This window comes from Streptomyces diversicolor, assembly GCF_057537855.1.
In genome coordinates this window covers 1-92,514 of sequence record NZ_BAAJXA010000038.1, presented here as the reverse complement: position 1 = coordinate 92,514, position 92,514 = coordinate 1, and the positions used below count along the sequence as shown (strand labels likewise).

The 92,514-nt window shown below is 73.3% G+C and carries 88 protein-coding genes and 1 tRNA gene; 44 read left to right on the top strand and 45 right to left on the bottom strand.

The window, feature by feature from the left end; all coding sequences use genetic code 11:
• Positions 1–348 precede the first annotated feature (348 nt).
• Positions 349–1,332, top strand: a complete 984-nt coding sequence (locus AC27LF_RS34725) for an aldo/keto reductase (protein WP_479659445.1) — start codon at positions 349–351, stop codon at positions 1,330–1,332.
• Positions 1,329–3,629 carry a helix-hairpin-helix domain-containing protein gene (locus AC27LF_RS34720; RefSeq protein ID WP_479659444.1) on the top strand — a complete coding sequence of 767 codons (2,301 nt, stop codon included), beginning with the start codon at positions 1,329–1,331 and terminating at the stop codon, positions 3,627–3,629. Before AC27LF_RS34725 ends, AC27LF_RS34720 begins: the two co-directional genes overlap by 4 nt.
• Before the next feature lie 423 nt (positions 3,630–4,052).
• Here AC27LF_RS34720 and AC27LF_RS34715 read toward each other — a convergent pair whose 3' ends face one another.
• Positions 4,053–4,754, bottom strand: a complete 702-nt coding sequence (locus AC27LF_RS34715; protein ID WP_479659443.1) for a hypothetical protein — start codon at positions 4,752–4,754, stop codon at positions 4,053–4,055.
• A 47-nt stretch (positions 4,755–4,801) separates the two neighbouring features.
• On the opposite strand from AC27LF_RS34715, the gene AC27LF_RS34710 reads away from it, so the two are divergent.
• Complete coding sequence (locus tag AC27LF_RS34710) at positions 4,802–4,990, top strand: DUF5703 family protein (RefSeq protein ID WP_005485166.1); 189 nt, start codon at positions 4,802–4,804, stop codon at positions 4,988–4,990.
• 65 nt (positions 4,991–5,055) lie between these two features.
• Here AC27LF_RS34710 and AC27LF_RS34705 read toward each other — a convergent pair whose 3' ends face one another.
• The 3 genes from AC27LF_RS34705 to AC27LF_RS34695 form a co-directional block, all read right to left on the bottom strand.
• A complete protein-coding gene (locus tag AC27LF_RS34705) occupies positions 5,056–5,847 on the bottom strand; it encodes a chaplin (protein ID WP_479659442.1) in 792 nt (263 codons plus the stop codon).
• Positions 5,848–6,039: 192 nt separating this feature from the next.
• A complete protein-coding gene (chpH, locus tag AC27LF_RS34700) occupies positions 6,040–6,273 on the bottom strand; it encodes a chaplin ChpH (RefSeq protein WP_351729927.1) in 234 nt (77 codons plus the stop codon).
• 129 nt (positions 6,274–6,402) lie between these two features.
• Positions 6,403–7,728, bottom strand: coding sequence for a M20/M25/M40 family metallo-hydrolase (locus AC27LF_RS34695; protein ID WP_479659441.1), 1,326 nt, complete (start codon positions 7,726–7,728; stop codon positions 6,403–6,405).
• A gap of 199 nt (positions 7,729–7,927) precedes the next feature.
• Here AC27LF_RS34695 and AC27LF_RS34690 point away from each other — a divergent pair.
• Both AC27LF_RS34690 and AC27LF_RS34685 read left to right on the top strand, forming a co-directional pair.
• A tRNA-Leu gene (locus AC27LF_RS34690) sits at positions 7,928–8,015 on the top strand.
• Between the two features lie 79 nt (positions 8,016–8,094).
• Positions 8,095–8,472 (top strand): YchJ family protein, encoded by a 378-nt coding sequence (locus AC27LF_RS34685; protein ID WP_479659440.1) that lies wholly within the window; start codon positions 8,095–8,097, stop codon positions 8,470–8,472.
• 32 nt (positions 8,473–8,504) lie between these two features.
• Here AC27LF_RS34685 and AC27LF_RS34680 read toward each other — a convergent pair whose 3' ends face one another.
• Positions 8,505–9,206 (bottom strand): FadR/GntR family transcriptional regulator, encoded by a 702-nt coding sequence (locus AC27LF_RS34680; RefSeq protein ID WP_479659439.1) that lies wholly within the window; start codon positions 9,204–9,206, stop codon positions 8,505–8,507.
• A gap of 143 nt (positions 9,207–9,349) precedes the next feature.
• Between AC27LF_RS34680 and AC27LF_RS34675 the strand changes: the two genes are divergently transcribed.
• The 6 genes from AC27LF_RS34675 to AC27LF_RS34650 all read left to right on the top strand — a co-directional run bounded on the left by AC27LF_RS34675 (position 9,350) and on the right by AC27LF_RS34650 (position 13,508).
• Entirely contained in the window at positions 9,350–9,868 is a 519-nt protein-coding gene (locus AC27LF_RS34675; protein WP_404030454.1) for a gluconokinase, read from the top strand.
• A gap of 66 nt (positions 9,869–9,934) precedes the next feature.
• Positions 9,935–11,332, top strand: coding sequence for a GntP family permease (locus AC27LF_RS34670; RefSeq protein ID WP_479659438.1), 1,398 nt, complete (start codon positions 9,935–9,937; stop codon positions 11,330–11,332).
• 13 nt (positions 11,333–11,345) lie between these two features.
• Positions 11,346–12,110, top strand: coding sequence for an SDR family oxidoreductase (locus tag AC27LF_RS34665; protein WP_479659437.1), 765 nt, complete (start codon positions 11,346–11,348; stop codon positions 12,108–12,110).
• A 14-nt stretch (positions 12,111–12,124) separates the two neighbouring features.
• The gene (locus AC27LF_RS34660; protein ID WP_479659454.1) at positions 12,125–13,150 is read left to right on the top strand and encodes an L-idonate 5-dehydrogenase; all 1,026 of its coding nucleotides are present in this window, start codon (positions 12,125–12,127) and stop codon (positions 13,148–13,150) included.
• Positions 13,151–13,164: 14 nt separating this feature from the next.
• Positions 13,165–13,329 carry a hypothetical protein gene (locus tag AC27LF_RS34655; RefSeq protein ID WP_479659436.1) on the top strand — a complete coding sequence of 55 codons (165 nt, stop codon included), beginning with the start codon at positions 13,165–13,167 and terminating at the stop codon, positions 13,327–13,329.
• A gap of 14 nt (positions 13,330–13,343) precedes the next feature.
• Positions 13,344–13,508: a hypothetical protein gene (locus AC27LF_RS34650; RefSeq protein WP_479659435.1), complete on the top strand. Its 165-nt coding sequence runs from the start codon at positions 13,344–13,346 to the stop codon at positions 13,506–13,508.
• 115 nt (positions 13,509–13,623) lie between these two features.
• On the opposite strand, the gene AC27LF_RS34645 is transcribed toward AC27LF_RS34650, so the two are convergent.
• The 3 genes from AC27LF_RS34645 to AC27LF_RS34635 form a co-directional block, all read right to left on the bottom strand.
• Entirely contained in the window at positions 13,624–14,247 is a 624-nt protein-coding gene (locus AC27LF_RS34645) for a cytochrome b/b6 domain-containing protein (protein ID WP_479659434.1), read from the bottom strand.
• Positions 14,231–14,968 carry a molybdopterin-dependent oxidoreductase gene (locus AC27LF_RS34640; RefSeq protein ID WP_479659433.1) on the bottom strand — a complete coding sequence of 246 codons (738 nt, stop codon included), beginning with the start codon at positions 14,966–14,968 and terminating at the stop codon, positions 14,231–14,233. The genes AC27LF_RS34645 and AC27LF_RS34640 overlap by 17 nt, the downstream gene beginning before the upstream one ends.
• 79 nt (positions 14,969–15,047) lie before the next feature.
• Positions 15,048–16,043, bottom strand: coding sequence for a hypothetical protein (locus AC27LF_RS34635; protein WP_479659432.1), 996 nt, complete (start codon positions 16,041–16,043; stop codon positions 15,048–15,050).
• A 382-nt stretch (positions 16,044–16,425) separates the two neighbouring features.
• Between AC27LF_RS34635 and AC27LF_RS34630 the strand changes: the two genes are divergently transcribed.
• From AC27LF_RS34630 to AC27LF_RS34600, 7 genes are all read left to right on the top strand, one after another.
• Positions 16,426–17,319 (top strand): DMT family transporter, encoded by an 894-nt coding sequence (locus AC27LF_RS34630; protein WP_479659431.1) that lies wholly within the window; start codon positions 16,426–16,428, stop codon positions 17,317–17,319.
• A 368-nt stretch (positions 17,320–17,687) separates the two neighbouring features.
• Positions 17,688–18,209, top strand: a complete 522-nt coding sequence (locus AC27LF_RS34625; RefSeq protein ID WP_479659430.1) for an NUDIX hydrolase — start codon at positions 17,688–17,690, stop codon at positions 18,207–18,209.
• A 53-nt stretch (positions 18,210–18,262) separates the two neighbouring features.
• On the top strand, positions 18,263–18,655 hold the full coding sequence (locus AC27LF_RS34620; RefSeq protein ID WP_479659429.1) for a YidH family protein: 393 nt from the start codon (positions 18,263–18,265) through the stop codon (positions 18,653–18,655).
• The gene (locus AC27LF_RS34615; protein ID WP_404030437.1) at positions 18,643–18,963 is read left to right on the top strand and encodes a DUF202 domain-containing protein; all 321 of its coding nucleotides are present in this window, start codon (positions 18,643–18,645) and stop codon (positions 18,961–18,963) included. The genes AC27LF_RS34620 and AC27LF_RS34615 overlap by 13 nt, the downstream gene beginning before the upstream one ends.
• Before the next feature lie 215 nt (positions 18,964–19,178).
• On the top strand, positions 19,179–19,478 hold the full coding sequence (locus AC27LF_RS34610; RefSeq protein ID WP_479659428.1) for a hypothetical protein: 300 nt from the start codon (positions 19,179–19,181) through the stop codon (positions 19,476–19,478).
• 165 nt (positions 19,479–19,643) lie between these two features.
• Positions 19,644–20,666: a phosphotransferase family protein gene (locus AC27LF_RS34605; protein WP_479659427.1), complete on the top strand. Its 1,023-nt coding sequence runs from the start codon at positions 19,644–19,646 to the stop codon at positions 20,664–20,666.
• Between the two features lie 5 nt (positions 20,667–20,671).
• Entirely contained in the window at positions 20,672–21,889 is a 1,218-nt protein-coding gene (locus AC27LF_RS34600) for an acyl-CoA dehydrogenase family protein (protein ID WP_479659426.1), read from the top strand.
• A 203-nt stretch (positions 21,890–22,092) separates the two neighbouring features.
• Here AC27LF_RS34600 and AC27LF_RS34595 read toward each other — a convergent pair whose 3' ends face one another.
• The 3 genes from AC27LF_RS34595 to AC27LF_RS34585 all read right to left on the bottom strand — a co-directional run bounded on the left by AC27LF_RS34595 (position 22,093) and on the right by AC27LF_RS34585 (position 26,666).
• Positions 22,093–22,686: a TetR/AcrR family transcriptional regulator gene (locus AC27LF_RS34595; RefSeq protein ID WP_479659425.1), complete on the bottom strand. Its 594-nt coding sequence runs from the start codon at positions 22,684–22,686 to the stop codon at positions 22,093–22,095.
• A gap of 158 nt (positions 22,687–22,844) precedes the next feature.
• Positions 22,845–23,606: an SDR family oxidoreductase gene (locus AC27LF_RS34590; protein WP_479659424.1), complete on the bottom strand. Its 762-nt coding sequence runs from the start codon at positions 23,604–23,606 to the stop codon at positions 22,845–22,847.
• A gap of 255 nt (positions 23,607–23,861) precedes the next feature.
• Positions 23,862–26,666 carry a penicillin acylase family protein gene (locus AC27LF_RS34585; RefSeq protein ID WP_479659423.1) on the bottom strand — a complete coding sequence of 935 codons (2,805 nt, stop codon included), beginning with the start codon at positions 26,664–26,666 and terminating at the stop codon, positions 23,862–23,864.
• On the opposite strand from AC27LF_RS34585, the gene AC27LF_RS34580 reads away from it, so the two are divergent.
• Together AC27LF_RS34580 and AC27LF_RS34575 are read left to right on the top strand one after the other, a co-directional pair.
• Positions 26,665–26,904, top strand: a complete 240-nt coding sequence (locus AC27LF_RS34580; RefSeq protein WP_479659422.1) for a hypothetical protein — start codon at positions 26,665–26,667, stop codon at positions 26,902–26,904. The two genes, AC27LF_RS34585 and AC27LF_RS34580, sit on opposite strands and share 2 nt — an antisense overlap.
• Before the next feature lie 15 nt (positions 26,905–26,919).
• Positions 26,920–27,522, top strand: a complete 603-nt coding sequence (locus AC27LF_RS34575; RefSeq protein ID WP_479659421.1) for a hypothetical protein — start codon at positions 26,920–26,922, stop codon at positions 27,520–27,522.
• Between the two features lie 455 nt (positions 27,523–27,977).
• Here the strand turns inward: AC27LF_RS34575 and soxR are convergent, their stop codons facing one another.
• Positions 27,978–28,439: a redox-sensitive transcriptional activator SoxR gene (soxR, locus tag AC27LF_RS34570; RefSeq protein ID WP_479659420.1), complete on the bottom strand. Its 462-nt coding sequence runs from the start codon at positions 28,437–28,439 to the stop codon at positions 27,978–27,980.
• Positions 28,440–28,565: 126 nt separating this feature from the next.
• On the opposite strand from soxR, the gene AC27LF_RS34565 reads away from it, so the two are divergent.
• The gene (locus AC27LF_RS34565) at positions 28,566–29,027 is read left to right on the top strand and encodes a MaoC family dehydratase (protein WP_479659419.1); all 462 of its coding nucleotides are present in this window, start codon (positions 28,566–28,568) and stop codon (positions 29,025–29,027) included.
• A gap of 37 nt (positions 29,028–29,064) precedes the next feature.
• On the opposite strand, the gene AC27LF_RS34560 is transcribed toward AC27LF_RS34565, so the two are convergent.
• Positions 29,065–29,688, bottom strand: coding sequence for a TetR/AcrR family transcriptional regulator (locus AC27LF_RS34560; RefSeq protein ID WP_479659418.1), 624 nt, complete (start codon positions 29,686–29,688; stop codon positions 29,065–29,067).
• 145 nt (positions 29,689–29,833) lie between these two features.
• Complete coding sequence (locus AC27LF_RS34555; RefSeq protein ID WP_404030417.1) at positions 29,834–30,145, bottom strand: YiaA/YiaB family inner membrane protein; 312 nt, start codon at positions 30,143–30,145, stop codon at positions 29,834–29,836.
• Between the two features lie 130 nt (positions 30,146–30,275).
• Here AC27LF_RS34555 and AC27LF_RS34550 point away from each other — a divergent pair, with 130 nt between their 5' ends.
• Together AC27LF_RS34550 and AC27LF_RS34545 are read left to right on the top strand one after the other, a co-directional pair.
• Complete coding sequence (locus AC27LF_RS34550) at positions 30,276–30,929, top strand: TetR/AcrR family transcriptional regulator (RefSeq protein ID WP_479659417.1); 654 nt, start codon at positions 30,276–30,278, stop codon at positions 30,927–30,929.
• Between the two features lie 43 nt (positions 30,930–30,972).
• Positions 30,973–31,770 carry an ArsR/SmtB family transcription factor gene (locus AC27LF_RS34545; protein WP_479659416.1) on the top strand — a complete coding sequence of 266 codons (798 nt, stop codon included), beginning with the start codon at positions 30,973–30,975 and terminating at the stop codon, positions 31,768–31,770.
• A 60-nt stretch (positions 31,771–31,830) separates the two neighbouring features.
• Here the strand turns inward: AC27LF_RS34545 and AC27LF_RS34540 are convergent, their stop codons facing one another.
• The 5 genes from AC27LF_RS34540 to AC27LF_RS34520 all read right to left on the bottom strand — a co-directional run bounded on the left by AC27LF_RS34540 (position 31,831) and on the right by AC27LF_RS34520 (position 37,601).
• On the bottom strand, positions 31,831–33,210 hold the full coding sequence (locus AC27LF_RS34540; protein WP_479659415.1) for an ABC transporter ATP-binding protein: 1,380 nt from the start codon (positions 33,208–33,210) through the stop codon (positions 31,831–31,833).
• 343 nt (positions 33,211–33,553) lie between these two features.
• Positions 33,554–34,801: an MFS transporter gene (locus AC27LF_RS34535; RefSeq protein WP_479659414.1), complete on the bottom strand. Its 1,248-nt coding sequence runs from the start codon at positions 34,799–34,801 to the stop codon at positions 33,554–33,556.
• A 22-nt stretch (positions 34,802–34,823) separates the two neighbouring features.
• Positions 34,824–36,236: a CitMHS family transporter gene (locus AC27LF_RS34530; RefSeq protein ID WP_479659413.1), complete on the bottom strand. Its 1,413-nt coding sequence runs from the start codon at positions 36,234–36,236 to the stop codon at positions 34,824–34,826.
• 140 nt (positions 36,237–36,376) lie between these two features.
• Positions 36,377–36,994 carry a TetR/AcrR family transcriptional regulator gene (locus tag AC27LF_RS34525; RefSeq protein ID WP_479659412.1) on the bottom strand — a complete coding sequence of 206 codons (618 nt, stop codon included), beginning with the start codon at positions 36,992–36,994 and terminating at the stop codon, positions 36,377–36,379.
• 73 nt (positions 36,995–37,067) lie between these two features.
• Positions 37,068–37,601, bottom strand: a complete 534-nt coding sequence (locus AC27LF_RS34520) for a hypothetical protein (RefSeq protein ID WP_479659411.1) — start codon at positions 37,599–37,601, stop codon at positions 37,068–37,070.
• A gap of 175 nt (positions 37,602–37,776) precedes the next feature.
• Here AC27LF_RS34520 and hmgA point away from each other — a divergent pair, with 175 nt between their 5' ends.
• The 3 genes from hmgA (at position 37,777) to AC27LF_RS34505 (ending at position 41,385) form a co-directional block, all read left to right on the top strand.
• On the top strand, positions 37,777–39,093 hold the full coding sequence (hmgA, locus tag AC27LF_RS34515) for a homogentisate 1,2-dioxygenase (RefSeq protein WP_479659410.1): 1,317 nt from the start codon (positions 37,777–37,779) through the stop codon (positions 39,091–39,093).
• A gap of 27 nt (positions 39,094–39,120) precedes the next feature.
• On the top strand, positions 39,121–39,870 hold the full coding sequence (locus tag AC27LF_RS34510) for a GntR family transcriptional regulator (protein ID WP_479659409.1): 750 nt from the start codon (positions 39,121–39,123) through the stop codon (positions 39,868–39,870).
• Positions 39,871–40,221: 351 nt separating this feature from the next.
• Positions 40,222–41,385: a type ISP restriction/modification enzyme gene (locus AC27LF_RS34505; protein ID WP_479659408.1), complete on the top strand. Its 1,164-nt coding sequence runs from the start codon at positions 40,222–40,224 to the stop codon at positions 41,383–41,385.
• Between the two features lie 208 nt (positions 41,386–41,593).
• Here AC27LF_RS34505 and AC27LF_RS34500 read toward each other — a convergent pair whose 3' ends face one another.
• Positions 41,594–42,313: a TetR/AcrR family transcriptional regulator C-terminal domain-containing protein gene (locus AC27LF_RS34500; protein WP_479659407.1), complete on the bottom strand. Its 720-nt coding sequence runs from the start codon at positions 42,311–42,313 to the stop codon at positions 41,594–41,596.
• 63 nt (positions 42,314–42,376) lie between these two features.
• On the opposite strand from AC27LF_RS34500, the gene AC27LF_RS34495 reads away from it, so the two are divergent.
• Together AC27LF_RS34495 and AC27LF_RS34490 are read left to right on the top strand one after the other, a co-directional pair.
• Positions 42,377–43,378 (top strand): ATP-binding cassette domain-containing protein, encoded by a 1,002-nt coding sequence (locus AC27LF_RS34495; RefSeq protein ID WP_479659406.1) that lies wholly within the window; start codon positions 42,377–42,379, stop codon positions 43,376–43,378.
• Positions 43,375–44,157, top strand: a complete 783-nt coding sequence (locus tag AC27LF_RS34490) for an ABC transporter permease (protein ID WP_479659405.1) — start codon at positions 43,375–43,377, stop codon at positions 44,155–44,157. Before AC27LF_RS34495 ends, AC27LF_RS34490 begins: the two co-directional genes overlap by 4 nt.
• Before the next feature lie 522 nt (positions 44,158–44,679).
• On the opposite strand, the gene AC27LF_RS34485 is transcribed toward AC27LF_RS34490, so the two are convergent.
• The 3 genes from AC27LF_RS34485 to AC27LF_RS34475 form a co-directional block, all read right to left on the bottom strand.
• Positions 44,680–44,955, bottom strand: a complete 276-nt coding sequence (locus tag AC27LF_RS34485; protein WP_479659404.1) for a hypothetical protein — start codon at positions 44,953–44,955, stop codon at positions 44,680–44,682.
• Between the two features lie 116 nt (positions 44,956–45,071).
• Positions 45,072–45,884, bottom strand: a complete 813-nt coding sequence (locus AC27LF_RS34480) for an anti-sigma factor (protein ID WP_479659403.1) — start codon at positions 45,882–45,884, stop codon at positions 45,072–45,074.
• A complete protein-coding gene (locus AC27LF_RS34475) occupies positions 45,881–46,423 on the bottom strand; it encodes a sigma-70 family RNA polymerase sigma factor (protein WP_479659402.1) in 543 nt (180 codons plus the stop codon). The genes AC27LF_RS34480 and AC27LF_RS34475 overlap by 4 nt, the downstream gene beginning before the upstream one ends.
• Before the next feature lie 207 nt (positions 46,424–46,630).
• On the opposite strand from AC27LF_RS34475, the gene AC27LF_RS34470 reads away from it, so the two are divergent.
• From AC27LF_RS34470 to AC27LF_RS34455, 4 genes are all read left to right on the top strand, one after another.
• Positions 46,631–48,169, top strand: a complete 1,539-nt coding sequence (locus AC27LF_RS34470) for a DUF4331 domain-containing protein (RefSeq protein WP_479659401.1) — start codon at positions 46,631–46,633, stop codon at positions 48,167–48,169.
• A 111-nt stretch (positions 48,170–48,280) separates the two neighbouring features.
• Entirely contained in the window at positions 48,281–50,380 is a 2,100-nt protein-coding gene (locus tag AC27LF_RS34465; protein ID WP_479659400.1) for a tetratricopeptide repeat protein, read from the top strand.
• The gene (locus AC27LF_RS34460) at positions 50,377–52,026 is read left to right on the top strand and encodes a nickel transporter (protein WP_479659399.1); all 1,650 of its coding nucleotides are present in this window, start codon (positions 50,377–50,379) and stop codon (positions 52,024–52,026) included. Before AC27LF_RS34465 ends, AC27LF_RS34460 begins: the two co-directional genes overlap by 4 nt.
• Positions 52,027–52,071: 45 nt before the next feature.
• On the top strand, positions 52,072–53,655 hold the full coding sequence (locus tag AC27LF_RS34455; RefSeq protein WP_479659398.1) for a serine/threonine-protein kinase: 1,584 nt from the start codon (positions 52,072–52,074) through the stop codon (positions 53,653–53,655).
• Positions 53,656–53,659: 4 nt separating this feature from the next.
• Here the strand turns inward: AC27LF_RS34455 and AC27LF_RS34450 are convergent, their stop codons facing one another.
• Complete coding sequence (locus tag AC27LF_RS34450; protein WP_479659397.1) at positions 53,660–54,463, bottom strand: SGNH/GDSL hydrolase family protein; 804 nt, start codon at positions 54,461–54,463, stop codon at positions 53,660–53,662.
• A 315-nt stretch (positions 54,464–54,778) separates the two neighbouring features.
• Here AC27LF_RS34450 and AC27LF_RS34445 point away from each other — a divergent pair, with 315 nt between their 5' ends.
• From AC27LF_RS34445 to AC27LF_RS34435, 3 genes are all read left to right on the top strand, one after another.
• Positions 54,779–55,987 carry a S8 family peptidase gene (locus tag AC27LF_RS34445; protein ID WP_479659396.1) on the top strand — a complete coding sequence of 403 codons (1,209 nt, stop codon included), beginning with the start codon at positions 54,779–54,781 and terminating at the stop codon, positions 55,985–55,987.
• 306 nt (positions 55,988–56,293) lie between these two features.
• Positions 56,294–57,388, top strand: a complete 1,095-nt coding sequence (locus AC27LF_RS34440) for a DUF5925 domain-containing protein (RefSeq protein WP_479659395.1) — start codon at positions 56,294–56,296, stop codon at positions 57,386–57,388.
• Between the two features lie 694 nt (positions 57,389–58,082).
• The gene (locus AC27LF_RS34435; RefSeq protein WP_479659394.1) at positions 58,083–58,853 is read left to right on the top strand and encodes a DUF72 domain-containing protein; all 771 of its coding nucleotides are present in this window, start codon (positions 58,083–58,085) and stop codon (positions 58,851–58,853) included.
• Positions 58,854–58,907: 54 nt separating this feature from the next.
• On the opposite strand, the gene AC27LF_RS34430 is transcribed toward AC27LF_RS34435, so the two are convergent.
• Positions 58,908–59,279: a GntR family transcriptional regulator gene (locus AC27LF_RS34430; protein ID WP_479659393.1), complete on the bottom strand. Its 372-nt coding sequence runs from the start codon at positions 59,277–59,279 to the stop codon at positions 58,908–58,910.
• A 71-nt stretch (positions 59,280–59,350) separates the two neighbouring features.
• Between AC27LF_RS34430 and AC27LF_RS34425 the strand changes: the two genes are divergently transcribed.
• Entirely contained in the window at positions 59,351–60,280 is a 930-nt protein-coding gene (locus AC27LF_RS34425; protein ID WP_479659392.1) for a GNAT family N-acetyltransferase, read from the top strand.
• Positions 60,261–60,761 (top strand): ribonuclease FAU-1 family protein, encoded by a 501-nt coding sequence (locus tag AC27LF_RS34420; protein ID WP_479659453.1) that lies wholly within the window; start codon positions 60,261–60,263, stop codon positions 60,759–60,761. The genes AC27LF_RS34425 and AC27LF_RS34420 overlap by 20 nt, the downstream gene beginning before the upstream one ends.
• A gap of 17 nt (positions 60,762–60,778) precedes the next feature.
• Here the strand turns inward: AC27LF_RS34420 and AC27LF_RS34415 are convergent, their stop codons facing one another.
• Positions 60,779–61,393, bottom strand: a complete 615-nt coding sequence (locus tag AC27LF_RS34415) for a class I SAM-dependent methyltransferase (protein ID WP_479659391.1) — start codon at positions 61,391–61,393, stop codon at positions 60,779–60,781.
• Between the two features lie 138 nt (positions 61,394–61,531).
• Here AC27LF_RS34415 and AC27LF_RS34410 point away from each other — a divergent pair, with 138 nt between their 5' ends.
• Positions 61,532–61,666, top strand: a complete 135-nt coding sequence (locus AC27LF_RS34410) for a hypothetical protein (protein WP_479659390.1) — start codon at positions 61,532–61,534, stop codon at positions 61,664–61,666.
• A gap of 17 nt (positions 61,667–61,683) precedes the next feature.
• On the opposite strand, the gene AC27LF_RS34405 is transcribed toward AC27LF_RS34410, so the two are convergent.
• Positions 61,684–62,133, bottom strand: a complete 450-nt coding sequence (locus AC27LF_RS34405; protein ID WP_479659389.1) for a GNAT family N-acetyltransferase — start codon at positions 62,131–62,133, stop codon at positions 61,684–61,686.
• 184 nt (positions 62,134–62,317) lie between these two features.
• Between AC27LF_RS34405 and AC27LF_RS34400 the strand changes: the two genes are divergently transcribed.
• Positions 62,318–63,370 carry a lytic polysaccharide monooxygenase auxiliary activity family 9 protein gene (locus tag AC27LF_RS34400; protein WP_479659452.1) on the top strand — a complete coding sequence of 351 codons (1,053 nt, stop codon included), beginning with the start codon at positions 62,318–62,320 and terminating at the stop codon, positions 63,368–63,370.
• Between the two features lie 193 nt (positions 63,371–63,563).
• On the opposite strand, the gene AC27LF_RS34395 is transcribed toward AC27LF_RS34400, so the two are convergent.
• From AC27LF_RS34395 to AC27LF_RS34330, 14 genes are all read right to left on the bottom strand, one after another.
• Positions 63,564–64,538 (bottom strand): DNA polymerase Y family protein, encoded by a 975-nt coding sequence (locus AC27LF_RS34395; RefSeq protein WP_479659388.1) that lies wholly within the window; start codon positions 64,536–64,538, stop codon positions 63,564–63,566.
• Positions 64,535–68,035, bottom strand: a complete 3,501-nt coding sequence (locus tag AC27LF_RS34390; protein ID WP_479659387.1) for a DNA polymerase III subunit alpha — start codon at positions 68,033–68,035, stop codon at positions 64,535–64,537. Before AC27LF_RS34390 ends, AC27LF_RS34395 begins: the two co-directional genes overlap by 4 nt.
• Positions 68,036–68,189: 154 nt before the next feature.
• Entirely contained in the window at positions 68,190–68,984 is a 795-nt protein-coding gene (locus AC27LF_RS34385) for a MerR family transcriptional regulator (protein ID WP_479659386.1), read from the bottom strand.
• 15 nt (positions 68,985–68,999) lie between these two features.
• The gene (locus tag AC27LF_RS34380) at positions 69,000–69,761 is read right to left on the bottom strand and encodes an ABC transporter permease (protein ID WP_479659385.1); all 762 of its coding nucleotides are present in this window, start codon (positions 69,759–69,761) and stop codon (positions 69,000–69,002) included.
• Positions 69,758–70,564: an ABC transporter ATP-binding protein gene (locus tag AC27LF_RS34375; RefSeq protein WP_479659384.1), complete on the bottom strand. Its 807-nt coding sequence runs from the start codon at positions 70,562–70,564 to the stop codon at positions 69,758–69,760. Before AC27LF_RS34375 ends, AC27LF_RS34380 begins: the two co-directional genes overlap by 4 nt.
• 404 nt (positions 70,565–70,968) lie before the next feature.
• Complete coding sequence (locus tag AC27LF_RS34370; protein ID WP_479659383.1) at positions 70,969–71,235, bottom strand: hypothetical protein; 267 nt, start codon at positions 71,233–71,235, stop codon at positions 70,969–70,971.
• 441 nt (positions 71,236–71,676) lie between these two features.
• Positions 71,677–72,756 carry a S1 family peptidase gene (locus AC27LF_RS34365; RefSeq protein ID WP_479659382.1) on the bottom strand — a complete coding sequence of 360 codons (1,080 nt, stop codon included), beginning with the start codon at positions 72,754–72,756 and terminating at the stop codon, positions 71,677–71,679.
• Positions 72,757–72,989: 233 nt separating this feature from the next.
• On the bottom strand, positions 72,990–73,793 hold the full coding sequence (locus tag AC27LF_RS34360; RefSeq protein ID WP_479659381.1) for a slipin family protein: 804 nt from the start codon (positions 73,791–73,793) through the stop codon (positions 72,990–72,992).
• A gap of 140 nt (positions 73,794–73,933) precedes the next feature.
• Complete coding sequence (locus AC27LF_RS34355) at positions 73,934–74,839, bottom strand: S1 family peptidase (protein WP_479659380.1); 906 nt, start codon at positions 74,837–74,839, stop codon at positions 73,934–73,936.
• Positions 74,840–75,382: 543 nt separating this feature from the next.
• Entirely contained in the window at positions 75,383–76,729 is a 1,347-nt protein-coding gene (locus tag AC27LF_RS34350) for an NtaA/DmoA family FMN-dependent monooxygenase (protein WP_479659451.1), read from the bottom strand.
• 5 nt (positions 76,730–76,734) lie between these two features.
• Positions 76,735–77,838, bottom strand: a complete 1,104-nt coding sequence (locus AC27LF_RS34345; RefSeq protein ID WP_479659379.1) for an LLM class flavin-dependent oxidoreductase — start codon at positions 77,836–77,838, stop codon at positions 76,735–76,737.
• A 192-nt stretch (positions 77,839–78,030) separates the two neighbouring features.
• Positions 78,031–79,788, bottom strand: a complete 1,758-nt coding sequence (locus AC27LF_RS34340) for an FAD/NAD(P)-binding protein (RefSeq protein WP_479659378.1) — start codon at positions 79,786–79,788, stop codon at positions 78,031–78,033.
• Positions 79,785–79,955 carry a hypothetical protein gene (locus AC27LF_RS34335; RefSeq protein ID WP_479659377.1) on the bottom strand — a complete coding sequence of 57 codons (171 nt, stop codon included), beginning with the start codon at positions 79,953–79,955 and terminating at the stop codon, positions 79,785–79,787. The genes AC27LF_RS34340 and AC27LF_RS34335 overlap by 4 nt, the downstream gene beginning before the upstream one ends.
• Positions 79,956–80,389: 434 nt before the next feature.
• Positions 80,390–81,580 (bottom strand): DUF5685 family protein, encoded by a 1,191-nt coding sequence (locus AC27LF_RS34330; protein ID WP_479659450.1) that lies wholly within the window; start codon positions 81,578–81,580, stop codon positions 80,390–80,392.
• 312 nt (positions 81,581–81,892) lie between these two features.
• Between AC27LF_RS34330 and AC27LF_RS34325 the strand changes: the two genes are divergently transcribed.
• Positions 81,893–82,333: a cell division protein SepF gene (locus AC27LF_RS34325; protein WP_351729755.1), complete on the top strand. Its 441-nt coding sequence runs from the start codon at positions 81,893–81,895 to the stop codon at positions 82,331–82,333.
• Between the two features lie 42 nt (positions 82,334–82,375).
• Here the strand turns inward: AC27LF_RS34325 and AC27LF_RS34320 are convergent, their stop codons facing one another.
• Positions 82,376–83,566 carry an acyl-CoA dehydrogenase family protein gene (locus AC27LF_RS34320; RefSeq protein ID WP_479659376.1) on the bottom strand — a complete coding sequence of 397 codons (1,191 nt, stop codon included), beginning with the start codon at positions 83,564–83,566 and terminating at the stop codon, positions 82,376–82,378.
• Between the two features lie 920 nt (positions 83,567–84,486).
• On the bottom strand, positions 84,487–86,088 hold the full coding sequence (locus AC27LF_RS34315; protein WP_479659375.1) for an MFS transporter: 1,602 nt from the start codon (positions 86,086–86,088) through the stop codon (positions 84,487–84,489).
• A gap of 263 nt (positions 86,089–86,351) precedes the next feature.
• Between AC27LF_RS34315 and AC27LF_RS34310 the strand changes: the two genes are divergently transcribed.
• Positions 86,352–87,629 carry a mannosyltransferase family protein gene (locus tag AC27LF_RS34310; protein WP_479659374.1) on the top strand — a complete coding sequence of 426 codons (1,278 nt, stop codon included), beginning with the start codon at positions 86,352–86,354 and terminating at the stop codon, positions 87,627–87,629.
• A gap of 238 nt (positions 87,630–87,867) precedes the next feature.
• Positions 87,868–88,884: a phosphatase PAP2 family protein gene (locus AC27LF_RS34305; RefSeq protein WP_479659373.1), complete on the top strand. Its 1,017-nt coding sequence runs from the start codon at positions 87,868–87,870 to the stop codon at positions 88,882–88,884.
• Positions 88,885–88,935: 51 nt separating this feature from the next.
• Here AC27LF_RS34305 and AC27LF_RS34300 read toward each other — a convergent pair whose 3' ends face one another.
• Positions 88,936–89,151, bottom strand: a complete 216-nt coding sequence (locus AC27LF_RS34300) for an I78 family peptidase inhibitor (protein WP_351729740.1) — start codon at positions 89,149–89,151, stop codon at positions 88,936–88,938.
• Positions 89,152–89,924: 773 nt separating this feature from the next.
• Positions 89,925–90,638: a transglycosylase family protein gene (locus AC27LF_RS34295; protein WP_479659372.1), complete on the bottom strand. Its 714-nt coding sequence runs from the start codon at positions 90,636–90,638 to the stop codon at positions 89,925–89,927.
• A gap of 538 nt (positions 90,639–91,176) precedes the next feature.
• Here AC27LF_RS34295 and AC27LF_RS34290 point away from each other — a divergent pair.
• Both AC27LF_RS34290 and AC27LF_RS34285 read left to right on the top strand, forming a co-directional pair.
• Entirely contained in the window at positions 91,177–91,962 is a 786-nt protein-coding gene (locus AC27LF_RS34290; protein ID WP_479659371.1) for a hypothetical protein, read from the top strand.
• A gap of 148 nt (positions 91,963–92,110) precedes the next feature.
• Positions 92,111–92,514: hypothetical protein (locus AC27LF_RS34285; protein WP_487231286.1), on the top strand; the 404-nt coding region annotated here is incomplete at its 3' end.

Genomic DNA, 92,514 nt, shown 5'->3' with positions numbered 1-92,514 from the left:
CGGCAGCGACCGGCACCCACACAAGGGTCGGAGAGCACGTCGCACGGCAGCGACCGGCGGCCACGCGGGGGTCGGAGAGCCTGACGGGGCCGGCAGATCGCGGCGCCTGGGCCGGGGCGGACGAGGCGCGGGGCCGGACGGGGCCGACGGAACGTGTTGCCTGGGCCGGGGCGGGGGATCATGTGCGTGGATCCGGTGCGGGTGGCTGTCCGTGGCCCCGCTTCGGGGCCACCCGTACGGACCGCCCGCGGCACCGGCGCGGCGCGCGGTGGCGGGGGGCGGGTGGTGGGGGAATCGGTTGTCCACAGGTGCCCACGGGGGCAGTTCCGGCCAGTAGGGTCGACGGACATGGAGCAGAGGCATCTCGGCCGTACCGGCCTGCGCGTGTCCCGGATCGGGCTCGGCACCCTCACCTGGGGCCGGGACACCGACGAGCACGACGCCGCGGACATGCTGAAGGCGTTCTGGGAGGCGGGCGGGACCCTCGTCGACACCGCGGACGTGTACGGCGCGGGTGAGGCGGAGTATCTGCTCGGACAGCTGATAGAAGGGCTCGTGCCGCGCCGGGACCTGGTCATCTCGACGAAGGCGGGGAGCGTACCGGACCCGGACCGCCGCTTCGACGGCTCGCGCGGCCATCTGCTGGCCGCGCTCGACGCCTCCCTCGCCCGCCTCGGCACGGAGTACGTCGACATCTGGCACATCCACGCCTTCGACCCGTACACCCCGCTGGAGGAGACCCTTCACGCCCTCGACCTGGCCGTCAGCAGCGGTCGGACGCGCTACGCGGGGGTCTCCAACTTCTGCGGCTGGCAGCTCGCCAAGGCCGCCACCTGGCAGCTGTCCCAGCCGGGCACCCGCACCCGGCTGGCGAGCACGCAGATGGAGTACTCGCTGCTCCAGCGCGGCGTGGAGCGCGAAGTACTGCCCGCCGCCCTCGACCTGGGCGTCGGCCTGCTGCCCTCGTCGCCGCTCGGCCGCGGCGTCCTGACCGGCAAGTACCGCAACGCGACCCCGTCGGACTCGCGCGGCGCCTCCGAGCACCTGGCGCCGTTCGTCGCGCCGTACCTGGACGACACCGCGAGCCGGATCGTGGACGCCGTGGCGACGGCGGCGGACGGGCTCGCGGTGACCCCGCTCCAGGTCGCGCTCGCCTGGGTGCGGGACCGGCCCGGCGTGGCCGCCCCGATCATCGGCCCGCGCAACGCGCAGCAGCTCACGGCGGCGTTGTCAGTGGAGGCGCTTAGTCTTCCTGACGAGATCTGCCGAGCGCTGGACGACGTGTCGGCGCCCCTGCACCGCTATCCCGATCACGACTGGAGCACGCTGTGAGCACGGACCCGGAGACCACGGAGGAAGCCCGGCCGGGGACCCCGGAGGCCACGGACCCGGAAGCCGTGGAAGCCACGGAGCCCGCGGACGCGGGGAGGAACGCGGGTGAGAACGGAGCCGAGCCGTCCGGCGCCCCGGCGGGTGAGGGCGGCACCGAGCCGTCCGGCGCCCCGGCGAGCGAGGGCGGCACCGAAACCGCCGCCCAGCGGTCCGAGGCGGAGGCTGAGCTCGCCGCCCAGCGCGTCGAGCGGGAGCGGATCGAGCGGCGCAAAGCCGACAAGAAGGGGCCGATCGAGAGCGGCACCAAGCTCAGCGGCACGGCGGCCGACCTGCTCGCGGCCGTACGCGCCGTGGAGAGCGGCGAGCGGCCGGCCACCGAGGTCTTCGGCGCGGCGCCCGCCCCGCGCAGGCCGGCCGCCGCTGCGGAGCCCGCGCGTCGGCCGCAGCCCGCCCCCGTCGCCGAACCCGCCGCACCGGCACCGGCGGCGGTCGACGCGGTGCGCGCGGTACTGAGCGACGGCGGCGCCCCCGAAAGCCTCGCCCCCCAGGTGGCCGCGGCGCTCGGCGAGGGCGCGGACGCCCGGCTGCGGTCCGATCCGTGGCTGTTGCTGCGGGTCGGCGGCGTACGGCCGGAGCAGGCCGACGGCTTCGCGCGTGCGCTGCTCGGCGCCGAGTGCGGCCCGGACGACGTACGGCGCGGCCGGGCGGTGACCGGCTGGCTGCTGGAGCAGGCGGCGCTGGCCGGGCACACCGCCCTGGAGATGCCCGCGCTGCTCGCCGCGCTGGCCCAGCGGGGCGTGCCCGATCCGGACGCGGCCGTGCAGGACACGCTCGCGGAGGGCGAGGCCCTGGTCTTCCAGGACGCCTTGGAGGAGCCGGGCGCCCCGGCCGGGCCGCGCCCGGCGGAGGACGCCGGGGACGCCGCGGCCGACAGGGACGGTGAGGACGCCGCGGCCGACGGGGGAGGCGAGGCGGAGCGGCCCGTGCGGGTCCTCGTCGGTCTTGAGCGGTACGCGCTCGCCGAGGAGAGCCTTGCCGACGGCCTGGCCCGCCTGGTCAACTCGGTGCCGAAGCAGGACGGCCCGGCCGATGCCTGGCAGCGCGCGGCCACGACCGCGGGGGGCTCGGCGGGCGAGCTGATCGCGGCGGTCGCGGGGCACGGGCTGGTGCTGCACACGGGCGGCCACGCCTCGCTCGTCGACCCGGCGCGCCTGCTGCACGAGGCGCCGGTGCTGGGCCTGCGGGCCTGGGCCGCCGCGCATACGGCCGGCGGCCGGGACGAGTGCGCGGCGCTGCTCGCCGGCCTCGACGGCACGGACGCACCGGCGGACCGGGCCGGCCGCGGCACCGCGACCGTGGCGGGGCTGCTGGCGGGCACCGAGGGGCCGGGGCGGGACCCGGACGGCGCCCTGGACCTCGACCTGCTGATCGTGCTCGACGCGCCCCAGCTCGATGTGGAGACCGCCGCCCTGCTCGTGGAGTCGCTGCCGGACGGGGCGCGGCTGGTGCTGTCCGGTGACCCAGCGGTCCTGTGGTCGGCCGGGCCCGGGCGGGTCTTCGCCGATCTGCTCCTGACCCGGGCGTGCCCGCGGATCGCCTCGCGGGTGCCCGACCCGGGGCCGCTCGGCGAACTCGTCTCCGGTATCGGCGTCGGCGAACTGAACCAGGTCGAGGCGCCCGGCAAGGAGGTCGTGATCGTGCCCGTGCGGGACGCGGGCGAGGCCGTGCACCGCACCGTGCAGCTGGTCGCGGACTCGGTGCCGCGGGCCATCGGCGTCCCGGCCGAGCAGACGGTGGTGATCACGCCGGGGCACGGCGGGGCGGCCGGCACCCGCGCCCTCAACGCGGCGCTCAAGGAACGGCTCAACCCCGGGCCCGGCCGCTTCGGCGGCTTCGACCCCGGCGACCGGATCGCCTACTCCCCCGCTCCCGGCCGTACGCTCCCCGGCCGGGTCGTGCAGGCCGACGCCGACGGACTGCGTCTGTCCTGTGCGGACGGGCCGGTCGTGGTGGCGCGGGAGCAGGTGGAGCGGTCCGTGCGGCACGGGTGGGCGCTGACCGCGCACCAGGCGGTGGGCGCCCGGTGGCCCGCGGTGGTCGTGGTGCTGCCCGGCGATGCCGCGCAGGCGCTCAGCAGGCCGTGGGTGTACACGGCGTTCGGCCGTGCCGACCGCCATCTGTCCGTGGTGCACGGCGTGGAGCAGGCGCTGCCCAGAGCGGTCGCCGAGATTCCCGCCAAGCCCCGGAGCACCCGGCTGCCGGCCCTGCTGCGTGCCCAGCTCCCGCCGGCCGGCTGACCCACCCGGCCCGCGGGGCGGCTCGACGGCGGCCACGACCGGCGGACACCGCGGGCCGCCTTCGTGCAGGTGCCGCCGTGGTGCCCGTTCCGTCGTCCCGTGCCGTCGTCGGGTGACCCACAGCGGCGAAACACGGCCGCGGGCCAACCGCTGCGCCGCACGCAACACACCGGCGGACGAGGCACGGCGGTGCGCCGGACACAGCGGCCGGCCAAGCACGGCCGCGAGCCGAACACAGCCACGGACCGAACACAGCCGCGCGCCGAACACAGCGGCTGGTGAGGCACAGCGGCGGACCAAACACAGCCACGGGCAAAGGACGGCCGCAGGCCCGAGGACGGCCGCAGGCCCGAGGACGGCCGCAGGCCGCACGCGGCGGTGCCGCGTGGGGCTCGTGCCCGTGCGGCACCGGTGTCGGTCGGTTCAGCGATCCGCGTCCAGGGGCTCCAGGTCCTCGTCCTCGTCGCCGTCCAGGTCCAACTCGTCCTCAAGATCGTCCTCGACGTCGTCCGCGGTGTCCTCATCGTCGAAGACGGCGCTGACGTCGAAGCGGCAGACCACCCGCTGCGGATCGATCTGCTCGAACGGCGCCTCCAGCCACTCACCGGGTTCCGCGGGCTCGTCCGCCGCGGTCACCCACAGCGTGGAGTCGCCCTCCTCCAGGCCGAACTCCTTGTGCCGGGAGGCGATCTCATCCGGTTCGAACTCGCCGAACAGGATCCCCAGCGCCCCGTGCACCGTGCCGGAGGCATCCACGCCCGCGCCGTCCTCGTACTCCGCCGCCTCGACCCGCCCGGCCTGGGCCAGCAGCCGCTGCGGTTCCACCACGGCGTAGTCGCGGCGGATCAGCACGCTCAGGGCGTTCGGTTCCTCCGGACCCGCGTACGGCGGCAGCGACTCATCCGTGCCGGGGATCTCGAAGGGCGTGACCTCGTCGTAGCGGTCGTAGAGCAGCTCGTCGTAGGTCTCGGCGGCCGCCGCGAGCTGGTTGAACGCCTCGTAGACGGCCGGGTCGTCCTCACCCGACCTGCGTTCGACCGCGGCCAGGTGGCGGTCGAGCGCGGTCTTGACCGCCTCGGCGGCGGCGCGTACCTCGGCAGCGGTGGGCTGCGCAGCATCAGACATAGTGCAGACGCTATCCGTACCCGGCCCCAGCCCGCACAATAGATGCGATGCCGGAATACGAATTTGTCGACGTGTACGTCCCGCGGGGGGTGTCCCGTAAGGACGCGACACGTCTGCTGACGGACCATGCCGAGTACGGACACTGGGAGTTGGACCGACTGAGCCTGCTGCGCGACGGCAGCCGCAGGGTGCGGTTGCGCCGGCGGATCATCCGCCAGGTGCGGGCCACGTGGTGAGACAGGACACCTGACCGGAGCGGCCCCGTACGCCGGGGCCGCTCCGTCTCACCGCTGTCCGCGCGTCACGCCGCGGCCCGGGCCTTGCGGTAGAGCACCGCGCCGGCCAGCAGCGCGCCCGCGCTCAGCGGGATGGCGGCGCCGATCGGCAGGCCGCTCCCGGTGTGGGCGAGCTGTGCGGCTCCGCCGGGCCGCGTGACGGAGGCGTCGCCCTGCGGGCGGATGTGCGAGGTGTGGGCGGGCGGTGTCTCGCCGCCCTTGGTGGGCGGGGTGCTCGGCGTGTCCGGGTGGTCCGGGTTTCCGGGCGGGGTCGTGTGACCGCCGCCGGGAGGGGTTTCCTGCCCGCCGCCGGGAGGCGTCTCATGGCCCCCGCCGGGAGGGGTCTCATGCCCGCCGCCGGGAGGGGTTTCGTGGCCGCCGCCCGTGCCGTTGGCGCAGTCGTTCCCGGTCGCCGCGTTGCCGATCCCGATGACGTCGATGCTGTTGCCGCACACGTTCACCGGCACGTCGATCGGTACCTGCACCGTGTTGCCGGAGCCCACGCCGGGCGAGCCGTCGGTGCGTCCGCCGGTGTGCGCACCGCCGGAGTCGCCGTGACCGCCCTCGGTGGCGCCCGCGCGTTGGGTGCAGGCGTTGCCCACCGCCGGGTTGAGGAGCCCGACGATGTTCACGGTGTTGCCGCAGACGTTCACCGGCACGTGCACGGGCACCTGGACGGTGTTGCCGGACAGCACGCCGGGCGAGTGCGTGGCGGTGCCGTCCGCTCCCGAGTCGGCGTGGGCGTATCCGCTGGTGGCGGCGAGTGCGCCGGTGGCCGCCAGCACGGTGATCAGGCCCTTGCGGGTGCCCTGTCGCATAGGTGAGTCCCCCCTGCCTTCGATGAGGTTGTTCTGTTCTGCTGTGTTCTGCTGCGTTCTGCTGTGTTCTGCGCTGGGTTCCCCGGCTGCCGTGCCGCGGTGCGGCTGGGTTCCGCCGGGGAAGCCGGTCGGCCCCGGAGCGCATGGCGCGCGCTCCGGGGCCGGCGAGAGGACGCCCTCAGGGAGTCGACGTCACTTGTTGACGCAGGTGTTGCCGAAGGCGGGGTTCAGCAGCCCGATCACCGAGATCGTGTTGCCGCAGACGTTCACCGGGACGTGCACCGGGACCTGGATGACATTGCCGGAGACGACGCCCGGGGACTGCACGGCGGCGCCCTGGGCGCCGGAGTCCGCGACGGCGAGGCCCGCGCCCGCGAGAACCAGACCACCAGTGGCAGCCGCAGCAGCGACGACCTTCTTGATCATTCTTCCTCCTTGTTGGCAAGAGCGGCCCCAGCTGCGGACCGCATCACGTGTAACGAGGAGGGAGTAATGGGGCTACGAGCGTATGGTCGCATTCACCCGTCTCAGTGGGCTCCGCACGTGTGGCCGATTTCAGGACGCGTCGATGAACCGGTCGAGCACCCGCACACCGAACTTCAGCCCGTCCACCGGTACGCGTTCGTCGACTCCGTGGAACATGCCCGCGAAGTCCAGCTCCGGGGGCAGCTTCAGGGGCGCGAAGCCGAAGCCGCGGATGCCCAGGTCGTCGAAGGACTTGGCGTCCGTGCCGCCGGAGAGCATGTACGGGATCGCCTTGGCGGCCGGGTCCTCGGCGACCAGCGCGGACTGCATCGCCTCCACCAGCGCGCCGTCGAAGCCGGTCTCGACGGCCTTGTCGGAGTGCACGTCCTCCCGCCGCACCTTCGGCCCGAGGATCCGGTCGAGGTCGGCGAGGAATTCGTCCTCGTACCCGGGCAGGAACCGCCCGTCGACGTGCGCGGTGGCCTCGCCCGGGATGACGTTGACCTTGTAGCCGGCGTTCAGCTGCGTGGGGTTGGCCGTGTTGCTCAGGGTCGCGCCGATGAGCTTGGCGATGCCGCCGAGCCTGGCGAGCGTCGCCTCCATGTTCTCCGGGTCCAGTTCGTTGCCGAGCGCGTCGCCCAGCTCGTCGAGGAAGGCCCGGGTGGTCTTGGTGACCCGCACCGGGAACCGGTGCCGGCCCACCCGGGCGACCGCCTCGGACAGCTCGGTGATCGCGTTGTCCCGGTGGATCATCGAACCGTGTCCGGCGGTTCCGGCCACGGTCAGCTTCATCCAGTGCATGCCCTTCTCGGCCGTCTGGATCAGATACAGGCGGCGCTGCTCGTTCACCGTGAACGAGAAGCCGCCGACCTCGCTGATCGCCTCGGTGACGCCCTCGAACAGCCCGGGGTGGTTGTCGACAAGCCACCGGGCGCCGTAGGTGCCTCCGGCCTCCTCGTCGGCGAGGAAGGCGAGCACGATGTCCCGCGGGGGGCGCCGGCCGCTGCGCAGCCGGTCGCGCACGACGGCCAGCGTCATGGCGTCCATGTCCTTCATGTCCACGGCGCCGCGCCCCCAGACGCACCCGTCCGTGACCTCGCCGGAGAACGGGTGGTGGGTCCAGTCGTCCGCGTTCGCCGGTACGACGTCGAGGTGGCCGTGGATGAGCAGTGCGGGCCTGGACGGGTCCTCGCCCTCGATGCGGGCCACGGTCGAGGCGCGCCCCGGATGCGACTCGAAGACGCTCGGTTCGAGGCCCACCTCGGCGAGTTTTTCGGCGACGTACTCGGCGGCCTTGCGCTCACCCGGGCCCGAGTGGTCGCCGTAGTTGCTGGTGTCGATCTGGATCAGCTCGCGGCAGAGGTCCACGACCTCGTCCTCGCCGGTGACGCCCCTGGCCGTGTCCGTCTCGCTCACGCTGCTTCCTCCCGCGCTGTCGCTGCTGGTGGTCCCCCTCATCCTCCCTCGCCGCCGCCCCGGTCCCAAGCCCGGTCCCGGCCCGTCACAAGGCGTTCACGCGGGACCGGGCGCGGGGACGGGGCGTGATCGGCCATCCTCGAAAGCCTGGTAATGTTTCCTTCGTCGCCGCGGGGGAAGCCCGCGCGACGGACACCTTGTCCGGGTGGCGGAATGGCAGACGCGCTAGCTTGAGGTGCTAGTGCCCTTTATCGGGCGTGGGGGTTCAAGTCCCCCCTCGGACACCAGCCAAAGACCCCAGTTCACCTGGGGTCTTTCTGTTTGGTCGTGGTCCGGCGCCGTGCCATGGTCGCGCACAATGGGGGCATGACGAGGCGTTCTTGGTGTCCGTGTGGGCTGGGCGGGGAGTACGAGGGGTGCTGCGGGCGGTATCACCGGGGGGCGGGTGCGGCGCCGACCGCGGAGGCGCTGATGCGGTCGCGGTACGCGGCCTTCGTGCGGGGGGACGCGGGGTATCTGCTGCGCACCTGGCATCCGCGGACCCGGCCCGTGCGACTGGACCTCGATCCGGGGCTGCGGTGGACCGGCCTTGAGGTGCTGGGCACGACGGACGGCTCGGCCTTCCACACCACCGGGACCGTGACCTTCCGGGCCTCCTACCGGGGCGGCTCGCTGCACGAGCGCAGCCGGTTCGAGCGGGTCGACGGGGCGTGGGCGTACGTCGACGGGGATGTTCTCGGCTGACGCCCGGGTGCCCGCCCGCGGCGGGGGGCTGCTCAGGGTGCGAGGATGTCCAGTTCCTGGAGCGCGCCCACGGTGATCTCACGGGTCAGCCGCTCGGCGCGGTCCGCGTCGCCGCCGCGTACCGCCTCGGCGACCTGGACGTGCAGGGTGACGGCGGCCGGGTCGGGGTCCTCGAACATGACCTCGTGATGCGTGCGGCCGGCGAGGACTTCCGCGACGACATCGCCGAGCCGGGCGAACATCTCGTTGCCGGACGCGGTGAGGATCACCCGGTGGAAGGCGACGTCGTGGACGAGGTACGCCTCCAGTCGGTGGCCGCGTGAGTTGGCCACCATGCCGAGCGCGCACTCGGTGAGTTCGGCGCACTGCTCGGCCGTGGCGTGCTGCGCGGCGAGCCCGGCCGCGACCGGTTCGATCGCCGAGCGCAGCACGGTCAGCGAGCGCAGTTGGCCCGGTCGGTCGGCGCCCGCCAGACGCCAGCGGATGACCTGCGGATCGTAGACGTTCCACTCGGTCTTCGGCAGTACGGTCACGCCCACCCGGCGCCGGGACTCGACCAGGTGCATGGACTCAAGGACGCGCACGGCCTCGCGCATCACCGACCGCGACACCTCGAAGCGCTGGGCCAGTTCGTCCGTGCGCAGCACGCTGCCCGTGGGGTACTCCCCGGCGGTGATCGCGGGCCCGAGGGTGTCCAGTACGCGGCCGTGCAGCCCCCGGCCCGGTGTGCTCATGCACTCAGCGTACAGAGTGGTTCACGCTCCCAAAAAGTCAGACTTATTTGTCACAGACTCTTGAATTCGTCGTACCTAATGGGTTTCAGTGTGGCCGACGTCAGATGTCGACGTCGCATGTCGAGGAAGACAGCGAGGCAGTGATGCGTACCCCCCACGTCGTCGTGGTGATGGGCGTCGCCGGCACGGGCAAGACCACGATCGGTCCCCTGCTCGCGGCCCGGCTCGGCGTTCCCTATGCCGAGGGCGACGACTTCCACCCGCCGGCCAACATCGCCAAGATGTCGGCCGGGATCCCGCTGGACGACGCGGACCGGTGGCCGTGGCTCGATGCCATCGGCGGCTGGGCGCACGGGCGGGCGGGCCTCGGCGGGGTGGTGAGCAGTTCGGCGCTGAAGCGGTCGTACCGCGACCGGCTCAGGGCGGCGGCCCCCGGGATCGTGTTCGTGCACCTGACGGGTGACCGCGCGCTCATCGAGGACCGCATGTCCCACCGGCAGGGCCACTTCATGCCGACCGCGCTGCTGGACTCCCAGTTCGCCACGCTCCAGCCGCTGGAGCCGGACGAGCCGGGGGTCGCCGTCGACGTCTCCGGCAGCCCGGACGAGATCACCGCGCGGGCCGCCGAGGCGCTGGCCGCGCTCCCCGACCCCGCCCGGTGACACCGCCGTAGCACCCCCTCAGCAACGCCTCCTCCCCCGTCCCCGTCCATCTGCAAGGGAATCCCCGTGACCAGACTCAGCGCCGAGATGCTGGCAGCGGACACAGTCCAGCCCATCACCTCGGCAGGGCACGCCCAGCTCGGCATAGCCGTGCTGGCGGGCATCGCCGTGATCGTCCTGCTCATCACCAAGTTCAAGCTGCACGCCTTCCTGGCGCTGACCATCGGCTCGCTCGCGCTGGGCGCGTTCGCCGGGGCGCCGCTCGACAAGGCGATCACCAGCTTCACCACCGGGCTCGGCAGCACGGTCGCCGGCGTCGGCGTGCTGATCGCGCTGGGCGCGATCCTCGGCAAGCTGCTCGCCGACTCCGGCGGCGCCGACCAGATCGTCGACACCATCCTCGCCAAGGCCGGCGGCCGGACCATGCCGTGGGCGATGGTGCTGATCGCCTCCGTGATCGGCCTGCCGCTGTTCTTCGAGGTCGGCATCGTGCTGCTGATCCCGGTGGTGCTGATGGTCGCCAAGCGCGGCAACTACTCCCTGATGCGCATCGGCATCCCGGCGCTCGCGGGCCTGTCCGTGATGCACGGCCTGGTGCCGCCGCACCCCGGCCCGCTGGTCGCGATCGACGCGGTCGGCGCCAATCTGGGCGTCACCCTGGCGCTCGGTGTGCTCGTCGCCGTCCCCACCGTCGTCATCGCGGGCCCGCTGTTCTCGAAGGTCGCCGCCCGCTGGGTGGACGTGCCGGCGCCCGAGCGGATGATCCCGCAGCGTCCCTCCGAGGAACTGGACAGGCGCCCCGGCTTCGGCGCCACGCTCGCCACGATCCTGCTGCCGGTCGTGCTGATGCTGGCCAAGGCGCTGGTGGACATCGTGGTCGACGACCCGACGCACCTGGTGCAGCGCGTCTTCGACGTCATCGGCTCGCCGCTGATCGCCCTGCTCGCCGCGGTGATCGTCGGCATCTTCACGCTGGGCCGTCCGGCCGGGTTCTCCAAGGACCGGATCTCACAGACCGTCGAGAAGGGCCTGATGCCGATCGCCGGCATCCTGCTGATCGTCGGGGCGGGCGGCGGCTTCAAGCAGACGCTGATCGACTCCGGCGTCGGCCAGATGGTCCTGGACATATCCAAGGACTGGTCCATACCGGCGCTGCTGCTCGCCTGGCTGATCGCGGTGGCGATCCGGCTGGCGACCGGTTCGGCGACCGTGGCGACCGTCTCCGCGGCCGGTCTGGTCGCGCCGCTGGCCGCCGACATGTCGACCACCCACGCGGCCCTGCTGGTCCTCGCCATCGGCGCCGGCTCGCTGTTCCTGAGCCATGTCAACGACGCCGGGTTCTGGCTGGTGAAGGAGTACTTCGGGCTGAGCGTCGGTCAGAACCTGAAGACCTGGTCGGTGATGGAGTGCATCATCTCCGTGGTCGCCGGCGCCCTGGTCCTCCTGCTGTCCCTCGTGATCTAGGAAGGGTACGGCGATGACGGCTCACCCCCTCTTCGACATCGGCGGGCGCACCGCCCTGGTCACCGGCTCAAGCCGGGGCATCGGGCTCGCGCTGGCCCGCGGTCTGGCCGAGGCCGGCTGCACGGTCGTACTCAACGGACGCGACGGCGGCCGGCTCGCCGAGGCCGCAGCCGCCCTGCCCGCCGGCCGGGTGCACACGGCGGTGTTCGACGTGACCGACGGACCGTCCGTGGCCGCGGGCGTCGCGGACGTCGAGGAGCGGGTGGGCCCGCTCGACATCCTGGTCAACAACGCGGGCATGCAACTGCGCGCGCCGCTCCTCAAGTTCACCGACGCCGACTGGCACCGGATCCTGGACACCAATCTGACCAGCGCGTTCCTGGTCGGCCGTGAGGCGGCCCGGCGGATGACGGAACGCGGCCACGGCAAGATCGTCAACATCTGTTCGCTGCAGAGCGAGGTGGTGCGCCCCGGCATCGCGCCGTACGCGGCGACCAAGGGCGCGCTGAAGATGCTCACCAAGGGCATGTGCGCGGAGTGGGGGCCGTACGGCGTCCAGGTGAACGGGCTCGGACCCGGCTACATCGAGACCGAGCTGACCCGGCCGCTCGTCGCGGACGAGGATTTCACCGCCTGGGTGCGCCGCCGCACCCCGGCCGGACGCTGGGGCCGCACCGAGGACCTGGTGGGCGGGGTGCTGTTCCTCGCCTCGCCGGCCGCGGACTTCGTCAGCGGGCAGGTGCTGTACGTCGACGGCGGCATGACGAGCGTGCTGTGAGGGAGGCCGGCGGGATGCTGGGCTGTGTGATCCATGGGCGCGGCGATCTGCGCGTCGAGGAGCTTCCCGTGCCGCAGCCCGGCCGCGGGCAGGCGCTCGTCGCGGTCCGCTACGGCGGGGTGTGCGGCTCCGACCTGCACTACTGGCGGCACGGCGGGGTCGGTGACTTCCGGCTCCGGGAGCCGATGGTGCTCGGCCACGAGGTGGTGGGCACGGTGGTCGGCTACGGCGCCGACGCCTCGGGCCCTGCCGTCGGTACGGCCGTCGCCGTGCATCCCGCGACCCCTTGCGGGGCGTGCCCGGAGTGCGCGGCCGGGCTGCGCCATGTGTGCCGGAACACCCACTATCTCGGCAGCGCGGCCCGATTCCCGCATGTCCAGGGCGGGTTCGCGGCCCGGGTGACCGTGCCCGACCGGCAACTGCGGGCCCTGCCCGCCGGACTGGGGCCGCGCCGGGCCGCGCTCGCCGAGCCGCTGTCGGTCGCGCTGCACGCGGTGCGGCGGGCCGGGCCGGTGGCCGGGCGGCATGTGCTGGTGACCGGGGCCGGGCCGATCGGGTGTCTGGTGGTGGCCGCGGCGCGGGCGGCGGGCGCGGCCCGGGTGACCGTGACCGACCTGCTGCCCGAGGCGCTGCGGTACGCCGCCGCGGCGGGCGCCGACACGGTCGTCAGGGCGGACGATCCGGACGACGCCGGCTGGCCGGCCGAGGTCGACACGGCCGTCGAGGCATCGGGGGTGGCCGCCGGGCTCGACACCTGTCTGCGGCTGGTGCGGCGCGGCGGGGTCGTGGTGCAGCTGGGCATGCTGCCGCCGGGGCAGAGCCCGTTCGCGGGGAACCTGGTGGTGAGCCGGGAGATCGAGCTGCGCGGGGCGTTCCGGTTCGACGCCGAGTTCGACGAGGCGCTGGAACTGCTGGCGGCCGAGCCCGCGTTCGACGCGCTGATCAGCGCGGTGCTCCCGGTGGCCGAGGCGGAGCACGCGTTCGCCCTGGCGGCGGACCGCAACCGCGCCTGCAAGGTCCTGCTGGACTTCACCACCTGAACCCTCGGGTGCGGATGCCGGTGCCGGTGCCGCTGCGGGTGCCGGTGCCGGTCCGGGTGCTGGGTGCGGGTGCGTTGTGGCTGGTCGCGCAGTTCCCCGCGCCCCTGCGGGGCGCGCCCGAGCTGCGCTGGGCGTTCCGGTTCGACACCGAGAAGGCCCTGCTGGACATCACCACCTGAACCCTCGGGTGCGAGTGCCGGTGCCGCTGCGGGTGCGGGTGCGGGTGCGGGTCCGGGTGCTGGGTGCGGGTGCGTTGTGGCTGGTCGCGCAGTTCCCCGCGCCCCTGCGGGGCGCGCCCGGGCTGCGCTGGGCGTTCCGGTTCGACACCGAGAAGGTCCTGCTGGACTTCACCACCTGAACCCTCGGGTGCGGGTGCGGGTGCGGGTGCCGGTGCCGCTGCGGGTGCCGGTGCCGGTCCGGGTGCGGGTGCGTTGTGGCTGGTCGCGCGGTTCCCTGCGCCCCTGCGGGGTGGGTCAGGGGCGCCATAGGGGGTGTTCTCGGGTTGCCCAGTCTCGGGTCACGGTGCCGGTGCGCAGGCCGCGGCGGGCTTCCGGGTCGGCCAGGGCCATGCCGATGTGGCCGGCCAGTACGACACCCATGGTGAGGGCGAGCCAGTCGTGCACGAAGGTCGCCGAGGTGCGCCACATCAGCGGGGTGAGATGCGTGAACCACATCATCAGGCCCGTGCCGAGCATCACCAGCGTGGCGCCGGCGATCCAGGCGGCGTACACCTTCTGGCCGGCGTTGAACTTGCCCGCCGGGCGCGCGGAGTGCCGCTTGTCGCGGCGCAGGGCCGCGCCCAGCCAGACCCGGTCGTGCGGGCCGAAGCGGTTCAGGAAACGCAGGTCGGAGCGGAACGCCCGGGAGGCGAGCCCCAGCAGGACGGGCACCGGCAGGGCGAGGCCCGCGCACTCGTGGAGGCGGACGACGAGGGCGCGGCGGCCGACGGCGACGGCGAGCTGGGGGACGTAGAGGCAGGCCGCGGTCAGCACGCACACGCCCGTGAGCGCGGCCGTCGTACGGTGCACCCAGCGTTCGGCGCGGGAGAAGCGCGGCAGCCGGTCCGTGCTCGCGGGCGCCTCAGTTCGTAGGCTCATCGGTCCGTCCGTTCGAGCGGCCGACCCAGGCGTCGACGTCGTATCCCAGCCGCTCCCAGTACCCGGGTTCGACCCGGTCGGTGACGGTGATCCCGGAGAGCCACTTCGCCGACTTGTAGAAGTACATGGGGGCCACGTACAGCCGGACGGGCCCGCCGTGGTCGTGGCCGATGTCCCCGTCCTGCATCCGCAGCGCGACCAGCACGTCGGGGCGGCGGGCCTGGTCGAGCGTGAGGCTTTCGGTGTAGGTGCCGTCGAAGCAGGTGAAGCGGATCGCGCGGGCCGTGCCGCGCACGCCCGCCGCGTCCAGCAGCCGGGACAGCCTGACCCCTTCGAACGGGGTGCCGGGGACTCGCCAGCCGGTGACGCACTGGACGTCCTTGACCAGCCGGGTCTGCGGCAGGGCACGCAGCTCGGCGAGGGTGTAGGCGCGGGGGCGGTCGACGAGTCCGCCGATCGTGAGCCGGTAGTCCGCGGGGCCCCGGTGCGGGACGGACGCGGCGACCGAGTAGTAGCGGAAGCCGCCGCCGTTCGGCAGCAGGCCCGTCAGTCCGGTGGGGTCCTTGCCGGAGGCGGCGCCGAGGAACGCCTCGGTGCCGCGCTGGAGCGCGGGCGCGGCGGCCACGCCGAGGGCGCCGAGGGCGAGGGTGCCGAGGAGCACACGGCGGCCGATCGGGCGGCCCTCCTCGGCCCGTGCGTCCTCGGGTGGTTGGGGGTTCACACCGTCATTCGAGCACCGTCGGCTCCGCGGGACCAGGGGGTCGGGCCACGGGTCAGCGTTCCGTAATGTCTTCTTGTGTTCAGGGAAGGGGACCGCGCGGGTACGACGGGTCCGGGAGCGCCCCGTCGAAGGCCGCCGGGGCGGCGCCGAGCGCGCGGTCGCGGGCGGCGCGGAAGGCGGCGCGGGGCTCGCGGCCCGGGTACGACCACGGCCGTGGGGTCAGGTGCCGGCCGATCCGCTGGAACAGGGCGGCGGCCTCGGCGGTCCGGCCCGCGCAGGACATGGCGTGGGCGAGGAAGTTGAGGTCGACGTGGCGGCGCGGGTGCTCGTCGTGCTCCCACTCCAGCCACCAGTCGAAGGCGGCCTGCACCACCTGCCGGACCCGGGGTCCCGACCAGTGCCCGGAGGCGACGGGGTCGACGGGCAGCAGGCCCGCGGCGGCCAGCGCCCGGAAGCGCTCGGCGTGCGCGACGACCGGCAGCACGGCGAGCGGGGAGTCGGCGGGGGCGCGGGCCGCGGTCCGGTCGGCGAACGCGTACGCCTCGTGGCCCGGGTCGGCGCCCCGCTCGGCCAGGCGCGCGGTCATCAGATGGTGGGCGTGGTGGTGGTCGGGGTGACGGCGGCACACCTCGGCGAAGGCGTCCGCGGTCTCCTCGTCGGTGCCGAGGTCGCGGGCGAGCAGGAGCAGACCGAGCCACGGGGTCGGGTCGGCGGGCGCCAGTTCGGCCGCGGCGCGGCAGGCGGCGCGGGCCGCGGCGGGCTCCTCCTTGCCGCGCAGGGCGCGCCGCGCCAGGGTCAGGGCGAGCAGCGCGGCGGCGTCGGCGGATCCGGGCTCCGCGGCCAGCCAGTCGCGGGCCCAGGCGGCGGTGTACGGCGGGCGGGCGAGGACGCAGATCCGGTGGCCGCGGCGGTCCCAGTCGTCGGCCGTGCGCTGGAGCAGGGCCCGTACGGCCTGGCGCCGGCCCTGGGCCAGGGCGGCGCGCGCGGCGATGAGTTCGGTGTCGTCGAAGGCGTCGTCGACGACCTCGTAGGGGCGCGCGCGGCGCGGGTGGAGCAGGGGCGGAGGTGAGGGCACCGCGGGACTTCCTGGTTGTCGAACTGCCATCGACCGATCACTCACAGCAAATCCCCCGCCAACGGTTCACGTCAAGTTCACCGGAGCTGTTGTTGGATTCAACTACCGTGTGCGGTAAGGGAGTTGAGGCAGGCCCAGGAGCGGCGTGGGTGGCGTGGAGCGGACCCGTCGAGGGGGTCTCCGTGGCATGCGTCACGGCGGCGTCCACCCGGGCGGCGGACCATGACGGTGGGGCCGTCGGCTCGCGTTCCCCTGGCCGACCGGGCTTCGCGGCCGATTCGCCTGACCGGTTCTGGGCACTCCCCGGGGCACGGAGAGCTTCGGGAGGCTACAGTCGGCCACTACGCACCCGTGGCCCGGCCGGATGATCGAGGTACGCAGCGTGTCGGTTCTGGTTCTGATTCTCGCCGTGAGCGCGGCCTGTTGCCTCGGCTTCGGATTCGTGCTCCAGCAGAACGCCGCCCAGAAGGCACCCCTGAGCGACTTCCTCTCGCCACGGCTGCTGCTCGACCTCATGAAGGTGCCGCGGTGGCTCGGCGGCATCGGCCTGATGGCGGCCGGGATGATCCTCGGTGCCGTCGCCCTGGGCCGGGGCGAGATCTCCCTGGTGGAACCGCTGCTCGCCACGAACCTGCTGTTCGCCCTCGCCCTTTCCCGGCACCAGACCAGACAGCCGCTGGGCCGCCAGGGCTGGGCGGGCCTCGCCCTGCTCGCCGGCGGCGTCACCGCGTTCATCGTGGCGGGCCGGCCGCACGGCGGGCACGCGGTCACCGACCCCGTCCGGCACTGGCTGATCATCGGCGTGATGCTGGGCCTTGCCCTGCTGCTCACCACCTTCGCCAAGCGCTCCCGGCTGAGCATGGCCCCGGTGCTGCTGGCCCTCGCCGCCGGTCTCCTGTACGGCGTGCAGGACGCGCTGACCCGGATCAGCGGGCAGCGGTTCTCCGCGGGCGGGCTCGCCGAGCTGTTCTCCGGCTGGCAGCCCTACGGCGTGCTCGTGCTCGGTGTCACCGGGCTGATCCTGGTGCAGAGTGCGTTCGAGACGGCGCCGCTGCGTATGTCGCTGCCCGCGTTGACGGCCGCCCAGCCGCTGGCCGGGATTCTGTGCGGGGTGGGCTTCCTCGGTGACCGGCTGCGTACCGACACCGGGGCGCTGGCCTGGGAGGCGGTGGGGCTGGCCGCCGTGGTCGTGGGCATCGTGCTGCTCGGATTGCATCCGGCTATGCCGCGGGGTACGGGTGCGGCGGCGCCCAAACGGGACCTTCAGCCACGTTAGCCCTGGCCGGGCCTGAGCCGTGGCCGGCGGCCCCCTGCGGGGCACCTGCCGAGCCTCGTCCGCGGCGCCGTCGGGGCTGAGCGCGCCCCCCTGCGGGGCACCTGCCGAGCCTCGTCCGCAGCGCCGTCGGGGCTGAGCGCGCAGTTCCCCGCGCCCCCCTGCGGGGCACACCCGCCGTGCTTCATCTGCGGCTGCGTCGTGGCTGAGCGCGCAGTTCCCCGCGCCCCTTTCGGGGCACCTGTCGTGCTTCGTCTGCGCGCAGTTCCCCGCGCCCCTTTCGGGGCGCCTGTCGTGCTTCGTTTGTGCGCGCGGTTCGCCGCGTCCCCTGCGGGGTTCTTGGGGGTGGTGGGGGCTGGTTGGATGGGGGGGTGAGTGGTGTTGAGGAGATTCTTGACATTGTTGATGAGCATGATCGGGTCGTCGGGCAGTCGTCCCGCGGGGAGGCGTATGCGCGCGGGCTGCGGCACCGTTGTGCGTTCGTGCTGGCCCGGGACGCGGCCGGCCGGATCTTCGTGCACCGGCGTACGGCGACCAAGCTGGTCTACCCCTCGCGGTACGACATGTTCGTCGGCGGCGTGGTCGGCGCGGGCGAGTCCTACGACGACGCGGCCCTGCGCGAGGCCGAGGAGGAGCTGGGGGTGACGGGCCTGCCCCGCCCGTCGCACCTGTTCACCTTCCTGTACGACGACGGCGCGGGCCACAGCTGGTGGTCGGCGGTCTACGAGGTCCGCTGCACGCTTCCGGTGCGGCCCCAGGCCGAGGAGGTGGCCTGGCACGACTTCCTGAGCGAGGACGAGCTGGAGCGGCGGCTCGGGGAAGGTGAGTGGGAGTGGACGCCGGACGGGCTTGCGGCGTACCGGCGGCTGCGCGCGCACCGGGGCCAGGCATGACCACGGGAGACCCGGCCGGCAGGCCCCGCCGAGGGGCCCGATAAGGTCCCAATGTGATCGAATTCCTGCGAAACGTCCGGTTCTGGTTCATGCCTGACCGGGTCCGGGACGAGGGCGACACACCCGACTACCGGTTCTCGCTGGCGAACGAGCGCACCTTCCTGGCCTGGCTGCGCACCGCGCTCGCGCTGATCGGCGGGGGTTTCGCGGTGGACCAGTTCCTGCCGGAGCTGCGCTGGGCCTGGCGGGTGGGGCTGGCGCTCGCCCTGCTCGGCGCGGGCGTGCTGTGCTCGCTGCGCGCGATCAACCACTGGGTGCGCTGCGAGCGGGCGATGCGGCGCGGCGAGGACCTGCCCGCGTCCCGGTTCCCGGCGCTGCTGAGCCTCGTCGTCGCCGTGGTGGCGGTCGCCATGGTGTTCGTCGTGCTCGTCAGGTGGGAGGGGTGACGGCCGGCCGGGACCCGGGGCTGCAACCGGAGCGGACGCGGCTCGCCTGGCGGCGCACGACACTGTCCTCCGCCGTGGTCACCGTGCTCGCCGTGCGCACCGCCCTGCACGGCGGTGCGTCCGCCGCCGGTCTGCTGGTGTGCGCGCTGTGCTGCGGGCTCTGGCTGGGCTTTCTGTGGGTCGCCCACCACCGGGTGCGGGTGCTCGCCACGACCGCGCGCCCCCCGTCCCTCACCCCACGGCACGCCGCCGCGGCGGCGCTGTGCGCGGTGGCGATGGCGGTGTGCGCTGCGGCGATAGTCGTCTAGGGGCGCCCCGAGCGGGCGCCACAGGCGGACTTCGGCCCGGTGACAGGAATGGGCCGCCCTTCGGACCCGGCCCGGAGGTCCGGCGGCGGCCGGTGCGGTCATGGTCCGCCGTTCTCCGGGGTACCCGGACGCACGCGGCCAGGATGCCCCGATATGTCCCGTATGCATGGCAGCCTGTGCGTCGTCAGCACCTCTCACTCCTGAAGGTGAGCACCATGACCGCAGTTCATCAGGAACACGCCGCCCACGACTCGCACCGCCACGGCCCCGGCTGCGGGCACACCGAGGTGCCGCACGGCGACCACGTGGACTACGCGCACGAAGGGCATCTGCACCGCGAGCACGCCGGGCACTGGGACGAGTGCGAGCCGACCGGGCACACCACCCACGAGGGCCACGACCACCAGCACGGCGAGGGCTGCGGGCACACGGGTGTGCGGCACGGCGACCACATCGACTATCTGCACGACGGCCACCGGCACGCCGAGCACGCCGGCCACTGGGACGACCACTGACCCCGGCGGCACCCCGCCGCACCCGGCCGACGGCTCCTTCGCGCGACGCGCGGGGAGCCGTCGGCCTATCGTGGCTCCGATCACGTTCGGCCCTCGCACTGGACGGCATACCGACCGGTCGGCATCATTGTTCGCGTCCTGTTTCCCTGTCCGTAGGAGCGATGCATGGGTCCCGACCACCCGCCCGGACTCGATCCCGACCGCTTGCGCGGTCTGCTCGACCGTGAACGGCCCGGTCTGGTCGACGGCCCCCTGACCGGACGGCTGATCGAGGGCGGACGGTCGAACCTCAGCTACGCCGTCACGGACGGCAGGTCGACCTGGGTCGTGCGCCGGCCGCCGCTCGGCCATGTCCTGGCCACCGCGCACGACATGGCGCGCGAGCACCGCGTGATCGGCGCGCTGCACCCCACGCGGGTGCCGGTGCCGCGCCCGGTGCTGCTGTGCGAGGACCCCGATGTGCTCGGCGCGCCGTTCTACGTCATGGAGTTCGTCGAGGGCACGCCGTACCGCACCGCCGAACAACTGGCCCCGCTGGGCCCGCAACGCACCCGGAACGCGGTGCTCTCCCTCGTCGACACCCTCGTGGACCTGCACGCCGTGGACCCCGCCGAGGTGGGTCTCGCGGACTTCGGCCGTCCCGAGGGTTTCCTCGACCGGCAGCTGCGCCGCTGGGGCAAGCAGCTGGACGCCTCCCGCGACCGGGAGCTGGCCGGCATAGACGAGCTGCACGCGGCCCTCGGGCGCGCGCTGCCCACGTCCCCGGCGCCGACCGTCGTGCACGGCGACTACCGGCTCGACAACGTCCTCATCGACGCCGACGACCGGATCACGGCGGTCCTCGACTGGGAGATGTCGACGCTCGGCGACCCGCTCACCGATCTGGGTCTGCTGGTGATGTACAGCCTGCCGCTCGGCGCGCCGCACTCCCCCGTCTCGACCACCGCCGAGGCCGCCGGGCACCCCGCGCCGGCCGAGCTGATCGAGCGGTACGCGGCACGCTCGGGCCGGGACGTGTCGGCCGTCTCCTGGTACACGGCGTTCGCCTGGTTCAAGCTCGCCGTGATCCTGGAGGGCATCCACTACCGGTACACGCTGGGGCAGACGGTCGGACCCGGCTTCGACCGCATCGGTGACCTCGTCCCCGTCTTCATCGAACACGGACTCACCACCCTCCGGGAAGGCTGACGGCCATGGACTTCGCGTTCGATGCGCGCACCGAGGAACTTCGGGCCAGGCTGCTGGCCTTCATGGACGCGTACGTGTATCCCGCCGAGGCGGTCGCCGAACAGCAGCGGGCCGCGCTCGCCTCGCCCTGGGACACCCCGGCCGTGGTCGAGGAGCTGAAGGCCGAGGCGCGCAGGCAGGGACTGTGGAACCTGTTCCTGCCGGACGCCGAGTACGGCGCCGGGCTGACCACCCTCCAGTACGCGCCGCTGGCCGAGATCACCGGCCGCTCCCCGCAGCTCGCGCCCACCGCGCTGAACTGCGCGGCCCCGGACACCGGCAACATGGAGGTGCTGGCGCAGTTCGGCGACGAGCGGCAGAAGAAGCAGTGGCTGGAGCCGCTGCTGGCCGGTGAGATCCGCTCGGCGTTCGCGATGACCGAGCCGGAGGTGGCCTCCTCGGACGCCACCAACATCACCACCCGTATCGAGCGGGACGGCGACGGATACCTCGTCACGGGACGCAAGTGGTACATCTCCGGGGCGATGAACCCGGACTGCCGGATCTTCATCGTGATGGGCAGGACCGACCCCGGCGCCGCCGATGTCCGCCGTCAGCAGTCCATGGTCCTCGTGCCCCGCGACACGCCGGGGGTCACGGTGCGGCGGGCGATGCGGGTCTTCGGGTACGAGGACCACTACCACGGCGGTCATGCCGAGGTGGTCTTCGACCACGCGCGCGTGCCGGTGTCGAACCTGATCGGCGAGGAGGGCGGCGGGTTCGCCATCGCCCAGGCCCGGCTCGGGCCCGGCCGCATCCACCACTGCATGCGGCTGATCGGCATGGCGGAGCGGGCGATCGAGCTGATGTGCCGGCGTGCCCTGTCCCGCACGGCCTTCGGCACGGCGCTGGCCCGGCAGGGCGTGGTCCACAACTGGATCGCGGACGCCCGGGTGACGGTGGAGCAGCTGCGGCTCCTGGTGCTGAAGACGGCATGGTTGATGGACACGGTGGGCAACAAGGGCGCGCACACGGAGATCCAGGCCATCAAGATCGCCACGCCGCGCGCGGTGGTCGACATCATCGACCGGGCCATCCAGCTGCATGGCGCGGGCGGCGTCAGCCAGGACTTCCCGCTGGCCGAGCTGTACGCGGCCGCCCGCACCCTGATGATCGCGGACGGCCCGGACGAGGTCCACCAACGCTCCCTGGCCCGCCGGGAACTGAAGAAATACGCACCATAGCCCCGTAAGGGGCGCGAGGAACTGCGCGACCAGCCACGACGCACCCGCAGACAACCACCCCCAACACCGGCACCCCACAAAACCCACAGCCCGACAGCACGCCCCAAAGGGGCGCGGGGAACTGCGCGACCAGCCACGACCCAGCCGCAGACAAAGGACGACAGAACACGGACGGCGCCACGGCCCGGCCAAGTCGCACAGCGTTACGGGCGTAGCGCCCGCAGCAGCAGGTCCGCCAGGTGGTCGGCGACCTGCTGCGGGGTGAGCGGGCCGTTCGGCCGGTACCACGTCGACAGGTGGTGGACGGAACCGAAGTGGTAGTCCACCACCAGGTCGGCCGGGGTCGCCGTGGAGAAGACACCCTCCCGCTGACCCTCCTCGACCAGCGCGCGGAAGCGTTCGTGGTAGCGCCGGCGCTCGGCGCGCACCTGCTTGTTCTTCTCGGGACTGAGGTGATGCATGGAGCGGAAGAAGATCATCGCGTCGTCGAGGTTCTCGATCGTGGTGACGACGACGTCGGCCGCCGCCGCCCGCAGCCGCTTGTCGACCGGTTCGTGGGCGTTGGCGAAGGCGTCGAGCCGTTCCTGCTGGACGCGCAGCACGCGGGCGTAGACCTCGTGCAGCAGGTCGTCCTTGGAGCCGAAGTAGTGGTAGAGCGCTCCCTTGGTGACGCCGGCCGCCTCGACGATCTCCTGTACGGAGGTGCGATCGTAGCCCTGCTCGGCGAAGAGCCGTGTGGCGGCGGCGAGGAGCCGCTGCGGGACGGGAGTCCCGTCGCCGTCCGTCGTCCTGGGCACTGCCGCCACCTGCCTTTCCGTGGTGCTTGTCTAGCCGTCGTGCACGCGGGAACACGGTTCCCGCGCAAGGATCTTTCCACTTCTCGTCACGGGCGGTTCGGGCAGGATCCGCGACCGGGTCCGGGCAGGCACGAACCGGGCGGCGGGTCGGGAGCCGGTCATCGGTTCGCCTCCCAGGTCCGCTGGAGGTGGTTCATGCCGGACAGCCAGCGGTCCGGGTCGGTGGCCCTGACCCGGTAGTACTCGGCGACCTCGGGGTGCGGCAGGATCATGAAGCGGTCCTCCTCGATGCCTTGGAGCAGGGCGTCCGCGACGTCCTCCGGCTCGATCGCGGTCGGTCTGAGCACAAGGTCGCCCGCGCTGCCGGTGGCGGCCAGCATGTCGGTGTGCACGCCCTGGGGGCAGATGGCGTGGACCTTCAGACCGCGGTGCCGGTAGGTCAGTGACAGCCACTCGGCGAAGGCGTACGCGCCGTGCTTGGTGACGCTGTAGGGGGCGGCGCCGATCATGGTGAGGAGTCCGGCGGCGGAGACGGTGGACACGAAGCGGCCGGCGCCGCGCTCCAGCCAGCCGGGCAGCAGCGCGTGGGCGGCCCGCACGTGGGCCATGACGTTGACATCCCAGGCCCGGGCCCAGACGTCCTCGGGCGCGTCCTCCGAACCGCCCGAGCCGAGCCCGGCGTTGGCGCAGTAGACGTCCACCGTGCCGCCCAGCGCGTCCCGGGCGGCCGTGACGGTCGTGGCCGCGTCGCCGGGTACGGCGATGCCGCCGATCTCGTCCGCGACCGCCTCGGCCCGGTCCGCGTCGAGGTCGTTCACGACGACCCGGGCGCCCTCGGCGGCGAAGCGGCGGGCGAGCGCGGCCCCGATGCCACGGCCCGCCCCGGTGACGACGACTCCCGCATCCCGCACGGCTCCCACGCTGGGCCCCCTTCGACGCGACTCGGCTCCCGCGCTGCCACACTAACCGGTCGGTATGTTCCCGGGAAAGGCCGACCGCGGCACGTCGGGGCGGGGCCGCGCACGAGCGTCGGCGGTGCGCGGATCCACCTCCACGACCGGACCGCCTTCGACCCGGTGCGCGGCAGGTGTCTCCCCTACGAGTGAGCCGTCGTGCGTGCGGAGTTGGGGGTGGTGCCGGCGGCGGGCCGCGTCGTGCGGGCCGCCGCCGTCGGGTCAGCGGTGCGAGGTGAACTCCACCACCTGCTGGTAGGTCGGCCGGTTCTGCCAGCTGATCTTGCCGTGCTTGATGCCGCCCAGGGTGCGCTGGACGATCGAGTCGGCGCACCACTGGTCGCCCGCCGAGCACTGCTCGTCGCCGGGGTAGACCTGGGCCGCGGTCAGTCCGGCCGCCTGCTTGAGCGTGCCGAGCAGGACGTCCCGGCAGGAGCCCAGGCTGCCGCCGCCGCAGTACTTCTGGGCGAGCGGACCCCGCACGGGTTCGCCGAGCACCGCCCGGATGTCCTTGTCGACATAGCTCCACCAGCCGTACTGGAAGGAGCTGCCCGCGTGCGATCCGGTCGGGCCGTGCCCGGCCGACGGCGCCTCGTCCACCGGCAGGTTGGCCGTGAACCGCGCGAACAGGTCGCTGCCCAGACCGGGTTCGAACTGGGCCTTGACCAGCAGCGGCCACCAGGCGTCCAGGATCCGGACGGCCTCGGCATTCGCGTACTGCTTCGAACCCGCCGACGTCTCCGTGCGTTTGGCGCCGGCACTCACCCACGCCTGGAGCTTGCTGACGGCCGCCGCGGCCGTGGAGTCGGTGACCGTCGAGCTGTTGATCACCTTCAGCAGGTCGGGCAGCACGTCCTCGGCGCGCAGATCGGCGAGGGCGGCGTCCGCCATGGCCTTCACCAGCGACGCACGGGTGACCCCGCCGGCCTGGACCAGCTTCTTCACCCGGTCGTCCAGGAGGTTGCCGCGGTGCACCGAGCCCTCGCCCCAGGGCGCGGCCGTGTAGTCCTCGGCCTGCTTGTTGTTCCAGGAGATGTAGTAGTCCTGGTCGACGGAGTGGGGGTGCTCGGCGGGCGGCGTGTAGTCGGCCGTGTTGCTCGCCGCCTCCCAGCCGCGCCACTCGTAGGCGGGCCGCGCCCAGACCGGGAACTCCGCGTCCACCCCGCTCGCCCGCACCGGGTTGCTGCCGCTGTTGTAGTACGCGGTGTGCCGGGAGTCGGCGTAGAACCAGTTGAACGTGTAGTTGATGTGCTGGGCGGCGGTCTGGAAGTCCTCGGGGCCCTTGAGGTGGTCCGGGTCGTTCAGCATCTGGAAGCCGATGATCGAGTCGACCTCGTGCAGGTAGGAGGAGCGCAGCGTGGTGTAGGCGACCTTCTTGCCGCCGACGGTCGCCCGGTACGCCACCGGCCCGTACGCGGTGCGCCAGACCCGCATGGTGTACGAGCCCGCCGCGGTGCCGTCGGCCACGGTGGGCTTCCAGGCGTTCTTCTGCTCGACCTTCTCCATGGCGGTGCAGGTGCCGCGGTACAGGTAGTGGTAGTCGTCCTGGCACAGCTCGACCGCGTAGGTGTCGATGATGTCCTGGCCGGAGGTCGTGGCGCTCCACGCGTAGTCCTGGCCGCGGCCCAGCTCGACGTACATGCTCAGGCCCGCGAAGGAGGCGCCGCGGGCGCTGATGCCGGGGCCCTGGATCTCCTGGAGCATGAGCAGTTGGGGTGCGAAGTAGCCGGTCTGCGGGCCGAAGACGGCGATCGGGTGGCCGCTGGCGGTGTGCGCGCCGCTCACCACCAGGGCGTTGGACATGCCGCGCCGCGCGGAGCCGACCGCGCTCTTCGCGGCCGTGTCGGAGGCGCCGGCGGCGCTCGCGGTGGCGGCGCTGCCGGTGCGGTCGTGGACCAGTGGTTCCTGGGTCACCGTGCCGGCGTCGGGCAAGGCCGCGCCCTCGGGGTCGGCGGGCTTGGCGCCGTACGGGAAGCTCTCGCCGTTGTGCACGGTGAGGACGGCCTCGGGGTCGTTGCGCTCGCGGAAGGACTCCCACAGGCGGGTGCCCTCCTGGACGCCGTACTTGGACTGGGCGGCGATCAGGGTGAGCGCGTTGTCGACCTCGCCGCCACCGCCGGCGCCGAACAGCGAGCCGATGACGGAGGCGAGCGCGACCAGGTCGGTGACCTTGAAGTGCTCGATGGTGCCGGCGTTGGTGATGGAGTCCTTGTGGCCGGTCAGCACGTACTCGCCGGGGAAGTAACGGCCGCTGTCGGAGGCGTCGATGTAGGCGTTGATGCCGTCGAGGTAGGCGTTGACGTCGGCGAGGGCCTGCCTGCCGCGGTCGCCGTTGTGGGTGACGGCGTTGTCGATCTGGGCCTGGAGGTCCGCCTCGGTGTAGGGGGCGTTGCGGTAGAACTGCTGTTCAAGGCCCTGGTTGGCGGCGGCTCCGCCGGCGAAGGTGGTCAACTGGCCGCGGCCGACGTGCCGGAAGACGTCCATCAGCCACAACCGGTCCTGGGCCGCGGCGTAGCCGGCGCCGAACTCGGTACCGTACCGGGTGGTGCCGGTGATGTGCGGGACGCCGGTCTTCTTGTCGCGGACGATCGTGACGTCGGTGCGGCCGGCCGGCTTCTCGGTGGAGGCGACCTGGTCGGCGGGGACCCCGAACGAGGCGTCGTTGAAGAAGGTGTTGATCTTGGCGTCGGTGAGCGCGGAGTAGCCCGTGGCCAGGCCGGCGTAGGGGCCGAGCTGGTCCTCGGCGTGGTCGGGCTGGGTGCCGAACGCCTGGTTGAGGAGGATCTGCACGAGGGTCGCGTTGCCGTTCTGACCGGGCGGCAGGATGTCGGAGCACTGCCCGCCGCAGTGGTCGGCGGCGGCCGCCGCCTGTGCCGCCGCCGGCTCGGCCGCCGCCGCCCGCTGGGTCAGCGGCGACAGCAGTCCGGCGATCAGCGCGCATACGGACGCCGTCTTCAGGAACCCGGTGCGACTGCCGGGAGTTCTCAGTTTGTGGAACAACGCGTTGCGTGGGGTGCGCCGTGGCATGGCAGCTCCTCCCGACGGGGGTGGGCCGGACGTTACCGCCGGTATCCCCGACATTGAAGATGAACATGCGTCACTTTTCGGCGTCGCCGGAGCCGTTGACCGCGTCAACCGGGGGCACGTTATGGCGGGCATCGGAAATCGGATGGAGCCGATTCGCGTGTCGACACGTCTATTCGGCGACGTCGCACGAAGTCCGTACGGCGACGCCGAAGTGACCGATGTACAGGTGCAGGTGTGACGGAGGTGCAGGGCGATGGCCGGTTTCCGGAGTCTGGCGAGACAGGTGCGCGACCCGCGGTGCGACCTGGCGCTGCGACGCTACTCGCTGCGCAAGTGCCTTGAGCGGTTCGCTCCTTACGGGCACAGGGCGACCTGGGACCATCTGTGCTCCCGGGCCGGATTCGACCCCGAGGACCGTTCTCCCGATCCGGTGCGTCTCGTGGCCGCACTGGAGGAGTTGGAGGAGGCCCGGTCGGTCTGGCTCGGTTACGAGGGGGAGTTCGCCGAGCGCCGCAGGAAGGAGAAGCACGACGGGCTGCGCCGGCCGGGCAGCGTGGACGACTGGCACCGGCTGACCTGGGGCGGCTTCGGGGTCGCCTGGTGCGACGACCCCCGGGTCCACCCCCGCGAACCCCTCGCCGAGGTGCTGCGCCGGCTGATCGCCGCCCTTGAGCGGGCGCCGGGCTCGGCCTGCCCGGTGTGCGCCGGGGAGCGCCTTTTCTGGAAGTACGACCTGGATCACGAACCGTCGTCGGGTCCGGTCTGCGTGGACTGCGGGATTCTCGTACCGCGGCCCGTCCTCACCCCCGAGGCGCTGGGCTACGCCCGGCGCGGCCGGGTACTCATGTCGGCCTGACCGGCCGGGGGGTGCGCCGGGGATGCCGCACCCCCTGTCACCAGCGACCCGCATCACCGGACCACCGGGAGAGATGGCGATGCGGGAACGGCGACGGCGCTGGGGTGCCGCTGGGGCCGGAGCGGCAACGGGCGCGGGAACGGCGACGGCGCGGAGGTGCCGCTGGCGCGGGAACGGCGAAGGTGCGCAAGCGACGACCGCGCGCGAGCTGCGACGACGCGGGGCGCCGCTGGGGCCGGAGGTGATGGACGGCGCTACGGCCGGGGTGGTCGCGGCAAGGGGGCAGCCGACGCGAACAGCGCGGCCCGAGGGACACCGAGCCATGTCGGCGTGCCGTGCCCGCGCGTCAGGGCGGCCGACGGGAGCAGCGCGGCCCGAGGGGCACCGAGCCATGTCGGCCTACCGTGCCGGTGCGTGGGGCGGTCGGCCGCAGCGGAGTTGCGGCGCGGCGGCGCCTACCGGTGGCGTTCCATCAGTAGGCGCGAACCCGAACCCGTCTCGCCGAAGGCGTCGTCGGGGTTCGACAGGACGCAGCTCTCCAGGGAGAGGCAGCCGCAGCCGATGCAGTCGGTGAGATGGTCGCGGAGCCGGTTCAGCTGTGCGATGCGCTCGTCCAGTTCGGAGCGCCACGCCTGCGAGAGCCGGGCCCAGTCCTCGCGGGTCGGGGTGCGCTCCTCGGGGAGTTCGGCGAGCGCCTGGCGGATCGTGGCCAGCGGGATGCCCACCCGCTGGGCGGCCCGGACGAACGCGACGCGGCGCAGGGTGTCACGGCTGTAGCGGCGCTGGTTGCCGGAGGTCCGACGGCTGCTGATGAGCCCCTTGGACTCGTAGAAATGCAGGGCGGAGACGGCGGCGCCGCTGCGCGCGGACAGTTGGCCGACGGTCAGCTCGTGGATCTTCTCGGGGATCTGGGGCACTCGTCACAGCCTACCCATCGCGGCACCGTCGCGGTCCGTTGACAGGGCGCGCCACCCGGACCATGCTGAGCAGTTGCTTAGCCGTAGGCGATTTCCGTACGTACGCGAGAGGCCGGGACAGGGACCATGGCAGAACCGAGGATCTTCACCTCCCCCGACGAGCTGAAGGCGGCCGTGGGCGAGCAGCTGGGGTACACCGACTGGGTGGAGGTCGACCAGAAGCGGATCGACCTCTTCGCGGACGCCACCGGCGACCACCAGTGGATCCACGTCGACCCGGAGAAGGCCGCCGCGGGACCGTTCGGCACGACCATCGCGCACGGGTACCTCACCCTGTCCCTGCTGCCGCTGTTCGGTCCGCAGCTGCTGCGGGTCGACGGCGCGACGATGGGCGTCAACTACGGCACCAACAAGGTCCGGTTCCCCGCCCCGGTCCCGGTCGGCTCCCGGCTGCGCGCCACCGCGCGGATCACCGGCGTCGAGGACGTCACGGGCGGCGTCCAGCTGACCGTCGCCTTCACGGTCGAGCGCGTGGGCGGCGACAAACCGGTCTGCGTGGCGGAGTCGGTCTCCCGCTACTACCTCTGAGCCCTCCCCCGCGGCTGCGCAGCCCGGCGGGCCGGGGCTACTGGGCGCCGACCATGCGGAGCACGAGATCGGCGTAGAGCGCGCCGATCTCCTCCGGTGTCCGCGGGCCGTTCACGTTGAACCAGCGGGCCACGTCGATGCACAGGGACAGCACCGCGAGGGTCGTGCCGTGCACGTCGAGGACGTCGAACTCGCCGGACGCCACGCCCTCCTGGATGATCCCGCGCACCTCCGCGTCGACCTGGCGGCGCAGCGCGACGATCTCGGCGCGGGCGTCCGGCCCCAGCGCGTCCAGCTCGTACTGCACGACCCGCGCGGTGGTGCGCCGGCCGGCGTGCCAGCGGACGAAGGAACTCACCGCGTCGGCCAGCCGCTCCCTGGCGCTGCCCTCGCGCCGGGCGGCCGTGCGCAGGATGTCCAGCGCCTTGTCATGACCGATGCGGCTGATCCGGTGGAGCAGTTCTTCCTTGGTCTTGTAGTGGATGTAGAGCGCGGCCGGGCTCATGCCGGCGCGGCCGGCGATGTCGCGGGTGGTGGTCGCGTGATACCCGCGCTCGGCGAAGGCCTCCACGGCGGCGATGAGCAGCCGCCGGGCCGCGTCAGGGGTGACCTCGTCCCACGGCTCGACCTCGCCGCCGGTCGTCTCCTCCGCCGTACTCATCGCTCGCTCGCCCCTCTCGGTGACAGGAGCTCCACCATACCGCCGAAGGTGAGCGGTCGCTTAGCCTGCCTCCCCGCCACCCGGCCCCGCCGCTCAGCGCCGCCGGCCAGCCCCGCCGCTCAGCCCCGCCACCCGACCCCGCCGGTCAGCCCCGGGCGTGCGGTGACGGGCCCGGCTCCTTGAACGGGTCGTGCGCGGCGAGGAGCTTGTCCAGCCGGGCCTGGTCCACGCGGCTCACGATCTGGCCGGCCTCCTGACGGTCCCGGATGACCTTGGCCAGGGTGAAGGCGGAGGTGACCAGATACAGGACGGCGATACCGAGGAACGCACGGACCCAGGCGTCCGTGTGCAGGTTGTAGATGCCGAGCGCGGTGGCCGCGAGGGCGACGCCGAAGGACGCGACGGCCTGGCCGTAGAAGGCGGTGGTGCTCTGCTGCTTGACCGGTGTCTCGCTCATGCGGGCCAGCGTCGCGCGCGGTGGCCGGGGTCACATCCGCTCGGCTACTCAGACGCGTACTCAGAACGCGTCGGGCTCTATGCCGGTCCCACGGCGATTATCACCGCTAGTTTATGCGGGCGGCCCTACTATGTGCGCCATGGCCCGACCGCGCAAGCCCCTCCTCAGCACCGACCGGATCGTCCGGGCGGCAAGGGAACTCGTGGACGCGGAGGGCCTGGCGGCCGTCTCCACCCGCCGCCTCGCCGCCGAGCTGGGGGTGAGCGGACCCTCGCTCTACAACCACTTCCGCACCAAGGACGAGATCCTGGAGGCGGTCGCCGACTCGGTGAGCGGCCAGGTCGACCTGTCGATGTTCGAGGACGGCCGGGACTGGCGGACGGCGCTGCACGACTGGGCCGTCTCCTACCGGGCGGCCCTGCGCGACCATCCCAACATCGTCCCGGTCCTCGCCCGCGGCCCCGGCCGCCGGCCCGCGGCGCTGCGCCTCGCCGACGCCGTCTACGGCGCGATGGTCGCCGCCGGCTGGCCGCCCGCGCAGGCCACGTCCATCGGCGCGCTGATGCGGTACTTCATCATGGGCTCCGCGCTCGGCTCGTTCGCCGGGGGGTTCGTGGGCGACGCGAGCGCCTACGACCCCGCCGACTATCCGCACCTCGGGCAGGCGCACCTCCTCTCCGAACAGCAGGAAAAGATCGACGAGCGCGCCTTCGAGACGGGGCTGACGGCGCTGCTGGACGGGCTGGCGCAGCAGTACGAGCGGGTCGCGCGCACCGCGCGGTGACACTTCGGCGGCGGCCGAAGTGTCCCTGACCGATGCTGGAGGCATGACCGTCAAGGACCCCAGGGCCGCGGGACTCGCGGCGCTCGCCGCACTGCTCGCCGACGAGACCCGGGCGGCCTGTCTGCTGGCGCTGCTCGACGGCCGGGCCTGGACCAACGGCGAGTTGGCCCGGCACGCCGGGGTCGCCGCGTCCACGCTGAGCGAACACCTGGGCAAGCTGGTCGCCGGCGGGCTGCTCACCGAGGAACGGCAGGGGCGGCACCGGTACGTGCGGCTGGCCGACGCGCGGGTCGCCCAGCTCGTCGAGGAGCTGACCGCGCGCGTCGCCCCCGAGGCCACGGCCCGCCGCCCGCGCACGCTGCGGGAGTCGAGCGCCGGATCCGCGCTGGCCCGCGGACGCACCTGCTACGACCACCTCGCCGGGCGGCTCGGCATCGCGATCACCGACGCGCTGACCGAACGCGGACTGCTGAGGGTCACGGACGGGCCGGCGGACGCCGCCGCGGCCGGGCTCCGTGCGCCGGCCGCCCCGTCGGCCCCGCGGCCGGGCCCCGAGGCACGGGGCACCGGGTTCGCGCTCACGAGGGCGGGGCTGAAGTGGTTCGGCGACGCCGGTATCGGGCTGGCGCACCCGGGCCGCCGGCCGCTGGCCCGTGCCTGCCTCGACTGGACCGAGCGCCGCCCCCATCTGGCGGGTGTCGCGGGCGCGGAACTGTGCCGGCACGCCCTGGACGCGGGCTGGTGCGTCCGTATCGGCTCGGGCCGCGCCGTGAAGCTGACGGCCACCGGCGAGCACGCCCTGTCCGGCCTCCTGGGCATCGTCCCCGGCACCCTGCGCTGAGCCGGACCCCCGGGCGGCGCGGGCCGGGCCCTTCGGGCGACGGCCGGTGGGCCGGTGGTGTCACTCGTCCAGGTCCGGCAGCCGCGCCGGGGACGGGCAGATGCGCTCGCCGTGCTGGTCGAAGACGAACAGATGGGCGAGGTCGACGAGGAGCGGAACCTGCATCCCGTGGCGGAGCCGGACGTCCGGGGTGGTCCGCACCACCAGGTCGCCGGGCTGCCGGCCCTCCGGGGGCGCGGGGTCGGGGCCGTCGTCCGCCGCATGGTCCAGCACCACCACCGGGCCGGCCCGCAGCGCGCCGGTCCGCTCCCGGATCCGCCCCAGCATGGTCGTGCCCTCGCGCCTGCGGCGGCGCGAGGGGCGGACGGCCGGGCGCGGGGACTCCAGATCGGGTACGACGGCCGGGCTCGAACCGGTGTTGAAGTGGACCAGGACCTCGTGCCCCTGGAACTCCACGTGCTCCACCAGCCCGGTGATCGGCACCTCGCCGGGGCGGGCGAAGGAACGCGCCGGGGATCCACCCTGCTCGCGCGGGGCCGAGAACTTGGGGGAAATGCGGACCGCTTCCGAGCGCAGCCCGACGATCACCTCGCGGCCCTGCTGGACGCGGAGCAACTGGTGGTCCAGGCTGAGCGGTTCGGGCAGCCTCAGGTACTGCTTGCCGAGGCTGATGGTCATCGCGCCGTCGAGCGGGGCCCGCACCACGCCGCGCAGCAGGTTGATGCGGGGGGTGCCGACGAACGCGGCGACGAAGACGTTGCGGGGCAGCCCGTACACCTCGCGGGGGCTGCCGACCTGCTGGAGCACGCCGCCGCGCAGGACGGCGACCCGGTCGCCGAGGGACATGGCCTCGGCCTGGTCGTGCGTGACGTAGACCGTGGTGACGCCCAACTCCCGGGTCAGCTGGGAGATCTCGGCCCGCAGGTGGCTGCGGAGCTTGGCGTCGAGGTTGGACAGCGGCTCGTCCATCAGGAAGGCGGAGGGGTGGCGGGCGATGGCCCGGCCCATGGCGACGCGCTGGCGTTCGCCGCCGGAGAGCTGGGCGGGGAAGCGGTCGAGCAGTTCCTCGATGCCGAGCATGCGGGCAGTGGCGTCCACGCGGGGGCGTGGGTCGGCGCCCGGGGACTCGATGCGCAGCGGGAAGCCGATGTTGTCGCGGCTGGTCATGCTCGGGTAGAGGGCGAAGTTCTGGAAGACCATCGCGATGTCCCGCTCGGCGGGCGGGAGGTTGTTGGCGTACCCGCCGTCGAGCAGCAGCGTGCCCTCGTCGATCTCCTCAAGGCCGGCGATCATTCTGAGCACGGTGGACTTGCCGCAGCCGGACGGGCCGAGGAGGACCAGGAACTCGCCGGGTGTGATGTCCAGCGAGAGGCGGTCCACCACCCGGGCGCCTCGGGTGTAGGACTTGCTGACGTCGTGCAGCGAGATGGCGCGTGTCATCGCAGGTGCCCCCGGGGGCTCACCAGAGCGCTGGTGCTCCGTCGGTCGAAGGTCCCGTGCGGGTCGAACGGGGCCTGTGGGTCACGGAAGTTAACGGAATGTGTGCGGCGGGGGGAAGAGGGAGGGCTCCGCCGGTTCAGCGGAACAACCCCCTGCCACCGATACCCCGCTCCAGAGAACCACCGAGTGTGGCCGGACCGGTTGTGGTTCGGGGTGCGGTGTGAGGGCGGTCGACGCCGGCGGTCAGCGCCCCGAAGGGGCGCGGGGCTGTATTCATAGCGCCGCGTGGCGTGCGCACGGCGCCGCCGTGCGGCATGGCTCCGGTGCCGGCTGCCGAGGCGGGTCAGTGGTTGGAGTGGGGGTGGGGGTGGGGGGTTTCGAGGGGTGGTGTGGGGGTTTTGGTGGGGGAGGTCGGCGGGTCGGACGGGCGGGACGGGGAGCGCAGGGCCACCGCCGAGGACAGCAGCAGGAGCGCGCCGAGCATGACGAACGGCGCGGCCACACCGGCGACTCCGGCGACCAGACCGGCCGCGGCGGGCGCGGCGACCTGGCCGAGGCGGTTGCCGGTCAACCGCAGCGCGAGGGCGGTGGAGCGGGCCTGGTCGGGGGCGGCCTGTACGACCGTCGTCATGGACAGCGGCTGGCCGACGCCCAGGCAGAAGCCGAGCACGGTGAGGGTCAGTCCGAGCGCCCACACCGGCAGCGGCAGCGCGATGCCCGCGCACAGCAGGGCCGCCAGCAGACAGGTCACGGTCAGCAGCGCGGGCCGGCCGAGCAGCCGCAGCAGCGGCGTCAGGACGAGGCGGCAGGCGATGGTGGCGCCGGCCCGCAGGCTGAGCAGGACACCGATGACGGACGGCGCGATGCCGCGGTGCTCGCCGACCACCGGGAGGTAGGCGGTGAGGATGTCCGTCGCGGACAGCACCGACAGGCTGATCAGCATGCCCGCGGGCACGCCCCGGGCGCGCAGGATCAGGCCGACGGGCACGCGTGCGCCGGACGCGCCGCGGGGCGTGCCGGCCGTACGGTCCTCGATGCGCCACAGCGAGGTGACGGCGACCGCGGCGAGCGCCCCGGCGACCACGAGCGCCAGGGCGCTGCTGCCGGCCATGTCGGGGCCGCCGATCAGGGCGCCCGCCGAGATCGGCCCGACGAGCTGGCCGAGCGAGGCGCCGATGGTGAAGTGGCCGAAGTTGCGGTCCTGTTCGTGCGGCGCCGACTGGCGGGCGACCAGCGACTGGGCGCCGATCACGAAGCCGAGGTGGCCGAGGCCCATCACGCCGCTCCACAGGGCCATCGCCCACAGGGAGCCGGCCAGGCCGCTGAGCGCACAGCCGCCGGCGATGAGGACGACGCCGGCCGGCAGCAGCGGCGCGCAGCGGCCGTGGTCGGTGCGGCGGCCGAGCGGTACGGCGGCGAACAGCGGCAGCAGCGCGTACACGCCGGCGATGACGCCGATCGCCCGTTCGTCCGCGCCCAGCGCGAGGGCCCGGTAGGAGACGGCGGGCCGGGCCATCGAGACCGCGCCCTGTGCGAAGCCGAAGGCGATGACGAGTCGGAGCAGCCAGCCGCGGTTCCTGCCGGGCCTCACGATGCGGTCCTTTCTGCTGCGGTCAGATGATGCCGAAGAGCATGCCTGCCCCGAGTACCACCAATGATGTGAGCGCCGCCCACTTCACCACGAACCTGGTGTGGTCGCCGAACTCGACCTTGGCCATGCCGACGAGAACGTACACGGCGGGCACGAGCGGGCTGGACATGTGCAGCGGCTGGCCGACCAGCGAGGCACGGGCGATCTCCAGCGTGGAGACGCCGTGCGCCTGCCCCGCCTCGGCGAGCACCGGCACGATGCCGAAGTAGAAGCCGTCGTTGGACATGAAGTAGGTGAGCGGGATGCTCAGCACGCCGGTGACGAAGGCCATGTGCGGGCCCATGCCGTCGGGGATGTTGCCGACGAGCCACTTCGCCATGTGGTCGACCATGCCGGTGCCCTGGAGCACGCCGGTGAACACGGCGGCGGCGAAGACCATCCCGGAGACGTTGAGTACGTTCTCGGCGTGTGCGCCGATACGGGCCTTCTGGTCGGGCATGTGGGGGAAGTTGACGGTGAGGGCCAGCGCGGCGCCCAGCAGGAACAGCACCGGGATCGGCAGCCACTCCATGATCATGGCGGTCAGCAGGGCCACCGTGAGCAGCGCGTTGAACCAGTACAGCCGGGGCCGCAGGGTGGGCCGGTCGGGGTCGAGGCCCTGGAAGCCGCCGTCCGCGGGCTCCTCGGGGCGTTCGGCGTCCGTGCCGGAGCCCGCGCCGCCGGTGCGCGCCGGGCCGGTGCCTGCGCCGGAGCCCGCGCCGACCAGCACCGTCTCGGTCTCGGTGGCCGGCTCCTCGATCAGGGCCTCGTCCAGGGTCAGCACGCCGAGCCGCTTGCGCTCGCGGCGGCCGAGGACGTAGGCGAGGGCGATCACGGCGAGCAGGCCGACGGCGAGTGCGGGGATCATCGGGACGAAGATGTCGCTGGCGTCGAGCTTCAGCGCGGTGGCGGCGCGGGCGGTGGGTCCGCCCCACGGCAGGGTGTTCATCACGCCGTTGGCCATGGCGGCGACGCCGGTCAGCACGACCAGGGACATCTTCAGGCGCTTGTACAGGGGGTACATCGCCGAGACGGTGATCATGAAGGTGGTCGAGCCGTCGCCGTCCAGGGACACGATCGCGGCGAGCACGGCGGTGCCGACGACGATGCGCAGCGGGTCGGCCTTGCAGAAGCGCAGGATGCCTCGCACGATCGGGTCGAAGAGGCCGACGTCGATCATCACACCGAAGTAGACGATCGCGAACATGAGCATCGCCGCGGTGGGGGCGAGGCTGGTGACGCCGTCGATGACGTAGTCGCCGAGGTGGGCGCCCTTGCCGACGAACACGCAGAACAGCGCGGGGATCAGCACGAGCGCCGCGATCGGCGACATCTTCTTCAGCATGATCAGGACCAGGAAGGTCGCGATCATGGCGAAGCCGAGGATGGTCAGCATGAATGGATACCTAACGTTCGCCCTTGAACTCCCACCAGGGCCGGCGGTGCGATGACGTTAGGTCCGGCGAAACCGCGTTAACAAGATGTTGACGTGCGAGCAATAAGCGCAAAACTCCAGGTCACAGCCGCGCCGGGCGGTCAGTCCAGGGCCCGCGCCAGATAGGCGCCGAGCAGCACCCGGGTCTCGGCGATGATCGTCTCGTCGCCCTGCGGGGCCATCCGGAAGGCGAGGTGGACGAGGGTGTCGGCGGCTTCCACGGCGACCAGGAAGGTCCGTCGCAGTTCCTCGTCGGGGGTACGGCCGAGATAGCCGGAGAGCAGGGCGGTGAGGCTGTCGGCGACACGGTGGTTGGGCTCGGCGTGCCGGTCGCCGACCGGTATCTGGTTGCCGAAGTCCACGAGTGAGAAGCCGGGTGCGTTGCGTTTCATGGCCAGGTACTCGTCCAGTACGGCGTCCACGGCCGCCCGCCAGTCGCCCGGCCGGGCGCCCTCCAGCCGCCGGGTGACGCGCTCGGAGTAGCGTTCGAGGTTGCGCTGGGCCAGGGCGTCGGCCATCTGCCGTTTGTTGCCGAAGAAGCGGTACACGGAGCCGATGGGCACGCCGGCGCGCAGCGCGACGGCGCGGGTGCTCAGGGCGTCGTAGCCGACCTCGTCGAGGAGGTCGGCACAGGCGTCGAGGATCCTCTCCAGGCGTTCGGCACTGCGTCGTTGGACGGGGGCACGGCGGAGCGATGTCGCATGGGGCACGGGCTCCATGATGCCTTTCGGCCGCACTCCGGTGAACCTCGTCCCCCGGTGAGAAGCCATGCGGCGCCCCACGTCGGCGCGCTCACTTGGTGGTGCCGCTCGTCCCGGCCGGTGTCGGTTCGGTTCTTGATGTGGTGACGTCGGCGGTGCTTTGGACCGGTTTTGTGTGTACCGCCCATACCGTGCCGTCGTCGGCGTAGAGGCGGGCGGTGACCTGGTGGGTGCCCTGCGGGACGAGGCCGGCGGCGAGGTGGTGGCGCGGGGTGCGCAGCCGGGCGACCGGCTCGCCGTCCACGAAGAGGAGGGCGAGTCCGCGCCCGGGCCGCGCCCGCTCGTCGGTGCCCTCCGGTGAGAGGCGGAAGGCGTGGAGCCGCAGCCGTATCTGCCAGCCGCCGCCGGCGTCGGGCGTCACCTCGATGTCGACCTCGGGTGCGCCGTCCGCGGGCACCTCGCGGTAGCGCCGCCCCTGCTCGTCCGTCGTGTCGAGGAGCCGGCCCGCCGGTGCGGGCGACCGCGTGCCGGTCCCTTCGTGCGCCTCACCGGTCCCGCAGCCGACCGCCCCGGTCAGCAGCAGGACGCAGACGGCGAGCGCGCTGAGAAGTCCACGGGTCCGCATGTCCGGGAGCGTAGAACACCGGCCCGCGGCTCCGGATCCCCCTGGAGTCGGGAGTTCCGGTCGGTGCCGTACCCCTCAGGGAGCAGGCGGACGGGCCCCCTTGCGTCCGCACACCCCCATTCCTATGGTGTCGCATAGGAATGGGCAGCGGCATCGGGTTCGCAAGGGAGCGATCATGAGCGGCGACGCGCGCAAGACCGCCGAGCGACTGGACTATCTCCACGGCTTCGGCAACGAGCACTTTTCGGAGGCGGAGCCGGGCGCCCTGCCCGAGGGCCGCAACTCCCCGCAGCGCGCCCCGCTCGGGCTGTACGCCGAGCAGCTCAGCGGCACGGCGTTCACCGAGCCGCGGGCGCACAACCGCCGCTCCTGGCTGTACCGCATCCGCCCGTCCGCCGCGCACCCGGCGTTCACCCGCGCCGACGTCGGCGCGCTGCGCACGGCGCCGTTCACCGAGACGGTGCCCGACCCCAACCGGCTGCGCTGGAACCCGCTGCCCGAGCCGCCGGCCGGCACGGACTTCCTCGCCGGGCTGTGGACCCTCGGCGGCAACGGCGACGCCACCGAGCGCAGCGGCATGGCCGTGCACCTCTACCACGCCAACTCCTCGATGGAGCGCGTCTTCAGCGACGCCGACGGGGAGCTGCTGATCGTGCCGGAGCGCGGCGGGCTGCTGCTGCGCACCGAGTTCGGCCTGCTGCATATGGAGCCCGACCATGTCGCGTTGATTCCCCGTGGGGTGCGCTTCCGTGTGGAGCTGCTGGACGACTCGGCGCGGGGTTATGTGTGCGAGAACTATGGTTCGCCGTTCCGGCTGCCCGACCTCGGCCCGATCGGCGCCAACGGGCTGGCCAACGCGCGTGACTTCCGGGCGCCGGTCGCCGCGTACGAGGACGTCGAAGGCCCGGTGGAGGTGGTGAACAAGTTCTGCGGCAACCTGTGGACGGCGACGTACGACCACTCCCCGCTCGACGTGGTCGCCTGGCATGGCAACCATGTGCCGTACGCCTATGATCTGCGTCGTTTCAATGTGATCGGAACCATCTCCTACGACCACCCGGACCCGTCGATCTTCACGGTGCTCACCTCGCCGTCGGACACCCCGGGACTGGCCGACGTCGACTTCGTGGTGTTCGCGCCGCGCTGGCTGGTGGGCGAGGACACCTTCCGGCCGCCGTACTTCCACCGGAACGTGATGAGCGAGTACATGGGCCTGATCGAGGGCGCGTACGACGCCAAGGCGGAGGGCTTCGTGCCGGGCGGCGGCTCGCTGCACAACATGATGTCGGCGCACGGACCGGACCGGGAGACGTTCGACCGGGCGAGCGCGGCCGAGCTGACGCCGCACCGCGTCGACGACGGGCTGGCGTTCATGTTCGAGACGCGCCGGCCGGTCACGCTCACCGGGCAGGCGGCGCGCGCGGACCACCTCCAGCGGGACTACGACGGCGTCTGGCGGGGCCTGGAGCGGCACTTCCGCCCGTTGCGCTGACCGGCCCCGACGGGTACGGATAGGCCGGTGACCTCCTTCGCCCCGGACTCGATCGTCCTCAACCGCAAGCTGCCGCTCTGGTACCAGGTGTCGCAGTCACTGCGCGCGTCGATACTCGGCCGCTCGCCCGAGGACCCGCTGCGGCTGCCCACCGAGGAGCGGCTGGCGGAGCACTACGGCGTGAGCGTGCTGACCATGCGGCAGGCGTTGAAGGAGCTGGAGGACGAGGGGCTGATCAGCCGGCACCGGCGGCGCGGCACGTTCATCGAGCCCGCCGCCCGGCGCGGCGCCCCGGTGCGGCTGCTCGGCTCGGTGGACGCGATCGTCGCCCAGCAGTCCGGGATGACGACCGAACTGCTGGACCGGGGCCGGGCGGCGGTGCCGGCCGAACTCACCGAGCACTTCCCGGACCTGGCCGAGGTGGCGACGTACCACCGGCTGCGCCGCGACGAGGAGAGCGGTGAGCCGACCAACCACGCCCGCAACTACGTCCGTCCCGCGCTGGCCCGGCGCATCGACCCGCAGGATCTGGTCCGCTGGCCGATGACGAAGGTGCTGCGGGACGTGGTGGGCGCGGACATCGGCCGCATCACCGACACCGTCGAGGCCCGGCTCGCCGACCCGGAGACGGCACGGCTGCTCCAGGTGCCGCTGCTCAGCCCGATCCTGCACTACACGGGCGTGACCTACGACGCGGGGGGTCGGGTGCTGGACGTGGCGGTCATCCACTACCGCGGGGACCGGTTCTCCTTCACGGTGACCCTCGAATCGGAGTGACTCCGTCGGGTTGGCCGGGACGGTCACTCGCCGTAGTGCGGCAGGCTCTTGGCCGGGTGCGGGGCTCGTCGTGGCTGAGCGCGCAGTTCCCCGCGCCCCCTGCGGGGCGACGTGACTCCGTCGGGATGGCCCAGGGCGGACGGCCGCCATAGTGCCGCAGGCTCTTGGCCGGGTGCGGGGCTCGTCGTGGCTGAGCGCGCAGTTCCCCGCGCCCCCTTCGGGGCCGCCTGACTCCGTCGGGATGGGCCGGGGCGGGCGGTCGCCGTAGTGCCGCAGGCTCTTGGCCGAGTGCGGGGCTCGTCGTGGCTGAGCGCGCAGTTCCCCGCGACCGCTTCGGGGGGAGGTCGTACGATGCCCAGCGTGACGTACGACGACGCTCCGCTGCTCGCGGACCTCATGCCGTGGTCCGTCGCACCGCCGCGGCTCGGACGGGGGTGGCCGGCGGGTCCCGACCCGGCGTCCCTGAAGGCCCGTTGGGACGCTCTGCTGAAGGCCGAGGGACCGGACCGGGAGGCCCTGTTCGAGCCGACCCGCGCGCGCACCCTGCACTCGGCCGTCGGCCAGCTGCCCGGCCAGGTCAGCGGCACGGAGCGGCTGGCCCGGGCGGCGGCGGGCCCGTGTCCGGAGCCGGTCCGGGTGCTGGCCGCGCCCTTCGACGAGCAGTGGCTGATCCCCGACCACCGGCTGATCGACGCGGCCCGACCGGAGCTGTGGCGGGTGGCGGACGCGCATCAGGTGTTCGCCGTGGAGACGGCCGCGGAGGGGCCGGGCCCGGTGCTGCTGGCCACGTCACTGCTGCCGGCCCTGCGCCCCGGCCGGATCCGCCCGCTGTACCGGCGGCCCGGCGGCCGGGAGCCGAATCTGGCGCCCGGCCTGCTGGAACACCTGGGCGCCGGCCTGGGGTCGACCCCCACCCCTCTGGACCTGCTGGCCTGGACCCTGGCGGCGGCCCGGCCGGGCCCGGCGGTGCCGCTCACGCGGGATCCGGAACTGTGGTCGCGGGGCGTGCGGTTGGGCCGCCGGCTGCTGTGGCTGATGCGCCGCGACGGCGAGCGCCCCAAGCTGCCCGGCGGCCGCCGCCCCTACGTCCGCGCCCCGCTCCCGCCGCGCCCCCTCGCCGTGCGCTACGACCGCGACGAGGAGTGTCTTCACCTCGACGAGGGCCGCGTCGCACCGGTGCCGCCCGCGGCCTGGGACTTCGAGGTGGCCGGGGTCCGGGTGCTGGAGCAGTGGTTCACCGCGCGGACGGCGCAGGCGGAGCCCGGCACCCTGGCGGCCGTCCGCCCCGCGACCTGGCCGCAGTCCTGGACCTCGGAACTGCTCGAACTGATCACCGTCCTCGCCCTGCTCGCCGAACTGGGCCCCGAACAGGCCGAACTGACCGTGGGGTCGCCGATCACGGCCGCCGAGCTGCGTGCGGCGGCCGTCCTACCGCCACCGGCCGCCTCCCGCCGTCCGGCGTCGGTCCTCGACCATCACGAGGAGGGCCCCGAGGGGCAGTTCGCGCTGCTGTGACGGCGGCTCCGCGCCGTACCCAGCAGGTCCAGTGAAGTCCGCCGCGGTTCGACAGCGCCCCGAAGGGCGGCGCGGGGCTGAATCGGTATGCGGCTCCGCCGCGATGGGGGTCCCCACCGTTCGAGGGAAGCCGAGAACGTGGGGAGCGACCAGCCACAACGGTGCCGCGGACGACCGACGGCACAGCGCGGCAATTCCAGCGGAGCGCTCAGCGTGCCGTCGGCGGGGCGAAGGCGTCGAGGATGCGGTCCAGGGTCCGTTCGAAGAGGGCCTCCGGATCGACCGGCCCGGGATCCTCCGTGAGCGCCGCCGCCAGGCGCGGGTACGCGCCCGAGGCGAGCCGGTCGCCGAGATGGGCGGCGCGGGCCGCGTTCTCCTGTTCCTCGGTCCAGGGCAGGGCGCGGGTGCGCTCGGCGGTCTCCAGCTCGTTCCTGACGTACGTCGTCACGACACCGTTGAGCATCGCGAAGAGTTCCAGCTTCGTGCCGTAGGACGCCTCCAGCGGCTCCAGACAGGCCAGGCAGTGCTCGATGTAGCGCAGCGCGTTCGGGCTGAAGCCGTACACCGGTGACATCAGCCGCGGCAGCCACGGATGCCGGTGCATCAGGGCACGCGTCTGCCGCGCCACCCGGCCCATGTCCGCGCGCCAGTCACCGCTCGGCTCCCACAGTTCGTGTTCGCCGCCGACCGCGTCCACCATCAGCTCGTACAGGTCCTCCTTGCGGGGGACGTAGTTGTACAGCGACATGGTGCCGCAGCCCAGTTCGGCCGCCACGCGGCGCATCGAGACCGCGTCGAGACCGTCGGCGTCGGCGATCCGCACGGCCGCCGCCGCGATGTCGGCGCGGGCGTACGCCGGCTTGGGGCCGCGGCCCGTGCGCTCGGGGCGGGCCCAGATCACTTCGGGGACGGCCGCTCGGCCTGCCATGGATCATCACCTCGCCCGCCATCCTAGTTCCGTACACCGTACGTAGTGCGCTATGGTCGCCTCATGACTACTACGTACGCTGTACTTAGTGAGGGTCTGGAGAGGCGCTTCGGCGCCGTGCACGCCCTGCGCGGGCTGGATCTGGCCGTCGCGCGGGGCACGGTCTGCGGGCTGCTCGGCCCGAACGGGGCGGGGAAGACGACGGCCGTGCGGCTGCTGACCACGCTGCTGCGGCCCGACGCGGGCTCGGCCCGGATCGCGGGGTACGACCTGGTGCGCGAGGCCGCGGCCGTGCGCCGCCGGATCGCCGTCACCGGTCAGTACGCGTCGATCGACGGGGACCTCACCGGACGGCAGAACCTGCGGCTGTTCGCCCGTCTGCACCGGGTCGGCTGCCCGGCCGAGCGGGCCGCCGACCTGCTGGAACGCTTCGGTCTTACGGAGGCCGCGGACCGGCGGGCGGCGACCTACTCGGGCGGTATGCGGCGCCGGCTGGACCTCGCGGCGAGCCTGGTGCGCCGCCCCGACGTGCTCTTCCTGGACGAGCCGAGCACCGGTCTCGACCCGGTCGGCCGCAACCGGATCCGGGACGCGGTGCGCGAACTGACGGCCGAGGGCACGACCGTGCTGCTGACCACCCAGTATCTGGAGGAGGCGGACCAACTCGCCGACGACATCGCCCTGCTGGACCGGGGCCGCGTCGCGCACACCGGATCGCCGGCCGCACTCAAGTCCCTCATCGGCTCCTACGCCGAGGCCGTCGTCGCCCACGCCGACGCGCTGCCCCGGGCGGCCGGCGTCCTCGACCGGCTCACCGGCCGGGAACCGTCGTTCGACCACGAACGGCGGTCCGTCGGCGCGGTCACCACCGACCCCACCCTGACCCTGCCCCGACTGGTGCGCGAACTCGACGCGGCGGGCGTGCCGTTGCTGGACGCCCGGCTGCGCCCGCCGACCCTCGACGACGTCTTCCTCCGGCTGACCGGCGCGGGCGCCGGGACCGGGACCGGGACCGCCGGAATCCCGGACGGGGGGACCACCGGCCGCGAGGAGGCCGCGGCATGAGCGCATGGGCGTACGACGGTGTCGCGATGGTGGGCCGGCAGCTGCGCCGGGTCCGCAACAGTCCGGGCATCACCGTCCTGAGCCAGATCATGCCGGTGAACATGCTGCTGTTCTTCGGATACGTCTTCGGCAGCGCCCTAGCGATGCCCGGCCGGGAGTACCGGTCCTTCCTGGTCCCCGGGCTACTGGTGGCCACCGCGGCGGGCGGGATCATGACCGGGATGTTCCAGGCCGCCCAGGACGCGCATCGCGGGGTGATGGACCGGTTCCGTACGATGCCGGTGAGCCGGTCCGCCGTGCCGCTCGGCCAGGCCGTCGCCGACCTGGTCGTCTCCGCGCTCGGCACGGTGCCGTTGCTGCTGGTCGGCCTCGCCGTGGGCTGGCGCGTCGAGGGGTCGGCGGGCGGGGCACTCGGCGCGGTGGGCCTGTTGCTGCTGTTCCGGTTCGCCTGCACGAGCGTCGGGATCCTCCTCGGACTGCTCACCCGGAGCGAGGAGGCCGCGGGGCAGCTCGGCGCCTCGACCTTCGTGCTGCCCCTGCTGTCGAACGCCTACATCCCGACCGGCAACCTGCCCGGCTGGCTGCGCACGCTCGCCGAATGGAACCCGATCAGCGCGGTGACCGCCGCGCTGCGCGACCTGTTCGGCAACGCGCCCGTACCGGAGGGCGCCGCCTGGCCGGTGGCGCATCCGGTGGCCGGGTCGCTGGCGTGGAGCGCCGTCCTGATCGCGGTGTCCCTGCCGCTCGCCGTACGCCGGTACGCACACGGCGAGCGGTGACCGTCGGGTCGGCGATCCGCTTCATGGTGTCGTGCGTCAGCTCGGTGAGGGACCGGGGCGGCGGCTGGTTCCAGCGGGCGGAGGTGATGCGGCGCCTTTGTCCGCCATGTCTTGGCGGCGGGCTCTCCCGGATCACCCGCCCGGCGCACCTCGGCGTCCACGGCGGGGTCGCGCGACCACGCCAGGTTGACGAAGCCGTCGCACGCGGGGCCGCTGTGGAGAGGGGCGCCCGACTCTCTGGCGGCAGCCACCGGACGGTGGTCGAGGGCGCGGCTGAAGGCGGCGGCAGCCGGCGGCGGTCGGGCGGGGACGGCGGTGGGATGAGCGGGGTGGGGAGTGAGGTGGCCGTGGAAGCGGGGACGGCGGCGTCCCCCATCGGTGCCGGGCGGGGACGGGCGTGGATGGGGGACGGCGGGCGCTCGGGCGGCACACCGCGGCGCCGCTGCGTGCCGTGGGGATGACGGACGACCGGATCGCAGCATGGCGCCTAGGCGGCGGGACCGCCCGAGCACGGGCCCTTCGTCAGTGCCTGTGGCCGCCGAACAGCGACCGGCGCAGCCGGCGCAGTGGCGCGAAGAGCGACACACGGCGCACCCGTGTGTCCCGGTCGCTGCGCTCGTGCGTGGTGTCACGCGCGGTCAGCTCGCGCATCAGCGACGTCGCCTCGACCGTCTTCTGCTGCGGTATGGCGGGACCCGCCAGCACCGAAAGATGGCGGTCGAGGCGCGAACTGGTCGCGCTGCTCCCGCAGGTGATCGCAGGGACCCTCGCCCTGCTGCGCACTGTTATCTGCTCCATGTCACTCCCCACCCGTAACGAGTCCACCCGGCGCGGGCAGAGTAACCCTATCGCCCCATCCGGGCACTCGGGTATCTGGCCCGCAGGATTCACCTTCGCCGCAAGGAGGTTGACGATTACTCTCCGAATCCGACCGATTTCAGGGCGAGTTGCGCAATCGGCTGACTGGTGGGCCGCGCGGAGCCGCCCGCGGGCTCCACGGTGACGGCGAGTGACGTCGCGGACGTGCCGAGCCCGGTCGCGATCAAGGGCGTGTCGCCGTCGAGGAGCCCGAGGGAGCGCGGTCGCACATCCGGGCGCATGAGCCACAACTGGTGCACGCGCCCGCCGGGTGGAGCGCCGTACCCGCCGAGGGTGACGACGGCCCGTCCCTCGGCCGCTGAGGCGATCACCGCGATACCGCGGCCACGGGCATCCTTGCTGCTGGTGGCCCGGGCGTCCGGGGCGGCGAGCACCTGCGCGATCTCCCGCGCCTGGGCCCGCTCGGCGTCCAGCCGGTCCTGGGTCCGGCCCGCCTGGACCGCGAAGAGCCCGGCGACGACGAGCGCCGCGGCGGCGGTCGCCGTGGCGAGCGGAACGAACAGGGGGCGCATCCGGGGCGTACGGGTGCGTGCCGGCGGGGGCTGGGTGCCCCACACGTGCGGCGGCAACTGCGGCGTGCGCTCCTGCCCGCGGGCCGGCTCCTGCGGGGTCGTGCGCACGGCGGCCAGTACCCGCGCGCGCAGCGCGACCGGCGCCGGGGCGGCCGTGGACCAGGCGAGCCGCACCGCGTCCTCGGACAGCGCCCGGACCTCGGTGGCGCAGCGCTCGCAGCCGCGGAGGTGTTTCTCGAAGCGGCGCCGCTCGCCCGGTTCCAGGGCGTCGAGCGCGTAGGGGGCGGCCAGCGAGTGCGGGTCCTCGCGGCGCAGCACCCGGCCGAAGGCGTTCATGCGGCACCTCCCAGGCACTCGCGCAGCCGGGTCAGTCCGTCGCGCATCCGCGTCTTCACCGTGCCCAGCGGCAACGAAAGCCGCTCGGCCACCTCACGGTAGGTGTAGCCGTCGTAGTAGGCGAGGGTGACGGACTGGCGTTGAAGGGCGGTGAGCCGGTCCAGGCAGTGGCGCACCCACTCGCGTTCCAGGCCCGCCTCCACCTCCTCGGACACCTGGTCGAAGGCCGGGTGGTGGGCGCGGCGGGCCTCGCGCTCCTCGCGTTCGCCGGCCGCGCGGGCGCTGCGCACCCGGTCCACGGCGCGGCGGTGGGCGAGGGTGAGGATCCAGGACAGGGCACTGCCCCGGGCGGGGTCGAAGCGCGCCGCGGAGCGCCACAGTTCGAGCAGCACCTCCTGAGCCACCTCCTCCGACTGGGCCGGGTCGCGCACCACGCGCCGCACCAGGCCGTACACGGGCCCGGACACCAGCCCGTACAGGTCCTCGAACGCCCGCTGGTCGCCGCCCGCCACGAGCACCAGAAGCTCGTCCGCCTCCACCGCGTCCCCCTCTCGCCGTCCGCAGCCGGACCGTCCCGTCACACCAGGTATTCGCACCGAACGCACCTCCGGACGGTGTTACGGATCAGCCGCCCGAAAACGCGGGTCGCGCAGGGGAGAAGAAAAATTTCCCGGCCGACCAATCCGGTACGGCGGCGTCTCCGAATCCCCGGACGTCAGGCAAGTCGGCACGGAGGAACGGACGGCATGACTCCTCTCATCTCCAGGAGGGCCGCGGGACGTTCGGGTCTCGCCACCCTCATCTGTGGTGCGCTGGCCGCCGGGGGGCTCACAGCCGCCGGTGTGGCCATGCTGGAACCGGGGGCGGCCTCCGCCTCCTCCCACCGGGAGGCCCCGCTGATCTCGGGAGCCCCGCAGTACGACAACACGGACGTGTACGCGTTCGTCAGCCCGGACGAACCGGACACGACCACGATCATCGCCAACTGGATCCCGTTCGAGGAGCCGGCGGGCGGCCCGAACTTCTACACGTTCGCGGACGACGCCCAGTACGACCTCCACATCGACAACAACGGTGACGCGCAGGGCGAACTGCTGTTCCGCTACACGTTCACCACGCACCGCAAGAACGGGGACACGTTTCTCTACAACACCGGCCCGGTCACCAGCCTCGACGACCCGGACCTGAACATCACCCAGACCTACGACGTCGATCTGGTCCGGCTGAAGGACCAGCACGTGGTGTCGCGGACCAAGCTCGCGGACGACGTGCCGGTCGCACCGTCCGATGTGGGCAGGGCCTCGATGCCGGACTACGGCACGCTGCGCGCGCAGGCGATCCACCGGACGGCGGGCGGCACCCGGACCTTCGCCGGGCAGGCGGACGACCCGTTCTTCCTGGACCTGCGCGTCTTCGACCTGCTGTACGGCGGGAACCTGTCCGAGGTCGGCCGGGACACCCTCAAGGGCTACAACGTCAACACGATCGCCCTCCAGGTGCCGAACGACCTGATCCGCGAGTCGGCCGAGCAGCCGGTCGTCGGCATCTGGTCGACGACGCAGCGCAGGAACGCGCAGGGGTACTACACGCAGGTGTCGCGGCTCGGCAACCCGCTCGTCAACGAGGTCGTCAACCCGCAGAAGGACAAGGACCGGTTCAACGCGTCCGCGCCCTGGGACGACGCGCAGTTCCTGAAGAACGTCACCAATCCGGAACTGCCGAAGCTCATCGAGGCGATCTACAAGATCCCGGCGCCCGCCGAGCCCCGCAACGACCTGGTCGACGTCTTCCTGAAGGGCGTCGACGGGCTCAACCGGCCGCCGCATGTGCGCCCGGCGGAGGAACTGCGCCTGAACACCTCCGTCAAGCCGAGCGCGCACCCCAAACGGCTGGGCGTGCTCGACGGCGACAACGCGGGGTTCCCGAACGGCCGCCGGCTGACCGACGACGTGATCGACGTCGCCCTCCAGGTGGTCGAGGGCGAACTGGTCGGCGCCAAGAACGACCTCGGCGACGCGGTGGACGCGAACGACAAGAAGTTCGAGGAGCACTTCCCGTACGTGGCCCAGCCGACGGCCGGTTCGCGCGGCGCGCTCGCCAAGGGCACCACCGAAGGCGCCGATGTCCGCAGCGGGCTCGGCGACGCGCTGCGCCCGGCCGGATCGTCCGCCGGCTCCGGCGACAGGGTGCTGATCGCCGCCTCCGCGGCCTCGGGCGCGGCCGGGGTCCTGCTGATCGGCACCGCCCTGGCGTGGTGGCGCCGCCGGATGCGGCGCCCGTACTGACCCCGCCGGCGCACCCCACCGACCGGCGCGGCCCGCATCCCCGTCTCCCCCACGGCGCGGGCCGCGCCACCTCATCGCACGACCACCCGCCCAGGCGACCCAGGAGAGGGCATGCCCCCGCGAACCCACGCCACCGAACCGGCCGGCCAACCGTCGAACACCCCCGCCCAGAGCCCAGTACCCACCCACCCCGCGAACGAGCCCGAGCGGGGGCACGACCGCCCCGGGGGCGGGCCGGGACCCGGGAAACAACTCGCCGAGGCCGGGCCGGAGAACGAACTCCCCGGCAACAGGCCGGGACCGGAGAACAACCTCCCCGGGGACGGGCCGGGCGACAACGTCGAGGGACCAGACGCGGGGCCCGGCGCACAGCGGGGCGCGGCTGACGTCGCCGAACCGCGGGTACGGCCGAAACCCCACGGCCCCGCGAACGAGCCCGAGCCGGGACACGACCGCCCCGAGGACGGGCCGGGACCCGGGAAACAACTCGCCGAGGCCGGGCCGGAGAACGAACTCCCCGGGGGCGGGCCGGGGCCCAGGAGACACTTCGCCGATGGCGGGGCGGAGGGCCCGGGAGTCGGCGGTGCCGCCTCGGCGGAGGTCGCGGGCGACCGGGCGGATTCGCGGCTGGAGGCGCCCACGCCCCGTACGGCGCAGGACACGGGCACGCCGGGCACGGTGGCGGGCGGGGCGCTCGCGGCCGAGGAGGAACCGTGCCCGCCCCGCGCCGGCACGCCGAGGTCCCGGGCCACCCCGTCCGGAGACGGGCCGGGGCCGGGGAGGCCGGCGCCGGTCGATGTCGCGGGTGGGGCCGCTGACGCTCCGTCGGATGTCGCCGGTGACGAGCGGGTCGCCGCTGTGCGGCGGGTGGCGGCTGCCGGGCGGCGGTGGCGGCGGGCCCGGACCGCCGGGTGCGCGGTGCTGCTGGCCGTCGCGCTCACCGGCGGTGCCGTCGCCGTGCGGGGCGGGGCGTCCGGCCCGGCCGCCGCGGTCCCGGCCGCCGCCGTCTCCCCCGGCCTGCTGAGCGGCGGCGACCTCGCCACGGGCGTCGCCGCGTTGCAGGCGCATCTGCGGGCGCAGCCGCGGGACTTCGCGGGCTGGGCCGTCCTCGGACTCGCGTACGTCGAACAGGCCCGCGTGCAGGGCGACCCGTCCCGGTACCCGCAGGCCGACCGGGCCCTGGGGCGGTCCCTGCGGCTGGCCCCGGACAACGACCAGGCGCTCGCGGGACGTGCCGCGCTGGCCGCCGCCCGGCACGACTTCACGGCCGCACTCCGCCACGCGGACCGTGCGCTGGCGCGCAACCCCTTCAGCGAGCGCGCCCTGTGCTCCCGTATCGACGCCCTGGTCGAACTCGGCCGGTACGAGGAGGCGTCCCGGGCCGCCGACCTCGCCGACGCGCGGCACCCCGGGGTGCCGGTCTTCACCCGGTACGCCTATGTGCGCGAGCTGCGCGGCGACGTCGGCGCGGCCCGGCGGGTGCTGGAGCGTGCGCTGGCCGGCGCCGTCGCGCCCGGGGACGTGGCGTACGTCGCCACCCAGCTCGGCCACCTCGCCTGGAACCAGGGCGACCACAAGACCGCCCTGGCCCACTACGCCCGTGCGCTCGCCGCCGACGAGACCTATCTGCCCGCCCTGGAGGGGCGGGCCCGCGCGCAGGCGGCGAGCGGGGACCGGGCCGCCGCGGTCCGGGGCCTTGAGGCCGTCGTCGCCCGGTCACCGCTGCCCGGCCCGCTGGTCGAGCTCGGCGAGCTGTACGAGGCGCGCGGCGCGCCGGGCGACGCGGCCAGGGCGCGTGACCAGTACGCCCTCGTCGACGCGTGGACGGCCCTGGCACGCGCGGGCGGTGTCGACGCCGACCTGGACACCGCGCTGGCCGCCGCCGACCACGGCGACCGGGCCGCCGCCCTGCGCGCGGCGCGCGCCGAGTGGGCCCGTCGGCACAGCGTGCACACCGCGGACGCCCTCGCCTGGGCGCTGCATGTCAACGGCCGGGACCAGGAGGCGCTGCCGTACGCCCGGCGGGCCACGGCCACCGGGTACCGCAACGCCTCCTTCCTCCATCACCGCGGGATGATCGAACTGGCCGTCGGGGACCGGCGTGCGGGGCGTGCCTCGCTCACCGCGGCACTTCGGCTGAACCCCGGCTTCTCGCCGCTCGGCGCGGCAGAGGCCCGTGCGGCGCTGCGCGGTGCGGAGGCGGCCGAGTGAGGCTCCGTCATCCGTTCGCCGCCTTCGCTGCCGTGGTGACGGCGGCCTGCGCGGTCGTGCTGGTCCCGGCCGCGCGGGCCGGGGCGCACCCGCTCGGCAACTTCACCGTCAACCGCTATGACGGTCTCGTCGTGGCCCCCGGGCTGCTCCGCGTCGACCACGTCGAAGATCTCGCCGAGATACCCGCCGCCCAGGCCGGGCCGGACATCCGGCGGCTGGGCACGGCCGGTTGGGCCCGCGGCCGGTGTGCCGACGCAGCCGAGGGCAGTGCGCTCACCGTGGCGGGCCGGCCGGCCGCGCTGTCCGTCGAGCGCAGTCACGCGGTGCGGCGGCCGGGGCAGGCCGGGCTGGACACGCTGCGTGTGGAGTGCCGGTTCACCGCCCCGCTGCCCGAGGGCCGCTCCGTCGCGCTCGGCTTCCGGGCCGCGGGCACGGACACCGGGCCGGGCTGGCGGGAGATCACGGCGCGCGGCGACCGCATGACGCTCACCGCGACCGATGTGCCCGCGCGCTCGGTCTCGCACGAACTCACCAGCTATCCGCGAGAGTTGTTGTCCTCCCCCGCCGACACCGGCGACGCCGCCGTACGGGTGCGGCCGGGCGGTCCCGCGCTCGCCGGGCCGCACCGGGACGCGCCCGCCGCGACCGTCCTGCCCCGCGGCGCCGATCGCTGGACCCGTGCCCTGGACGACCTCGTGGCCCGGCACCGGCTGACGGCGGGCTTCGTCCTTGTGGCGCTGGTGGTCGCGGCCGGGCTCGGCGCGCTGCACGCCCTCGCCCCGGGCCACGGCAAGACGCTGATGGCCGCCGCGGCGGCGGCCCGTGGCGGCCGGGCCCGGCTGCGGGACGTGCTGCCGCTGGCGGCCTCGGTGACGGTCACCCACACCCTCGGGGTGGTCGCCCTCGGTCTGCTCGTCACCGCGGGCTCGGCGGCGGCGCCGTCGGTGATCGCCTGGCTGGGCATGGCGAGCGGAGTCCTGGTGGTGCTGGCGGGCACGAGCCTCGTACGCCGGACCTGGCGCGGCCGCCGCCACCCGGCCACGGACCGCCACCCACACCCAGACCCACACCCACACTCACACCCACACCAGCCCCCAGACCCACACCCGCACCCGCACCCGCACCCGCACCCGCACCCGCACGGTCGCCTCCGCCACCACGGACGCCGTCACACCGGCGAGACCGTCGAGCACACCCACCAGCACGCCGACGAGAACACCGTCCAACCCGCCGACGAGAACACCGTCAAGCACACCGTCGAGCACACGCACGGCGGTTCCACCCACACGCACCCCACCGCCCCCACGCTCCGCGGCACGATCCTGCTCGGCTTCGCGGGCGGACTCGTGCCCAGCCCGTCCGCGGTGGTGGTGCTCGTCGGCGCCGCCGCGCTCGGGCACGCCTGGTTCGGGCTGCTCCTGGTCGTCGGGTACGGGACCGGACTGGCCCTGACGCTGACCGCGGCCGGGTTCGCGGTCGTCAGGCTGGGTACGGGAATGACCCGGGTGCTCGACGGACGGCCCCGCTGGACCACCCATCCGGTGACCTCCCTGGTGCGCCGGACCGTGCCCCTGGCGTCCGCGCTCGGCGTCGTGGTCCTGGGCATCGGACTGGTGCTCAGGGGGACGGCGTCCGCGTTCGGATGAGCTACTTCGTCAAGACGTCACGCGCGAGGGCGTGAGGGGGCACCCGTGTCGGAAGAGCCGGGCAACGCACGTGTGATCGCGGGCCGTTACCGTCTGCTGGCCCCGCTCGGCGAGGGCGGCATGGGGACCGTGTGGCGGGCGCGCGACGAGGTGCTGCACCGCGAGGTGGCGGTCAAGGAGGTGCGGGCCCCGGCCGGGCTGCCGGACACGGACATGGGGCGGATGTACGCCCGTCTGGAGCGCGAGGCGTGGGCGGCGGCCCGGGTCGCGCACCGCAATGTGGTGACGGTGTACGACGTGGCGGTGGAGGGCGGCCGGCCGTGGATCGTCATGGAGTTGGTCCGGGGTCCGTCGCTCGCCGACCGGCTGGCGGCACAGGGCCCGCTGCCGCCGCAGCGCGCCGCGCGGATCGGCGCCGAGGTGCTGGCCGCGCTGCGCGCCGCCCACGAGGCCGGGGTGCTGCACCGGGACGTGAAGCCGGGCAATGTGCTGCTGGGGAGCGAGGGCCGGGTGGTGCTCACCGACTTCGGCATCGCCACCGTGGAAGGCAGCTCCGCGCTGACCATGACCGGCGAGATGGTCGGCTCCCCCGAATTCCTCGCCCCGGAGCGGGCGTTGGGGCGCACCCCGGGGCCCGAGTCGGACCTGTGGTCCCTGGGCGTGCTGCTGTACGCGGCGGTCGAGGGCGTCTCGCCGTTCCGGCACGACACCCCGCTGAGCACCCTGCGCGCGGTGGTCGACGAGGAGATGCCGGCGATGCGCCGTGCGGGTCCGCTGGCCCCGGTCGTCGAGGGGCTGCTGCGCAAGGATCCCGCCGAACGGCTGACGGCGGATCTGGCCGAGCATCAACTGCGGCTCGTCGCGGCGGGCGGCACGCCGCGCCCCGGCACGGCGTACGCGCCGACGGCCACGACCCGGCCGGTCGGGCCGGACGTCGACAGGCCGGTACCGGTCCGGTCCGAGGGCGCGCAGGACCCGACGGCGACCGGCCCGGAGCGCGGCCGTCGTACCGTGGTCGTCCTGGTGGCGGGCCTGCTCGCCGTGGCGCTCGGGCTGGCCGGGCTGACGTACGCGCTGCTGAACCGCGACGACGGCAGGGGCGGCGGCGCCGCTGGCGACGGCGGTCCGGGGACGGCTTCCGGCTCCCCGGCGCCGGGCGGCGGCACCGGTTCCGGCGCCCGGGAGACTCCGCCCATGACGAGCGCCGGCCCGCCCGGCACCCGTCCCGCCCAGTCGGTGCGGGTCACCCTCACCGGCGCCGATACGCGCTATTTGGGGGCCTGTCCGCCGCCGGCCGCGCACGCGCCCGCGTTCACGGCGACGTTCACCGTGGGGCGGCTGCCCGCGCGGGTGGAGTACCGGTGGGTCGCGAGGAGCGGGTCCGTCGTGGACCCGGGGTGGCAGACGCTGGCGTTCCCGGCGGACGGCGGGCGGACGCGGCAGGACAAGGTGGTGGTGACCGCCTCTGCCGGGAGCGGTACGACCGAGAACGCGATCAGCGTCCAGGTACGGGCTCCGGTGCGCACGACGTCCGGTGCCGTGCCGTTCTCGGTGATGTGCGCGGCGACGGAGGCCCCGACGGACGGGGCCTCCGCTACGGCTTCGGACTCGCCGTCCGACACGCCCTGAGGGATCAGGCGTTGTTGCTGAGCACGGGCAGATAGCCGAGGGACTGGCCGCCCGCGGTGGGGTGGTACGACTCGCCGATGTTCAGCCAGTTCACGCTGTGCAGCCAGGAGCTGCCGGAGCAGATCTCATGGCCGGTGAAGGTGGTGCGGACGTCGCCGAAGACGAAGCCGTAGGCGGCGGCGCGCTGGGCGATGACGCTGTTCATGTAGTCGGACGCGTCGTTGATCGCGGACCGCTTGGTCTCGGAGAGGCCGACGCACGACGTGCCCAGCTTGTAGAAGCGGGGGTAGCCGATGACGACGACCCGGGCGGACGGGGCCTTCGACCTGATGGCCGAGTAGACGGTGTTGAGCTTGCCGGGCAGTGTCGAGGCGACGTAGGACCGGGCGGTGTTGATCCGGGACAGGCAGCCGCTGTCGTCGCTGAGCACACAGGTCGTCATGACGTCGGCGAAACCTGCGTCGTTGCCGCCGACGGTGATGGACACGAGGCCGGTGGTGGAGTTGAGCGAGCCGAGCTGGGTCGCGAGGACGTCGTCCGTGGTGGCGCCGGAGCAGGCGTTGAAGGCGAACGACGAGGGGGAGTTGTAGGCGTTCCACAGGTAGGGGTACGCCTTGGTGCTGCGGTCGCAGCTGCCGCTTGAGCTGATGTAACTGCCCGCGCCGACCCCGGAGGAGTAGGAGTCGCCGAGGGCCACATAGCCGCCGGCCGCCGCGGAGGACGCCTGCGCCGTGGCGGCCCCGGTGAGGGCGAGGCCGACCGCGAGAAGTATCGAGGTCAGATACGCGGTAAGTCGGGAACGTCTCATGGAACCTCCCTTTAGCAGGATCTCTGCCTCAACTTTGGTACCAGCTACGCGTGTTGACTGGAAGTGTTCATGCCAATACTTTTCAGGTCCGGACGAGATCGACTCCGCTCGTTACCGCCCGTTTGATTGCGTGTTCATGACAGATCTGTTGACAGCGCGTCAACTCCCTTGATCTACGCCCGTAGCAGCCCCACCCTTTACTCAGCCCCGGGATGGAACGCGACGTTCCAGGGCCGTGCGGGCGATCCCGCCCGCACCCCCCACAGCAGCGCGCCGCACCCGGACGCGCTCCGCCAAGAGGAGGACCCCCTCGTAATGGCACAGCTGCGTAGCAAGAAGTTCCGCCTCGCCGCCCTCACCGGCGTGGCCGCCGCCGCCCTCGTGGGCGGGCTCACCGCGCTCCCGGCACACGCCGCCCCCGCCACCGGCACGGTGCTCGCCGCGGACTCCCCCACCGCGGTGCAGGGCAGTTACCTCGTCACCCTGAAGAACTCCGCGGGTTTCAAAGCCTCGTCGAGCACCGGCAAGGGGCTGATCAAGGAGTACGGCGGCACGGTGAAGAAGACGTTCGGCGCGGCGCTGAACGGCTACACCGCGAACCTCTCGGCCACCGGGGCCGCGAGACTCGCCGCCGACCCGGCGGTGGCCTCTGTGGAGCAGAACCAGACCGTCCGGCTGACCGACACCACACAGTCCAACGCCCCCTGGGGCCTGGACCGCGTCGACCAGACCTCGCTCCCGCTGTCCGGCACCTACACCTACCCGGACAGCGCGGGCAGCGGCGTGACCGCGTACGTCATCGACACCGGCGTACGCATCACGCACAGCCAGATCAGCGGCCGCGCCTCCTACGGCTACGACGCGGTGGACGGCGACAACACGGCCCAGGACGGCAACGGCCACGGCACCCATGTGGCCACCACCATCGCGGGCTCCACCTACGGCGTGGCCAAGAAGGCGAAGATCGTCGCCGTCCGTGTGCTCGACAACAGCGGCTCGGGCACCACCGCCGGCGTCATCGCGGGCATCGACTGGGTCACCGCCAACCACAGCGGGCCCTCGGTCGCCAACATGTCGCTCGGCGGCGGCGCCTCGTCCACGCTGGACGCGGCCGTGCGCAACTCCATAGCCAGCGGCGTCACCTACGCGGTCGCCGCGGGCAACAACGGGCTCAACGCCTCCTCGTACTCCCCCGCCCGGGTGAGCGAGGCGATCACGGTCGGCGCCACCACCAGCTCCGACGCCAAGGCCAGCTACTCCAACTACGGCTCGATCCTCGACCTGTTCGCGCCCGGCTCCTCCATCACGGCGGGCTGGAACACCAGCGACACCGCCACCAACACCATCTCGGGCACGTCGATGGCCACCCCGCACGTCGCGGGTGCCGCGGCCGTCTACCTGGCGGGCCACACCTCGGCCACGCCGGCCCAGGTCGCCACCGCCCTGGTGAACGGCGCCACCTCCAACGTGCTCTCCAGCGTGGGCACCGGCTCGCCGAACAAGCTCCTGAAGATCGTGCCGTAACACCGGTACGCGCCCGACGGACCACCCGTTCCCCGGAGGCAGCCGGCGCCTCCGGGGAACGTGCGCTCCGGGACCCGCCGGACGAGATCCCCGGCTTGGACAGCCGCATCGGGGCCGGCCCCATCGGCCCGGCCCCGTCCCCGTCCTCGGCCACCAGGTGCCCGCACGGCGGCGAGTTCGACCGCGGCCGGGCCGCACCCCGTAGGGGCACAGGGGAGGAACCGGTGGATCGTTCGCATCGCCGACACTCCGCGCCCACTTCGGAAACCGGGTGCGCACCGGGCCCGCGTGCCCGATCATGGCGGCATGTCTGCGAACCCACACGACGCTCTGCCGATCCGGCTCAACGTCGACGACTCCGACTCGCCGTCCGACGTCGTCGACGCGCTGTTCCTCGGCCGCTTCGCGACGGGCGAGCAGCCGTATTCGCACGCCGTCAACATCGACCGGGTCCGCTCCGGCGCGACCCTGCTGCCGCGAGACGCCCGGGTGCTGCGCGTCGCCCGGGACGAGGACCGCAGCGCGACCCTCGCCGAGGGCGACGGCTGGACCCTGCTGGTCTCGCGCTGGAACCGGGGCGCCGACGTCACGGTGACCGCGACCACCGCGGAGCTGGCGAAGGAGATCCTGGAGCGGGCCACGGACGGCGCGGCGGACGAGCCCGAGCCGCAGCCGGAGAACGTGACGATGGGTTTTTGGTACGTGTCCCCGAGGCGCGGCCCGCACCGCACCACCCGCCAGATCTCGGCGGGCACCTGGGAGGAGGTGCGGCCCAACTACACGGCGCCGGTGGCCGAGGCCATGGACCGGCTGATGAAGACGACCCCCGAGGACATCGCGGGCCGGCTGCTGCTGCTCCACGGCCCGCCGGGCACCGGCAAGACCTCCGCGCTGCGCACGCTGGCCCGCTCCTGGCGGGACTGGTGCCAGGTCGACTGTGTGCTGGACCCGGAGCGGCTGTTCGGCGACGTCGGCTATCTGATGGACATCGCCATCGGCGAGGAGGACGCGGCGGGCAAGGGCCGCTGGCGGCTGCTCCTGCTGGAGGACTGCGACGAGCTGATCCGCGGCGAGGCCAAGCACACGGCGGGCCAGGCGCTGTCGCGGCTGCTGAACCTGACCGACGGCCTGCTGGGCCAGGGCCGCAACGTGCTCGTCGGCGTCACCACCAACGAGGACCTGGAGCGGCTGCACCCCGCCGTGGTCCGTCCCGGCCGCTGTCTGGCCCGGATCGAGGTGGGCCCGCTGACCCGCTCGGAGGCGGTGGCCTGGCTGGGCACGGAGCAGGGCATCGGCCGCGACGGCGCGACACTGGCCGAACTGTACGCACTGCGCCGCGGCACGACCCCGACATCGGTACCAGGCGCCCGCGAGTCATCGGACGCGGGCCTGTACCTGTGAGCCACCAGGGCTGAGCCCGCCCAGAAACCACCCCGACCGGACCCGGGGCCCGCAGCCGAAACCCCCGCCCGGGACCAACACCGAGACCCGGCACGGGGGTCGAGCCCAGGGCGAGACCGGGCAGCCGGGACCCGAGGCAGGACGCCAGGGCCGAGGCGGAAGCCAGGGTCCGGCCCGGCGGAAACCAAGGTCCAGAACAGGAGCCCAAGGGCCGGAGCAGGGCCCAGGGGCCGGAGCAGGACCCAGGGGCCGGGGCGGCAGCCCAGAGCCGGGCAGGAACAGAGGACCGGGGCGGGACGGCAGCCGCAGAGCCAGAGCCAAGACAAAAGCCCAGCACCCGGGCAGAAGCCAGGAGACGGCCCGACGGAAACCAAGGTCCAGAACAGGAGCCCAGGCGCCCGGGCGGGAGCCCGGGGGCTGGGCGGGAGCCCGGGGGCTGGGCCGGGACAGGTCCGGCACGCGCGTGCATCGGGCCGAGCCCCGCAGCCGGCCGCCGCCTCAGGTCACGCAAGCGGCAGGGCAGGGTGCCGCGGCAGACCGCGCCCCGGCCGCCGTGCGACGCGCTGACCGGTCAGGGCGCGAGCCACGGCCCAACGGGCGGAGCCGTCCCACAAGCCGCAGGTGAGAAGCCGCGAGCCAAGGCCCCGGCACACCGGCACCCCTACCGGGCCAGGGGTGGTGTTTTGATGGGGGTATGACCTTGTTCGTCGGTACGTCGGGGTGGCAGTACCGTGACTGGCGGGGCGTGCTGTATCCGGCCGGCCGGCCGATGCGGGTGTGGCTGGAGGAGTACGCCGCACGCTTCGCCACGGTGGAGATCAACAACGCCTTCTACCGGCTGCCGACACGGGAGAACTTCGAGCGCTGGCGGGACCGCGTGCCCGCGGACTTCGTGGTCGCGGTGAAGGCCAGCCGCTACCTCACCCACATCAAACGGCTGCGCGACCCGCGGGAGCCGGTGGGGCGGCTGATGGACAGCGCGGCGGGCCTCGGCGACCGCCTCGGCCCGGTCCTGCTCCAGCTCCCGCCGACCCTGCGCGCCGACCCGCACCTCCTGGACGCGTGCCTGGCGTGCTTCCCCTGCGGCACCCGGGTCGCGGTCGAGCCACGGCACGACTCCTGGTGGACGCCGGACACCCGTGCGGCCCTGGAGCGCCGGGGCGCCGCGCTGTGCTGGGCCGATGTCCTCGCCCACCCGGTCACCCCGCTGTGGCGCACCGCGGACTGGGGCTATGTCCGCTTCCACCAGGGCCGCGCCCGCCCCTGGCCGCGCTACGGCCGGCGCTCCTTGGAGACCTGGACCGACCGCATCGCCACCACCTGGTCCGTCACCGAGGACGTCTACGCGTACTTCAACAACGACCCCGGCGGAGCCGCGGTACGGGACGCGACGGCGTTCGCCGCTACGGCGGCCAGGGCCGGCCTGCCGACCACCCGCACCCCTGCCCTGACGACACACGGCTGAGCCCCGGCACCCCGCGCATCCCGCCGGCGCGCCCAGGCCGCCCGCCGGCTGCGCTCACCCCGCTCCGTAGGCCGCACGCAGCGCGTCCCGTACCGCGGTCAGGGCCGCCGCCTCGTCCAGGCCGAGACGGCGGGCCCGTTGCGCGTAGGTCTGTGCGGCGGTCGCGGCCTCGCGTGCCGCGGCCGAGCCGGCCGCCGCCACGAACGTCCCGTTGCGGCCCCGTGTCTCGATCACCCCGTCCGTCTCCAGCGCCCGGTACGCCTTGGCCACGGTGTTCGCCGCCAGACCCAGCGACTCGGCCAGCCCCCGCACGGTCGGCAGCCGGTAGCCCACCGGCAGCACCCCGGACCGCGCCTGTTCCGAGATCTGGGCCCGCACCTGCTCGTACGGCGGTGCGCTGTCGTCGATGCGGATCTTCAAGGTCACGCCGTGATTCTCCCGCACCCGCCGGAAAATGAGGGGCACCCGGGTCCCGGTCCCCCGTAGCGTGCGACCCCATGACTGTGCTCGTGCGCGATCTGCGCCCCGACGTGCGTGCGGACCTGGACGGCTTCGTCCGGGTCCGGCACCGTGCCCTGCCCTTCGTGCTGTTCACCCCGGAATCCGTCGCCCACGACATCGCCCACGCCCACCCCGACGCCCATCTGCGCAGGCTCGTCGCGGAGGAGGACGGCGAGATCATCGGCACCGCCCAGGTGGGCATCGCCTACGACAGCCCGGAGCCGGGCCAGGGCTATGTCAACGTGTACGTCGACCCGGAGCGGACCCGGCGCGGCGCGGGCGGACTGCTGGTGCGCGTCGCCGAGGAGCATCTGGCGGACCGGGGCGCGCGCCGTCTGCTGGCCTGGGTGCTGGACGGGCCGGGCAACTTCGCCTTCGCCGAACGGCACGGCTACCGGGCGGGCCGTTCCGCGCACTTCCTGCGGCTGGATCTGGCGCATGCGGCGCTGCCCCCGTCGCAGGACCCGCCGCCGGGCGTCGAACTGCGCAAGGGCTCGGACTTCGCCGACGACCCGTTCCCGTTGTGCCGGCTGGACGCGGAGACGATGGCGGACGAGCCCAGCGACTTGGACACCGAGTTCACGGATTACGGGGCGTGGCTCGACGAGACCTGGCGGCATCCCCTGTTCAGCCCGGAGCTGACCTCGGTGGTGCTGGTCGACGGGCGTCCCGCCGCGTTCAGCGCGGCCCGCACGGACGGCGGGCAGCGCTACGGCACCGTGATGACGGGCACCGCGCGCGCCTTCCGCGGGCGCGGTCTGGCCAAGCTCGCCAAGAACGACTCCCTGCACCGTGCCCGCGCCGCCGGGCTCACGGAGGCGTTCACCGGCAACGACGCCGGGAACGGCCCGATGCTCGCGATCAACACATGGTTCGGTTACCAGATCTGTGCGACGGAGGTGCGCCATATCCGCGAACTCGACTGACGCAGGCCGGCAGTTGGAGGTCGTCCTGGTCAAGGGCGGTCGTACGAAGATCCGTTACCCGGCTGAGCTGCTGCGGGACGACGGCACCCGGATCGTGGTGCGCGCCCCCTTCGCGGGCGGCACGGTCCGCGACTTCGGCTTCGTGCGCTTCGCACCGGGCGATGTGTTCACCGAGTACTACTGGCGGGACCGCTGGTACGCGGTGATGGAGGTCCGCGACCCGGCGGGCGTGCTCAAGGGCTGGTACTGCGACATCGCCCGGCCGGCCGTGCTGTCCGGCACGCGGTTGGTCGTGGAAGACCTCGACCTGGACCTGTGGCGCTCCGCGGACGGCACGGACGTACGACGCCTGGACGAGGACGAGTTCGCGCAGAGCGGGCTGGCCGGCAGGGATCCCGAGGCGGCGGCCGCCGCCGTGGCCGCGCTCGACGAACTGGAGGCGCTGGCCCGTACGGAACGCTTCGAGGCGCTGCTGGCCTGACCCGCCGCCGGCCCGGGTCATACCGTCGCCACGACCGCGTACCGCTCGTCCGTCACGGGACCGCCCCACAGCGCGGGCTCGTGGGACAGCGGGTCCACGCGCACCTGGGAGACGAGCGGTTCCAGGAGCGCGGTCAGCCGGGCGGCGGGTATGCCGACCGGGGAGAGCGTCCCCCACACGCCCTCGACCAGCACCAGCCGTCCGCCCGGCCGCAGCAGCCCGCTCCAGTGCCGCAGTACGCGGGCGGGTCCGGGCAGCGTCCACAGCACATGCCGGACGAGGACGGCGTCGAAGCGCCGCTCCCCCACCGGGGGCGTGGCCGCGTCGCCGACCAGGAACACCGCGTCGCGCCCGGCCGTCTTGGCGCGGGCCAGGTCCACCATCGCAGGGGACAGGTCGACGCCGGTGACGCGATGGCCCCGCTCGGCGGCGAGGAGCGCCAGGCTGCCGGTGCCGCAGCCGAGGTCGAGCACGTCGGCGGGGCGCCCGGGCAGCCAGGCGCGGAGTCTGGCGGCCCAGGCCGCGCGCACCTCGGGGTCGCGCAGCCCGTGGTCCGGCTCGTCGTCGAAGGTCGCGGCGGCGGCGTCCCAGTCGACGCCCGTCGCCGTCCCGCGGTCGCTCTCGTCCGTCATGCCCCCAGGGTGACACCCGCCACTGACAGTCCGGGCGTGACAGCCGCCACTGACACACCACCGCCGATGAGCCACCCTCGCCGCAAGGGTCCGCCGCCGCGGAAGCGCGGATTCCGGCAGGCTCCGAAGGAGGCAGCCATGCGCCGCGCGACCGTGCACAAGCCCCTGAAGAAGACGGACACCCGCCGGGTCGGCGAGGAAGCCGAGGAGCGCCCCGCGGGGCGCCAGGAGGTCCGCGAGGACATCGCCCGCACCTGGTGGCCGGACGGCTGACCGTCCGGCGGCCCACGTCACTCCAGCCGCTTGCGGTAGTGGACGCGGTCGTAGGGACCGTCCACGCGCCGCTCCACCTCCTCGTATCCGTACGTCGGGTAGATCCTGCGGTTCTCCCACATCAGGGCGTTCGTGTAGAGCCTGATCTCGGTCAGTCCCCGCGCACGCGCGTGTGCGTCCACGAACCGCAGCAGCCGGCGCCCGACGCCCCGGCCCTGCGCGTCGGGACGCACGGCGATGCTGTCGAGGAAGAGGTGGTCCGGGCGCGCCTCGACCACGACCAGGCCGATGACGGGATCACCGGTGACGAACACCTTGCCCTGGGCGATGTTGGCCGCGTGGTCCGCCTCCATGGGTTGCGGCACCACTTCGATGCGTTCGATGTAGGGGCGGTAGGCCGCGTCGGTCACGGCCCGGACCGCCGGCAGGTCGGCGGCGCGCGCGGGGCGGACGGCGTCGTTGGTCATGGCGCGCACGGTACCTGTCTGAGCGCAGCCTGAGCATTCCCTTAAGCGGACCATAAGGATCTCCCCCGACCGCCTCCAGCAGGCGATTTCCCGGTGTCCTCGGGCTAGTTTCTGATCGCCCCCCCGCGGGATCGACCCCAGCCCCGAAGACCGTAGGAGTTCCGCCATGCCCGTACGCCGCCAGGTGCCCGCACGCCGTACGGCCGCGGCCGTCGCCGTCCTCGGCGCGGCACCGCTCGCCCTGACCGCGCTCGCCGCCGCTCCGGCCGCCGCGCACGGCTCGATGGGCGATCCCGTCAGCCGGGTGTCGCAGTGCTACGCGGAGGGACCGGAGAGCCCCGGCTCGGCGGCCTGCCGTGCGGCGGTCGCGGCCGGCGGCACCCAGGCGCTCTACGACTGGAACGGCATCCGGATCGGCGACGCGGGCGGCCGGCACCAGGCGCTGATCCCGGACGGTCGGCTGTGCAGCGCGAACAACGACGAGTTCAAGGGGCTCGACCTGGCCCGCGCCGACTGGCCCGCGACGGGCGTGCGCAGCGGCTCGTACACCTTCAAGTACCGGGTGACAGCGCCGCACAAGGGCAGGTTCGACGTCTACCTCACCAAGCCCGGCTACGACCCGGCCAAGCCGCTCGCCTGGGCCGACCTGGACCTGGCGCACCCGGTCGCGACGGTCACCGACCCGGTGGCCTCGGGCGGCTTCTACACGTTCTCCGGCACGCTCCCCGAACGCTCCGGACGGCAGCTGCTGTACGCGATCTGGCAGCGCTCGGACAGCCCGGAGGCGTTCTACTCCTGCTCCGACGTCGCCTTCGGCGGCGGCGAGCGTGCGAACGGCGATGGCAGCGGCGGGGGTTCGGGCGACGGGGGCGGCGGCTCGGGCACGGGCGCCGGTGGCGGCGGTGGTGCCGGTGCTCCCGCGCCGAGTGCGTCCGCGCCGAGTGCGTCCGCGCCGTCCGAGGAGCAGATCGCGGCCGGTGCCGACAAGTCGACGGTCGAGCACCATGGCCACGGCGACGACGACGCGGGCACATCGGCGGAGCCGGCGACGGCCGCGGGCGGCGCCTCGGCCAACGAGCCGAAGGCCGCGGGTGCCTCGGCGAACCTGGCCGAGACCGGGGCGAACGGTGGCACGCCGTACCTCGCGGCCGGGGGCGCGGCGGTGCTGTCGCTGGGCTCCGCGGCGCTGTTCCTGTCGGTGCGGCGGCGCGCGGCGGGTGGCCGGCACGGTCGCTGAACGGATCTCCGGGGTCCGACCGGCGGCTCAGGCCGGCCGGGCCCCGGCCCTCCCGGCCCGCCTCGCCCCTCCCGGTCAGGTCGGCCACCATGCCCCCCGGTCGGGTGGGCCGCCCGCCGTGGGACGTCACGCCGTCGCCCGAGTGCGGCAAGTTCGTGGCTGAGCGCGCAGTTCCCCGCGCCCCTTCGGGGCGTCAGGAGGCCAGGGTGGCGGGGAGGGCCGCTTGGGGGCCGAACTTGGCTCGTGCCCGGTCGGCCACCTCCTCGATGCGGCGGACCTTCTCGTCCACGGCGTCGAAGGTGAGCTGCCAGGAGGCTTGTTCGGCCGGGGCAAGGCCCTCCGCACGCAGGACGAGCGCGCGGACCCGGGCGCGTTGCAGACCCAGGGCCTCGTACATGCCGTACGCGGCCCGCGTCAGGGCCGGCGAGTGCGCGGTCGGTTCCCTCAGGGTGCGGCTGCGGGTGGTGGCGGTGCGGTCGGCGTAGCGCACGGTGAGGGTGAGGGTGCGGCAGACCTTCTCCAGGGCACGCAGCCGTGCGCCCAGTTCACCGGCGGCCGAGAGCAGCGCGCGGCGGTGCCGATCGGGGTCCAACTCGTCGAGGGGGAAGGGGCGTTCGGCCACGAGGGAGCGGGAGACCGCGTTCGGGACGACCCGGCCGCGGTCGATGCCGTTCGCCTTCTCGTGCAGTTCGCGGCCCGCCTTCGCGCCGACCAGCCGCTGGAGCGTGGACAGCGGTGCGGCGGCGACCCGGCCCAGGGTGTCGAGCCCGTACCCGTCCAGGGTGCGGGCGGTGGCCGCGCCGACCCCGGGGAGCGCGCCGACGGGCCGGTCGGCAAGGAACTCCGCGGCGCCGTCCGGGCCTTCGGGGACGGCCCGGGTCACCCCGGGCCGGGCGTCCCGCAGCGCCATGCGGGCCAGCAGCGGGCCGGGCCCGGCGCCGATCGCGCAGTCGACGCCGTACAGCGCGAGGGCGCGGACCCGGATCACGGCCGCCAGGTCGACGGCGCTTCGGCCGAAGTACCGCTCGGCGCCCCGCAGATCGGCCAGCGCCCCGTCCGGCGGCAGCGCCTCGACGACCGGGGTGAACTCCTCCAGCAGCCCGAGCAGCCCCGGCAGGGCCGCCTCGTACATCGCAGGCAGCTGGAAACGTACGCAGAGGATGGTCATCCCGCACTCCCCGGACTCTGGTGCCACAACTTCTTTCCCCCCGCCGGGTCCTCGCCCGCGGGACGCAGATCGGCCCAGGGGTGCATCTCGTACCCCGTGGCCATACGGATGGTCCGGCCCGGCGCCGAAGGGGCCGCCTCATCCCGTGGCGCGGGCTCCGCCAGCCGCGCCGCCACCTGGTCGAGCCCGCCCTCGGCGCGCAGTTCGACGAGTTCGGCGAGGTTCCAGGCGGCGGCGCCCACCACGCTGAGGCTGCGTGGGCCGCGCCGCTGCACCACCCCGCGCACCAGCAGCAGCCAGGAGTGGAAGACGGTGTGCGCGCAGGCGTCGTGGGAGTCGTCGAAGAAGGCGAGGTCGACCAGGCCCGTGCCGTCGTCCAGGGTGGTGAAGATGACGCGTTTGCCGGAGCGGACCGGCGGGGTCTGGGTGGCCGCCTTGGCGCCCGCGACCAGTACGGTCTCGCCGTGCGGTGTCTCCCGCAGCCGGCGCGCCGAGACCACGCCCAACTCCCTCAGGAACTCCCGGTGGTCGTCCATCAGATTGCGCGAGGCGTCCATGGACAGCACACCCAGTTCGGCGCTGAGCCGTTCCGCCGGGGTGAGGTCGGGCAGCCCGGCGGAGGCGGTCTTGCGGCCGCCGGCCAGAGGGAGTTGGCCACCGCCGCCGCTGCGGGCGCCCCGGTGCAGCTCGGCCAGATGGAGTTGCAGGTCCCGGCGGTTGGCGCCGAACGCGTCCAACGCGCCCACCTGAGCGAGCCGCCCGGCCAGTGGCCGGCTGGGCCGGGCCCGCTCCCAGAAGTCCAGCAGGGAGGCATAGGGTTGTCCGTCCGCGATCCGCGCCGCCTCGGCCTCGCTGATGCCGTGCACGTCGCAGAGGGCGAGCCGCAGTCCCCAACGCCCGCGGGACGCAGCCCGTTCGGGCGTGGCCGACCCGCCCGATTCAGACACCAGTTCGATGCGATGGGTGACCGCGGACCGGTTCACGTCCAACGGCAGGATCGGCACCCCGCGCCGTCGCGCGTCCGCCAGCAGCAGCCGCTTCGGGTACATCCCGGGGTCGTGGGTGAGCAGCCCGGCGTAGAAGGCGGCCGGGTGATGCGCCTTCAGCCACGCCGACTGGTACGTCGGTACGGCGAACGCCACCGCGTGCGCCTTGCAGAAGCCGTACGAGCCGAACGCCTCGACGATCTCCCAGGTGCGCCGGATCGTTTCTGCGTCGTATCCGCGCTCCGCCGCGCGGTGGGCGAACCACGCCCGGATCCGGCCCTGTGTCTCCGGCTCGGACAGCCCGCGCCGCGCCTGGTCCGCCACGCCACGCCCGCAGCCGGTCATGATGGCGACGATGTCGATGATCTGCTCATGGAAGACGACGACCCCGTAGGTGTCGCGCAGCGGCTTCTCCAGGTCCGGGTGCGGGTAGCGGACCGGCGCCCGTCCGTGCCGTGCCTCGATGAACGGCCGCACCATGTCGGCGGCGACCGGTCCGGGCCGGAACAGCGATATGTCGACGACCAGGTCGTGGAAGCCGGCCGGCTGGAGCCGCCCCACCAGGTCCCGCTGGCCCGGCGACTCGATCTGGAAGCAGCCCAGCGTCTCGGTGGAGCGGATGAGTCGATAAGTCGCCGGATCGCCCTGCGCGATCGCGTCCAGATCGATCCGCTCCCCCGTCGCACGCTCCACCTCGGCGACCGCGTGCGCCATCGCCGACTGCATCCGCACGCCCAGCACATCGAGCTTGAGCAGCCCCAGGTCCTCCACGTCGTCCTTGTCGAACTGCGCCATCGGGAACCCCTCGCCGCTGGTCGGCACGACCGGCGTACGGGAGAGCAGGGAGGCGTCGGACAGCAGCACCCCGCACGGGTGCATGGCGACCCCGCGGGGCAGGGCGTCGAGCGACTCGACCAGGTCCCACAGCCGGTCGTACCGCTCGGCGTCCTGCCGCAACTCCCCGGCCAGCCGCCTCAGTTCGGGCAGTTCCGCCAGGGCCGCGCGGGCGTCGCGGGCGCGGATGTGCGGGAAGGACTTGGCGATGCGGTCGATGTCGGCCGGGTCCATGGACAGGGCCGCGCCCACGTCCCGGATCGCATGGCGGACCCGGTACGTCTCCGGCATGGCGACGGTCGCCACCCGCTCGGTTCCGAACCGGTCGATGATCGCGCGGTAGACCTCCAGGCGGCGCGCGGACTCCACGTCGATGTCGATGTCGGGCAGCGCGACCCGCTCCTTCGACAGGAAGCGCTCCATCAGCAGCCCGTGCTCGATCGGGTCGGCGTGCGCGATGCCGAGCAGATGGTTGACGAGGGAGCCCGCACCGGAGCCGCGCGCGGCGACCCGGATGCCCATCTCCCGTACGTCGTCGACTACCTGAGCGACCGTCAGGAAGTAGGAGGCGAAGCCGTGGTGGGCGATGATGTCCAGCTCGTGGTGCATCCGCTCCCAGTAGGCGCGCCGGCCGGTGTAGCCGCGCCGCACCATCCCCGCCGCCGCCCGGGAGGCCAGGGCCCGCTGGGCGGTGCGGCGGCCGGCGCCGACGAGGTGCGGTTCGGGGAAGTGGACGCTGCCGATGCCGAGGTCGTCCTCGGGGTCGACCCGGCAGTCGGCGGCCGTGGCCCGGGTCTGCTCCAGCAGGCGGTGGGCGGTGTCACGGCGGTAGCCCGCGGCCGTCACGATCCGCTCGGCGACGCCCAGCATGGCGTCCGCGCCCTTCAGCCATGCCTCGCCGGAGTCCAGTTCCTTCGTCGGGTCGATCGGGACCAGCCGGCGGGCCGCGTCCAGGACGTCGGCGACCGGACCCTGCCCGGGGTCGGCGTACCGGACGGCGTTGCTGAGCACCGGCCGGATCCGCTGTTCGGCGGCGAAGCCGACGGTGCGGGCGGCCAGCCGCAGGGAGCCGGGTCCGGTGCCGGTGCGGCCGTGCCAGACGACCTCCAGGCGCAGGGCGTCGCCGTAGATCTCGCGCCAGGGGCCGAGCAGCCGGGCGGCGCGGTCCGGGCGGCCCGCGGCGAGGGCCCGGCCGACGTCGGAGGCGGGGCCGAGCAGCACGGTCAGGCCGTCGCCGTGGTTGCCCGACCAGGGCAGCAGCGGGGTGCCCGCGGTCCGGTGAGCGTCCCGCCCGGACGGGGCCGGATGCGTCGGGGCGTGGGCTGCGGTGACCAGTCGGCACAGGTCGGCCCAGCCGTGGGCGCCGTCCCGGGCGAGGAAGGTCGCCCGGGGTGCCGACTCGTCGATGAAGGCACCGCCGCGCACCGGCGTGCGGCGGTGCGCCCGCCGTACCGCCTCCGGCTCGCCCACCGCCAGCTCGACGCCGAACAGCGGCCGGACGCCCGCCCCGGCGCATGCCTTGGCGAAGCGGACCGCGCCGGCGAGGGTGTCGCGGTCGGTGAGGGCGAGGGCGTCCATGCCGCGTTCGGCGGCGCGCTCGGCCAGCCGCTCCGGGTGCGAGGCGCCGTGGCGCAGGGAGAATCCGGAGACGGTGTGCAGATGCGTGAAACCCGGCACACGCACCTCCCGCACTCGTGAGCCCCTACCGACTCTCGAACATCAGTTCCCTACCCTCGCACCCCACCATACCCCCATCCCCGAACATCTGTACGACACCCACCAGGACACCCCTCACCTGCGCAAACGCCGTCCAGCTCCGTGACCCGCCACCTCAAGATGGTGGCTGCGGGTAAGTGCTGAGTCTGTCGGCAGGCACGCGCTCGATGCGCGTCCAGCCCCTCCAGCCCCGCTCCTCCAGGATCGCCAACAACCGCGCGGCGCCCGGTGCGGACTCAAGCATGGCTGAGTCCATCAGGGTGACGAACTGGTCGTCGAAGCCGTCGTCACCCACCTCGCCGGCCTCAACGGCACGAATCATCAGGCGCTCCAGGAGGTCGGCGACCTCGACGAGCCGCGGATCGTCGGCCGGCCAGTCGAGCGACCCGCTGAGAAGGCTGTAGAGCTTCACCATGTCGGGATCGTCCAGTTCCTCGTGCTTCTTGACGATCATGGCGTCGATCAGGTCGGGCACCTGAGCGGCGATCATGATCCAGGCGTCCCGCTCCATCTCGATGTACCGCTCCTCGACGCCGAGACCGCGCAGCCGGTCGAGGTAGTCCACGACGCTCTGCGGGAGCGCCAGGTGCTCTCCGGCGGCAAGCCGGGCAAGCCGTGTGCGGGTCTCCTGCAGCCGCCGGATCTCGGCACGCAGTTCCTTGTCGACCTCCTGGACGCCGGCGGCGAACTCCTCCGGGCCGGCGTCGAGGAGTTGCTGCACCCTGGCCAGCGGCACACCGGCATCGGCCAGGGTGTGGATCCGGATCAGTCGCACGACCGCGGCAGCGTCATAGGTCCGGTACCCGGACCGGTCGCGCTCGGGCTCGGGCAGCAGCCCGATCTTGTGGTAGTGACGTACCGCCCGTACCGTCACCCCCGCGTGCGCCGCCAGCCGGCTGATGGTGAGCATGGGTCCCAGCCTGCCTCAGGCGATCTTCCGGCGATAGGCGGTCATCGCGAAGACGTACGCCACGACGAGGATGCCCACACACCATCCGAGCGCGATCCAGATGTCATCGCCGACCGGCTGCCCTGTGAACAGAGCACGGATCGTGTCGACGATCGACGTCACCGGCTGATGCTCGGCGAACCAGCGCACCGGGCCGGGCATCGTCCCTGTGGGCACGAACGCCGAGCTGACGAACGGCAGGAAGATGAGCGGGTAGGCGAACGCGCCCGCTCCCTCGACCGACGACGCGGAGAGCCCGGGGATCACGGCGAGCCAGGTCAGCGCCAGGGTGAACAGGAGCAGGATGCCGGCGACCGCGAGCCATGCCGGCACTCCTGCCCCTGAGCGGAAGCCCATGAGCACAGCGACGCCCACGACCAGCACGAGCGCGATCAGGTTGGCGACCACAGAGGTGACGACATGGGCCCACAGCACACCCGACCGCGCGATCGGCATGGACTGGAATCGCTCGAAGATCCCGCTCTTCACATCGGTGAACAGCCGGTACGCGGTGTAGGAGACGCCTGATGCGATGGTCATGAGCAGGATGCCGGGCAACATGTAGTTCACGTACGGAACCGACCCGGTGTCAATGGCGCCGCCGAACACGTAGACGAACATCAGCATCATGGCGACCGGCGTGATGACGGTCGTGATGATGGTGTCCATGCTGCGTGTGACATGGCGCAGGGTCCGCCCCGTGAGCGCGGCAGTGTCGCTGAAGAAGTACGCGGTCATCCTTGTCCCCCGGTTGTCGTGCCAGTGGCGTCGCTCTTGTCGCCGCCGATGACCGCGAGGAAGATCTCCTCCAGAGTCGGCTGCTTCTCGACGTATTCGACCGTGGCGGGCGGGAAGAGCTGCTTGAGCTCGGCGAGGGTGCCGTTCACGATGATCCGACCCTGGTGGAGGATCGCGATCCGGTCGGCCAGTTGCTCGGCCTCCTCCAGATACTGCGTGGTGAGCAGCACCGTCGTTCCGTGGCCGGCCAGCTCCTTGACCGCGTCCCACACCTCGACGCGTGCCTCGGGGTCGAGTCCGGCCGTCGGCTCGTCCAGGAAGATCACCGGCGAATTCCCGATGAGGCTCATCGCGATGTCCAGCCGGCGGCGCATCCCACCCGAATACGTGGACACCTTCCGCGCGCCCGCCTCGGTCAGCGAGAAGCGCCTCAGCAGGTCGTCCGCGATCGCGCCCGGGTCCTTGAGGTGGCGCAGCCTGGCGACGAGGGCGAGGTTCTCCCGACCGCTGAGGATCTCGTCGACGGCCGCGAACTGCCCGGTGAGACTGATGGACTCCCGCACGTGCGCCGGTTGCGTGGCGACGTCGAAGCCATTGACGCTCGCCGTCCCCGCGTCGGCCTTCAGGAGCGTGGCGAGGATCCTCACGGTCGTGGTCTTGCCCGCCCCGTTGGAGCCGAGCAGGGCGAAGATGCTGCCCGGCGCCACGTCGAAGTCCACACCGCGCAGCACTTCGAGCTTCCCGTACGACTTCTCAAGACCCCGCACGCGCATCACCGGACCGGCGATCGTCTGGGCCGTCATGGTCATCTGCCTCCTTTGCGGAGCTGTCCCACGCGGCTGCGAGGACAGCCCTGCCGGAACGATGGAGGGTTGACCCAGCGTCAAGGTCAAGCCGGCCCCGACCAGCCACGGGAGGGCAACCCGGTCAAGCACTCTTCGTGACCGACCAAGCCCCTTCTCTCACCGGCTGTCGCGAACACAACCCGCCAACGCGCGTGAGCAGAAGGCCCTTGAGCGGCGAAGCTGCCGGCCTCAGCCGCCAACACCCCTGCGTCTCCGCCGCCATCGGCGACCTGCTGATCCGCGCCGGAAACGGCCTCGACCCCTGCATCACCGCCCGCACCGATGCGGCGACAGCCGTCCCCGCATCGCAACAGACAGGAAATGCCCCGCGAGTGGCCCTTCCGCAAGGGACGGGCCGTGTGTCAGCCGGCGGGTTCGATGTCGAGGACGGCGGCCGCGTCACGGATGTCGACGACCTTCAGACTCATGGCGTTGTTGATGGTCGCGGCGGGTCCCTCGCCGCAGCTGAACCCGACACCGCCTTCGCCCTCCGACGACACTCCGCCGCCACCGGAACAGCCCGAAACGCTGTAGCCCGAGCCTGTCAGCCGGGCGGCCATGCCGACCTTGCCGTCGGCGATCGCCGTCACCTTGATCGGCCCGAGGCCGTACCTTTCCGGCACTGTCACGACGTCTCCCACGACGACCTTGATCTCGCACGTCCCGTCAGCACACGGCCCGGACGGCGAGGGCGACGGCGTGGCCGTCCCCGTGGGGTCGGACGCCGGCCCGGATCCGGACCTGCTGGGCCGGCGCTCGGCGGTCGGCCCGTCCGAAGAATCCGAGGAACACGACGTGAGAGCGGCGAACACGCAAGCGACAGCACCGACGACGGCAGCGGCGGACGACGTTCCTCCACGCATCATGATTCCATTGAACCGCCCGCCGCCCGGGCAGGTGTACCCCAAGAGGCCCCCAGGGACGTTCGCCACCGCGCTGCGCGAACGGTCGTACCGGCCGCGCGGCGTCATCACCGCGGAGCGCGCCGGCGAATCGCTGACCAGAGTGGACCATCGGCAGACGTCCCGCCCATCGTGCGGGGCGGGACGTCTGCGTGGGGGTGGCGCGGCTCAGCCGATCGTGGTGCCGGTTGCCGAAAGCGCCTCCGTGACCGGCTGGAAGAAGGTCACGCCGCCGGAGGTGCAGTCGCCGCTGCCGCCGGAGGTGAGGCCGACGGCACTGCTCCCGGAGAACAGCGAGCCGCCGCTGTCACCGGGCTCGGCGCACACATCGGTCCGGATGAGACCGCTGACCGTGCCCTCCTGGTAGTTCACGGTGGCGTTCAGGCCGGTCACGGTGCCGGAGTGCACCTGGGTGGTCGAGCCGCTGCGGGTCACGCTCATGCCCACGGTGGCCTCGGCCGCGCCGGTGATCTGCTGGGCGGATCCGTCGTAGAGGTCGACCTCGCTCGGGTGGTCGACGTCCGCGGTGTACTTCACCAGACCGTAGTCATGGCCCGGGAAGCTGGACTGCTCGTTCTGGCCGATCACGGTGCCGGACGAGTCCGACCAGGTGGAGATGGCCTCGGTGCAGTGTCCGGCGGTCAGGAAGTACGGCTGCCCGTCCTTGACCACGTTGAAGCCGAGCGAGCAGCGCCCGCCCGAGCCGGTGATGGCGTCGCCGCCCGCGATGAAGGGCTTGAACTCCCCCTTGGACCGCCGGAGTTCGGCCGTGCCGCCGAGCCCGTCGACCACCTCGGCGAGCTTGGCCCAGGCGGCCTTGGAGACGGTGCGGTCGGCGGTGACGACGACCTTGTTGCCGACCGGGTCGACCGCCCAGGAGGTACCGGGCACGGTCGCGTCCCGCTTCAGCGTCGCGCGGGCGCCGTCGAGTTCGGCGAGCGAGTTGGCGACGAGTCTGGCCTTGGCGCCGGCCGCCTCGACGGTCCGGGCAGCGCTCTCGTCGAGCACATTGACCACGAGGTGCTTCGCCTGCGCGTCGTAGTAGCTGCCCGCGCCGTCGCCGCCGAGGTCGCGTACGAGCGTGGAGGCGAGCTTTCCGGCCGCCGGGGCCGACAGGACCTGGGGCGCGGCGCTCTTCGCCGGCTCGCTGGCGTTCGCAGTCTGGAAGGTGACACCCGCTGCGGCCAGTGCGGCGATTCCCGCGCCCGCCACGGCGGCCCGCCGCCTGGGTATGCGTCGGTGCTTCAACTCACGTCCTCCTGTGGGGGGATGGCCCGAAGAGGTAGTGGGGACCTCACGGGCCGGAAGGCTGGTTGACGGGCGCCTACTATTCCGAGGCCCACAGGGAGCACACAAGGTCGACTTCAGGACGCGCGTACGACGGCCGCGCACGCCCCCACCGTTTTGACCGCGCACCGTCATCGCAGGAGATTCGCACCGCAAACACTACGTGCGGGTAACCGGTCGGCGGACAGTGACTTTCACCCCTGGCCGGAACTCGACCCCCCGGGCGCCTGGGGCAGTTGCTGCTGCGCCTTCTCCAGGAACCGCAGCAGCTCCACCGGGAAGGGCAGCACCAGCGTGGAGTTCTTCTCGGCGGCCACCGCCACCACCGTCTGCAGCAGCCGCAGTTGCAGCGCGGCAGGGGTGTCGGCCATCTGCTGTGCCGCCTCCGCCAGCTTCTTCGACGCCTGTAGTTCGGCGTCCGCGTTGATGACCCGGGCCCGCCGCTCACGGTCCGCCTCGGCCTGCCGGGCCATGGACCGCTTCATGGTCTCGGGCAGCGACACGTCCTTGATCTCGACCCGGTCGATGCTGACGCCCCACTCCACGGCCGGGCTGTCGATCATCAACTCCAGGCCCTGGTTGAGCTTTTCCCGGTTGGAGAGCAGATCGTCCAGCTCGCTCTTGCCGATGATGGACCGCAGCGAGGTCTGTGCCATCTGCGAGACCGCGAACCGGTAGTCCTCGACCCGGACGACCGCGTCGGCAGGCGAGGTCACCTGGAAATAGACGACGGCGTCCACCCGTACGGTCACATTGTCGCGGGTGATGCCCTCCTGGGCGGGCACGGGCATCGTGACGATCTGCATGTTCACCTTGCGCAGCCTGTCCACGAACGGGACGACCAGGGTGAGTCCCGGCCCGCGGACCTCGGGACGGAGCCGGCCGAGCCGGAACACCACACCGCGCTCGTACTGTTTGACGACCCGCGCCGCCGCCGCCGCATACACCGCACCGGCGGACACGAGGGCCGCCCCCGCCGCCACCAACTCCTCGACCATGCCGGCCCCCAGGGGTCCGAAGTGGGGTGCCGGGAGAGCACCCCCGCCCTTCGAAGGTAACCCCGGCGCACGGACAAAAGGGAGCCCCCGCACGCCGGTTGCGTGCGGGGGCCGGTGGTGCGAAGGCCGTCGCGCGGGCGTCAGAAGACGTGGACCCCGTAGGCGCTCAGGGCCTCGGTGACCGGCTGGAAGAAGGTCGTGCCGCCGGAGGAGCAGTTGCCGCTGCCGCCGGACGTCAGACCGTAGGCGATGCCGCTGTTGGAGTACAGCGGGCCGCCGGAGTCACCGGGCTCGGCGCAGACCGTGGTCTGGATGAGACCGCTGACGATGTCGCCGCCGCCGTAGTTGACCGTCGCGTTGAGCCCGGTGACCTGGCCGCTGTGGGTGCCGGTGGTCGAGCCGCGCCGGTAGACGGTGGTGCCGACGGAGGGCGTGGCCGCGCTGGTGATGTCCACGCTGCCGACGGTGCCCGACTTGGCGACCGAGCTGTTGGTGTAGCGCACGATGCCGTAGTCGTTGCCGGGGAACGACGAGCCGGCCGTGGTGCCGAGCGTGGTGGTGTGCCCGGAGTTCGACCACCAGGTGCCCGCGCCGTCGGTGCAGTGACCGGCGGTCAGGAAGTAGTAGTTGCCGCTGTTGTCCTGGACGTTGAAGCCCAGCGAGCAGCGCCAGCTACTCGCGTAGATGGCATCTCCGCCGGAGATCAGCTTGTTGAACTTGCCCGGGGTGCGCTTGACCGTCAGGGCACCGGCGTTGGCTCCCGCCTGCTCCTTGATCTTGGCGATCTCGGCCTGGGAGACGGTGCTGTCGACGGTGACGACGACGCGGTTGGTCTTGCTGTCGACCGCCCAGGCCGTGCCGGCTATGTCGGCCTTGAGGACGGAATCGCTCGCCTTGGTGAGCTGGTTGGTGCTGAAGGTCTGGACGTCGCTCGCGCTGGCGGTGGGGGCGGCGAAGGCTGCGGCGGCCACGAAGCCGGAGGCCAGGGCGATCAGCCGGGTCCGTCTCGCGATACCGCCGCGGGGGGTGGTGCGCTTGTTCCTCACGTTTCGTTCCCTCCCAGGGGAAGTCGGGGGCCCGCGTGGGGTCGGGGCCCGTGAGGCGCAGTCAGCGGCATGGGCGGCCGGATTGCGGACGCGGCATGCCCCTGACAAGCGCTGAGGGGGAGTATTCGGCCGAACGGCCGGTCGGCGCAAGGGTGCCTTTCGGCCGTCGCCCTTTGACCGGCCTTTGCGCGTTGTTGGCCCGCTCATGTCCCGACCAGCCCGTTTCGAACCGGGTCCCCTTCCCCGGTCGGGGTCGTGGTCCCGCACGCCCCAGACCCCCTCGCGGGCCGGCACCACGAGCCGGCGGGCGCCGAGCGCGAGGCCGGCCGCCGGTTCGGCGTCGGCACCGGGCCCCGCCGCGCCCTCGAACGGCCGCCCGTCCAGGGGCAGTCCGTCGCGGCCTCGGCGGCGGTGAGCACAACCGCATCACCGTCCGCCACCCACTTCCCGGGAATGTCCGGAAGTCACCCCTCCGGATGGGCGGCGTTGCCGTCGTCGTCGGCGTTGTCGTCGTCGGCGTCGGGGTTGGCGTCGGCGTTGTCGTCAGTCCTTCCGTGCCGGGACGCCGAGCCCCAGGTGCGAGCGGAGCGTGGCGCCCCCGTATTCCGTGCGGAACGCGCCGCGCTCCTGGAGCAGCGGCACCACCCGGTCCACGAACTCCTCCAGAGCGCCGGGCACGACATGCGGGACGAGGACGAAGCCGTCCGCGGCGTCCCGCCGTACGTAGGCGTCGAGTTCGGCGGCGACCGCCTCCGGGGTGCCGACGAAGCACGGGCGCCGGCCCGCCTCGAACACGGTCCGCGCCCGGGTGACGGTCCACCCGTCGGCGACCGTCCGTGCGCCGTCGGCGGTCCACGCGTCCCGGTCGGTCCGTGCGCCGTCGGCGGTCCACGCGTCCCCGTCCGGGGCGGTCCATGTGCCGTCGGCGGTCCATGCGTTCGGGCCGGTCGGCAGAGGCGCGGGTGGTCCGATGAGTTCGGCGGCCCTCTCCCGGGCCTCGGCAGCGGTGTCGCCGAGGACGACGCCGACGGCGGGCATGACCTTCAGGTCGTCCGGTGCCCGGCCGTACCCGCGCAGGCGGCGCTTCACATCGGCGTAGAAGGCGCGGGCCGCCTCAAACGGCCCGGGCCCGGCCCCGGGCCCGGTCGGCGGCCGGACCGCGACGTCACGGCCGCGGCAGACGACGTCGGCCGTGGCCGCGGCGAACTCCCGGCCCTCGTCCGAGTCGTCCGTCTGGATGAGCACCGGGTGCCCCTGCGGCGGGCGCGGCACGGTGAACTCGCCGGCGAGGTCGAAGTGCCGCCCCCGGTACGCGACCGGCCCGGCCGCCCCCTGCGGGGTCCAGGAGTCCCACAACCGCCTTGCGGCCGCGGCGAATTCGGCGAGACGCGGATACCGCTCGGCGCGGTCGAGGCCGCCGTCGCGGCGCAGGTTCCCGCCGGTCGTGCCGTCCGCGGAGGCCACCAGGTGCCAGCCGGCCCGGCCCCCGCTGAGATGGTCGAGCGTGGCGAGCCGCCGGGCGAGTTCGTACGGTTCGTCGCGGCTCGCGTCGACCGTGGCGGCGAGCCCCAGCCGCTCGGTCACCGCGGCGAGGGCGCTGAGCGCGGTGACCGGCTCGGGCCCCGCCGGGTCAGCGGCGGGCACGCGACCCTCGGGCTCGCGCGGGAACGGCCCGCCGGCGAGCAGAAGGAAGTCGAACAGCCCGCGTTCGGCGGTGCGAGCGACCCGTTCGTACGATGCGTACGAAGGGAACGCGAGCCGTGGCGTCCCGCCCGGACCGGACCGGCCCACCGGGCCGCCGCCGTCCGGGGCGGGCCCGTCCGCGCGGGGCCCCGGGTGGGGCAGCGCGGCGAGGTGGATCCGTTTCCTGGCGGGCCCGGCCGCGGTCATGACGGTCATGATCGGTTCCTGGCCGCCGCGTACCGGCCGGCGGGCCGGGCCAGGCCCAGGTGCTCCCGCAGCGTGCTGCCCGGGTAGAAGGTGCGGAACAGACCGCGGTGCTGGAGCAGCACCACGGTGCCGTTGACCAGTCGCTCCAGATCGCGGTGCGGCTCGGCGGGAACCAGGTGGAAGCCGTCCACGGCCCCCTGCCCGTGCCAGGCCGCGATCAGTTCGGCCAGGTCGACGGGGCCCCCGCGGTACAGCGGCGGCCCCTGCGCGCCCCGCCGGGCGGCGCCGCGGCGCCCGTGCCCCCGGCCGGGCAGCGGGGACCCCCAGCCGGGCTCCGCGGTGGCCTCGCCGCCCCCGAGGTCGACGACGAGGCTCGCCAGGACCCGCAGCGTCCGCGGGTCCCGTCCGAACCGGGCCGCGGCCGACCGCAGTTCCTCGCGCACGGCGGCCGCCCGGGCCCAGCCGGCCGCCCGCACCAGCGCCACATCTGCGTATCGGGCCGCCGTGGCCCGGGCGGGCCCCTCGGTGGCGTCGACCACGCGCACGGGATGCCCCTGGGGCGGGCGCGGCACGGTCGAGGGCCCCCGGACCGAGAAGGCCGAGCCGGTGAAGTCGACGGAGTGCGGCCCGCCCCGGTGGCCGGTCGCCGGGTCCTGCGCCCCGGCGTGCTCCTCCGCGCCGTCCCCCAACCGTTCGGCCACGTCGGCGACTTCACCGGCCTGCCGCCACAGCGCGGCGGCGGATGCGGCCCGGCGGCGGCCGACGAGGCGCGCCTCCCGCTCGGTGGCCGAGACGTCCAGTTGCCAGCCGGCCCGGCCGCCGCTGACCCAGTCGAGGGTGGCGACGGCCGCCTGGACGTGGAAGGGCTCGGTGTGCGTGGTGGTCACCGTGGGCACCAGCCCGATGCGCCGGGTCTCCGGCGCCACCCGGGCGAGGACGGCGAGCGCGTCGGGTCCGGGCCGCGCGAAGCCGTCCTTGAGCGTCACGAAGTCCAGCACGCCGCGCTCGGCGAGCCGCGCCGGTCCGGTGTACGCGGCGGCGTCGTACGCCCCCGGCTGGTCGACCGCGGCGGCCAGGTGCAGCAGCCCCCGGCCGGACGATGGGGTCATGGGAGAAGAACCTTCCTGTGCCGGGCCGACGGGCGCGCGGCACCTCGCGGCGCAGGACCCGCGTCCGCATGTGCCGCAAGGTGTCCGGCAGCCCGGCCGCCGGGTCGTCCGAAGCTCCTGGACACGGGTCTGCTGTCGGCCATGACGCTCCTCGCGTGAAATCCCTTGGTGAAGGCGGCGGACGGGACGGGCCTACGCGGCGGCGCGACAGGCCGTCTCCCGCAGCAGGGCGAGGGCCGCGCGGGCGGTGGCGTCGTTCTGCCGGAACGCCGGTCCGCCGGTGCGCGGCCGGGTGAAGGCGCCGGGGGTGCGGCCGTCGGTGTACGGCCCCAGCGCGAACCGGCGGGGGTGCGGCCGGCCGTCCGCGTCGAGGATCCGTCCGTCGGCCCGGTCCACCCGCAGCAGTCCGTCGGGGCTCTCGGCGGCGCCGTCGGCGTGCAGGGCGCGCAGCAGGCCGTCGCGGGCGCGCCCCACGGTGGGTTCGGGCAGCCGGGCCTCCACCAGGGCGCGCGCCTCGACGCGGAAGCCGGGCACGGTGGCGGAGGAGGCCCGGAACACCCCGTCCTCGGCGGTCACGCTCATGTCGGCGCCGACGAACCTGACCACGCCCGCCCGGGACAGCGCGAGCAGCTGCCGCAGCCGGGGGCCGGGCGGCCCGGAGGCGAGGTAGCTGAAGAAGCCGTGCCACCAGGGACCCACGTCGCCGAGCCGGATCAACTGCCCGTAGACGGACAGCAGCGCGAGGAACACCGCCAGGTCCTGGCTGTGCCGTGGATCGTGACGGCGGCCCAGGTCGGCCTCCACATAGCGGCGCAGCCAGTCCTGGAACTCCTCGTGCGAGCCGAGGCGCACCCCGTCGAGGGGGCGGTCGAGCGCGCCGAGGCGGAGCCGGTCGGCGGGGTCGGGCACGGCGGCGGCGACCAGCGCGCGTATCTCGTCGGCGGTACGGGCTGCCGCGTACTTCTCCTCGAAGCCGGCCCAGTCGGCGGCCGTCCGCTCGGGATGGGCGGTGAACAGCCGGTGGTAGTGGGCGAAGCCGAGTTCCTTCGCGACCAGCGGCCACACGTCCCGCCGGAAGTCGAAGCCGTCCGGCCGGGCGAGCAGCGCGTCGACCTCGGCGGGCCCGAAGAAGCGGGGCAGCGGGGGGCGTTCACCGGTCAGGTCGTAACCGATCTTCGAGTGGTACGGCACTCCGCGCCGAGAGCCGACGTACAGCACCGGTTCACGCCCCGACGGCAGGTACACCTCGCCCTCGTACCGTCCGCCGCGGCCCTCGGTGAGCAGCACCATCAGGTCGACGAAGGCCAGTCCGAAGCCGCGGACCAGGACGGGTTCGCCGGCCCCGAGCGGGGACAGGTCGGTGTCGGCGGTGAAGTCGGGCGGCAGGTGGAGCAGCCCGTGGGCATCGGCGTACGCCGCCAAGTGGGCCTGTTCGTCGTCGAGTTCGGCATCCAGGTGGCCGAGGGCGAGGACCACGGCATCGGCGAGCAGCGGGCGCGGGCGGCCCTCCAGCCACACCTGCTGGCGTCCGTCGCGCGGGCCGCTGACCCGCAGGGCGCGCCGGGGGTGGTGGTGGACGGCGACGTCCGCGGGCAGATCGGCGACGGCCCGCTCGTACACCCAGCGCAGATACCGGCCCTGGAGCTGCCGGTCGGCGAAGGTCCGGCCGTCGAGCCCCGCCCATTCGTGCAGGGTGGGGCCCTCCCGCACCGGGCCTGCCATCCGCACGGTCTCGTCGGTGAACATGGTGACGTCCTCGGCGTGCGAGTTCATCCACAGCAGCGGGGACTGCGCCGCGCGCCAGATGCGTCCGGCGCCCGGCGGGCAGGGGTCGACCAGATGGATGTCGAGGCCCTGACCGGCGTACAGCTCGGGGGCGTTGGCGGCGATGCGCTCCAGCAGACCGGTCCCCCGCGGCCCGGCCCCGACGATCACCAGCGCGCGTCTCATCGGCGGGCCTCGGCGCCGGACGGGCGGTGGAGCGCCACGACGACGACGGCGGCGGCGGTGCGCGGGACGGTCCCGCGCTGTGGAACGGTCCGCGGGATGTCCGGGGCGGATCCGAGGATCAGGGGCCGCGGTGCGGCGGGGACTTTGCTGAGGGTGTCGGATGGCATGCGAAGGCTCCGTGACATAGCTGGGACACGGTGGGCGTCTTCACACGGGGCGCCTCGCGGCGCCTACGGCCGAGCCCCTCAGCAGGGCCGTTCGCCGAGAGTACGCGGGCGTTTCCGCTCGCTGTCAAGGCTGTCCACACTGTGAGCGGTACGTCTCAGGTCGGTTGACGGGGAACCGGGGACCTGTTCCACTTGGCGCATGCGTCCACAGCAGTGGCTGGTCACCCGCTCCCACATCGACTTCGGTCGCGTGTGGTCCTCTTCCTGTTGAGCTGACCCACTGCGCGCCCGCCCGCCGGCGGGCGCCCCGCGCGTTCTCGCCTCGCTTGTCGTCTTCACACGCGCTCCCCTCCCCTCGCGCCCCCGTTCTCACGTCTGTTCACCCATGGCCGCTGCCCGACACGCACGCCCACGCGCGCCGGACCCCCTGTGGACTAGCAATTGCAGCCGCAGTCGCAGCAGTCACAGGAGTCACAGCCGCAACTGTCCCCGCAGCAGTCGCCACAGCCGCAGTCGCAGTCGCAGTTGTTGCACAGGCCCTCCCGCCGCTGCCGCGACCACGGCCCTTCGTACTCGTCGGCGCAGCACACCTTGCAGGTGCAGCACAGCCCGAGGGCCGCCGCGCACCCGGCCCACATCCCGCGCCGGTCCCGGCGCGGCGGCTCGCCGCCCAGGGGATCGCCGGGCGGTCCGTAGGGGGCGCCCGGCGGCTGCGGGGCCCGCGGAGCCCGCGGGGGTCCGAAGGCGGCCTCGGGCGCGTGCCCGCAGGAGCCCGTCCCGAAGGCCCGGTCCACCGAGCGCCGCAGTTCGTGCGCGAGCAGCAGATGCGCGAGCCCGCCGTCGACGAACTCCACCTCGCGCAGGGCGAGCCGGATGCCGCGCAGCGCGTCCTCGGCGAGGCGGCGGGCCTCGGTGAGCGGGGTGCCGGTGGCGGTGAGCGGGTTCCAGGCACCTGACGCGGCGTCGGCCGCCCGGTCCTGCACGGCGTCCAGCAGATGCGCGAGCCGGCCGAAGAGCCGGCCGGCCTCCGCGAGCGGCGCGGCGTTCCCCGGCCGGCCGGCCAGCACGGCGGTGTGCGCGAAGGCCGCGGCGGTCGCGGTCTCGGTCGGTTCGGTGACGGTCAGGACCGGCGTGCCCACGCCCGCCAGGGCCTCGATGCCCACCTGCCGGTCGACGGCGTCGACGAGGATGCCGGTGTCGAAGCCGACCGCCGATCCGCCGCGGGCGCCCGCCCGGCCCCAGTTCGCGGCGACCCGGCGCGCGGCGAGCGCCACCGGACGGCGCGCCAGCAGCCCGTCCCCGTCGGCGACATGGTCGCGCACCTTGGCCGAGGCGAGCACCAGCGAGACGGCCGCCGCGAGCCGCGCGCCCTCGCCCCGGGCGACGGAGGCGGTGCGCATCCCGCGCAGCGGGCAGGGCCCCGCCGTGCGCCGGCCCGTCGCCGCCGGGCCGGACTGAGCCTCCGTCAGAACCGAGAGCAGCAGCCCGTCGTAGTTCGTCACGACGCGGGCGAACTGCCCGTGATCGCCGCGCAGCGCAAGACACAGCCCGCACAAGTGCGCCATCCACTGGGCTTCGAAGTCCTCGCCGAGCCGATGCCGACAGGGCCGTACCATCCCGAACACGACGTCCCCCCGTGTGCTCATACGACGTTGAACCGCCGCATCGTATCGGCCGACCGTCGGTCCGTATCGTCCGCTCCGCTCACCCGGACGCACCACTTCTCACCCATACGCCGCGAAGAATCATATTTCACTCACAGTCAGCAGCCGTACGAGGCACGACCCTTGGGGGGACCGGGCTCTCGACGTACGCGCCGTGCACCAGTAGCGTCACAAACCCCCCGCGCGGCGACTATCCACTTGGCGCGCCATCCGCATCATGGACGACCATAGGGGTGCGGAAAGCAAGAAGGACCGCTGTGAGAGGAGGCGTCCATGGGATCGGTACGCAAGGCGAGTGCCTGGCTTGGCCTCGTCGACGACAACGATGACGAGCGCTACTACGACGACGACTACTCCGAAGGGACCGAGCAGCCCGGGGATGCCTGGGTCACCGACCCGCGGGTCAAGGTGGCCTCGGACACCGCCGAGGAGAAGGGCCGCCGGATCGGCACGGTCACCCCGGACAGCTTCCGGGACGCCCGCGCCATCGGCGAGCTGTTCCGCGAGGGCGTCCCGGTCATCATGAACCTCACGGCCATGGAGGCCGCCGACGCCAAGCGCGTCGTCGACTTCGCGGCCGGGCTCATCTTCGGCCTGCGCGGCTCCATCGACCGCGTCTCCAACCGCGTCTTCCTGCTCACCCCCGCCGACACGGAGATCATCAGCGGCGAGCCGGCCGCGCACCGTTCGGACGGCTTCTTCAACCAGAGCTGAGGCAGGGCCGCTCACCGGCCCCGCCTCGGCCCCCGGGCCGGGTCAGCGGAAGGCGTCGAGTCCGGTGAGCGCCTTGCCCAGCACGAGCTGGTGCATCTCGACGGTGCCCTCGTAGGTGAGCACCGATTCGAGATTGGTCGCGTGCCGCATCACGGGGTATTCGAGGGAGATCCCGTTGGCACCGAGGACGGTCCGCGCGGTACGGCAGATCTCGATCGCCTCCCGTACGTTGTTGAGCTTGCCGAAGCTGACCTGCTCGGGGCGCAGCCGGCCGGCGTCCATGCGCCGCCCCAGATGGTGGGCGAGCAGAATCCCCTTGTGCAGTTCCACCGCCATGTCGGCGAGTTTGGCCTGAGTGAGCTGGAAGCCCCCGATCGGCCGCCCGAACTGCTCCCGTGTCCTCGCGTAGTCGACGGCGGCCTCGAAACAGCTGCGGGCCGCACCCATGGCGCCCCACACGATGCCGTAGCGGGCGTGCGAGAGACAGCTCAGCGGGCCGCGGAGGCCGACGACCCCGGGGAGCACGGCGTCGGCGGGCAGCCGTACGTCGTCCAGGACGAGTTCGCTGGTGACGCTGGCGCGCAGCGACCACTTGTGTCTGATCTCCGGGGCGGCGAAGCCGGGGGTGTCGGTCGGCACGGCGAAGCCCCGGATGCCGTCGTCGGTCTGCGCCCACACCACGGCGACGCCCGCGACGGAGCCGTTGGTGATCCACATCTTGCGGCCGCTCAGCACCCAGTCCCCGCCCTCGCGCTTGGCGTGGGTGCGCATCGAGGCGGGGTCGGAGCCGTGGTCCGGTTCGGTGAGCCCGAAGCAGCCGATGACCTCGCCGGACGCCATGCGGGGCAGCCAGTGCCGCTTCTGTTCCTCGCTGCCGAACCGGTGGATGGCGTACATGGCGAGGGAGCCCTGTACGGAGACGAGCGAGCGGATGCCGGAGTCGGCGGCCTCCAGTTCGAGGCAGGCGAGCCCGTACTGCACCGCGGAGGCGCCGGCGCAGCCGTATCCGGTGAGGGACATGCCGAGGGCCCCGAGGGCGCCGAGTTCGCGGGTGAGTTCCCGGATGGCGGGGAGTTCGCCGCTCTCGTACCACTCGGCGACGAACGGCAGCACGCGGTCCGCGGCCCAGGTCCGCACGGTGTCGCGGACGGCCAGGTCCTCCGGGTCCAGCAGGTCGTCGAGGCCGAGCGGGTCGGCCGGATCGAACGGGGGCAACGTCGAGGACGCGGACATGGAACACCCTCCGAGAGAAAACCGGGCGCCGTGCGGGACGGGCCGTGATACGCCGTCGGCCGGCTGCGGCTGCATCGTGGCCCGGCGTGGTTTTCCGCGGGCCCTCGGGGCACTGCCGGGCCGCGGCGGACCCCGCTCGACCCGCTTAGCACCGCTAGTTAAAACTTCCGCCCCGACGCTACGACCCCCCACGCCCCACGTCCAGCCCACCCACCGCCCCAACCGCACGGCTCACGCCGACACGCGTGCCCACTCGGCGCCGCGGCCTACGGGCGCGCAGCGAGCTACGGCCGCGGGCAGCGGGTGCGGGCTGCGGGGGAATCGTGACCGGCGCGCAGATCCCGCCACGACCCCCCACACCCCCACACCCAACCCCCCACCGACCCGACCCCGCGGCTCACGCCGACACGGGTGCCCACTCGGCGCCGCGGGCCCCGGGCTGCGGGTGCGTCCTCCGGCTGCGGGCTACGGGCTACGGGCTACGGGCTACGGGCTACGGGCTACGGCGGAATCGTGGCCGGCGCGCAATTCCCGCTACGACCCACACATCCCCACGCCCGGCCCCCAACCGGCCCGACCCCGCGGCTCACGCCGACACGTGTGCCCGTTCGGCGCCGCGGCCTACGGGCTACGGGCTACGGGCTACGGGCTACGGCGGAATCGCGGCCGACGCGCAGCTCCCGCTACGAGTCCCCACACCCCCACGCCCAGCCCCCACCGGCCCGACCCCGCGGCTCACGCCGACGCGTGTACCCACTCGGCACCGCGGGCTACGGGCGGGCAGCGGGCTACGGCCGCGGGCAGCGGGCTACGGCCGCGGGCAGCGGGTGCGGGCTACGGCGGAATCGTGACCGGCGCGCAATTCCCGCTACAAGCACCCACGCCCCCACGCCCAGCCCCCACCGGCCCGGCCGTGCGGCTCACGCCGACGCGTGTGCCCGTTCGGCGCCGCGGGGTGCGGGTAGGTCCAGCGGGGTCGGTTCGCACTGCATCGCCCGGGGCAGCCGGAGCGCCATCGCCGCGCCGAGCAGCAGCAGCCCCGCGCTCACCAGCAGCGTCACATGCAGGCCGTGCACGAAGGAGTCCTCGGCCGCGCGGCGCAGGGCGGCTCCGGCCGGTCCGCCGAGCCGCCCGGCCACCTCGTACGCCTCCCCGAGCGAATGCCCGGCCGCCGCGGAGGCCGGTGCCGGCACCCCGGGCACGGACGTGAGGCCGGGCGCGTACGCCGCGTTCATCACGCTGCCGAGCAGCGCGATACCGATCCCGGCCCCCAACTGGTAGGAGGTCTCCCCGATCGCCGCGGCCCCGCCCGCCTGCCGGGCCGGCGCCTCGCTGAGCATCGACTCGTACGCCCCGAAGAGGGTGGTCTCCAGGCCGAAGCCCAGCAGGACGAAGCCGGCCAGCAGCAGCCCGGTGTTGTCGTGGCCGCCCATCGCGGTCAGCGTGAGCACGGCCACCGCGGTCAGACAGAAACCGAAGCACACCATCCGCCGGGGCCCGAACCGGCGCAGCATCCGCGCCCCCACCAGCCCCGCGGCCATCGCCGCGATGGTCAGCGGCAGCAGCCGCAGTCCCGTCTGGAGCGGCGACAGCCCGAGCACCAGTTGCAGATACTGCGCGGCGATCAGCTCAAGTCCCACCAGCGCGAGCATGGCCAGCACGATGCAGCCCACCGCGGTGCTGAACGCCGGCCGCGCGAACATCCGCAGGTCCACCAGCGGATACGGGCGCCGCCGCTGCCGGCGCACGAACCACACCAGCAGCAACAGGCCCACCAGCAGCGGCACCAGCGTGTACGGGCTCGCCACCGGCTCCCCGCCGCCGAGCCGCTTCACACCGAGCACAAGACCGAACAGCCCGGCCGCCGCCGTCAGCGCGCCGGTCACGTCCCAGGGCCCGTTGCGCTCCCCCTTCGACTCGGGCAGCAGCAGCCGTCCGACCGGCAGGCTGACCAGCATCAGCGGGATGTTGACGAGGAACACCGAGCCCCACCAGAAGTGCTCCAGGAGGAAGCCGCCGAGGAGGGGGCCGACCGCGGCGCCCACCGCTGCCACCGCGCTCCAGACGCCGATGGCCAGCGCGCGCTCGCGCCGGTCGGGGAAGACCTGGCGGAGGATCGACAGCGTCGCGGGCATGATCATGGCGCCGCCGACGCCGAGCAGCGCCCGCGCGAGGATCAGCACCTCGGCGCTGGACGCGGCGGCGGCCAGCGCGGAGGCGACGCCGAACAGGGCGTAGCCGAGCAGCAGGATCCGTCTGCGGCCCACCCGGTCGCCGAGCGTGCCGAACAGGATCAGCAGCGAGGCGCAGACGAGCGGATAGACGTCGACGATCCAGAGCAGTTCTATGGCGCCGGGCCTGAGGTCCTCGGTGACGGCGGGCACCGCCACGTGCAGCACGGTCGCGTCGAGGGCGACGAGCAGCAGGCTGACACAGAGGACGACGAGGACGACCCAGCGGTTGGCACCGGCCCCGGCCGCCCGACGGCGCAGCCCAGCGGCGGCCGTGGTCGTCCCGGACATGTACGTACCTCCCAGAAGTTCCCTCGCGTACGGCGGACACCGGCGGGGTGGGGACGCCCCGTCGTACGGCCGGAGAGGAGCGGGGTCTCCAGCGGCGCGCGATACGAACGCGAGTGACATGCCAGCGTACGCGAGTCCGTCGGGGTGGTACGTGGCGGACCTCTCACAGTCCGCGTCAACCCGTGTGGCGTACACCACTCTGCAAACCCTTGACCGCCCACCGGCCGGTCCTGCGCTCCCACGGCCGGTCGATAATCGAGCCCGTGACCGATCTTGAGACACGGGTGACACCCGCTCGCGCCGCACCGCTGCGCCGGGCGGCCCCGGCACTGCTCGGGTACGCCGCCGTCCGCGCCCTTGGCCTGGTCGTGCTCACGGCGTGGAGCGCGGCGCGCGGCAAGGACGCCCACACGCTGCTGACCGCCCGCTGGGACGCGCTGTGGTACACGCGGGTCGCCGAGCTGGGCTACGGCTACGAGGTGCGGCTGCCGAACGGCGACGTCCACTCCGATCTCGCCTTCTTCCCGCTGCTGCCGTGGCTGGAGCGGCTGCTGCACGCGGTGCTGCCGCTGTCGTACGCGGACGCGGGTCTTGTCGTCGCCCTGCTCGCCTCGCTCGCCGCGGCCTGGGGGATCTTCGCGGTGGCCGACCATGTGTACGGCCGCGGGGCGGGGGTGTGCGCCGTGCTGCTGTGGGCCGTGCTGCCCGTCGGGATCGTGCAGTCGATGGCGTACAGCGAGTCGTTGTTCACGGCGCTCGCCGCCTGGTCGCTGTACGCGGTGCTGACGGGGCGCTGGGTGAGCGCCGGGGTGCTCGCCGCGCTGGCCGGGCTGACCCGGCCGGTGGGGCTCGCCGTGGTCGCGGCGGTGTGGGTGGCGGGCCTTGCGCCGTTCGTGCGAGGTCGGCGCACCGCGATATCGGACGGCGCGCGCGCTGACGGATGCGCCCCTGACGCCGTAAGCGCCGCCCACGCCCGGCGCGTTCGGACCGCGGCGGGCGCCCATGACGCAACACGCGCCCCTTGGGTCACTCGGGGCGCAGACGTGTGGCGGCGCTCCCTCGGCCTGCTGATCGCTCCCCTCGGGGCGGCCGGTTATGTCCTGTGGGTGGGCCGTCGCACCGGCAGGGGCCCCCTCGGGTACCTCGATGTGCAGGCGGGCTGGCGCAACGGCTTCGACGGCGGATACGCCTTCGCCCGTTTCATCGCCGACAAGTTCACGTCAATTCCATCGGCCTTCGCGGGACTTGCGCTGATCATCGGCGTCGCCCTGCTGATCCGGCTGTACGCGGCCGGGATACGGCAGGGCCAGCCGCCCGCGCTGCTGGTGTACACCGGCGTCGTCACCGCGCTCGCCCTGTGCGCGTCAAGCTACTTCGGCTCAAAGCCGCGCCTGCTGCTGCCCGCCTTCCCGTTGCTGCTGCCGCTCGCCCGGTCCCTGGCCCGGCTGCCCACCTCCCGGTCGGCGCAGGTCACGGCCGGTGTCGCGGTGGTCTCGGCGCTCTACGGCGCGTTCTGGCTGAACGGCTCCGGCCCGCCGTGATCACAGCCGGCCGCCGGGTGAGCGGCAGGAGAATTCCGTCCGATGCCCCGGTGAACGAATTCATAAGCGCCGTAAAACGAACACCCGGCATGATCAAAGGAATTGCACCCGGCATCGACCGTGGATTGTGGAATCTTCGGGAATTGGCCGCCAGTTGAGAGGTTTCCCACATCACATCGTCATCACAAAGCCGCTGATTCGCCCGGGCACACAGCTCACTCGCTGTAACGTCGATTGGGTGCGTACCGAACGAAACCTCACCCGTCTGGACCGGGTGTTCGCCAGGCTGGACCGTGAGCCGGAACGACCGGCCCACATCGATGTGCCGAAGATGAGCCGGCACCGGGTCGTTCTGTTCTCCGCGACCCTGGCTTTCTACCTGGCGATCGTCTGGGCCGTGGTGACCACCTCGTGGTTGGTTCGGCTCGACTGGCAGGTCATGTTCTTCCGGCCCTACCAACAATGGCCGGAGATCCATGCCTTCCTCGACTACTACGTGGTGCTCGGCCAGCGCGGCCCCACCGCGGTGATGGTCTCGGCCTGGCTGGGCTGGCGCTCCTGGCGGCAGCACACGCTCCGTCCGCTGCTGACCCTCGGTGCCTCACTGCTGCTGCTGAACATCACGGTCGGCGCCGCGAAGATCGGCATGGGCCGGCTCGGACCGCACTACGCGACCGTGATCGGCTCGAACGAAATGGGCCTCGGCGGCGATATATTCCCCAGCGGTCACACCGCCAACGCGGTGGTCACCTGGGGAATCCTGGCCTATCTGGCCTCCACCCCGAGGGCGCGCCGCTGGCTGTCCGCGCTGTCGGCGGTGACCTCGCTCGGCGTCGGCCTCACCACCGTCTACCTCGGTACGCACTGGCTGAGCGACGTGTTGCTGGGCTGGGCCGCGGGACTGCTGATCCTGCTGGCGCTGCCGTGGGTCGAGCCGCTGATCGCCAAGGCCGAGACGGCCCTGTTCGACCTGCGCGACCGCTGGCGCGCCGGCCGCACCACCCCCGCGCCCGCCGTCCCGGTCACGCCCGTGGTGCTCAAGCCGCGCACCACGCCCGCCGACGAGACGCCCGCGGCCCGCGAGCCGGTCGCCTCGGTCCGCACACCCCGGGCGCCGATCCATCTGGCGCCGGGCCCGCACACTACGCGCGCCGAGCGCACTCCGGTCACCCCGGTGGGCAGCCGCCGCCCGCCGCATGCGGACCGCGTCCCGCGCGCCGGCACCCAGGCGGCCCGCCCGATGACCGGGGGCTGACGGCGCCGCGGCGGCGGGTCCGGTACGCACACCACCCGCCGCCGCACCGTCTCAGCCCTTCCAGGCGCGCGCCACCCTGCCGTCCCGCACCTCGAAGTTCAGCCGGCCCACGCGGTACTCCATGGTGATGATCGCGCCGGGCGGCAGCGAGCGTACGGTCGACCATCCGCGCTCGCGTGCCCGCCGCTCGGCGGCCGTCGCGTCCAGGCCGACGTACCCTTCCGGACTGTCCTTGGGCTCCGCTGGCGGAGTGGGAATCGGTGCCATACGGCCACGCTAGGCGCTGTCCGGCCACCGGGGAAGCGGAACGGTCGCGGGCACCCGCACATACCTCTCCGGTCACGCTTCTGTCACAGGATCACGACATGTGTTCCGGTCGAACTCCGTCACACGAACGGGCGGTTCCGGACGTCTTACCGGCGCATTCGAACGGAATTACCGCGTGTTGCGGTGCCCCCTCGAAATGCACCGGGGAAAGGTGCCGGAGTGCCGCTCGGGGACGGCCGCGGGGCCGCTTTCCCGGCCGAATCCGGACGGTTGGCGGGAACTGACGTCGCATAGGAATTTCACCGCGCCGCCACAGAACCCCCGTAACCCCGCCGCCGGCCCCGGAGCGGGGCGGACGGCACGACCCGCCCACCCCGGCACACGACAGCCGCAGCCAACCCAGGGGCGCGGGGAACTGCGCGCCCAGCCACGATCCACCCGCACACGCCCCGAACCACACCCCGACGGCGGGCCTACCCGAAGCCGAACCGACGGCGAGCCCGGGACCGAACCGGCAGACTGACCGAGGCCCGGACCGGCGGCGAGCCCGGGGGCGGACCGGAGATGAGCCCGGAGCCGGAGCGGCGGCGTGGTCAAGGGCGGGTCGGCGTGTCCGCGATCATGCGCCAACTGCAGCCGACCCAGGGGCGCGGGGAACTGCGCGCCCAGCCACGATCCACCCGCACACGCCCCGAACCACACCCCGACGGCGAGCCTGCCCGAAGCCGAACCGACGGCGAGCCCGGGATCGAACCGGCGGGTGGGGGCGCGGCTCAGAGGGCGAGGTGCTGGCCGGGCACGATCAGGTCGGGGTCCGCGCCGATGACGGACCTGTTGCCGGCATAGATCCGCTGCCAGCTGGTTCCGCGCCGCACCGCGATGCCGCTGAGCGTGTCGCCCTCCCGGACGGTGTAGTCACCGCCGACCACGGACCGGGCGGCGGCGTCCTGTTGCCGTGGCCGCTCGGACCGGGTGGACTGCGCCGGGGCGCTCCGCCTGCTCGTGCGGGCCGTCGCGTCCGAGGCCGGGCGGTCCGTGCTTCCGGCTCCGGCGGAGCCCGCCGCGGGCGCGGTGCCGGACGCGCCGGCGCGGGCCGAGCAGACCGGCCAGGCGCCCCAGCCCTGGGCGCCCTGGACCTTGGTGGCGACCGCGATCTGCTGTTCCCGGGTGGCCCGGTCGGCGGTCGGCGCGTACGCGGTGCCGCCGTAGGCGCGCCATGTGCCGGCGGAGAACTGGAGCCCGCCGTAGTAGCCGTTGCCGGTGTCGATGTGCCAGTCGCCGCCGCTCTCGCACCGGGCGATGCGGTCCCATACTCCGCCGTCCGCCGCCGCGGCGTTGCCGGCCGCGGCGAGCACCCCGAGCGGGGCCAGCAGCGCCGCCCCGGCGAGGGCCGCCGTGGTCCGCGCCCGGCGGGCGCTGCCGCCCCGGGCGCCGTCCGCACGGACGTGGTCGCGAGTGATATGGGCGCATTCCGAGTGTTCGGACATGTCAATCCCTCTCCGCAAACCCGGGGTCCCCCAAGCCGGGGCGCGGCCCTCGCGCAGGGACGCGGGGGCGCAGCGCTCCGGCCCGTCCGCCCGCGCCGGTGCCGCGATGGTGCCGGACCGGTGCGACGGCGGACGTACCCGAGCGGTGCTCGTTGCACACGGCGGAGGAATCTAGGCAGCCGCGCGGGCCGGCATCAACCAACTCCTCGTCATTCCAGGCCAGTTGACCGTTACCTCGGGTATCGGCGATTTCCGGACACCCATTTCGTTCGCCGATTTCCGGATTTGTCGACCAGTCGCCCTGTCGACCTGTGACCCAGTTCACCGCCCCAAGTGCCCCTGGCCCGCGCGAAGTTGACACACCGTACCCATGTCGATACCAAGGGTTACAGGGTGTGCCGGCCGGGGTGATTCCGTACTCCCCGGAGCGTGACTCCCGCCACAGGTCGCCCGTTGTCTTCTTCATGAGCCCGGAACCCCGGGGCTCACGGGCCGGGAGCCACCCGGTCGCACCGCACCGCATCCCGAGGGAGCCACCGTGCCGCGCATGCTCGACGTCAGCGACGCCGTACGCGCCGAGATCGGCGACGAAGAAGCCGACCGGCTGCTCGCCGGAGAGAACGCCCCGGGCAGTTACGACTGCACCTCCTGCCGCACCCCGGGCGACTCCGAGCAGGAGCGCACCAGCACCGTCCTGTTCATCGGGGAGGAGACCGCCGTCCTCGCCTTCGCCCACGCCAGCTGCCTGCCCTCGCAGGTCGTCCAGGTCACCGAGGAGCAGTTGCGCGGGGCGGTCCGCTCCATCAGCGGCGACGCCGCATCCGCCGGCGGCCCGGTGCAGGCGGTGCCCGAGCAGGCGGTGCTCGGAGTGACCAGCGGACTGGTCCTGATCGCCGGGGAGTTGCACCCCGCGCTCGTCGTGGAGCCGACCGCGCCGATCGTGCGCCCCGGCACGACCGGGACCGGTGACGACTTCCTGCCGCTGCTCATCGAGCAGGGGTTCATGCCGCTCACCGTGCTGAACGCGGTGCCGCCGGTGCTGCACGGCTGGTCCGTGCTGCTCGCGGTGGGTCAGCTGCACGCCGTCCTGCAGCCGGGCGGCAACGGCGGTCAGCCGGTCGCCTGGTGGCAGGCGCACCAGCCGCTCCAGGTGACCGACAGCTGGCGGGCCGCCGCCAACAAGCACCAGCAGGTGCTGATGTTCGCGGCACCCGTGGGTTCCATCGGCCGCCAGCCCCGCGAGGATCTGCTGCGGGACGCGCTGGACAAGGCCGCCGCGGTGGGGAAGCTGGTCGCGGCCACGCTGCCGCTGGCCGGTACCTGACGGCTCCGCGCGTCCCCGGGGCGCCCGGGCCCACTCAGCGGTCCTGAAGGGGCCGCGGGTGGTGCGCTGTTGGTGGCGCAGTTCCGCGCGCCCCCAAAGCCGCCCGCCGGGGCCGCATCCCGAGCGGCCCCGGGTCGTTTGGAGATACGTGCACGCATATGACGCTCCTTCCCGCCGCTCCTCCTTCTCCCCCGTGCCGTCGGCCAGGGCCGCTCAGGACTCATCCGGCGGCCACTCGGCGACGCCCATCTACGACTCGGTGTACACGGAGTGGCTGAAGAGCTTCCGGGCGCTGCCGGGCGACCGCAGCGGCGAGGAGGAGCTGAAGTTCACCGCCTTCGGAATCGCCCCGCACACCACCGGAGCGCACGGGACGGGCACGTACGACACGGGGGCGCACGGCTCGCACGCGTACACCGCCTACAGCGCCGGTGCCTACAGCGCCCGCCACGGCACCGGGCAGCAGCAGGTGCAGTGGCAGCGGGTCGGATCGCTGGGGCGGCACGAGAACGGGATGCATCACGTGCCGGCCGCGCTGCCGCCAGGACCGCG

Bases quoted from the DNA above. Each gene is read 5' to 3' on its own strand.
- AC27LF_RS34470 (WP_479659401.1), top strand. From the start codon at position 46,631: ATGACTCCTCTCATCTCCAGGAGGGCCGCGGGACGTTCGGGTCTCGCC.
- AC27LF_RS34680 (WP_479659439.1), bottom strand. From the start codon at position 9,206: ATGAGCACACCGGGCCGGGGGCTGCACGGCCGCGTACTGGACACCCTC.
- AC27LF_RS34555 (WP_404030417.1), bottom strand. From the start codon at position 30,145: ATGAGCGAGACACCGGTCAAGCAGCAGAGCACCACCGCCTTCTACGGC.
- AC27LF_RS34560 (WP_479659418.1), bottom strand. From the start codon at position 29,688: ATGAGTACGGCGGAGGAGACGACCGGCGGCGAGGTCGAGCCGTGGGAC.
- AC27LF_RS34545 (WP_479659416.1), top strand. From the start codon at position 30,973: ATGACCGTCAAGGACCCCAGGGCCGCGGGACTCGCGGCGCTCGCCGCA.
- AC27LF_RS34380 (WP_479659385.1), bottom strand. From the start codon at position 69,761: ATGACCGCGTACTTCTTCAGCGACACTGCCGCGCTCACGGGGCGGACC.
- AC27LF_RS34505 (WP_479659408.1), top strand. From the start codon at position 40,222: ATGCCCAGCGTGACGTACGACGACGCTCCGCTGCTCGCGGACCTCATG.
- AC27LF_RS34605 (WP_479659427.1), top strand. From the start codon at position 19,644: ATGGGTCCCGACCACCCGCCCGGACTCGATCCCGACCGCTTGCGCGGT.
- AC27LF_RS34480 (WP_479659403.1), bottom strand. From the start codon at position 45,884: ATGAACGCCTTCGGCCGGGTGCTGCGCCGCGAGGACCCGCACTCGCTG.
- AC27LF_RS34445 (WP_479659396.1), top strand. From the start codon at position 54,779: ATGGCACAGCTGCGTAGCAAGAAGTTCCGCCTCGCCGCCCTCACCGGC.
- AC27LF_RS34550 (WP_479659417.1), top strand. From the start codon at position 30,276: ATGTGCGCCATGGCCCGACCGCGCAAGCCCCTCCTCAGCACCGACCGG.
- AC27LF_RS34705 (WP_479659442.1), bottom strand. From the start codon at position 5,847: ATGCGACAGGGCACCCGCAAGGGCCTGATCACCGTGCTGGCGGCCACC.
- AC27LF_RS34710 (WP_005485166.1), top strand. From the start codon at position 4,802: ATGCCGGAATACGAATTTGTCGACGTGTACGTCCCGCGGGGGGTGTCC.
- AC27LF_RS34685 (WP_479659440.1), top strand. From the start codon at position 8,095: ATGACGAGGCGTTCTTGGTGTCCGTGTGGGCTGGGCGGGGAGTACGAG.
- AC27LF_RS34385 (WP_479659386.1), bottom strand. From the start codon at position 68,984: ATGCTCACCATCAGCCGGCTGGCGGCGCACGCGGGGGTGACGGTACGG.
- AC27LF_RS34295 (WP_479659372.1), bottom strand. From the start codon at position 90,638: ATGTCCGAACACTCGGAATGCGCCCATATCACTCGCGACCACGTCCGT.
- AC27LF_RS34440 (WP_479659395.1), top strand. From the start codon at position 56,294: ATGTCTGCGAACCCACACGACGCTCTGCCGATCCGGCTCAACGTCGAC.
- AC27LF_RS34300 (WP_351729740.1), bottom strand. From the start codon at position 89,151: ATGGCACCGATTCCCACTCCGCCAGCGGAGCCCAAGGACAGTCCGGAA.
- AC27LF_RS34490 (WP_479659405.1), top strand. From the start codon at position 43,375: ATGAGCGCATGGGCGTACGACGGTGTCGCGATGGTGGGCCGGCAGCTG.
- AC27LF_RS34405 (WP_479659389.1), bottom strand. From the start codon at position 62,133: ATGACCAACGACGCCGTCCGCCCCGCGCGCGCCGCCGACCTGCCGGCG.
- AC27LF_RS34495 (WP_479659406.1), top strand. From the start codon at position 42,377: ATGACTACTACGTACGCTGTACTTAGTGAGGGTCTGGAGAGGCGCTTC.
- AC27LF_RS34360 (WP_479659381.1), bottom strand. From the start codon at position 73,793: ATGGTCGAGGAGTTGGTGGCGGCGGGGGCGGCCCTCGTGTCCGCCGGT.
- AC27LF_RS34660 (WP_479659454.1), top strand. From the start codon at position 12,125: ATGCTGGGCTGTGTGATCCATGGGCGCGGCGATCTGCGCGTCGAGGAG.
- AC27LF_RS34725 (WP_479659445.1), top strand. From the start codon at position 349: ATGGAGCAGAGGCATCTCGGCCGTACCGGCCTGCGCGTGTCCCGGATC.
- AC27LF_RS34485 (WP_479659404.1), bottom strand. From the start codon at position 44,955: ATGGAGCAGATAACAGTGCGCAGCAGGGCGAGGGTCCCTGCGATCACC.
- AC27LF_RS34435 (WP_479659394.1), top strand. From the start codon at position 58,083: ATGACCTTGTTCGTCGGTACGTCGGGGTGGCAGTACCGTGACTGGCGG.
- AC27LF_RS34565 (WP_479659419.1), top strand. From the start codon at position 28,566: ATGGCAGAACCGAGGATCTTCACCTCCCCCGACGAGCTGAAGGCGGCC.
- chpH (WP_351729927.1), bottom strand. From the start codon at position 6,273: ATGATCAAGAAGGTCGTCGCTGCTGCGGCTGCCACTGGTGGTCTGGTT.
- AC27LF_RS34575 (WP_479659421.1), top strand. From the start codon at position 26,920: ATGGCCGGTTTCCGGAGTCTGGCGAGACAGGTGCGCGACCCGCGGTGC.
- AC27LF_RS34645 (WP_479659434.1), bottom strand. From the start codon at position 14,247: ATGAGCCTACGAACTGAGGCGCCCGCGAGCACGGACCGGCTGCCGCGC.
- AC27LF_RS34345 (WP_479659379.1), bottom strand. From the start codon at position 77,838: ATGACCCCATCGTCCGGCCGGGGGCTGCTGCACCTGGCCGCCGCGGTC.
- AC27LF_RS34320 (WP_479659376.1), bottom strand. From the start codon at position 83,566: ATGTCCGCGTCCTCGACGTTGCCCCCGTTCGATCCGGCCGACCCGCTC.
- AC27LF_RS34425 (WP_479659392.1), top strand. From the start codon at position 59,351: ATGACTGTGCTCGTGCGCGATCTGCGCCCCGACGTGCGTGCGGACCTG.
- AC27LF_RS34335 (WP_479659377.1), bottom strand. From the start codon at position 79,955: ATGCCATCCGACACCCTCAGCAAAGTCCCCGCCGCACCGCGGCCCCTG.
- AC27LF_RS34340 (WP_479659378.1), bottom strand. From the start codon at position 79,788: ATGAGACGCGCGCTGGTGATCGTCGGGGCCGGGCCGCGGGGGACCGGT.
- AC27LF_RS34530 (WP_479659413.1), bottom strand. From the start codon at position 36,236: ATGCTGACCATCCTCGGCTTCGCCATGATCGCGACCTTCCTGGTCCTG.
- AC27LF_RS34665 (WP_479659437.1), top strand. From the start codon at position 11,346: ATGACGGCTCACCCCCTCTTCGACATCGGCGGGCGCACCGCCCTGGTC.
- AC27LF_RS34325 (WP_351729755.1), top strand. From the start codon at position 81,893: ATGGGATCGGTACGCAAGGCGAGTGCCTGGCTTGGCCTCGTCGACGAC.
- AC27LF_RS34715 (WP_479659443.1), bottom strand. From the start codon at position 4,754: ATGTCTGATGCTGCGCAGCCCACCGCTGCCGAGGTACGCGCCGCCGCC.
- AC27LF_RS34610 (WP_479659428.1), top strand. From the start codon at position 19,179: ATGACCGCAGTTCATCAGGAACACGCCGCCCACGACTCGCACCGCCAC.
- AC27LF_RS34350 (WP_479659451.1), bottom strand. From the start codon at position 76,729: ATGACCGCGGCCGGGCCCGCCAGGAAACGGATCCACCTCGCCGCGCTG.
- AC27LF_RS34315 (WP_479659375.1), bottom strand. From the start codon at position 86,088: ATGTCCGGGACGACCACGGCCGCCGCTGGGCTGCGCCGTCGGGCGGCC.
- AC27LF_RS34585 (WP_479659423.1), bottom strand. From the start codon at position 26,666: ATGCCACGGCGCACCCCACGCAACGCGTTGTTCCACAAACTGAGAACT.
- AC27LF_RS34465 (WP_479659400.1), top strand. From the start codon at position 48,281: ATGCCCCCGCGAACCCACGCCACCGAACCGGCCGGCCAACCGTCGAAC.
- AC27LF_RS34540 (WP_479659415.1), bottom strand. From the start codon at position 33,210: ATGACACGCGCCATCTCGCTGCACGACGTCAGCAAGTCCTACACCCGA.
- AC27LF_RS34520 (WP_479659411.1), bottom strand. From the start codon at position 37,601: ATGCGGACCCGTGGACTTCTCAGCGCGCTCGCCGTCTGCGTCCTGCTG.
- AC27LF_RS34395 (WP_479659388.1), bottom strand. From the start codon at position 64,538: ATGACCATCCTCTGCGTACGTTTCCAGCTGCCTGCGATGTACGAGGCG.
- AC27LF_RS34675 (WP_404030454.1), top strand. From the start codon at position 9,350: ATGCGTACCCCCCACGTCGTCGTGGTGATGGGCGTCGCCGGCACGGGC.
- AC27LF_RS34415 (WP_479659391.1), bottom strand. From the start codon at position 61,393: ATGACGGACGAGAGCGACCGCGGGACGGCGACGGGCGTCGACTGGGAC.
- hmgA (WP_479659410.1), top strand. From the start codon at position 37,777: ATGAGCGGCGACGCGCGCAAGACCGCCGAGCGACTGGACTATCTCCAC.
- AC27LF_RS34525 (WP_479659412.1), bottom strand. From the start codon at position 36,994: ATGGAGCCCGTGCCCCATGCGACATCGCTCCGCCGTGCCCCCGTCCAA.
- AC27LF_RS34655 (WP_479659436.1), top strand. From the start codon at position 13,165: ATGCCGGTGCCGGTGCCGCTGCGGGTGCCGGTGCCGGTCCGGGTGCTG.
- AC27LF_RS34600 (WP_479659426.1), top strand. From the start codon at position 20,672: ATGGACTTCGCGTTCGATGCGCGCACCGAGGAACTTCGGGCCAGGCTG.
- AC27LF_RS34375 (WP_479659384.1), bottom strand. From the start codon at position 70,564: ATGACGGCCCAGACGATCGCCGGTCCGGTGATGCGCGTGCGGGGTCTT.
- AC27LF_RS34410 (WP_479659390.1), top strand. From the start codon at position 61,532: ATGCGCCGCGCGACCGTGCACAAGCCCCTGAAGAAGACGGACACCCGC.
- AC27LF_RS34450 (WP_479659397.1), bottom strand. From the start codon at position 54,463: ATGAGACGTTCCCGACTTACCGCGTATCTGACCTCGATACTTCTCGCG.
- AC27LF_RS34500 (WP_479659407.1), bottom strand. From the start codon at position 42,313: ATGGCAGGCCGAGCGGCCGTCCCCGAAGTGATCTGGGCCCGCCCCGAG.
- AC27LF_RS34580 (WP_479659422.1), top strand. From the start codon at position 26,665: ATGGCAGCTCCTCCCGACGGGGGTGGGCCGGACGTTACCGCCGGTATC.